Genomic DNA, 113,313 nt, shown 5'->3' with positions numbered 1-113,313 from the left:
AAAAAGATGGCCACGTCGTCTCCGACGTAGCCATTCAAGTTGCCTGGCATGCACTCCCATGCGCTGCCTGATCGTGATAACGCTGCCGGTCACTGTCGGCCATCGGCGCACTGCCACGATCACGTGGATGACAGCGCTTCAATCCGGCCCGCCTTTCCGTCAGGCATCCAGCCCGATCGGGCAGCTCACTCCCGTTCCGCCAAGCCCGCAATAGCCGTTGGGATGCTTGGCGAGATATTGCTGGTGATCGTCTTCGGCGTAATAGAACGTGGGCGCCGGGAAACGGATCTCCGTGGTGATCGCGCCATACCCGGCTGCAGTGAGTTGCTGCTGGTAGGCATCGCGGCTGGCCAGTGCCGCGTCGTATTGCTCCTGCGTCGTGCAGTAGATGGCCGAGCGGTATTGCGTACCGACATCGTTGCCTTGCTGCATGCCCTGGGTGGGGTCGTGGCTTTCCCAGAACGTGCGCAACAACTGGGCAAACGACACCGTCTGCGCGTCGTACACCACCAGCACCGCCTCGGTATGGCCGGTCTGCCCGGAGCACACTTCCGAGTAGGTTGCGTTCGGTGTCTCGCCCCCGGCGTAGCCCACCGCCGTGGTGTACACCCCGGGCACGTTCCAGAACTTGCGTTCCGCACCCCAGAAGCAACCAAGCCCGAACTGCACCTGGGCCAGGCCGGTGAATTCACCGCGCAACGGATGACCGTTGATCAGGTGCGTGTTGTGCAGCGGTAGTGCCTGCTCGCGTCCGGGCAATGCCTCGCCCGGACGTGGCATGCGTTGTTTGAAGGCGCCGATTCCCAGCATGGTGCAACTCCGCAATCGTGAGGATTGCCTGCTGGATGGCGCCGGCCGCGGCAGCTTTCAAGCCTGCACGGCCGGCGCACGGTCGCCGGAGGGCACTTACTTGGTCTTGGCAACCGCCGAACGCGTATCGACTTCCGGCATCGCCGAGCTGTGGTGGTTGATGATCAACCACTTGCCGTCGCGCTTTTCGTACACGAAGGTGTAGCGCGCCTGCACGTCGCTCTTCTTGCCGTTCTTGTCGGTGAGCGTGAAGGTGTAGACGCCGGCGTCCACGGCGCTGTCGTCATCGAGCACGCGCACGGTGCGGTAATTGACCACGCCCTTGGGCTTTTTGGCCAGGAACATCTCGAAGTACTTTTCGATCTGCTCGCGCGAGGCGCGCACTTCATTGGATACGGTCGGCAGCAACACGCCATCCGGTGCGTACAGATCGGCCACTTTGTCCGGGTTACCGGTTGCCAGTGCGGCGTTCCAGGTGTCAAACAGTGCAGCGACTTCGCGCTCTTCGCCGCCAGCCGGCAGCTTGGCCTTGTCGGTGTAGTGCATCACGCCGCCAGCCAGCGCCGGGGTGGCAGCCAGAGCCAGAACCATAGAGAACAGAGTGCGACGCATGGGAATCTCCGTTGGGTTGTTGTGGGGTGCCTCATCGGGCGAGCTCAGTATCGAAATCAAGCGGCCCCAACAATTCTGCCGACTGGCATATACTTAAATATGCTGATCGGCCTAGAGCGAATCCATGGAAACCCCTACCAGTGCTGGTGATTGGCGGCTTGCCTTGCGCCGCGAGGCCTCCGATGGCGCACGCTGGCAGGCGCTCTGGGAGGCAGCCGTGGCGCTGCGTCAGGCACACACCCCCGAGCAGGCCTGCGATGCCGTGCTGGGGCGCGTGCTGCTGTTGCTGGGCCTGGAGCACGGCGCGGTGCTGGCACAGCGCGGGCCGCGTACGCAGGTGCTCGCCAGCCGTGGGCAGGCCCTGCCGCCCGGGGCCAGTGCGGCCGGCGACAGCCACGACGCAGCCTGGCTGATGCCGCCGCGCCCGGCCGACATCCGCGAGGCCAGGGTGCCGATCCATGCACTGGGCACTACCCACGGCATGGTCTGCGTGGCCTGGAACGACGGCCGCCCTGCCCCCGGCAACGATGACGTGCAGGCGTTGCAGGCCTTCGCCCTGTTGCTGCCGGCGATGGTGGCCGAACCGGCCAAACCGGTTGCCACGCGGCGGCGCAAACCGCTGCAGGACGATCGCCTGAACGCGCTGAGCAAGCGCGAGAAACAGGTGCTGTCGTTGCTCCCGCGCGGACTCACCAACGCGAGCCTCGCAGCTGAACTGGGGATTTCTCCCGGCACGGTGAAAGTGCATGTGGAGCGAATCCTGCAGAAACTTGAGGTAAAAGATCGCACCCAGGCCGCGGTGTACGCGGTCCAAGCCGGACTCGCGCTATGAATGCATTGGCAGTGCGTTGGAACGATTGGCCGATCACCCGCAAGAGCCTGGCGGTCGTCACGTTGCCGTTGTTGTTGCTGGCCGTCGCATTGATGGCGATCTACAGCGTGGAGCGGCAGAACATCGCCGCCGAAAACGACGTACGCCAGACGCTGGAGGTGCTGAGCGATCTGTACGAAGCGCATGCGCTGCTGGCCGAAACTGCGGCCGGTGTGCGTGGCTACCGGCTGGTGCGGCGCGATGAATTCCTCACCCCGTATCGCGATGCCGAGCCGCGCCTGCAGCGGGTGGCCGAGCGTCTGTCGCAACGCATTACCGACCCGGGCCAGGCGCAGCGGTTTGCGCGCATCAAGCCACTTTTTGCCGAAAAAATGCAGGGTTGGCGCCGGCTGCTGGCACCGGATCTGAGCCGCGAGGAAGAAATCCGCCAGCTCTGGGACGGCAAGTACAAGCTCGACATCCTGCGCGCGGAACTGCGCGAGCTGCGCAATTACGAAACCGCGCAATTGCAGGTGCGCACGGCCAAGGCGCAAGGGCTGCGCCAGCGCAATCTCATCATCACCCTGAGTGCAGCCATGCTCGGCGGCCTGGGCGCGGTGTTTGCGGTGGCCTGGTTTGCCTCGGCACTGTCCGGGCGTCTGCGCACGCTGGCGGCAAATGCGGACCGCCTGGGCGAAGGCCTGCCGCTGGCACCGCAACCGCGTGCCGGCGACGAGCTGGGCCAGGTCGGTCAGCGTCTGGCGCAGGCCAGCGAACTGCTGGCCGCGCGCGCGGCCGAAGCGCAGCTGGCGCGGCGCGAAGCAGAAACCGCCAATCGCGCGAAGACCGAGTTCCTTTCGCGCAGCAGCCACGAACTGCGCACTCCGCTCAATGCCATCCTGGGCTATGCGCAGGTGCTGGAAATGGACCTGCCCGAGCCCGGCCACCGCCGCCACCTGCAGCACATCCTGGGCGCCGGCCGGCACTTGCTGGGGCTGATCACCGAGCTGCTGGACATCGCGCGCATCGAGGCCGATCAGCTGGATCTGAGCCCGGAACCAATCTCGGTGCGCGCCGCCGTGCACGAGGCGCTGGGCCTGATCGCACCGGATGCGGACCGATACGGCATTGCCCTGCAACCGCCGGCCATCGAAGCGACGTGGACGGTGCGCGCCGACGCGCAGCGGCTGCGGCAGGTCCTGCTCAACCTGTTGTCCAATGCGGTCAAGTTCAATCGTCCCGGTGGCCAGGTGCAGGTGAGCGCACACGCCGGCGACGAGCAGGTGCGCATCACCGTGGCCGATCAGGGCGCGGGGCTGACCCCGGCGCAGATCGAGCGGCTGTTCACGCCGTTCGAGCGGCTGGGTGCCGAGCGTTCTGCCGTGGAAGGCACCGGCCTGGGGCTGGCGCTGAGCAAGCGCCTGATCGAGGCGATGGGTGGGCAGATCGGGGTGGACAGCAGTCGCGATGGCGCGCGCTTCTGGATCTCGCTGCCGCAGGGCGAGCCGCAACGCAGCGAGCCCGCACGGACCCTGCTGCCGCTCAGCACCACCGGCAGCGGCGTCTGCCGCCTGTTGAGCATCGAGGACAACCCTTCCAACCAGGCGTTGATCCGCACGCTCACCGAGCGCCGCCCGCAATGGCAGCTGCTGGAAGCGGCCAGCCTGGCGCAGGCGCGCGAACTGCTGCGGCAGGGCGTACCGGACCTGATCCTGCTGGACCTGCACCTGAGCGACGGCAACGGCGAAGAGTTGCTGCGCGAGTTGCAGGCGCAGCCGGCCACCGCGCAGGTCCCGGTGGTGGTGATCAGTGCCGATGCCACCACCGCCACGCTGGCGCGCGTCGGCAATCAGGGCGTGCGTGCGTATCTGACCAAGCCACTGGACGTGGCGGAATTCTTCACCGTGATCGACAGGTTGCTGGCATGACACGCGACGAAATTCTCGGCTCCCGCATCCTCATCGTCGACGACGAGCCGGCCAATGTGCGGCTGCTGGAAGACCTGCTGCAGCGCGAAGGCTTCCAGCAGGTCATCGCCACCACCGATCCGCTGCGGGTCATGGGCCTGGTCTCGGCATTTGCACCGGATCTGATCTTGCTGGACCTGAAGATGCCGGAGCTGGACGGCTACGCCCTGCTGGAACAGCTGGCCCGGCTGTCCGACCCGGCGCATTTCCTGCCGGTGATCGTGCTCACCGCCGACCCCAGCCGCAGCGCGCGCCACCGTGCATTGGGTCTGGGGGCAAAAGACTTTCTGACCAAGCCGCTGGACACCTTCGAGGTGGCGCTGCGGGTCTGGAACGTGGCCGAAACCACCGTGCTGTTCAAGCGCCTGCGTGCATTGGCCGCGCCGGAGGCTGCGCCCCCCGGGTGGCGCCAGCCGGGATGATGCCTGCACAGCGTAGGAGCGCACCCGGGCGCGACGGGGCGTTTATCGGCACGGCCCCGTCGCGCCCGGGTGCGCTCCTACAACTGGCGCTGCGCTACAGCGCGCGGGTGACCTCGCCGCACAGGCCAATGTCTGCCAGCACCGCCTGCGCCTGGCTCAGGTGCAGGTCGGCGACGCAGACCTGCAGCACGCCGAAGGCCGGCAGTTCGCCGGCACCGCCCAATAGCGACTCGCCGAACACGAATGCGGTGATGCCGGCATCTTCCAGCGCGTGCTTGGCCAGATGCGCGTCGATGATGTGACTGGCGCGATACGCGATCTGCATGTCAGCCGCGCTCCAGGCGTTCGCGCTCGGCACCCTGCTTCCACTCGCGCAGTGCCGGCAGTGCATCCAGTGCGGCCAGATAATCGCCGGCGGCTTCGAACAGCGGCACGCCATAGCTGGTAAAGCGCAACGCCACCGGCGCGTACATCGCATCGACGATGCCGAACTCGCCGCACAGGAACGGCCCGGCGTGGCCGTGCTCGGCGCGCAAACTGGCCCACAGCGCCTGGATGCGGGTGATATCGCGCTCGACGGCGGCGTCCCACTGCGCGGGCGCGGGCGTGCGGGCCAGGTCCATCGGCAATTGGGTGCGCAGCGCGCCAAAGCCCGAGTGCATCTCCGCCGCGGCCGCGCGCGCCTGCGCACGCCCGGCCTGCTCGGCAGGCCAGCCGCGTCCATCCAGCCAACGCTCGTTGACGTACTCGCAAATCGCCAGCGAATCCCATACATGCAGGGTGTCGTCCCACAGCACCGGCACCTGGCGCGTCGGCGAATACCCGGCGATACGGGTCTGGAATTCCGGCGTATCGAGCGGCAGCGCGACTTCCTGGAACGGCACCTGGAAGTGCCGCAACAGCAGCCACGGCCGCAACGACCAGGAAGACAGGGTCTTGTCGCCGATCACCAGGCGGGGCAGTGACATGGGTGGGGCGCTCCAACGGGGTTGGCGCAGCGTACGCGTGGCGACCGAGGCCCGCCAGCCGCGCCCGGCCGCACGTGGGGACAACCGCCTTGCAGCGCGCAGCGACGGGATGGCGCTTTGGGCAGGGCCGGGTCGACCGATGCCCAGGATTGCACGGCCGCAGCCACGCAATGCGGTTGCGACGCACCGACGGCGGCAACCGCGCACTGGTCGCCGGGCACGCGGACCACGCGATGCGCCGGTGGGTTGCATGGTGCCAAACCGGGCCACGGCTACGCCAGGCATTGCCAGCACAGCCTGCAGCGGTGACGAACCGGCTAGCCGACACACCCGAACTGCCGGCCCGACGCGCCCCGCTGCCCCGCCGCCTACCCCTAACCGGTGCCACCGCCTAAACTTGCGGTTTACCTAATGCCGATGCCCCGCATGTCCGAGATTGCAGCCACCGACGCCACCGCCCCGGCGGAGAAGAAAGACTTCATCCGCCAGATCGTTCGCGAGGACCTGGCCAGCGGCAAGCACACGGTCATCCGCACCCGCTTCCCGCCCGAGCCCAACGGCTACCTGCACATCGGCCACGCCAAGGCGATCTGCCTGGACTTCGGCCTGGCCGCCGAGTTCGGCGGGCTGTGCAACCTGCGCCTGGACGACACCAACCCGGCCAAGGAAGACCCCGAGTTCGTGGTCGCCATCCAGGACGACGTGCGCTGGCTGGGCTACGAATGGGCACAGCTGCGCCACGCCTCGGACTACTTCGAGGTGTATTACCTGGCCGCGCAGAAGCTGATCCGCGACGGCCACGCCTTCGTCTGCGATCTCTCCGCAGAACAGGTGCGCGAGTACCGCGGCACGCTGACCGAACCCGGCCGCAATTCGCCGTTTCGCGAGCGCAGCGTCGAGGAAAACCTGGACCTGTTCGGCCGCATGCGCGCCGGTGAGTTCCCCGATGGTGCACGCACGCTGCGCGCCAAGATCGACATGGCCAGCGGCAACATCAACCTGCGCGATCCGGCGCTGTACCGCATCAAGCACGTGGAGCACCAGAACACCGGCAACACCTGGCCGATCTACCCGATGTACGACTTTGCGCATTCGCTGGGCGATGCGGTGGAAGGCATCACCCACTCGCTGTGCACGCTGGAATTTGAAGACCACCGCCCGCTCTACGACTGGTGCGTGGACAAGGTGGACCTGGCCGGTCACCCGGAATTGCTGCAGCCGCTGCTGGAGAAAGGCCTGCCGCGCGAAGCCGGCAAGCCGCGTCAGATCGAATTTTCGCGCCTCAACATCAATTACACGGTGATGAGCAAGCGCAAGCTCACCGCGCTGGTGGAAGAACAGCTGGTGGACGGCTGGGACGACCCACGCATGTACACATTGCAGGGCTTGCGTCGTCGTGGCTATACACCGGCGGCGATGCGCCTGTTCGTCGATCGGGTGGGTATCAGCAAGCAGAACTCGCTGATCGATTTCTCGGTGCTGGAAGGCTGCCTGCGCGAAGATCTGGACGCAGCGGCGGCGCGCCGCATGGCGGTGATCGAACCGCTCAAGCTGGTGCTGACCAACCTGCCCGAAGGCCACACCGAGACGCTGAAGTTTTCCAATCATCCCAAGGACGAGAGCTTCGGCACGCGTGAAGTGCCGTTCGCCCGCGAGCTGTGGATCGAGCGCGAGGATTTTGCCGAGGTCCCGCCCAAGGGCTGGAAACGGCTGGTACCGGGCGGTGAGATCCGCCTGCGTGGCGCCGGCATTGCGCGCGTGGATGAGGTGATCAAGAACGCCGACGGCGACATCGTCGAGCTGCGCGGCTGGCTGGACCCGGAATCGCGCCCAGGCATGGAAGGTGCCAACCGCAAGGTCAAGGGCACCATCCATTGGGTCAGCGCCGTGCATGCGGTGGACGCGGAAATCCGCCTGTACGACCGTCTGTTCTCGGTGGAAAAGCCCGACGACGAATCCGAAGGCAAGACCTACCGCGACTATCTCAACCCCGAGTCCAAGCGCAGCGTGCGCGGGTATGTGGAACCGGCCGCCGCGCAGGCAACGCCCGAGCAGGCGTTCCAGTTCGAGCGCACCGGCTACTTCGTTGCGGATCGCCGCGACCATAGCGCAGCCTCGCCGGTGTTCAATCGCAGCGTGACCTTGCGCGACACCTGGGCCAAGTAACGGGTGTCCGCACCGGATCAAGGCGCCGGTGCGGCCTTTGCACTGCGCAACACGTGACTACCGATGCGAAGGACGGGCCGCAGGCACCGCGCCTCCCGCTCAGGGCTGTCAAGACGCGTCGCGTTCTGAGCTGATGCACACGCGCAGGGAGCTGCGCCCGGCCGTGGCCTGCATGCTGCACGACTGACAGGAGCAACACGATGCGTGAGCGCTTGATGGTGGGGCTTGCCTGCGGCGTCGGCGCGGGCGCGCTGTGGGGGCTGGTGTTTCTGGCACCGCAGTTGTTGTCGGCGTTCACGTCCCTGCAACTGGCGGTGGCGCGCTACCTGTCGTACGGCGCGGTGGCGGCCGTGGTGCTGGCACCACGCGCGCGCCAGACCGCCGCCCGGCTGGGCCGCGCCGAGTGGTGGGCGCTGGTGCGCCTGAGCCTGATGGGGAATCTGATCTATTACGTGCTGCTGGGCAGCGCGGTGCAATGGGCCGGCAGCGCCGCCACCGCGCTGATCATCGGCCTGTTGCCGGTGGTGGTGACCGTCATCGGCACGCGGGCGGCGGGCGCGGTGCAGTTACGGCGGCTCGCTGCCCCGTGCGTGCTGTGCGTCATCGGCGTGACGCTGGTGGCGCTGGACACCGTGCAGGACGATTCGGGGCAGCAGGCGAGCGACCGTCTCACCCGTATTGCCGGCCTGTTGTGCGCCGTCGGTGCACTGGTCTCGTGGTCGGCCTATTCGATCGTCAATGCACGCTGGTTGCGGCGCCGCCCCGATCTGTCCGGCGGCGACTGGTCGCTGCTGACCGGCGTGGTCACCGGCGCACTGGCGGCATTGCTGGCGCCGGCTGCGCTGATCGGCAGCGCGCCGCATGCGCCGATCGATTGGGCCGGTTTCTGGGGCGTCTCGCTGTTGCTGGGCATCCTGGCCTCGGTGATCGGCAACGCCCTGTGGAACCGCGCCAGCCGCGTGCTGCCGTTGACGCTGGTCGGGCAGATGATCGTGTTCGAGACCATCTTCGCACTGCTGTACGGCTTTGCCTGGGAAATGCGTCTGCCCACGCCGCTGGAACTGGCAGCGATCGCGTGCCTGCTGGTCGGCGTGCTGTGGTGCGCAGCACTGCATTCGGAAGCGAATTGACGCCCAGCGCTGTCGAGGCGCTGTGCCTAGATTGCAGGCTGTGTCCACTGGAACGCCGCCATGTGCCTGCCACGCCCCAGCCCGCGGACGCTGTATGGCGCAGTGTTGTCGCTCTCCCTCGGGCTGACGGGCTGTTCGCCGCCGCCGCACAACGCGCAAGCGGTGACCCCGGCCGAGGCATTGTGCCTGTTCGTTCCGCACCCGCCGGACGACGAACTGCCCAGCGATCGCCGCGACGAAAGCATGCAGCAACTGGCCCTGGCCAGCCGTTGCGGTTCTGCACTGACCCGAGGGCGCTGACCACGCGCTTGCAGTACAGCGAGCCGTGGATGGGGACCCGTGGTCTTCTGCACGACCGCGACAGCCGGTGCCGCCGGTGCCCCGCCAACCGGCTGACCCACCAGACGCCGTCTGCCTCAGTGGTCACACTGCGCGCGGCAACGCCCGTTGACGCCAGCGACATGCAGTCGCGAAACGCGCAGCGATCAACGCCAGGGCCGCCTGGCCGCACCCCTGGGCGCGCCCAAGGCTTACCATGACCTCTCACCTGTCCTGATCGGAGCAACCGCATGTCCCGTGCCTTGTCCTGGTATCTGAGCAGCCTGTTGCTGTTGGTAGTGTTCACGTTGATCGGTTGTGTCGCCGCACCGCCGACCGAGGCCGCCACGCCACCTGCGGCGACCGCCAAACCCGTCACCGTCATCACCACGTGCAAGGTCGATGCCGATTGCACGGTAAAGAACGTCGGCAACTGTTGCGGGGCGTTCCCGGCCTGCGTCAACGTCAACAGCGCCACCGACCCCAAGGGTGTGATGGCGCAATGCCAGTCCAGCGGCATGATGAGCGTGTGCGGTTTTCAGGACATCAGCGGCTGCCAATGCGTCTCCGGCCAGTGCGCCGCCAAGTAGGACCACGACAGGGCCCCTGGGTGCAGTGAAGCGGCTGCCGCCGGTAGCGATCGCGTACGTTGGTTGCCGCCTGGCGTGCAGCAGCCCGTGGCCGGCAGTGACGGCATTCATCTCCGGCCACCTCCTGGTGTTGCGCGCTGCCCCCGGGCCGATACACTGCGCCGCCCCTTCCCCCCTCTCCTACCGGTCGTCACGTGATGCTCTACGCGCAAGTCCACCTCACCTTGCCCGCCTGGATCCATGATTTCGTGGATGCCAGTCGCGCCTATCCCAGCGACGACGAGAAGGTGGCGCTGGCGATCGCATTGTCGCGGATGAACGTCGAAGCACGCAGCGGCGGCCCCTTTGGCGCCGTGGTGTTCGGCCCGGACCATCACATCATTGCCGCAGCCGTGAATCGTGTGGTGCCGCAGACCACCTCGCTGGCGCACGCCGAAAACATGGCGTACATGCTGGCGCAGCAGCGCCTGCAGACCCCGCGCCTGAACGATGTGCTGTCGCCCATCACCCTGGCGACCTCCGCGCAACCGTGCTGCCAGTGCTACGGCGCCACGGTATGGGCGGGCATCGACCGGCTGCTGATCGGCGCCCGCGCCGAAGACGTGATGGCCCTGACTGAATTCGACGAAGGCCCGCTGCCCGCCGACTGGGTGGGCGAGCTCACCCGCCGCGGCATCGATGTGGTGCGCGACGTACAGCGCGAGCAGGCGTGCGCGGTGCTGCGCAGTTACGGCGAGGGCGGCGGTGACCATTATTGACCTCTCCCTGCGAGCGCTGCGATGAGCGGGCTGCTGTGTTACTGCCGCCAGGGTTTCGAGCCGGAACTGGCCGCAGAACTGAGCGCGCGCGCCGCGTTCGTCGGCATCGCCGGCTATGCGCGCACGCAGCGCAACGATGGCTATGTGGTGTTCGTCTGCGATGAAGCCGCGCAACTGGCCGCCAGGTTGCAGTGGCGCGAGCTGATCTTCGCGCGGCAGAAGTTGGTCGTCCTGGCCGAACTCAAGGGCATCGACCCAACCGATCGCATCACCCCGATCCTGGCCGCACTGCACGGGCAACCGCGCTTCGGCGACCTGTGGGTGGAGCATCCGGATTCGGATGCAGGCAAACCGCTGGCAGGCCTGGCGCGCAGCTTTGGCAATGCGTTACGCCCGGCCCTGCGTAAGGCCGGCCTGCTCACCGACAAGCCGCAGCCGCGCCTGCCACGCTTGCACGTGTGCTTCCTCGATGGCGACCACGCATTGCTGGCGGTGGCCGATGCCGACGACAGCGCGCCCTGGCCTCTGGGCATTCCGCGGCTCAAATTGCTGCCCGACGCACCGTCGCGTTCGGCGCTCAAACTGGACGAAGCACTGCTCACCTTGCTGACGCCCGACGAGCGCGAACGCCTGGTCAAGCCCGGCATGCGCGCTGCCGATCTTGGCGCCGCGCCCGGCGGCTGGACCTGGGTGCTCACCCGCCAGCATCTGCATGTCACCAGCGTGGACAACGGCCCGCTGCGCGAGCACGTGCTGGACACCGGCCTGGTCGAGCACCTGCGCGCCGATGGCTTCCACTGGAAACCGGCACAGGCGCTGGACTGGATGGTCTGCGACATGGTCGAGCAACCGCGCCGCGTCGCCGAGCGCATGGCCACCTGGGTGCGTGAAGGCTGGTGTCGCCACACCCTGTTCAACCTCAAGCTGCCGATGAAAAAACGCTGGGACGAAACCCGCCTGTGCCTGGATCTATTCGAGCAGCAGGCCGAAAAGTCGCTGACCGTGCGGGCCAAGCAGCTGTATCACGATCGCGAAGAGATCACGGTGCTGGCGATGCGGGATTGAGGCTGGGAATGGGGAATGGGGAATGGGGAATGGGGAATGGGGAATCGTAAAAGCGGTTGGTTGGCGCCCTGTCTGTATGTGCCGCCGTCCATTCCCTCGACGACCGCGCGCAGCTCACTGAGCGTTTGAACAACTCCTGCACAGCGAAGCGATGAGCGTCTGAAGCGCACCCAAGACGTGGAGCGGGAATTCTGGAGATGGTTGGTCCCGCGCGTTGATGACGCTTGTCCGTCACTCACTGCCACTCACTGCATCGACGTTTCTGCGACCTGTGGGCGCTGCCTGCCGCTGGCGTGCTGCGCGCCGCTGTCGAGCGTTGATTGTGCGAGCATGATGCACTGCGTTTCGTTGGCCGCTTGCTCGCCCCAGATTCCGCTGTCGGTTGCCGCTGTGTGCTGCCATGCCCAGCGGCCCTGAGCCGCTGCCGCTGCCGCTATTGCGGTTGCCCCGGCGGCAGTCGGCCGCCGGAGCTGGCTCATTTACAGCACGATGCGCTTGCTGCCTTCGCGAGCAGATCGGTAGATCGCATCGACAATGCGGATATCGCGCAGGCCTTCTTCGCCGGGCGCGCGCAGCGGCGTGCCATTCATGATGGCCAATGCGTCTTCGTCCATCTGCAAGGCCTGCTGGTGCGGCACCTTGGCATCGAACACACGGCCATCGCTGGCCTTGCCGGTGACGCCTTGGTAGCTCTGGAACGGCGACAGTTCGTACCAGCCGCGCTCGCAGTCGGCACGCAGCACGTTCATGTTGGCACCGAAACTGGTCTTGCACGCCGCACGCACGGCATTGGGGAATTCCAGCGTGAAATCCATATGTTCGTCCACTTCATCGAACAGTTCGGGACGGTCGGTCCAGCGCTTGGCGGTGACTGCCAGCGGCTCGGCACCCACGGTGTAGCGTGCGGCATTGAGTGGATACACGCCCATGTCGTACATCGCGCCGCCGCCGAATTCCGAGCGCAACCGCCATGGGCGATCGGCCTTGGTCGTATCGCGATATCCGTTGTAACCGGCCTCGGCACGCACGCGCTGCATGGCGCCGAACGGCTTCTCGCTGGCCATCGCAATCAGCCGCCGCGTGTTGGGCTCGTGCTGCATGCGGTAGCCGATCGTCAGCGCCACCTTGTTGCGCTTGCAGGCGGCAATCATCGCCTCGCATTCGCCGGCGTGCATCGCCATCGGCTTTTCGCACCACACGTGCTTGCCGGCTGCCGCTGCGCGCAGGGTCAGCGGCGCGTGCAGATGGGTCGGGGTGACGATGTACACCACGTCGATATCGTCGTTATCGGCAATCTTGTCGAAGTTCTCGTAGCTGTAGACATTGCGATCGGCGATACCGTACTTGGATTGCCATTGCGGAATCTTCGACGGCGTGCCGGTGACGATGCCGGCCAGCTTGCAGTGCTTGGTCAAGGCCAGACCCGGCGCGAGTTGTTCGCTGGCATAACTGCCGAGACCGGCCAGGGCGACATTGAGCGGCTTTCCCGGCTTCTTTTTGGGCAGCGCCCAGGCCGGCGTGCCCAGCAGGATGCCGGCACTGCCGAAGGCGGCGAGCAAGCGGCGACGTGTCAAGGATTCCACGGACATGCAAACCTCCTTCAAGTGAGAATGGCGACCAGCACTGGCAAGCGACGTCAGGCGGGCAGCGGTGACACCGCGATGTCATGCGGCATGCAAAACGCGTATGCACCACGCCATCGCCTGCCGGAGCAGAAGCTGCCGCCTGCACCTTGCACTGGTTCGGTACCGCCCGCGCACCTTACTTGATCGCGCGTGAGTACCGCCATGGTCGCGCTGCACGTTCTGGCACACTGCGCACGATCCCGCCTGGAGCATTCCGCATGATGGCTATTGCACGCGCCCGCTACCTGACGTTGGCGTTGTTGTTGTCCAGTCCGCTCGCTGCCGCGGCCGACGCGCCCTTCGTTGCGCGTGATCTGATCGGCGATGGCGTCTTCACGCATAACGCAGAAGGCCCGGCCACCGGCCCGGATGGCGCGCTCTACGCCGTGAACCTGGGCAAGGATGGCACCATCGCACGCATCACCCTGCAGCCGGACGGCAGTGCCAACGCGCAGGTGTTCGTCACCTTGCCGGCAGGCAGCACCGGCAACGGCATCCGCTTTCGCGATGGGGCGATGTACGTGGCCGATTACACCGGCCACAAACTGCTGCAGGTGAACATGCAGACCCGTGCCGTGACCACGTTCGCTGCGTTGCCCGACGCCGATGGTCCCAACGATCTGGCGCTTGCACCGGACGGCAGCTTCTACGCCAGCGACCCGAACTGGAAGGACAACAGCGGGCGCTTGTGGGGCATCGGGCGCGACGGCGCAGTGCGGCTGCTGGAATCCGGCATGACCACCCCCAACGGACTGGACGTCAGCCCGGACGGCAAGCGTCTCTACGTCAACGAAAGCATGTCGCGCAAGGTGTGGGTGTATGACCGTCGCGATGACGGCAGCCTGCGCAACAAGCGCCTGCTGATCGCGTTCCCCGATTTCGGCATGGATGGCATGCGCTGCGATGCCGATGGCAATCTGTACATCGCCCGCTACGATGCGGGGCAGATCGCCGTGGTGTCGCCAACGGGCAGGCTGCTGCGCACGGTTGCGCTGAAGGGGCGCAAGGCCAGCAACGTCGCCTTCGGCGGCAGCGACGGCAAACAGGTCTTTGTGACACTGCAGGATCGCGGCGCAGTTGAAACGTTCAGATCCGACCGCCCCGGGCGCGAAACCGGACATTGAAACTGCTGTGCGCGTCGCATCGGTTCTCAGCCCGCGCAACCGGGTGCTGGCATTGTGCAGGTCACCCGCGGAGGACTCCCCATGCAACCGATCGAACTCAAGGACGCAGCCGCCTTCGGCAGCGAATTCCTGCGACTGACCCTGTTGCAGGGGTTTCAGTCATTGACCAAGCGCGACCTGGAATTGTTGATCTTCGTGCTGCTCGAACGCGATGGCGCCATCTCGCGCAACAGCGCCAATGCCGTGGTCGCACTGCAGTTGCGGGTCACCTCGGCCAAGGTCAAGGCCCTGCGTCGCGATGGCTATGCGCGCTGGCGTGCGCTGGTGCCCGAGGAAGGCGACGCCGCCATGCAGCGCATCGTGGCCAACGTGCTGACCGAGGACAACCTGCGCTCGGGTGCCAAGCACGTCAGCGAACGCAGCCGCAAGGAAGGCTTCCTGGCAGTGCGCATCGAACACCCCGACGATGCGCAACAGTTCGAGCAGGCAATCCTCGACGTTGGCGCATTGCCGGTGTACGAACGCAATCGCGAAGTGGTGGCGGTGCGTTTCGACACGCTGTTGAAGATTGCCGAACGCTGGGGCTATCTGCAGCAGGACCCGCAGGCGGCCATCCGCGCGCTGCAAAAGCTCACCCCCACCGCCGAAGAAGTGGCGGACCTGCTGAAAAAAGACATCGCCCAGCTGCGTTGGGACGATGTGCGCCGCGCACTCAACAGCCTGGGCGCCAAGGCCGTGGCCAGCACCGCCGAGGGCGGACTGAAGGGGTTGCTCAAGATCGTGTTTCCCTTCATTCCCGGCTGAGCGACGTGCAGGGCAGCGGCGACACGCCGTTGCCCTGCACGCTGGCGGTCGCCCGCGTGGCGCGCAGCGGCCAGCGTGCAAGCGGTGCCCACCGCAATCGGCTCGACACCCACTATCCTTAGCGGCTGTTCCGCATCAGGGGGATCTGATGACCACCAGCCGTAGTGCCACCCTCATTGCCATGCTGCTCGCGTGCGGCGCCGCGCCCGCGCAGCAAGCACCCTCACCAGCCAGCAGCATGCCGCTGATCGAGGTACCCAACGTCATCCGCACCCAGCCGCTGGCCAGCGGCGAGGTCACCCATCAGACCCAGCTGGAGCGCCCGCGCGGCGAATCCAGCGTGATCGTGCGCTCGATCCAGCCCAGCAGCGTGGCGGGCAGCTACCGCATCGATTTCCAGGCGATGGACGTGGACGGCGATGGCCGCATCAGTCGCACCGAAGCCCAGGCCAACCCCGCACTGGCCGACGAATTCGATGCGCTGGATAGCCGTCACAGCGGCTATCTCACCCGCGAACAGCTGGCCGGCTGGCTGATCCAGTAGCCCTGACGCACATCCGCATGGCAGCCACGCGCGCCGGTGCTACGCAGGCGCGCGCCGGCCTTTCGTTTTTGACACACCACCCCCTTGCAGCGCTCGCTTCGCTCGGCTAGATTGTATTTAACGGATACAATTTGGATGGATCGATGACCGCTCGCCTGGCACTTGCCGCCGACCTCGGCTACCAACTGCAACTGGCCACCCTGGCCTCCAGCCACGCTGCGCGCCAGGAGCTGGCCGAACTGCACCTGACACCGGCGCGTGTCACCGCGTTGATTCATATCCGCGACCAGCCCGGCTGCGACCAGACCGAACTCGGCAATCGCCTGTTGGTCAACCGCGCCGCCGGCATGAAGATCGCCAATGCGCTGGCCGAGCAGGGCCTGATCGAACGCCTGGCCGGCCGCGACCGCCGCAGCAAGGGCCTGTACCTGACCGAGCACGGCCAGCGCACGCTGGAAGTGGCGCAGGGCTGCCTTGCGCGCGCCGTCGAACGCACCTGCGCCGGCCTGCTGGCCAGCGAGCAGCAGACCCTGCTGCGCCTGCTATGCAAATTGAACGCCAGCGCCACGCTGGAACGGACGACCGCGCCGGACCCCGCGCTGGCCGAAGACTTCTGATCCCCGCAGCCCCCGACTTGAAGGAGACGCCGCTTGAACGAGCATGACGTGGTATCGGTTCGCATCGAAAACCGCATTGCCTGGGTGAAGTTCGCCCGCCCTGACAAGCGCAACGCGATGAGCCCGGCGCTCAACCGCCGCATGATGGATGTGCTGGACGAGCTGGAGTTCGACGACAACGTCGGCGTGCTGGTGCTCGGCGGCGAAGGCACCGCCTGGTCGGCCGGCATGGATCTGAAGGAATACTTCCGCGAAACCGAAGCGCAGGGCCTGCGTGGCGTGCGCCGTTCGCAACGCGAATCCTATGGCTGGTTCCGGCGCCTGCGCTGGTATCAGAAGCCGACCATCGCGATGGTCAACGGCTGGTGCTTCGGCGGTGGCTTCGGCCCGTTGTTTGCGTGCGACCTGGCCATTGCCGCCGACGAGGCGCAGTTCGGCCTGTCGGAAATCAACTGGGGCATCCTGCCCGGCGGCGGGGTGACCAAGGTGGCGGTGGAATTGCTGTCCATGCGCGATGCGATGTGGATGACCCTGACCGGCGAAATGGTGGATGGCAAGAAGGCCGCCGAGTGGCGCCTGGTCAACGAAAGCGTGCCGCTGGAGCACCTGGAAGCGCGCACCCGCGAAGTGGCCGAGCTGCTGCTGCGCAAGAACCCGGTGGCGCTGAAATACGCCAAGGATGCGGTGCGTCGCGTGGGCACCATGACCTACGACGAAGCCGAGGACTATCTGGTGCGCATGCAGGAAGCGGCCAATTCCTTCGACAACAACGCGCGCAAGGAAGGCATCCGTCAGTTCATCGACGAGAAGAGCTACAAGCCCGGCCTGGGCGAATACGACCTGACCAAAAAGAGCACCTGAGCACGTCCAACGGCACCTGCAGCGCTGCGTGCACGCCACGCATCGCTGGCGCCGCCAGTGGTTTTCTGCACCGAGGAGGGAGTATGGAAGCCTTATCCGCAACGCTGCGCGGAATCGCCGCGCGTGGGCCCCTGGGCCTGTTCATCGATGGCCAGTGGCGCGCGAGCAGCGGCGACCGGCATGTCGACGTGGTCGCCCCGCACAACGAAGAGCGCCTACTGCGCTACACCGAACCCTCGCACGCAGATACCGAGGCCGCCGTGGCCGCGGCGCGTGCCGCCTTCGATACCGGCCCGTGGCCGCAGCTGTCGCCGCCCGAACGCGGCGCGGTGCTCAAGCGGGTTGCCGACCAGTTGCGTGCCCGCCTGCCGGAACTGGCCGAGGCCTGGACCGGCCAGGTCGGCGCCACCATCGGTTTCAGCCGCCGCGCCTCGCAGCAGGCGCCGGGGCTGTTCGACTATTACGGCGAGTTGATCACCACCCACCCGTTCGTCGAACCGCGCGCACGTGCCAACGGCGGCCGCGTGCATGTGGTGCAGGAACCGGTTGGCGTGGTCGCTGCCATCACGCCCTGGAATGCGCCGCTGGTGCTGCTCTGTTACAAGGTCGCCGCCGCGTTGGCCGCCGGTTGCACAGTGGTGGCCAAGCCATCGCCGGAAACCCCGATCGATGCCTACATCCTGGCCGAATGCATCAGCGCCGCCGGTGTGCCCGATGGCGTGTTCAACCTGTTGCCGGCCGGTCGCGACGTTGGCGAACAGCTGATCCGCCATCCGCTCGTCGACAAGGTGAGCTTCACCGGCTCCACCCAGGCGGGGCGGCTGATCGGTGTGGCCTGCGCCGAACGGCTGGCCCGGGTCGGCCTGGAGCTGGGCGGCAAGTCGGCCGCCATCGTGCTCGAGGATGCCGACCTCACCAAGGTGCTGCCCAGCCTGGTGCCCTATTCCATGCCGATCACCGGCCAGGTGTGTTTCTCGCTGACCCGGGTGCTGGTCCCGGCGCAACGGCGCGAGGAAATCCTGCAGGCGTATTGCGCGGCCCTGGGCGCACTCAAGCTCGGCGACCCGTTCGCCGCCGACACCGGCATGGGCCCGTTGGCGCTCGGCCGGCAGCTGGAACGCGTGCAGTCCTACATTGCGCAAGGCAGCGCCGAGGGCGCGCAGCTGGTGATGGGCGGCAACCGGCCAGCGCATCTGCCGCGCGGGTTTTTCCTCGAACCGACGGTGTTCGCCAATGTCACGCCCGACATGACCATCGCACGCGAGGAAATCTTTGGCCCGGTGGTCAGCTTCATCGACTACCACGACGAGGCCGACCTGGTCGCCAAGGTCAATGCCAGCGATTACGGCCTGCACGGCACCGTCTACAGCGAGGATGCCGACCGCGCGTACCGCATCGCACGCCGCGTGCGCAGCGGCAGCCACTCGATCAACGGCATGTGGGTAGACATCGACATGCCGTTCGGCGGCTTCAAGCACTCCGGCGTCGGCCGCGAAGGCGGCATCGAAGGGCTGCACGCCTTCCTCGAAACCAAAACCGTCTATCTCAGCTAGCCGGGCACCACCCGAGCGCGTACCGGCCAGCGGTGCGCGCCCGCCTCGCGGCGCTAACGCTGCGGCCCTGCCGCTCTCCTGCAACCGGTTCACGCCATCGCTGGTGAATGCCCGCTGCGTCATCGGGCGTGCGCGTGAACCTTCTGCCGTTGCCGTCGCACTCACGCCAGCCACTCCCCCAAACCGCATTCGGAAGACAGCGCCATGACCATGCCGACTGACTCGATTTCCTTCCATGCCCGCCTCACACCGCAACGCCTCGCCGCGCGCGACCTGTTGCTGGATCAGCAATGGACCTACGCCGAACTGGACGAGCTGATCGGCCGCCTCGCCGCCCTGCTGCAGGCGCGCGGCTGCATCGACGGCGAACGGCTCGCCGTGCTCGCGCGCAACTCGGTCTGGCAGGTGGCGCTGCACTTCGCCTGCGGACGCGTGGGCGCCATCTACGTGCCGCTCAACTGGCGCCTGAGCGCCACCGAGCTGGATGCCCTGCTGCAACGCGCCGAGCCGCGCTTGCTGCTGGGCGATGATGTCGCCACCGGGCGCGCGCATGTCGAAGCGCTGACGGACTTCATCGAGACCGCCAAGGGCCTCGCGCCGGCCGAGACGTCCTACATTCCGCCGGACCGCGTCAGCCTGATCCTGTTCACCTCGGGCACGTCCGGCCAGCCCAAGGGCGTGATGCTGAGCGAGCAGAACCTGCAGCAGGTGGCGCACAACTTCGGCGTCACCACCCGCGTGGATGCAGGCAGCAGCTTCCTGTGCGAAGCACCGATGTTCCACATCATCGGCCTGGCCACCAATGTGCGGCCGGCACTGGCGGTGGGCGGGTCGATCCAGGTCTCCAGCGGTTTCGAGCCGCAGCGCACGCTGGGCTGGCTCGGCAATCCGGCGCTGGGCATCACCCACTACGTCGGTGTGCCGCAGATGATGCAGGCCTTCCGCGCTCAACCGGGTTTCGACCCCGCAGCGCTGCGTCACCTCACTGCCCTGGTCAGCGGCGGCGCGCCACACGCCAGCGACGACCTGCTGGGCTGGGTGGACGACGGCATTCCCATGGTTTGCGGCTTCGGCATGAGCGAGGCCGGCACGGTGTTCGGCATGTCGGTCGATTGCGAGGTCATTCGCAACAAGCTGGGCGCGGCCGGCATCTGCTCGCCGACGGTGCAGACCCGCATCGTCGATGGCGACGGCAACGATTGCCCGACAGGTGTTCCCGGCGAGCTGTTGTTGCGCGGGCCCAATCTCAGCCCCGGCTATTGGCGCGACCCCAAGGCCACTGCGGAGATGCGCGATGCGCAGGGCTGGTTCCGTACCGGCGATATCGTCAAGCGCGATGCCGATGGCTTCTTCTTTGTGGTGGACCGCAAGAAGGACATGTTCATTTCCGGCGGCGAGAACGTCTACCCCGCGGAGATCGAAGCCGTGCTCGCGGATCACCCGCAGATCCGCGAATGCGCGGTGGTGGGCATGGCCGACCCGCAATGGGGCGAGGTGGGGTATCTGGCGATCGTGCCAGCCGCCGAGGACCCGGATCTAGAGCAGATCCGCAGCTACCTGATCGAGCGCCTGGCCAAGTACAAGGTGCCAAAGCATCTACGCGTGGTGGAAGCGTTGCCACGCACGGCGACAGGCAAACTGCAGAAGGCGCGCCTGAAGGATGCGCTTGCGAACGACGCGTAGCGTCTGCTGATGCACGTCGGACGCAGAGCAGCTGACAAAACGGCTGCGCGGCCGGTGTCCGGAACCCGCATGTACCACGCGTACACGCCGGTTCCTCCGCGCCGTCCGCACCCACCTGACGACCGCTCGCTACGTTCTGTTGGCCGCTCTTGGGCGGACACGTTGCCCGGCGGCGACGTGCCCGCCGATTGGCCTCGGCAGCGTGTGTGTGTCGCTGCGCGTCCCTGACTCCAGCACGCTGCACTCGCCCTACATCCAACGCACGCGCAGGGCGAGTGCTGAAGACACCGTCGTAGGCACCACTGTCCCAATACGCACATCGGGCAGCCTTGGCTGCCCGATGTGCATTACTCAGACCGCCTGCATCGTGCCTTTCACTGCAGCACGAGCAGACAGGCACGCCATCGCTTACGCGGACGCATCCAGCAGGATGTCGTCTTCGCCGACATGGTCGTCCACCCACACCGCGCCCTGCTCGGCCATGAGCGCCAACTGGTGCTCCAGCTCGCGCATCAGCAGGCGCACGCCCGGCTTGAGAATGGCATTGTTGTCGCGGTAGATCACCCCACCTGCACGCGCCTGCGACGGCTGCTGCAGCTGGAAAGCACGCAACTCGCCACGGGCGATGTCGCCGGCCACCATCATGCTCGGCATCACCGCGATGCTGTCGGTGCCGAGCAGAATCTCGCGGGTGAAGCTGGCCGAGCTGGAACGCAGCTGGTCGCGCGTGGCCAGCCCATGCTCGCGCATGACCTGCGCCACGTCACGCTCCACGTGCTGGCTCAGCGTCGGCAGCACCTGGCGATATGCCGCGGCTTCGGCAATGCGTACCGGGCCATTCGCGAACAGGGGGTGGTCGCTGCGCGCCACCAGCGCGATCGGATCCTGGTACAGCACCTTGCGGACCAGTGCGTCGTAGCGTGCCAGCGGATAGAGCCGGCCCACGACCAGATCGACTTCGTTGCCGGCCAGCTTGGGCAGCAGCTCGTCGGTACGGCCATGCAACAGCCGCACCCGCAGCGTGGGCTCGGCGCGGTAGAGCGCCGCCAGCACGGCCGGCAACAGGCCGCTTGCCGCCACCGGCAGGGCGCCCACGGTGATCGTGAGCGCGTCGTCCTGCAGCAGACCCTCGAACGTGTCCTGGGCGCGGCGCAACTGGCCCAGCACCACATGCGCGGTCTGCACCAGCACCTCGCCCATGGCGTTGGGGCGCACGCCGCGTGAGTGACGTTCGAACAGCGGTGCCCCGACGATCTCTTCGATCTCCTGCAGGGCACGCGTGAGCGCAGGTTGGGTCACATTCAAGACGCGCGAGGCGCGGAGCAGGCTTTTTTGCCGGTCCAGCGCCTCGATGACACGTAGATGCCGGACCTTAATGCGGTGTTCGAAGAACACGGAGGACATGGTCATGGGGGGTGGGCCTTACGTTGGGAAGTCGGGTGACAGCACCCGGCAGATGCCCGAGGCGCGCAGTTCAGCGCGCCTCGGGCACCCGCCGGGTCTGCATGAACGCTTCGAACGATTCGCCGCGCATGATGGCGTAGACCTGCAGATTGGTCATGCGCACCACACGGGCGAACTTTTCGATGACGAAAAAATTGGCGCCGTACTGCACCAGGCCAAGCCAGTCGCGCGCGCGGATCAGCGCCTTCTCCTGCTCGGTGAGCCCGGCCTCCTGCATCAGCACTTCTGCATCCTGCAAGAAGCGGTCGCGCCACGGCGCGCGGATCATCTGCCAGAAGAAGCGATTCAGGCGCAGCGCGCGGTTGCTGGTGCGCAGATCGAACAGATAGGTCCCGTCGATCTTGTCCATGCCGTTGACTTGCGGATTCATGTGCAGGCCCTCATGCCGCGTTGGCGGTACGCGCCAACAGCTCTGCCGAACGCGGCGCATCGGCCGCCTCTTCGCCCGGCTCGTACACCACCACGGTCATCGCGGTGGTGGTCATCAGGTAGTAGTTCTGATGCAACTTGCGGATCGGACCCTCCAGCGCGCCACGCATGGCCAGCCACATGATCTGCTCCACGCTCTCGGCCCCGCCCAGGCGCACGTAATCGGTGTGGGTCAGGTCGGTCAGGGTCTCGGGGGCATGCTGGAAGCGGTCCAGAAACTCCATGTCCCACTCGGTGTTGTTGAAGCCGGTGCGCTCGCCATGGATCTGGTGCGACAAGCCGCCGGTGCCGACCACCACCACCCTGAGATCTTCCGGATACGACTCGATGGCACGCCGCACCGCCTGACCCAGCCGGTAGCAGCGGCGCGCGGTCGGCAGCGGGTACTGCAGCACGTTGATCGCGATGGGCACCACCGTGCCGGGCCAGTCGGGCACATGCGGCCATAGCAGCGGCAAGGGTGCCGCGCAGCCATGGTCGATGGGCTTGTCCTGGAACACGGTCAGGTCGAATTCGTCGTTGACCAGGCACTCGGCGATATGCGCTTGCAGCTGCACATCGCCGCGAATCGGCGGCAGGTTGCGCAAGCCTGCTCCCTCGTCGGCCACCGGGAAACGTTCGCCCACGCCCAACGCGAAGGTCGGGTACAGATCGAAAAAGAACGTGGTGCAGTGATCGTTGTAGAAGAACACCAGCACGTCGGCCCGTTGCCGGGCCAACCACTCGGCGACCGGCGCGTAGCCGTCGAACAACGGTTTCCATATCGGATCCTGTTGTTTGCCCTTGTCGTAGGCCACCCCGATGGTGGGAACGTGCGAGGTTCCGATGCCGCCGATGATGCTTGCCATGCTGCGCTCCTGCGACGCGGCGCTGCCGAGGAAGGCCGGGCGCGCGTCATTGATTGGGTCGGGACCGGCGATGCAATGGATCCCAACAGGGACGATCGAGCACTCCGGATTGCCAAAAAGGTATCCTTGGGATCCAAATTGCCATCAAGCGATCTCGTCCGCAAGGTTTTTATACACGCATTTGCGAGTTTTCCCCTTCCAAGGACGTGCGCTGCGGTACGGCGCGAGAGAATGGAGCCAATGGCGAACAACCATCGATTGCAAGCGGTCCAGCAGCTACGCGAATTGATCCTGTGCGGCACCTTTGCCCCGGGCGAACGCATCACCGAAGCGGCCCTGGCCGAACGCCTGGCGATCTCGCGCACGCCCATCCGCCAGGCCCTGCCGGCGCTGTGCCAGGAAGGCCTGCTGGCACAGACAGGCAACCGCGGCTATGCGGTGCGCCGCTTCAGCCAGCAGGAAAGCCTGGATGCCCTGGCCGTGCGCGCGCTGATGGAAGGTTTGGCGGCGCGCACGCTGGCCGAGCAAGGCGCGTCGGCCGAGGTACTCGCCACCCTGCACGGCTGTCTTGGCGAAGGCGACCGCCTGTTCGCCAAGCGCAGCCTCGATGCCGGTGACGAGCAGGCCTATGCCGCGATGAATGCCCGCTTCCATCGCACCATCGTGGTGGCGGCCAACAAGCCCATCCTCACCGAAACCGTGGACCGCTGCACGGTGGTGCCGTTCGTCAGCCCCAGCCACGTGGTGTTCGGCCAGCGCTCGGCCACCGTGGCCTACGACGATCTGTATTACGGGCACCGCCAACATGGGGCGATCGTCTCGGCGATCGAACAACGCGACGGAGCACGTGCGGAACTGCTGTTCCGCGAACATGCGCATACGCAACGCCACAGCATGGGAATGTGACTACCGCGCCCCGGCGCTGAGCACGACGCACCTGCGCCAACACCGCAGACGCGCCACGCGGCACCCATTGAGCGACCAGCTTGCTGCCCGCTCGTGCAGGTGGCAACGGCAGTTAACCCGCCACACGCAGCGCCCCGTCGCAGGCGCTGCGCATGGCGGCGTTGGATGCCTATAACGAATGCACGAACATCAGATTGAAGTTATTGCCGGCGACCGAATTTTCCACATCCACCGGCAGGTACACATTGAAGTTGAACAGGTTCTTTTCGTTCATGTGCCAGGACAGACCGGGGCCGATATAGAACTGCCTGCGTTTGCTGTCCGGCACGCGCTGGTCGTTGGTGCGGTTGTCCTTCAACTGCTGCAGGTAGTAGCCATTGATCCCCACCCGCCACTGCTCGTTGAGCTTCAGCGAGGTGGCGAAGTTGAGCCAGACCAGGTCGCCCGCCTGCCCGTTGCGGAAGCGGAAGCCGGGAATCGGCGGCACGCCGCCGGCGCGGCTGGTCCGGAAGTTGTACAGATAATTCAGGCGCCCGCTGATTTCCCAGCGATCGCTGGGTTGCACGGTGAATGCCCAGTGCGGGGCCACCGACCAGAACCCGGTGCTCTGGTTGATCGCGGTATCACGATCGAACTTGCCGACCGGCGCAAAGGCGTCGATCGCAAAGCGCTGGAAGAAGAACACGCGCCCGTCGCGCATGACCGGCGGCATCTGCAAGGCAGGCCCGAAAGAGATATCGCCCATGCCGAACCCATTGCTGCTCAGCTGCACGGGGCTGTCTGCGGCAAATGCGGTGTCGTAATTGACCAACGGCACGATGGCATTGAAGCTCAACGAACTTCCCTTCCAGGTATAGGGCGTGACATAGATCATCTGGGTCAACAGCACGCTGACGTCTACTTGCGGGTCGCGAAAGGCCGGCGAATCATCGCCGCTGGCGTTCCGGATCGAATTGAAGTGGTAATGGCGCAGGTATTCGATGACGGTCCAGCCGGGCGTCAGCGAGCCAAACCCGTCCATGAAACTGGTGCCCCCCACATTGATGCCCTGCGGCGGTGCCGCCGTTTCCGGTACGGCCTGCGCCATCACCGTACCCGGCAACACCGCAGCGAGTGTGGCGCCGACAATCCATGACCGTTGCCGACGCGACAGGGCGCGCAGCAACACCGAACGACAATGAGCAGACAAACGGACGCGTTCCACTAGGCGAATCTCCGGTGCGGACAGGTGGGTGACAGCGGGCGCGGCGTGGGGGAGAAAGCGATACGACAGCGCTGCACGCCGATGGCGGCTGCAACGCTTCTTGCGCGTTAGCGATGGCGGCTCAGGAACCGATCTGCAGCAGCAACGCACCGAGCCGCTGCTTGAACAGCCAACGCTTCTGCTCGAAGACCAGCACATCGTCGAAACTGCCGAGCAAGGCCGGTGACTGCGCGGCGAACGGTGGTGGCGCAGAGGTCTGGCTGGCGGTGTAAAGCAGCACATTGCTGTGCGCGTGCGCCAGGGTCGACGATTGAACGCTGACCAGGGTATTGAGCATCAGGTGGCAGGTGGTGCGCGGCGGACGCGCACGAAATGCCTGCAGGATGGCCTCGCGCCCACGCACCGGTGCATCGGGTGCGCTGGGCCGTGCGAACACGCCGTCGTCGGTGAACAACGCAGCAAGCGCCTCGTGATCGTGACGGTCGTTGTACAGCGCGAACCTGCGGATCAGTTGCTCGCAGGCAATGATGGTCGATGCCTCGTCGTGCATGCAGCCTCCTTGGATTTCAGCAAAACCGATCGGCGTCGCCAGCGACCGCTGCGTCACCGCCGGTGGCGTGGCCTGCTGGCCATCACGCGGCCTGCAGCCAGTCGCGCAGGGCGGCGGTCACCGCCGCCGGCGCCTCCACCGGCGCCATGTGCCCGCTGTCTTCGAACACCACCAGGCGCGCCTGCGGGATGTGCCGCGCCATGTCCTGGTGCCGGGCCAACGGGCTCCAGGCGTCCTGGCGCCCGACACCCAGCAAGGTGGGGCAGCGGATCCGTGCCAGCACCGGCGCGGCATCGGGGCGCTCCAGCAGGGCCGTGATCTGGCCGGCGAACCCCTGCGGGCTTTGACGCTGCACCATCGCCGTCAGGCGCTCCATCAACGCGGCATCGTCGACACGGTCCGGGTGCAGCATCGGCGGCAACCAGGCCGACGCCAGCGCCTGCATGCCCTGGGTGCGGGCCAGGTCCACCAGCGCTTGTCGCTCTTCGCGCTCGCCCTCGCGACGTGGGGCGATGCCGGTATCGAGCAATGCCAGCCGGGTCACGCGCTCGGGTGCCTGGCGCATGATCTCCAGCGCGACGCGTCCGCCCATCGAGTGCCCGGCCAGCGCGAACTGCGGCGGTGCACCGGCCAGCACGTGGGTGGCCATCTGCACGATGCTGTCGAAACCGGGAAAGTCCAGCACCTGCACCTTGGCCAGTTCCCCCAGAGCCTCGCGCTGCGGCTGCCAGATCGCGGCATCGCAGAGCAGGCCGCAGAGCAGCAGCAAGGGGGGCTTGGGTGGGTGCGCAACCGAGGTCATGCGCCGACTGTAGCTAGGCCGTGCGCGTCCGTCGTATGGAAGATGCGGCCTTCGCTATAAGTTTTAAGGCATATAACAAAGGCTGCGCCGGTTATCCGCGTTCACGCCGGTCGGCGCGGCGCTGCTCACGCACCGCCGGAGGCGCGCTTCCACAACACATCGACCAGCGGCGGCAGTTTGCCGGCCAGGCCGAGCACCGATCCGCGCAGCAGGGTCAGGTGCATCTCGTCATTGGAAAACACCCGATTGATCGCATCGAAGCCGTAGGCGGCGACGGCGTTGTCGCTGCGACGGGTTCGCGCCCACCGTTGCAGGCGGTGCGGCGCTGCCCAGTCGGCACGCTTGGCGCGCGCGTTGCGCACTTGCTCGCGCAGCGCAGCGACATCGCGTAACCCCAGATTGACGCCCTGCCCGGCCAGGGGATGCACCACGTGCGCGGCATCGCCCAGGGTCAGCACACGGCCGCTGACGTACTGCTCCACCAGTTGCCGCTGCAGCGGAAAGGCAGCGCGCGGCGAGGCCACCCGCACCTGGCCAAGGCGTGCGGCGAAGGCCTGGGTGAGCTCGCGCGAAAACGCCGCATCATCCAGGGCCAGCACACGTGCGGCGTCGGCATCCGGCAAGGTCCATACGATCGAACTGCGGCCTTCGGCAAACGGCAGGAACGCCAGCGGCCCGGTGGTCAAAAAGCGCTGCCAGGCGGTGGACTCGTGCGGCCGCTCGGTCTCCACGAAGGCCACCACGCCGCGTTGCGCGTAGGCGTGCCGCGAGACCGGCACCCCGGTCAATTCGCGCAAGGTGGACGCAGCACCATCGGCGGCGATCGCAATCGCCGCCTCCAGGCGGCTGCCATCGTCCAGCCGCAGACGCACGCTGCCGCTGTCCTGCTCCAGTTCGACCACGCGCGCCGGGCAATGCACCTCGATGCCGGCTGCGTGCACGGCCGCCCAGAGGCGATCGACCAGCAGCGCGTTTTCGACGATCCAGCCGAGCTGTTCGCGCCCCAGCGTGTCGGCATCGAAGCCCAGCTCGCCGCCCCCGCCGGCATCCCAGACCCGCATCCGCCGGTAGGGCTGCACGCGGGCGGCACGCACTGCCGACCACACGCCCAGGCTGTCCAGCAACGCGGCGTTGTCGGCGGCGAATGCGTAGACGCGCAGGTCGGGTTGGTCGGCGTGCCAGTGCGCGGGTTCATGCCCTTCCACCAACGTGACCTGCAGCCCGGCATCGGCCAGCGCCAAGGCGCAGGCGGCGCCGACCACACCGCCGCCGACGATCACCGCATCGCGCGGCATGCGCCGGTTCATGCCACACCCCGGCACAGCTGCGGGACTTCGCCACGGAAGCCCATCGCGCCCCCGACCAGCATCGACTGCAACGGGGCGGCCTGCGAGGTCGCCAGCAGGCCCAGGCTGCGCAGCGGCCGTAGCAAAGGCGCCGGATTGCCGGTCAGCCGCGCCAACCCGCTGGAGAAGCCGATCGTGTGCTCACGGTCCACGCGCCGACGCGCCAGATACGCATCCAGCAGCGCACCGGCGCCGGCATCGCTGCGATCGTGTTCGATCAGTTCGGCCAGCGTCAGCGCATCGCGCAGCCCGAGATTGAAGCCCTGCGCGCCGATCGGATGCAGCGTCTGCGCGGCATTGCCCAGCAGCACCACGCGTTCGGCGATGAGGCTGTTCGCCAGCACCTGCACCAACGGGTAGGCGCTGCGCTCGCCACTGGCGATGAAGCGCCCGGCACGCCAGCCGGCCGCGCGCTGCAGCCGTGCCAGCCAGCCGGCCTCGTCCAGGGCCGCCACCGCTTCGGCATCGGCACGCGCCACACAGTGGATGGCGCCGTAATGACGGTCGCCCCGCGGCAGCAATGCGGTTGGCCCGTGTTCGCCGAAGCGCTCCCAGGCAGTGCCATCGGGCGGCCTGGCGGCCCGCACGCGCGCCACGAACAGGGTCTGCAGGAAATCGTGCGCGTCGCTGCCGATATGCAGCAGCTCGCGCACCGCGCTGTGGCTGCCATCGGCGCCAACCACCAGCCTGGCGCGGACCAGTCGCTCGCCGTCGGCGGCCGCCAGGCGGACTGCGCGCAGGCCGTCCTGCACCGGCTCCACGCCGATGCAGCGTGCCGGGCGATACCGGTGCAACCGGGTCAGCTCGTCCAGACGCGCCTGCAGGGCGTCGCCGAAATCGCGCGCCACCACCACCTGGCCGAAGCTGTCGCGCCCGTAGTCGGCGGCATCCAGCTGCACGCGCCCGAAGTCGCCTGCACGGCTGACGTGGATGCGCCGGATCGGCCCGGGCGGGTTGCGCAACTTTGCCATGACCCCGAGCGCGCCCAATGCATTGACCGTGGCGGCGGCGAAACTCAGGTTGCGTTGGTCGAATACCGCCGGTGGCGCGCCGGCCGGGGTGGCTTCCACCAACCCGACATCCAGGCCGAGGCGGTCCAGCGCAATCGCCAGGCTGGAGCCGACCAGGCCGCCGCCAACGATCAAAACGTCATGTGGATGTGTCATCGCCACATGATAAGCCCTGGCCCCAGGCAGGTTGCCGCCGGGCGTTGAGACAGATTGCCGCGCCCGGCCCGTCTACCCCCGCGTCGCCGGCACGCCCCACTCCGGCAGACGCTCGACGGATCGCGCGCCTGCCGGGCCGGCACGGGCATGCCGGGTTCCACGCTACACTCCCCGACCTGTGACCTGGCCACCTTCGCGCATGACGTCTCGCTCGCACGACACCTGGATTCTGAGTCTGCTCGCCCTCCTGATGGCGGCCACGCGGATCAATCACTTCGCGCCGGTCCCGGATGCGTCTTGGGCGGTGTTCTTCATCGGCGGCTTTCACCTGGCAGCGCGCACGCGGCTGGCGTTCCCGCTGTTGATGGGGCTTGCGGTGGCGGTGGACTGGCTGGTGATCACCCGCGAGGGCCTGAGCTTCTGGCAGCACTATTGCGTCTCGCCGGCCTACTGGTGCCTGATCCCGGCGTACTTCGCGCTGTGGGCCGGTGGCATCTGGCTGCGCCGGCACTACCACGGCGCCCATTGGAACGCGCTCGCCCGGCTGGTACCCGCCCTGCTGATCGGCGTGGCGCTGTGCCAGCTGATCGCCCAGGGCAGCTTCTACTGGATCAGTGCCAGCGTCAGTGAGCCCACGCTGGCCGGCTGGTTCAAGAACTACACCGACTGGCTGTGGCCCTACCTACGCAGTGCGGCGCTGTATGTCGCCGCCGCCGCGTTGCTCCAGGTCGCGGCCGAGCGCCTGGCAGCGCCGCAGCACCATTCCCACGCCGGCTAGATCATGGGCAACCGGCTTTCGCGCATTTATACCCGCACCGGCGACGATGGCAGCACCGGCCTGGGCGACGGCAGCCGTACCGGCAAGGACGCGCTGCGCGTCAATGCCTACGGGACCGTGGACGAGGCCAATTCGGCGCTCGGCGTGCTGTTGGCCGCGCCCGGCGTGCCCGCCCCGGTCGCCGACCTGCTGACCACCGTGCAGCACCAGCTGTTCGACCTGGGCGGCGAGTTGTGCATCCCCGGGCATGCGGCGATCGAGGCGGCCGATATCGCCGCCCTGGAACGCCACCTGGACCATTACAACGACGGCTTGCCGCCGCTGCAGGAATTCATCCTGCCGGCAGGTGGCGAAGCGGCCGCGCGCTGCCACCTGGCCCGCACCATCGTGCGCCGGGCCGAGCGCGAGACCGTTGCGCTGTCGCGCCAGGAAGCGGTACGCAGCGAGGCGATCGGCTATCTCAACCGGCTGTCGGACCTGCTGTTCGTCCTGGCGCGCGTGCTGGCACGGGTCGATGGCCAGCAGGAAGTGCTGTGGCGGCACGACCGCCGGCGCGGTTGACCCTGTGCCCGGCACGGCGGAGAGGCTAGAGTCGTCCCATGTTGGTCTTTACCCATCCCGCCTGCCTCGGTCACGACGCCGGCCCCGAGCATCCTGAAAGCCCCGCCCGCCTGGAAGCGGTGGTCGACGCCCTGCGCACCGCCTTTCCGGACCTTGACTGGCGTGAGGCGCCGCTGGCCAAGCTGGGCGACCTGTGCCGCGTGCATGAGCGCGAGCAGGTGGACGCCGTGCTGGAAACCGCCTTCGACGGCTATCGCCAACTGGACGTGGACACGCGGATGGTGCCGGCCTCGCGCGCGGCCGCCCTGCGCGCCGCAGGCGCCGGCATCGCGGCTGTGGACGCAGTGATGCAGGACCAGACCCGCACTGCCTTCTGCGCAGTGCGCCCACCCGGCCACCACGCCACCGCGCAGGTGTCGATGGGTTTTTGCCTGTTCAACAACATCGCCGTGGCCGCTGCCCACGCACGCGACCGGCATGGGCTGGAGCGCATCACCATCGTCGATTTCGACGTCCACCACGGCAACGGCACGCAGGCGATCTTCGAGCGCGACCCGGCCGTGCAGTATCTGAGCACCCATCAGTCCGGGCTCTATCCACACTCGGGCAGTGTCCACGAACGCGGCGTCGGCAACGTCCACAACCTGCTGCTGCCACCGGGCAGCGACGGGCTGCGCTTCCGCAATGTCTGGGAGGACGAGATGCTGCCGCTGATCGACGCCTTCCGCCCGCAGCTGATCCTGATCTCGGCCGGTTTCGATGCGCACCTGCGCGATCCGCTGGCCGACCTGATGCTGGACGACGACGATTTCGCCTGGCTGACCGGCGCGCTGCGCACCCTGGCCGAGCGCCATGCGCGCGGCCGGGTGGTGTCCATGCTGGAAGGTGGATACGACCTGCAGGCGTTGCGCGAGAGCAGCGTGGCCCACGTCGCCGCCCTGCGCTGACCCCGTCGGCACGCTGGGCGCTCGGCCGCCGGCGATGAACCTCGCCCGCGCGGCGCAGGCGCTCTTCATTGCCCCTATGCGGGGTATACGGCAAGCTAGTCGCCATTTTATTGGTTGAACCACGCGTGCGCCGAGCCCTCCGCCTGCTGCCCCTGCCCTTGAGCATTGCCATCTGCCTCCCGGCCATGGCTGCCGACAAGCCGTTGAACTGGGGATTGTGCCCGGCCGTGGATCCGCTACCCGGCTTCGACGGCGCGCCCGCTGCAGACCCGAAGGCGGCCGAGATGCGCCCGCAGTTGCCGACCGACATCGAAGGCGACCAGCTGTCCGGGACCAGTACCACTCCGCAATACCAGGGCAACGTGGCGCTCAAGCGCGGCGACCAGTTCCTGGGTGCAGACAATCTGCGCATGGACACCGAAACCGGCAACTACATTGCCGAAGGCAACGTGCGGTATCAGGACAGCTCGTTCCGGATGATTGCCGACCGTGCCGAGGGCAATCAGGACACCGACGCCCACAAGGTCACCAACATCCAGTACCAACTGGTGGACCGGCGCGGCAACGGCGGTGCGGAATCGGTGGACCTGCAGGGCCAGGTCGGCCAGATGCACCGCTCGACCTATACCACCTGCGATCCGTCGCAGCCGATCTGGCGCGTGCGCGCGCCCGAGATCGACGTCGACAACGAAGAAGGCTTCGGCACGGCACGCAATGCCGTGCTGCAGATCGGCAAGGTGCCGGTACTGTATTTCCCCTGGTTCAAGTTCCCGATCGACGACCGCCGTCAGACCGGCCTGCTGTTTCCGCAGTTCGGCCTGTCCGGCCGCAACGGCTTCGACTACCTGCAGCCGATCTATCTCAACCTGGCGCCGAACTACGATGCCACCCTGCTGCCGCGCTACATGAGCAAGCGCGGCTTCATGTTCGGCACCGAATTCCGTTACCTCTACGAGGGCGGTCGCGGTGAGATCACCGGCAATTACCTGCCCAACGACAAATTGCGCGACAAGGACCGTGGCAGCGTCTTCTATAGCGGCTACCACAACGTCAATAGCCATTGGCAGGCGCGCAGCAGCATCTCCTGGGTCAGCGATACGCGCTATGTGGAGGACTTCACCAGCCGCCTGAACGGCATGGGCTCGGCCTCCAGCCTGCAGAGCACCATCGGCATCTACGGCACCGGCGAAACCTGGACTGCTGGACTGATGGCCGATCGTTGGCAGTTGACCGACTACACCCTGGACGAGCGCGCCCTGCCCTACAACCGTCAGCCGCGTGCGTATTTCACTTGGGAAAAGCCGTTCGGCATTTTCGAGGCAGGCGTGTATGCCGAGGCCGTGCGGTTTACGCATGATGACTCGTATCAGGTCAACTTCATCCCGAACAACGGCAACAACGACAGCAACAACGGTGACGAGTACGTCCGCACCAACATCCGTAACCAGGACTACGGCAGCGGTTCGCGCCTGGACGTCAAACCCTATATCTCGATGCCGCTCTCGGGCGCGGCCTGGTTCCTCACGCCCACCGTGGCGTGGCGGTACACCGCCTACCAGCTGGATTCGACTGTCGCAAATACCGCGCCGCTGACCGGCAACCGCACGCCCACGCGCAGCCTTCCGATCGCCTCGCTGGATGCAGGCCTGTATTTCGATCGCGAAACCTCGCTGTTCGGGACCAACTATCTCAATACGTTGGAACCGCGCATGTACTACCTGTACGTGCCCTACCGCGACCAGGACGATCTGCCGGTGTTCGACACCCGTCCGTTCACCTTCAGCTACGGCCAGCTGTTTCGCGACAGCCGTTACACCGGGGCTGACCGCCAGAACGACGCCAACCAATTGACCCTGGCGGTGACCTCACGCTGGCTGCGCCAGGAAGATGGGCGCGAGAAGCTCTCGCTGAGTGCCGGCCAGATCCTGTACTTCAATGATTCGCTGGTGACGATCAACAGCTCCGCCGCCAACAGCGAGCAACCGATCGAACAGGGCAAGTCCGCCTGGGTGGCCGATGCCAATTACATGATCAACGACCGCTGGTCGATGGGCGCCACCTACCAGTGGAACCCGAACTCGCGCAAGGAAGACCTGGCCAGCCTGCGCACGCGCTACTTGCTGGGCAACGACGGCATCATCAATCTGGCCTACCGCTATCGCCGCGATCTGATCAGCAACAACGACCAGTTGAAACAGGCCGACTTCTCGTTCCTGTACCCGATCAACCCCACCTGGAGTGCGGTTGGCCGTTATTACTACTCGCTGCTGGATCGCAAGCCGCTGGAAATCATCGGCGGCGTGCAGTGGGACAGCTGCTGCCTGGCGGTCCGCGCGCTGGTACGCCGGTTCGTGCGCAACCGCGATGGCGAGATGGACAACTCCATCCAGTTCGAGTTTGTGCTCAAGGGCTTGAGCTCGTTTGGGCAGAACACGGACCGCACTTTGCGCCGTGCTATTCTCGGTTATTACCGCGACGACCTGTACCTGGTCCCGCCCAGCAACACCAACACCACGAGCAATCCGGACGATTACGATCCGAACCTGATTCCATGACCAAGCCTTTCTCTGTTCTTCTTGCCTCGCTGCTGGTGATCACCAGCACGGTCTCGCCGCTGGCCTCGGCGCAGCAATCCCAGCCGCTGGATCGTATCGCCGCCATCGTGGACGAGGACGTGGTGCTGCAGAGCGAGCTCGATCGCGCTGTGCGCAACGTCAAGTCGCAATATGCGGGCCGCGAAAACCAGCTGCCGCCGGACGATGTCCTGCAGCGTCAGGTGCTCGAGCGCCTGGTCCTGGTCAAGCTGCAGGTGGGCCGTGCCGACGGCAGCGGGATCCGCGTCAGCGATGAGGAACTCAACCGCGCCATCGCCAGCATCGCCCAGCAGAACGGCACCACCGTCGATGGCCTGCGCCAGAAGCTGGCGGCCGACGGCATGGCATACGGCGACTTCCGCTCGTCGGTGCGCGAGGAGATCATCGTGCAGCGCCTGCGTCAGAGCTTTGCGCAGAGCCGCATCAGCGTGAGCGAAGGCGAAGTGGATACCGCGCTGGCCCAGCAGGCCACGACCGGTAGCCAGTACCACCTGGCCCACATCCTGGTCGGCCTGCCCGAAGGCGCGACCGCCGACCAGATCGCCACCGGCCAGAAGAAGGTCGATGGCGTCAAGGCATTGATCGACAAGGGCGAGCTGGATTTCTCGGCAGCGGCGGTGCGTTATTCGGATAGCCCGAACGCGCTGGAAGGCGGTGACCTGGGCTGGCGCAGCCTGGACGAGATTCCCAACGCGTTTGCCCAGCTCATTCGCGACATGCAGCCTGGCCAAGTGGCCGGCCCGCTGCGTGGCCCCAGCGGTTTCCAGTTGCTCAAGCTGGTGGAAATGCGCGACGCCAATGCCGGCGGCGAGAAGAAGATGGTCACCGAGTACAACGCGCGCCACATCCTGGTCCGCATCGGCGACAACCAGACCGACGCGCAGGCCAAGGCCAAGATCGACACGCTGCGCGCCCGCATCACGGGCGGCGCGGACTTCCAGGCGACGGCCAAGGAGTCCTCCGAGGACACCAACAGCCGCAGCCAGGGCGGCGACCTGGGCTGGTTCCCGGCCGATGCGTTCGGCCCGGACTTCGGCAAGCAGGTCGAGAGCCTGGCCGATGGCGCCGTGTCCGAGCCGTTCCGCACCCAGGCCGGCTGGCACATCGTGCAGCGCGTCGGCAGCCGCCAGACCGATGTCAGTTCCGAAAACCAGCGTGCGCAGATCCGTGAAACGATCGGTCGCCGCAAGCTGGAAGAGGAATACAACCGCTACCTGCAGGAACTGCGTGGCGAAGCGTACGTGAGCTACCGCACCGGCGATCGTGCCGACGGCAATGCCACTGCAGAGCCGACCAAGCCGGCCGAACCGGCTGCCCCGACCCCGCCGCCGGCACAGCCGGCGCGCTGAGCCGATGGGGGTCCCCTCGCTCGCGCTAGTGCCGGGCGAGCCGGCCGGGATCGGGCCGGAACTGTGTGTGCGGCTCGCCCAACGGCCGCGCACGGATGCGCACCTGATCGCCTACGCCGATCCTGACACCCTGCACAGCGCCGCACAGGCGCTGTCGCTGTGTGTGCGCCTGCTCGATCCGGACCAGCCTGCGCGTCGCCCCGGCGACCTGCCGTTGTTTCCGGTTCGACAGGCGGCGCCGACCCGCTTCGGCCACGCCGATCCCGCCAATGCCGCCGCGGTGATTGCCGCCCTGCGCACGGCCGCTGGCCACTGTCTGGCCGGGCGCCTGCAAGGCATCGTGACCGGCCCGGTGCACAAGGCGGTCATCAACGCCGGCGGCATCGCCTATACCGGCACCACTGAATTGCTGGCCGAACAGGCCGGCTGCCCGGTGGTGATGATGCTGGCCAACAGCATCGTGCGCGTGGCGCTGGTGACCACGCACCTGCCGCTACGCGCGGTCGCCGATGCGATCAGCGCCGACGCGCTGATGCAGTGCCTACGCATCACCCATACCGCCTTGCAGCGCGACTTCGGCCTGCCGACGCCGCGCATTGCCGTGCTCGGCCTCAACCCGCATGCGGGCGAGGACGGCCACCTGGGCCGCGAAGAACTGGATGTGATCATTCCGGTTCTGCAGCAGCTGCGCGGCGAGGGCCTGCAACTGATCGGGCCATTGCCGGCAGACACCGCCTTCCTGCCGCAGAAACTGAGTGGCTTCGACGCGGTGGTGGCGATGTACCACGACCAGGGCCTGCCGGTGCTCAAGTACAGCGGTTTCGAGCAGGCGGTGAACATCACCCTGGGCCTGCCCTACCCGCGCGTGGCGGTGGATCACGGCACCGCGCTGGAACTGGCCGGACGCGGCACCGCCGACCCGTCCAGCCTGATGGCGGCCACGGCGTTGTGCGCGCGGCTGGCGGCGCGCGGCTGAGCCACCATCCAGGCAAGGTATTGCGAAGCTGCGTGCGCGTCACTGGCCGTGGCGGCATACGCCGCGCACGTCGCACCACACGGCGTGCAGCCGCCGGCTCCGTTAAACTGCGCAGATGAATTCTTCCTTCAGCGCACCGGCCAAGAAGTCGCTTGGCCAGCACTTTCTTGCCGACCGGTATTACATCGACCGGATCGTGCAGGCGGTGGGCCCGCGCGCCGGCCAGCATATGGTCGAAATCGGCCCCGGTCAGGGCGCCATCACCTTCCCGCTATTGCGCACCCATGGCGCGTTGACCGTGATCGAGTTCGATCGCGACCTGATCGCTCCATTGACCGACGCTGCAGCGCCGATCGGCGCGCTGAGCATCATTCATCGCGACGTGCTCAGCGTGGATTTCACCGCACTGGCCGACGGCACGCCGATCCGCCTGGTCGGCAACCTGCCCTACAACATTTCCTCGCCGATCCTGTTTCATGCGCTGGACCATGCCGCGGCCGTGGCCGACATGCATTTCATGCTGCAGAAGGAAGTGGTCGACCGCATGGCGGCCGGTCCCGGCAGCAAGGTGTATGGCCGGCTAAGTGTGATGCTGCAGGCGTACTGCGAGGTCACCGCGTTGTTCGTGGTGCCTCCAGGCGCGTTCCGGCCGCCGCCGAAGGTGGACTCGGCCGTGGTGCGGCTGGTGCCGCGCGACCCGGCCACGGTGCAGATCAAGGACCGCCGCCGCTTCGCCGATGTGGTGCGCGCCGGTTTCGGGCAGCGCCGCAAGACCCTGCGCAATGCCTTGTCCAATGTGTGCGAACCAGCGCATTTCGAGGCCGCCGGCGTGCGTCCGGATGCCCGCGCCGAGCAGCTCGAGGTCGCCGATTTCATCCGGCTGGCCAATGTCGAGCTGGCTTGAGCACCGCTCCCACAGTGGTTTATTTAGACTTTTCCCATGCACGATGATCCACGCTATCGGGTCGAGGTCGAGGTCTCGCCGCGCTTCCTCGCCCACCAATCGACCCCGGAAGAAGGCCGTTACGCCTTCGCTTACAGCATCCGTATCCAGAATGCGGGCGCGGTGCCTGCGCGCCTGATGGCGCGCCACTGGAAGATCACCGATGCCAACGGTCGCACCGAACAGGTCGATGGCGAAGGCGTGGTCGGCGAACAACCCTGGCTGCGTCCCGGCGAAGCGTTCCAGTACACCTCCGGGGTGCTGCTGGAAACCGAACAGGGCCAGATGCAGGGCCACTATGACATGGTGGCCGACGATGGCACCGAATTCACCGCCCCGATCGCCGCCTTCGTGCTGAGCGTACCCAGGACGCTGCACTGATGACTGCTGGATTGATGGAGCGCGCGCGATGAGCGTCTGGGCAATTGGCGACCTGCAGGGGTGTTACGACATCACCCAGCGCCTGCTGGAAAAGGTGAACTTCGACCCGGCCCGGGACACGCTGTGGTTCTGCGGCGACCTGGTCAACCGTGGCGGGCAATCGCTGGAGACGTTGCGCCTGGTGCATTCGCTGCGCGCGCATAGCGTGGTGGTGCTGGGCAATCACGACCTCTCGCTGCTGGCGATCGGTGCACGCTCGGAAGAGGAGCAGCGCAAGGTCAATCCAGACCTGCAGCGCATCGTGCTGGCCGAGGACCGCGACGTGCTGCTGGACTGGCTGCGCATGCAGAAGCTGGCGCATGTGGATCGCGAGCTGGGCTGGATGATGATCCATGCCGGGCTGGCCCCGAAGTGGACCACCCAGATGGCCGAGAAACATGCCCGCGAGGTCGAGCAGCAGTTGCAGGGCGGTGGCTATCGCAAGCTGTTGCGCAACATGTACGGCGATCAGCCCGGCTGGTCGCCGGGGCTGAGCGGCTATGAGCGCAGCCGCGCGATCATCAACCTGTTCACGCGCATGCGCTATTGCACCCCGCGCGGGCGGATCGCCACCGACGACAAGGGTACGCCCGGCACCCAGGCGCAGGGCCTGTATCCCTGGTTCGAAGTGCCCGGCCGGGTCGAACGCGATCTGAAGATCGTCTGCGGGCATTGGTCGGCGCTGGGCCTGACGATCACCCAGGGCGTGCACGCCATCGATACCGGCGCGGTGTGGGGCGGCAAGCTCACCGCCCTGCAGCTGGACACCGACGAACTACGTGTCGTGCAGGTCCCCGGGCGCGAAGTCCCCACTCCGGCAGCACCGGCAGCGCATGCGCCGCGGCGCCCGCGCGAAGGCCAGGGCCGCCAGCGCGGGCGTGGCCGTGGACGGGGCCATGGCAGTGGCGGTGGCGCGAACACGGGGGCCGACACAACGGCGCCCAACCGGCCGGCCACACCGGCAACGGAATGATTCGCCAGAGGCGTGCGGCACGACGCGCGTCTGGCTGACTATCGCAAGGTCGCGCGATGCGCGCCGCATGCAGCAGCGTGCGGCCTGTGACTCAGCACGGACGCTTCGCGCTCCTAGCATTCCAACGTTTCAATGCGCAGAAAAAACGCAAGTGTCACCAGGCTTGCGCCTAGATCTGGCTCCAGTTCTAGGCCCGCATCAATTGCTGATGTCCCGCATGCCGGAACCTTGAGGCAGTCCCGTAATTGCAGCTCGGCCGCTGACTGCGCCGACCGAGTAAATGGCCATGCCATTGCGGCACTCGCATGGCGGCTGTAGCCGATGACGCAGCCAGGCCCTTCGACCTGGGTGAGGCGCGAATGATCGTGCCGGCACTACGTGCAGCGCCGCGATATGCGTCGCCATCACTCCGTGCGAATCGCGACACATCACGCCTCATGGATTGAATAAAACACTAACCGCTTTGCATCTCTGTTTCGAATTTCTCTCTGGCTGGTTGGATGGCATTTCCAACGATCGGGCCTGCAACCGTCTGCGGTTATTCATTGAGTGATATCCAACACACTGCTGCGGAGATGTTTTTCCACAAACAGTTATGACGCGCTTATTTCCTGACGCACTTTCCTGATGCATCGAGAGGTATGAGGAAACGCGCGCGAAACAGCGCGATTCCGCTGAGTCGCGCACTTTTTCATCACGTCATTCTCAAACCTCCTAAGCCATCGGGCATTTACAGGCGCCAAGGCATTGCCATCGCTTGGGTCCGGCAGGCAGATTGAAATCGCTGGCTGCTTGCGCACGCACAGTGGCAACGCAGCACAGTCTGCCTCCATCGCAACAGTGGGGCTGCCGGGACGAGATACCGCTTTGCCGTGACCCGGGCCGCCGCACCATAGGAACCTTTGCATGCGCACACCGTTGAATGTTGTCGCTGTCTCCGGCAGCTCGGCCCGTCCGTCGCGCAGCCTTGCGCTGACCGAGGCGACCCTGGCCGCACTGGCCCAACGCATTGCGATCAAGCCCAGCATCGTGCACCTGGGCGATATCGCCCGGCCGCTGGGTGCAGCACTGTGGCGCAACGAACTGGACGAGCACACCGAACACGCACTTCGCCAGATCGAGGCCGCGGATCTATTGCTGGTGGTCGCACCGGTATATCGCGGTTCCTATCCAGGGCTGCTGAAGCATCTGTTCGATCTCATCGACATCAGCGCCTTGATCGATACGCCCGTCCTGCTCGCCGCCACCGGCGGCAGTGAGCGGCATGCGCTGGTGATCGACCACCAGCTGCGCCCGTTGTTCGCCTTCTTCCAGGCACTGGCCCTGCCGGTCGGCATCTATGCCGCCGAAGCGGATTTTCAGGATTACCGGGTGAGCAATCCGGCGCTGCGCGAGCGCATCGCGCTGGCCGCAGAACGTGCCGCCGGCGTGCTTGGTGCGCGACCAGATGCGCTATTGCGTATTGCCTGAACCAGTCGCCGGCGGTGTGCACTGCCTGAGCGGCACGCGCGCTGAAACGCAGGAAGCGCTCAACCGATCCACGCCTGAGGACACCACGATGCAGATGTTCTGGTTCATCCCCACCCACGGCGACAGCCGCTATCTGGGCACCAGCGACGGCGCACGCCAGGTCAGTGCCGAGTACGTCACCCAGGTGGCGGTCGCTGCCGACACGCTGGGCTACGAAGGTGTGCTGATTCCCACCGGGCGCTCGTGCGAGGACCCGTGGGTGATCGCCTCCAGCCTGATCAATGCCACGCGTCGGTTGAAGTTCCTGGTCGCGCTGCGCCCGGGGTTGATGGCACCGGCGCTGGCCGCGCGCACGGCGGCCAGCTTCGACCGGCTCTCCGGTGGGCGCTTGCTGGTGAATCTGGTCACCGGTGGCGACCGCGGCGAGCTGGAAGGCGATGGCGTGTTCCTGGACCACGCCGAGCGTTACGAAGCCTCGGCCGAATTCATCCGCATCTGGCGCGAGATCATCGCCCACAGCCACACCGGCGAGAGCTACGACTTCGATGGTAAACACCTGCAGGTCAAGGCTGCCAAGCTGCTGTATCCCACGGTGCAGACGCCGTATCCGCCGGTCTGGTTCGGTGGCTCGTCCGATGCCGCGCACGATCTGGCGGCCGAGCAAGTGGATACCTACCTGACCTGGGGCGAGCCGCCGGAAGCGGTGGCCGAAAAGATCGCCTCGGTGCGCAGCAAGGCCGCTGCACTCGGGCGCACGCTCACCTTCGGCATCCGCCTGCACGTGATCGTGCGCGAAACCGACGAGGCAGCATGGGCGGCGGCGGAATCGCTGATCAGTCATCTCGACGACGAAACCGTGGAGCGCGCGCAGAGTGCGTTTGCGCGCATGGATTCGGTGGGCCAGCGACGCATGGCTGCACTGCACGGCCGCGGTCAGCGCCGGACACGCGCCGATCTGGAAGTCAGTCCCAACCTGTGGGCCGGCGTCGGTCTGGTGCGCGGCGGTGCCGGCACCGCGCTGGTGGGCGACCCGCAGACCGTGGCCAGGCGGATCGAGGAATACGCCGCGCTCGGCATCGACACCTTCATCTTCTCGGGCTACCCGCATCTGGAAGAGGCCTACCGCTTCGCCGAGCTGGTGTTCCCGCTGCTGCCGCGCGCGATCAAACAAAAACTTCCCGGCCAGGCACTGAGCGGGCCCTTCGGCGAAGTCATCGCCAACACCATCGTGCCACGCGCTTCGGCGCGCTGACTGGAGCCCTCATGAAGCGTCGCAACCTGCTCAAACTCGGAACGCTCGCCGGCGTCGCGCTCGGCAGTTCACCGCTGTTGCCGCGCGCCGCATTCGCGCAAGCCAAGCCCGCAGTTCCCAAGCAACTGCGCCTGGACTATGCCTATTACTCGCCCACTTCGCTGGTGCTCAAGCACTTCGGTTGGCTTGAACAAGCGCTCAAGGCGCAGGGCACCGAGGTGACCTGGGTGCTGTCGGCCGGCAGCAACCGCGCACTCGAATACCTGGCCGGCAACAGCATCGATTTCGCCAGCACCGCTGGCCTGGCCGCCTTGCTGGCGCGCGCCAACGGCAATCCGGTCAAGGCGGTCTACGTCTATTCCCGGCCGGAGTGGGTTGCACTGGCCGTCGGCAAGCGTTCGCCGATCCAGCGCGTGGCCGAGCTCAAAGGCAAGCGGATCGCGGCAACCAAGGGCACCGATGCCTATCTCTTCCTGCTGCGTGCGCTCCGCCAGGCGGGGCTGGACAAGAACGCGGTGAACATCGTCCATCTGCAGCATGCCGATGGCCGTACCGCGCTGGAGCGCGGCGATGTGGACGCCTGGTCGGGACTGGATCCGCACCTGGCGGCCAGCCAGATCGAAGCCGGCTCACGCTTGATCTACCGTAACGTGGCCTTCAATTCGTACGGTTTCCTGAACACCAGCGAGGCGTTTGCCGCGGCCTACCCGGCGCAGATTCCGCTGGTGCTGCAGGCCTATGAAAAGGCGCGCCGCTGGGCCATCGAGCATCCCGACGCGCTGGTCGGCCTGATCGCCGAGGAGGCCCGCGTCTCGCTGCCGGTGGCCAAGCTACAGCTGCAGCGCAACGACTTCAGTCGTCCGCTGATCGGCGCCGAGCAACATGCCGCCTTGCAGAGCGCTGCGCCGATCCTGCTCGAAGAAGGTCTGGTCCGGCCCGGCACCGATCTGAGCAAGGTGCTGGCCACGCTGATCGATGCCAGCTACGCCAAACGCGCACACGTGGCGCAGGGCTGAGCGCGGCCATGAACGAGACCTCCTTGCGCGTTTCGCGCACGCTGGCCGGCACGCCATCGCGGCCGCGACTCAGGCTGCCGGCCAGCGGCCTTGGCTGGCTCCTGCCGCTCAGCTTCTTCGCCGCTATTGAATTGGCCGCTGCGTTCGGCTGGACGCCGCGCTACCTGCTGCCGCCGCCAAGCCAGATCCTGTCCACGCTTGCCGACGAGGCAGGCCGTGGCTTGGCTACCCACATCGGCGCCAGCGTGTTGCGCGTGCTGGCGGGCTTTACGATCGGCGCCGGGCTCGGCGTACTGGTCGGCGTGGGGGTGGGCCTGAGCCGCTGGCTGGAACGCCTGCTCGACCCCAGCTTCCAGGCATTGCGCGCGGTGCCCAGCCTGGCCTGGGTGCCGTTGCTGCTGCTGTGGATGGGGATCGACGAAGCACCCAAGATCACCCTGATCGCCATCGGCGCGTTTTTCCCGGTGTATCTGGGCGTGGTAACCGGGCTGCGCCAGGTCGACCGCACGCTGGTGGAACTTGGCGAAAGCTACGGCCTGTCCAAGCTGCGGCTGGTACGGAGGATCCTGCTTCCGGCCGCGCTGCCATCGATCTTCACCGGGCTGCGCACCAGCCTGAGCCTGGCCTGGATGTTTCTGGTCGCCGCCGAACTGATCGCCGCCACGCGGGGGCTGGGCTATCTGCTGAGCGATGGACGCGAAACCTCGCGCCCGGACATCGTGATCGGTGCCATCGTGTTGCTGGCACTGCTCGGCAAACTCAGCGACGGCGCGCTCAAGGCGATCGAGACGCGCACGCTGCACTGGCGCGACAACCTGCAGAACAGCCACGCCCACCTGCACGCGGCACACGACGCATGAGTGCCGGCCTGCAGATCCGGATCGCAGCAAAGCGCTTCGGCCAGCGCAGCGTGCTGCAGGATATCGACCTGCGCGTGGCACCCGGCCAGATCCTGAGCCTGATCGGCGCCAGCGGCTGCGGCAAAAGCACCTTGCTGCGCATCGTGTCCGGCCTGGAACGCGATTACACCGGCGAGGTGGTGCTGGACGGCGTGCGCGTGCAGGGCGCCGACCGCCGCATCGGCTTGATCTTCCAGGAACCACGTCTGTTGCCCTGGCTGGATGTGGCCGCCAATGTCGCCTTCGCCGACGACACCGGGCTGTCGCCAGCCGCTGCACGGCAATCGCCGCGCGTGCAGCAATTATTGGCCGAGGTCGGCCTGCTCGACCACGCCACCGCCTTACCCAAGCAGTTGTCCGGCGGCCAGGCGCAGCGGGTGGCACTGGCGCGCGGGCTGTATCGGCAGCCGCAGGTCCTGTTGCTGGACGAGCCCTTCAGCGCGGTGGATGCCTTCACCCGCATCAAACTGCAGGACCTGCTGCTGCGGCTGGCCCACGAGCACGGCTTCACCGTGTTGCTGGTGACCCACGATATCGAGGAGGCCGCCTATCTGAGCGACCGCGCCATCGTCATCGGCGGTCACCCCGGGTCGATCGTGCAAACGCAGGTGCTGGACACACCGCGTCCGCGCCACCGCCAGGACCATGCGCCAGCGCTACATCAGGCGCGGCAGGCATTGCTGGCCGCATTGCACGACATCCACGTGCTGTAGCCGCTGGCCCGTCCTCAGATGCATCCGTCGCTGCTGGGCAGTGACCGCATGCACTGCCGAATCGATTGCCAGCCCCCGCCACGGCTCACCCTTTGCGTCTTGAACGAGATCCCCGCATGACCGACCGCCGACCGCAACCGACCCTGCTCGATCCGCTGCACACCGCGCGGCGCCTGGCGAGCGAGTTTGCCGCCACGGCAGTCGAACGTGATGCACGTGGCGGCACGCCCAAGGCCGAGCGCGATGCGCTGCGCGCCAGCGGGCTGCTCGGCCTGAGCATCCCGGTGCAGCATGGCGGGCTGGGCGCCAGCTGGAGCGAGGTGCTGACGGTCGTGCGCGAGTTCGCCCGGGTCGATAGTTCGATCGCGCATGTGTTCGGCTTCCACCACCTGATGCTGGCCACCGTGCGCCTGTTCGGCCAGCCGGCGCAGTGGCAGCCCTGGCTGGAGCAGACCGCGCGCAAACACTGGTTCTGGGGCAACGCGCTCAACCCGCTGGATACGCGCACAGTGGCGGTGCAATGCGATGGCTGGCGCGAGTTTTCCGGCAGAAAGAGTTTCTGTTCCGGCGCCATCGATTCGCAGATGCTGATCGCCTCGGCGCTGGACGAACGCAGCGGCAAGCTGTTGATCGGTGCGATTCCCACCGCGCGCAGCGGCATTACGCTGGGTCACGACTGGGACAACATCGGCCAGCGCCAGACCGACAGCGGCAGCACCACCTTCGAGCGCGTGCGCGTGGAAGAGAGCGAACTGCTGCTCGATCCCGGACCCTTGAGTACGCCATTTGCGTGTCTGCGCCCGTTGCTGGCACAGCTGATGTTTGCGCATGTCTTCCTCGGCATCACCGAAGGCGCGTTCGAGGAGGCACGCCGCTACACCTTGACCGAAACGCGGCCGTGGCATCGCTCCGGGGTCGAGCAGGCCAGCGACGATCCGTACATCCTGGCCCATTACGGCGACTTCTGGCTGGGCCTGGAAAGCGCCCGCCTGCTGGCCGGGCGGGCTGCCGAACTGCTCGACGCCGCCTGGCGCAAGGAGCATGCGCTGGGCCGCGACGAACGCGCACAGGTCGCCGTGGCGGTGGCCGCCGCAAAGGTCGCCAGCACGCGTGTCGGGCTGGAGGTGTGCAGCAAACTGTTCGACGTCACCGGCGCGCGTGCCACGCATGCGGCACTGCGGCTGGACCGCTACTGGCGCAACCTGCGCACCCAGACCTTGCACGACCCGGTCGACTACAAGGTGCGCGAGCTCGGTGAGTGGGCACTGCGGCAACAGGCGCCCACACCGAGCTTCTATTCCTGAGCCGCCGATGCAGCGCCGATGGCGTGATCTGCTGCACGCAATCGCGCGTATCGCGCGACGCACGTTCGCCCCGTCATCCACCACGCCTTGCTGATGCACCGCGACGGCGTGGTCCGCGCCGAGGACATCCAGCTGTCGCCACAGCGCCTGCCCTCCCGTCTCGGTGACGAGCCGCCCGCGGATGGCCAGGCGCTGCTTGCACGGGCCTTTGCCAGACCGTTCGAGACAGGCGACGCCGCATTGCACGCAACGGTCAAAGAGCAGCTGTTCCGTGCGGCCTATCGGCACTGCGACCAGAATCAGGTCAGGACAGCTGCACTGTTGGGAGTCAGCCGCAACGTCGTGCGTGCACGGCTGATCGCGCAGGGCGAACTGGTCGTTAACACGCGCTCCGGCAGAGGTGCGCCTGCCCGGCGCAGGATGACGGTGCCGAGCGATCGGCACGGCTAGGCGCGCATGCTGCAACAGCGAGATCGCAGCGCAACGGCCAAGGCTCAGCGGCGCCGGTAGTCCACGTACTCGAACGCAAACGCATGGCGCTCGTCGGCCGCATGCGCCTGGCGCTGGACCGGTTCCCACACGGCGGGATCGATCGGCGGGAAATGCGTGTCGGCGCCGGCGACCACGGTATCCACTTCGGTCACTGCCAGCAGATCGGCATGTTCCAAGGTCAGCCGATACACCTCCCCGCCACCGATCACGCACAGCGCCTGCGCGCCCTCTTGCGCGGCACGTTCGATGGCCTGCTCCACCGATGCCACCGCCTGCATGCCCTCGAACGGCACGTGCCCCGAGCGCGTCAGCACTAGGTTCAACCGCCCCGGTAGCGCACGTCCCAACGACTGCGCCGTCTTGCGTCCCATCAGGATCGGCTTGCCCAACGTCAGCGCCTTGAAGCGCTTGAGGTCATCGGGCAATTTCCACGGCAAGTCGTTGTCGCGGCCAATGGCGTTGTTGCGGTCGAGGGCGACGATCAGCGAAATGCGCGGATGGGACGCCCGGGACCCGGAAAGCGAGGTGCCGCCCAACGCCGGGTCCGCCGCATCCGTAACGTTCGCAGCACTGCCGGTCGTTGCAATTGCAGTTGCAGTCGCCGTTCGCGCGCCCCGGGTCCCGGGTCCCGGGTCCCGGCCCTTCATACCGCCACCGGCGCCTTGATCGCCGGATGCGGGTCGTAGCCTTCGATGGCGATGTCTTCGAAGCGGAACGCGAACAGGTCGGTCACCTCCGGATTCAGGCGCAAGCTGGGCAGCGCGCGCGGTGTGCGCGTCAGCTGCTCGCGCGCCTGTTCGAAGTGATTCGAATACAGATGCGCATCGCCCAGCGTATGCACGAAATCGCCCACACCCAGGCCGGTGGCCTGCGCCACCATGTGGGTCAGCAACGCATAGCTGGCGATATTGAACGGCACGCCCAGAAAAATGTCGCCACTGCGCTGGTACAGCTGGCAACTGAGCTTGCCGTTCACCACGTAGAACTGGAACAGGCTGTGGCACGGCATCAGCGCCATCTGCGGCAATTCGCCCACATTCCAGGCGCTGATCACCAGCCGGCGCGAATCCGGGTTGCGCTTGATCTCGTCCACCAGCCATTGCATCTGATCGATCTCGACGCCGTCCGGGCCGGTCCAGCGTCGCCATTGCTTGCCGTACACCGGACCCAGGTCGCCATTGGCGTCGGCCCATTCGTCCCAGATGCGCACCTGGTTGTCTTTCAGATACCCGATGTTGGTATCGCCCTGCAGGAACCACAGCAGCTCGTGAATGATCGAGCGCAGATGCAGCTTCTTGGTGGTGACCAGCGGAAAGCCGTCGTTGAGGTCGAAGCGCATCTGCCAGCCGAACACGCTGCGCGTGCCGGTGCCGGTGCGGTCGGACTTCTCGGCGCCGTGTTCCAGCACATGCCGCAGCAGATCCAGATACGGCCTCACTTGACCGCCTCCGCCGTGGCCGGTGCTGCAACCATCGGCTGCAGCACCGGCGCGCGGCGCGACATCGCCAGCAGCACCAGGCCCACGGCAATCAACGGCAGGCTCAGGATCTGCCCCATCGTCAGCCAGTTGAAGGCCAGGTAGCCGATCGGCGCATCCGGCACGCGCACGAACTCCACGATGAAGCGGAATACGCCGTACAGCAGCGCGAACAGGCCCGACACCGCGTAACGGGCACGCGGCTTCATCGAGAACGCCCACAGCACCACGAACATCACCACGCCTTCTAGCGCCGCTTCGTAAAGCTGCGAGGGATGGCGTGCAAACTGATTCAATGCGCCGGCGGCGTACTGCGCCTGGATCTGCGCCGGCAACTGGTCGGCAAGCTCCGGCGCATGCGGAAAGATCACGCCCCAGCCAGCCTGCGTGAACTTGCCCCACAACTCGCCGCCGACGAAATTGCCGAGCCTCCCGAACCCAAGTCCCAGCGGCACCAGCGGCGCGACAAAATCCATGACATCGAAGAAATGCAGCCGGTGCTTGCGTGCCCACAGCCAGCAGGCGATCAGCACGCCGAGCAGGCCACCGTGGAAGCTCATGCCACCTTCCCACACCTTGAACAGGATCAGCGGGTTGGCCAGGAAGGTCTCGAAGGCATAGAACAGCATGTAGCCGATGCGCCCGCCCAGCACCACGCCGAGCATGCCGTAGAACAGCAGGTCGGAAAAACCGTCCATGTCTACCCCGGGCAGGCGGCCGCGCAGGATGCGCGAGCGACCCAGCGCCCAGGCCGAGAAGAACGCCGCCAGATACATCAAGCCGTACCAGTGCACCTGTACCGGGCCGAGCGAGAAGGCGATGGGGTCGATGGCGTGCAGATAGATCATGCGGACCGCGGATCACATAGAGCGAGGCCGCTATTCTGACACCTTGGACGCGCTCAGCCTAAAAGCTGGGGCCGGTTGGGCAGCTCGTCTTCATGCGACGCGTCGGCGCCGCGCGGGAAGTGAGCGACCAGCAGCTCGGTCACTGCCTCAATACCCGCCAGCACCGCCACCTCGTACTGCCCCTCGCGCAGGAACTGCTGCATGCGCCGGCACACCTCGTCCCACTGCGCCTGCGGCACCTGGCTGCGCAGGCCGCGGTCGGCCACCACCTCGATGGCATGGTCGGCCAGCAGCAGATAGACCAGCACGCCGTTATTGCCTTCGGTGTCCCAGGCACGCAGCTGCGCGAACGCCTGCTCGGCGCGCTGGCGGGCCGTTTGCCCGCGCCACAGCGCCCCCAGCGGCAGGTCCGCCTCGACCGCCACCATGATCTGGCCGGTGTGGCTGCGCTCGCTGTCGGCCACGGCGGCAGTGATGGTCTCCATGCACCTGGCGGGAAACCGACGCTGCGCCGAGGGCGCGAACAGATGCCTGAGCAGTCGCATTACCAGCTCCCCGAGGCGCCACCGCCTCCCGATGATCCACCGCCGCCACCCCAGCCGCCGCCGCCAAAGCCACCGCGGCCACCGCCCCCGAACCCTCCAAAGCCGCCACCGCCCCAGCCGCCACCGCCGACGAAGCGTCCCGGCGAGCCGGAGGCCAGCCCCGCCAACAGCCCGATCACCGCAGCGCCTGCGCTGGCGAACAGCAACGAGGTGAACAGCAAGGCCGCGCCACCAGCGGCCACTCCGGTCAGCACGGCACGCAACGGGCGCGGCAACGCGCCAAGGATCCCGCGCGCCACCATCGCCACCACGAAGCCGATGAACAACGCCATGATCCAGCCCCCACTGGCGCCAGCGCCGGCACCGCCCTCGTGCCCGCTGACCGGCGCCGGCAGCGCCTCGCCTTCGATCAGTCCGGCCAGCGTCGCCGTTGCATCACGGATACCGCCGCCGTAGTCGCCCTCGCGAAAGCGCGGTGCCAGATATTCCTGGATGACGCGGTTGGCCACGATGTCGGGGATGGCGCCCTCCAGGCCGTACCCGGGCTGGATACGCACGCGACGGTCGTCCTTGGCCACCAGCAGCAGCACGCCGTCGTCCACGCCCTTGCGGCCGATTTTCCACTGGTCGAATACGCGCTGGGTGTATTGCTCGATCGACTCCGGCTGGGTGGTCGGCACGATCAGGATCTGCAACTGCGCGCCCTTGCGTTGCTGCAGGGCCAGCGCCTGTTGCTCCAGTTGCTGGATCTGCGCGGCATCCAGCGTGCCGGTGACATCGACGACCGGCGAACGCAGCGGCGGGATGGCAGCCAGATCCTGCGCCAGCAGCGATGCCGGCAGCAGCAGCAACACCATCATCCACACCACTCTCAAAGACGCTCGCCGCATTGCCAACTCCTACCTGATGCGTACTGACATTCAGTCGTTCCCTGCTTCCACCGGGAGACGGGGGCGGATGAGGGCAGGAACGAAGCCTAGTGCAGTTGGACGACACAGAGGCTTCGCTCGTACCCTCACCCCAACCCCTCTCCCGACGGGAGAGGGGCTCATATTCTGCTCATACACGGTTTGCAAATGCGTTTTGCAGACTCTTGTCGATTTGACGCCGTGAAACAGCTCAGTCGTTCCCTTCTCGAAGGTGCCGCGAGAGGCGGATGAGGGTGCGAGCGGAGCCACGTGCAATTGGAAGACACAGAAGCTTCGCGCCGTACCCTCACCCCAACCCCTTTCCCGCCGGGAGAGCGGCTTGCGGTTACTGCGCGGGCTGCTGATTACTGCGCAGGCTGCGGTGCAGGCTGTTGCTGCGGCGTCGGCTGGTTACCGAAATCCACCTGCGGGGCGCGCGAAATCTGCGCTTCGTTCTCCACGCTGAAATTCGGCTTGGGCTGGTAGCCGAAGATCTTGGCGGTGATCACCTGCGGGAACGAACGGATGTAGGTGTTGTAGTCCTGCACGGTCTGGATATACCGGCCGCGCGCCACGGTGATGCGGTTTTCGGTGCCTTCCAGCTGCACCTGCAGGTCGCGGAACGACTGGTCGGACTTGAGCTGCGGATAGTTTTCGCTGACCACCAGCAACCGCGACAGCGCACTCCCGAGTTCGCCCTGGGCCTGCTGGAATTGCTTCAACGAGGCCTCGTCATCGGCATTGACCTGGATCTGACCAACCCGTGCGCGCGCATTGGTCACCTCGGTCAGCACCTGACGCTCCTGCTGCGCGTAGCCCTGCACGGTGCGCACCAGATTGGGAATCAGATCGGCGCGGCGCTGATATTGATTGAGCACCTCCGACCAACCGGCCTTGACGCCTTCTTCCTTCTGCTGGATCGCGTTATAGCCGCAACCGGACAGCGACGCGGTCAGGATCAGCAACACCAGGGCGCGAATCAGGACAGGCATGCAGGCGATTCCGTTGAAAGAAGGCGCGAGCATGCCATGGGCCAGGTCAAGCCCGCATGCACATGCCCGCATCTGAAACGGCCCTGCGTTGTAGAGGCCGGCAGCAGGCAAGCGCGAATGATGGTCGGTACGCGGGTGGCTAGCGCCCGGCCGGTAACTGGCTGGCAATAAAGCGGCGCTCACTCTGGCCCAGGCCCGCGATGCGGGTTGCCACCGATGTCGGCACCCCAAAGGCAGCGGACGGGCGGGCACTCATCCGACCCGATCACCGGACGCGCCGGCATCGCCATCCAGCCATGTCTCCATACCCGCACCTGTCGCCGTATCGACGGTGGACGCGCGGCCCTGCAATCGCTCCGGGACAATTCCTCCTGTGCTGCCGAAGGCCTTCAGAACAGCCGTGGCAACAGGATCAATCCCCAGCACAGCAGCACGTTGAGTAGCAGCAGGAACACCGCGGCCGAGCCCATGTCCTTGGCACGCCCGGCCAGCACGTGATGCTCCGGGCCGTAACGCTCGATCACCGCTTCGATGGCCGAATTCAGCAGCTCGGCGGCCAGCACGATCAACAACGGCGCGATCAGCGCGATACGTTCCAGCGGTGATTGCCCCAGCCAGAGGCCCAACGGGGCCATGACCGTCGCCAGGCACACTTCGAGCCGGAATGAGGATTCATGCAACCACGCGGCGCGCAAGCCCTGCCACGACCAGATCGCTGCCTTGAGCATGCGGCGCGGGCCGCGCGGCACGTGTCCCAGTTGATCAGCCATGCGTCGGTGCTTGCGCCCCGGCAGGGCGTGTCTGAGGACAGGGAAAACGCATGGCATGGTCGCTGCTGGGGAAAGTGCGAATCTTGCACCGTGGCGCTGCGCATCGCCAGCCGCAGTCCGGTTTGCCCTCAGCTTGCAGACTGCTGCACCATGGCAAGCCCGCTCAATCACTGCAGGTTTCTCGCATGATCAGACACAACTTGCGCACACTGCTGTGCGCCCTCGTGCTGCTGTCCAGCCAGGTGCATGCGCAGCCCCTGCACGCGGCACCGGCCGTCCCCGCACAGGTGTCCAATACCGCATGGGAACAGGACATGCAGCGCTTCGCCGCCAGCGACGCGCGCCAACCGCCGCCCAGGCACGGCATCGTGTTCGTCGGCAGCTCGTCGATCCGCTTCTGGGAAACGCTGGCGCAGGATTTCCCCGGCGCCCCGGTGATCAACCGCGGTTTTGGCGGCTCGGAAGTCCGCGACAGCACCTGGTATGCCGACCGCATCGTGATCCCGTACGCACCACGCCAGGTGGTGCTGTATGCCGGCGACAACGATCTCAACAGCGGCCGTACGCCCGAGCAGGTGCGCGACGATGTGCTGGCCTTCGTCACCCGCGTTCGCCGCGACCTGCCCGAGGCGCGCATCAGTTATCTGTCGATCAAGCCCAGCCCCTCGCGCGCGCAATTGCTGCCGGCGGTGATCACCGCCAATCGCCTGATCAAGGCGGCACTGGCGCCACTGCCGCGGGTGGACTACGTGGATGTCTACACGCCCATGCTCGATGCCGCCGGCAAGCCACGTCCGGAGCTGTTTCGCGAGGACATGCTGCACATGACCGCCGATGGTTACGCGATCTGGCGCAAGGCCGTCGCCCCGGTGCTGGAACCGTAGTCACCGCTGAGTGATCCCGCTCGGACCAGTGGCGCGGCCGTTGGCCAGGGCGCGCCGCCAATGCGTCGATCGCAACGGCAAGCTGCAACGTGGACGCAGAAGGCCCTTCGCCGCGCAGCCGTTCCGATCAATCCCGCCAGGCAGCCGACACTGATGCCCTGCCTGCGGGCAGGCCGCCAGTGTCAGGCAACCACCACGGCCACCGAGGTCCCCTGCCCGGCCTCGCTTTCCAGCTCGATCCGCCATCCAAAGCGGTCGCACAAGCGCCGCACGATCGACAGACCGAGGCCGGTGCCCTGCGGGCGCGTGGGGTCGGCGCGGAAGAACGGCTCGAATGCCCGCGCACGTGCTTCATCGCTCATGCCGATGCCGGTATCGCGTACCACGATGCGGTCCTGTGTCACCTCGACCTCGATGCTGCCGGTGTCGGTGTAGGCGCAGGCGTTGCGCAGCAGATTGCTGAGTACCACCCGCATCACCCGCGGCGGCGCGAACATCTGCAGGCTGCGGTCACCCACCATGCGCAGGGACACCGGCTTGTCGCCGAGCAGCTCGCGCGCACTTTCGACTTCTTCGCTGGCCAGCTCGGCCGCATCGAAGGTCTCGCTCTGCGGGTCGATCTCCGCTTCGCGCGCCAGGATCAGGAAGGCATCGATCACCGCTTCCATGTCGCGGCCGGCGCGCTGGATCCGGCGCAGGCTGCGCTGGGTGCGCTGTGACAGCTCGTCGTCGGCCAGTGCCATGTCGGTGGCGACGCGAATCACCGTCAGCGGTGTACGCAGTTCGTGGCTAGCGTCGCGGGTGAAGTTGCGTTCGCGTGCGACATGCTCGCTGACCCGCAGCCCCAGCGCATGCAATGCAGCAGCCAGCTGCCGGGTTTCGCCCTGCAACTCTGCGGGCAGGCGTTCCGGCGAAAGTTCGTCGACATCCGGGTTGCGCGGATCCCAATGCGACACCCGCAGCGCAAGCCAGCTGATCGGTGACACCAGCCGCTTGGAGACGCGGTAGGTGAACCAGGACACGCCATAGATCCCCAGCAACACGATGATCGCCGGCACCACCCCAAACCACAGGGTCAGATGCGCCGCACGCGAGCGCGGGAAGACCAGGTACAAGCGCCCTTCCGGATGTTGGTCCACATAGACCAGCGCGTCGGCGGCGGCCACTTCGCTGAAGCCCGGCGACAAGGTCTGCAGCGCGCGCGGGATGGCCTGGTCGCCAGCGCCGGCAGGTGCGAAATATCCCTGGATGTTGCGTGTATTCGGCGGCCGATTGTCCGGTGCGCTCTTGTGCATCTGCCAGAAATGCACAGCCTCGTCGGCGAGCACCGTGCGCACCAGGCTGTATTTAATGACAAGCGAAATCAGGTACCCGCCCAGCACGATCGCCAGGCTCGCCAGCGCGACCTGTAGCAGGAAGGCAAGACGTATTTTTCGCGGGAGCCCGTGTGGCATTGCTGCATCCAGGGGAGAGCGCCGGAGTATAGGCAACGCTTCCGTGAGTCCGTCGTGTAGCCAGCCGGCAGCACGGGAGAACGAGCGGCGCGCGAGCGCCTACAGGACTGGCCGGCCGCCAGACGGCGGCCGGCCAGGACATCAGGCCATCGGTTGGGCGATGTCGGCGATGCGGTAGCCGGCGCTCTGCACGGTGTGCAGCAGCGGGCGGTCGAACGGCTTGTCGATGATCTTGCGCAGGTTGTACAGATGGCTGCGCAGGGTGTCCGAATCCGGCAAGCCATTGCCCCAGATTTCGCGCTCGATTTCCTGGCGGGTCACCACGCGCGGCGACTCGCGCATCAGGATGGTCAGCAGGCGCAGACCGATCGGCGAGAGCTGCAGCTCGGTGCCGGCACGGGTGGCGCGCATGCTCACCGGGTCCAGTACCAGATCGGCGACCTTGAGCACTTCCGAGCCCACCTGGCGGCGCTCGCGACGGATCAGGGCACGCAAGCGTGCTTCCAGTTCCTGGATCGCGAAGGGCTTGGTCAGGTAATCGTCGGCGCCGAAGCCCAGGCCGGTGAGCTTGTCGTCCAGCGTGTCGCGGGCGGTTAGCATCAACACCGGGGTGGACTTGCGTGCGTCGTTACGCAGGCGGCGGCACACTTCGATACCGTCAAGGCGTGGCAGCATGAGATCCAGCACGACCACGTCGTAACTGTTCTCGGCGGCCAGACGGTAACCGTCGAGTCCGTCCTGCGCATAGTCGACCTCGAAGCCACGGCCTTCCAGGTATTCGCCGATCATTTCGGAGATATTGCGGTTGTCTTCGACGACCAGCACGAGGCCGGACGTTTCCTTGGTCTGACGCATGGACTTTCCTCGGTCTTCAGCTTTGTGAAACATGCCGGATCGGCGGTGGAAAGAACGTGAAGACCGGATAACGCTTTGTGACGCGCAGGGTCTAGCGCGGTAGCAGCGGACGCAGCGCGGGCCACACCGTCTCCAGCACCTTGGGCTGGGCTGCGGCGGTCGGATGCAGACCGTCGTTCTGCATCAGCCCCGGCTGCAATGCCACCTTTTCCAGGAAGAACGGCACCAGCGCGGTGGTGTACTGTTTCGACAGGTCTGCGTAGGTGGCCTTGAGGCGCTCGCGGTAGGCCGGGCCGTAGTTGGGCGGTACGTCGATGCCCAGCAACAGCACCTTGGCACCGGCCCGTTGGCTGAGCTGGATCATCTTTTCCAGGTTGCCCTTGAGTTGGGCCGGGGTCAGGCCGCGCAGCGCGTCGTTGCCGCCCAGCTCGATCACCACCACGCCGGGACGGTGTTTTTCCAGCAGGCCGGGCAACCGGGTCAGCGCACCGGAGGTGGTTTCGCCGCTGATGCTGGCATTGACGACCGCCGGTGGCGTCGCCATGTCACGCTTCAGGCGTTGGTCCAGCAAGGTCACCCAGCCGGACTGCACCGGAATGTTGTGCGCAGCGCTCAGGCTGTCGCCAACGACCAGGATCGGTGCCGTGGTGGCCGGACTTTTGGCAGAGGCAATCCCCGGCGCAAGCAGGGACAGTGCCAGCAGCCACAGGGCCAGCACGCCATATCGCAGTGTTCTTTCACGCATTCGGAGATTCCTCATCGACAGTCTGGCCCCCCGCTCCAGCACCCGCACCGCCATCGACGTCCGCGAGGTCGGCAAGTCCGTCAGCGGACCGGAGGGAACACTCCACATCCTCGACAACGTGAGCTTGACGGTCAGTGAAGGCGACAGCATCGCCATCGTCGGCGCCTCCGGTTCGGGCAAGACCACCCTGCTCGGCCTGCTGGCCGGACTGGACCTGCCCAGCCGCGGCAGCATCGCGCTGTCGGGCCAGGACCTGGGCCAGCTGGACGAAGAAGCCCGCGCCGCCCTGCGCGCCCGCGAAGTGGGCTTCGTGTTCCAGAGCTTCCACCTGTTGCCGGCGCTGACCGCCGAAGAAAACATCGCGCTGCCGCTGGAACTGGCCGGGCGCGAAGACCCGGCGCGGGTGCGCGAAGTGCTGGAAGCGGTGGGCCTGAGTGCGCGTGCGCGCCATTACCCGCGCCAGCTGTCCGGCGGCGAGCAGCAACGCGTGGCGCTGGCGCGCGCATTCGTGGCCCGCCCGCGCATCCTGTTCGCCGACGAACCCACCGGCAGCCTGGACCAGGCCACCGGCGCACAGATCAGCGACCTGTTGTTCGCGCTTAATGCCACCAGCGATACCACCCTGGTGCTGGTCACCCACGACATGACCCTGGCGCAGCGCTGCAAGCACATCTACCGCATCGACAGCGGCCGCCTGCACGCACAGACCGGTCCGGCCGCATGAACGTGCTGCGACAAGCCGCACGCGCGGTACGCCGCGAGTTCCTGGCCGGCGACCTGCTTACCGTGTTCGCTGCGCTGGTGCTGGGCGTTGCGGTAATGACCGCCGTCGGCACGCTGGTCGACCGGGTGACGCTCGCCTTGACCTCCAGCGCGGCCGAGGTGCTCGGCGGCGATCTGGGCGTGACCGGCCGCCAGGAGATTCCGGCCGACTTCGCCGAAGAAGCGCAGCGACGTGGCCTGCAGAGCACGCGCATGGTCAGCTTCCCCAGCGTGCTGTTCCATGGCGATGCCAGCCAGATGGCAAATATCCGCGGCGTTGGCGCAGGTTACCCGCTGCGTGGGCAGCTGCTGGTGTCGAGGGATGTCGCCGGCACGCAGGGCAGCGTTGCCAGCGCCCCGCCGCCGGGCCAGGCCTATGCCGACCCGCGCCTGCTCGAGGCGCTGGGCCTGCGCGTGGGCGAGCAACTCGAATTCGGCGCCGGCCACCTGACCATCACCGGCGTGCTGCGCGCCGAACCGGATGCCTCCGGCGAGCTGATGCAGCTGTCGCCGCCGTTGCTGGTCAATCGTGCCGATATCGAAGGTGCCGGCCTGCTCGGGCCGGGTAGCCGTGCCTCCTACCGGTTGATGTTCGCTGGTGCGCCGGATGCCATCGCCGACCTGCGCGCCTGGCTGAAGCCGCGTGCCAGCGAGTACCGCCTGGTCGGTATCGAAGACACCCAGCGCGGCATGCGTGCGGCGTTCGATCGTGCCGGCCGCTTTTTGGCCTTGTCGGCCTTGTTGGCGGTGCTGTTGTCCGGCGTGGCGACCGCACTGGCGGCCAACCGGTTTGCGATGCGGCGTATCGACACCGTGGCAGTGCTGCGCTGCCTGGGCGCGAAGCAGCGCGACATCCTGGCGATGCTGTCGCTGCAGCTGCTGCTGACCGCCATTCCGGCCTGCCTGGTCGGCATCGGGCTGGGCATGCTGGCGCAGGAAGGCCTGGTGCAGGCACTCGGCAGCCTGATTCCGAACCGCCTGCCGCTGCCGCAGGCTACCCCTGCGCTGGCCGGTGCGGGCATCGGCCTGACCCTGTTGCTGGGCTTCGGCCTGCCGCCGCTGCTGCGGCTGCGCAACGTGCCGCCGATGCGCGTGCTCAACCGCAGTTTTGCCGCCGTGCCGCCGAGCTCGTTGCTGGTGTATGGCGCAGCCCTGGCCGCGACGCTGGCGCTGACCGTGTATGCCACCGGCAACCTGGTGCTGGCTGGCTGGGTGCTGGGCGGGCTGGCGGCGCTAGCGCTGGTGGCGATGGCGATGGGCCTTGGCCTGCTCGCGCTGCTGCGGCCGATCCAGCACCGCCTGCGTGGTGCCTGGAAGCTGGGCCTCGCCTCGTTGACACGGCGACGCGGGCTAAGTGTGGTGCAGTTGGTCGGGCTGTCGCTGTCGTTGTGCGCGCTGTTGCTGCTGGCCGTGGTCGGCCCCGGCCTGCTCGGCCAATGGCGCGACCGCCTGCCTGCGGACACCCCGAACTACTTCCTGATGAACATCCAGCCCGAGCAGACCGAGCCGGTGCTGCAGACATTGCGCGGCCTGGGCGTGGACAACGCAGCGGTGGAGCCGTTTTCCACCGGACGCCTGGTCGCCATCAACGACAAGCCGCCGGTGCGCGGCGACCGCGACCCGGCCGACGATGGCGACGGCGACAACCGCCCGGTCAATTTTTCCTGGCGGCATGCATTTCCGCCGGCCAATACGCTGTTGCAGGGCAAGTTCTGGGCAGCCGACAGCACTGCAGCGGAAGCCTCGGTGGAAGAAGGCTGGGCACAGCGCTACCAGCTCAAACTCGGCGACCGCATCACCTTGCTGCTGGGCGAACAGCAACGCAGTTTTACCGTCACCAGCATCCGCAAGGCCGATTGGGATTCGTTCCGGGTCAACTTTTTCCTGCTGCTCAATGAGGGCGCAGTCGGCGATGCGCCGTACAACCTGATTTCCGCCTTCCACCTGCCGCCCGGCAGTGCCCCCAGACTGGCGTCGCTGAGCCGCGACTACCCCAACATCTCGGTGCTGGATATCGATGCCATCCTGGGCCGCGTGCGCGAAGTGATCGACCAGGTGGCACAGGCGGTGCAACTGGTGATGGGCTTCAGCCTGCTCGCCGGTGTGCTGGTGCTGCTGGCGGCGCTGCAGGCCACCGCCGGCGAGCGCCGCTACGACAGTGCCGTGCTGCGCACGCTTGGCGCGCGCCGCGGGCAGCTACGTGGCGCAGTGCTGGTGGAATTTGGTGCACTGGGGCTGCTGGCGGCGGGGCTGGCGGTGACGGCGGCGGCGGTGATCGGCGCGCTGGTCGGACAACAGGCCTTCGAGATCGCACTGGCACCGGACTGGCCACGTCTGCTGCTGGGCGGCGCATTCGGGCTCGCCCTGAGCCTGCTGGCCGGCTGGTCAGGCACCCGTCGCATCCTGTCCACGCCACCGGCGTTGGCGTTGCGCAGCGAATAAGAGCAGCAGCCAACAAGACTGCTGCGCAGACCCCAGGCGGGCGCGGCCGGTGTTCGGGATTCGCATGTACCCCTGGTACACAGCGATTCCTGCGCGCCGTCCGCGCCTGTCTGGCGGTGCGCGCTCCGTTCTGCGACCGCTCTCGGCGCGCGGGCACGCCGTGCTGGCTGACGACGGCATGTGCTACGCCGTCAGACGGCAACGCGGGAATCGGCGCAACGGTATCTGCGGCGGGCGAAGCACGATGTGGGTGGCGCATTTCATATGCCCGCAGCGCATAAGCACCTTGCCAATCGTACGTTCGCAGCGACGGCGTGACTGCCTAGAGTGACCAGTCCGGTCGCCGTTGGCGGTCTTTGCCGTTGTCGAGGTGCCAAGGTCATGGCCAGCAGTCGTTCCGCCGCGCGTGTGCAACCGCCGCGCGCTGATGCCACCACCGCGGCTGCGTCAGGCGTGCGGATCGTGCCGTTCGATGCGCCACTGGGCGCAGAGGTGATCGGGCTGGATCTGTCGCAACCGCTGGACGCGGCTACGTTCGCGCGCATCCATCGGGCGCATCTGGATCACCACGTGCTAGTGTTCCGCGATCAGCGCATCACACCGGCGCAGCAGGTGGATTTCAGCCGTCGCTTCGGTCCGTTGCAGATCCATGTGCTGCGCAATTTCCAGCTGCGCGGGCACCCGGAAGTGCTGGTGGTGTCCAACATCAAGGAAAACGGCGAGCCGATCGGCCTGGGCGATGCCGGGCATTACTGGCACTCGGATCTGTCCTACAAGGAGACTCCGAGCCTGGGCTCGCTGCTGCACGCGCAGGAGCTGCCAAGCGAGGGTGGCGATACCCTCTTCGCCAACCAGCACCTGGCGTGGCAAACGCTGCCCGACGCGCTCAAGCGCACGGTGCAGGACCTGCGCGCCGAACATAGTTATCTGGCCAAATACGAAGAGCTGCGCGCGCGCAATCCGTGGCGGCCGGCACTGACGCCCGAGCAAATTGCCGAAGTGACGCCCGTGCAGCACCCGGTGGTGCGCACGCATCCGGAAACCGGCCAGAAAGCGTTGTTCGTCAGCGAGCATTTCACCACCCGCATCGTCGGCCTGCCCGAGGACGAAAGCCGGGCGCTGTTGCAGACCTTGTTTGCGCACAGCACGCGCGCGGCGCTGGTGTACCGGCATCGCTGGCAGCCGCATGACATGGTGTTCTGGGACAACCGCTCGGTCATGCATCTGGCCGCCGGTACGCCCGATCACCTGCGTCGCCGTCTCAACCGCACCACCATCGAAGGCGATGCGCCGTTCTGAGCGCGCGCCTGCCCTCTCCCCTCATCGACCGGAGCGCCGCATGCGTTTGACTGTCACTTCTCACGCACCTTCGCAGCGCCGACGCTTTTTGCGGCCCATCGCGCTGCTGTTTCTGGCCGCCTTGCCGCTGCTGCACAGCCCGCAGGCGCAGGCCGAAGGCAAGCTGCGCATCGCCAAGCAGTTCGGCATCGTCTATCTGCTGCTGGATGTGGCGCAGGACCAGAAGTTGATCGAGCAGCAGGGCAAGTCCGCCGGTGTCGAGATCGACGTGCAGTTTCTGCAGCTCTCCGGTGGCGCAGCGGTCAACGATGCGTTGCTCACCGGGTCGATCGATATCGCCGGTGCCGGCGTGGGACCGTTGTTCACCATCTGGGACCGCACGCGCGGCCGGCAGAATGTGCGTGGGGTGGCCTCGCTGGGCAATTTTCCGTACTACCTGATCAGCAATAGCCCGCGCATCAGGAGCATCGGTGATTTCACCCCGCAGGACCGCATTGCGGTGCCTGCCACCGGCGTGTCGGTGCAGTCGCGTTTTCTGCAGCATGCCTCGCAACAGCGCTGGGGCGACAAGGGCACCCATCAGCTCGATCCGCTGCAGGTGGCGTTGCCGCACCCGGATGCGGCGGCGGCGATCATCCGTGGCCGCACCGAAATCACCGCGCATTTCGCCAGCCCGCCGTTCCAGGAGCAGGAGCTGGCGCGCAACCCGGCCGCGCATATCGTGACCAGTTCCTACGACATCGAGGGCGGCCCCTCGTCGGCGACGGTGCTGTACGCCACCGAAAAATTCCGCCGCGACAATCCCAAGACCTATCGCGCCTTCGTCGCCGCACTGGACCAGGCAGCCAAGTTCGTCACCGCGCATCCGGATCAGGCGGCGGATATCTTCCTGCGCCGCAATGGCTCGGGGATCGACCGCGCGCTGGTGCTGCAGATCCTCAAGGACCCCGAGGTGCAGTTCACCGTGGCACCGCAGAACACGTTGAAGCTGGGCAAGTTCATGCAGCACAGCGGGGCGATCAAGCAGGCACCGGCCAAGGTCAGCGACTATTTCTTCGACGACCCGCTGGTTGCGGGCGGGAGCTGAGCGATGAGCACGCCCTTGCTGCAGGTCGATCATGTCAGCCTGGAATACGCGTCCGCCCAGCGGGTGGTGCGCGCCACCCATCGGGTGCGCTTCGATGTGCATGAAGCCGACCGTTTCGTGCTGCTGGGGCCATCGGGGTGCGGCAAATCCACCCTGCTCAAGGCGGTGGCCGGCTTCGTCGGCCCGCGCGAGGGGCAGATCCGTCTGGACGGACAGGCGGTAACCGGACCGGGGCCGGATCGGGTGGTGGTGTTCCAGGAGTTCGATCAGCTGGCGCCCTGGAAGACCGTGCGCGACAACGTGATCTTCGGCCTGCGGGCGGCGCGCACGCTGTCGCGCGCCGAAGCACGCGAACGGGCGGACGAGAGTCTGGCCCAGGTCGGGCTGAGCGCGTTTGCCGAGGCCTACCCGCATACCTTGTCCGGCGGCATGAAGCAGCGCGTCGCCATTGCGCGCGCGCTGGCGATGCGCCCGCGCGTGTTGCTGATGGACGAGCCCTTCGCGGCACTGGATGCGCTGACGCGTTCGCGCATGCAGGAGCAGGTGCTGGAGCTCTGGGAACAATCGCGCTTCACGCTGTTGTTCGTCACTCATTCCATCGAAGAGGCGTTGGTGGTCGGCAACCGTGTGCTGCTGCTGTCGCCGCACCCCGGCCAGGTGCGCGCCGAGCTCAACGCGCATGCCTTCGGGCCACATAGCGCCGGTAGCGTGGCGTTTCAGCAGACCGCGCAACGGATTCACCGGCTGCTGTTCGATCTGCCCGACGACACCCTGGACAACGACAAGGTGGCGCCATTGCGTCGCACTGCCCCACTGCAGCGTGAGGCGCTGCCATGAGCCGCTCGCCCGCCACCACGTTGCCGCCGATTCCACCGGTGCGCGCGGAATACGAATTGACGCTGCAGCCACTGGACCCAGCCCTGTTGACCGCCGCTACGCCGATCCGATGGCAGGCGCCGGCCTGGCTGCGCAAGGCCGTGGTGCTACTGGTCCTTGGAGCGGTCTGGGAGGTCGCCGCGCGCGTGGTCGGCGACGATCTGATGCTGCCGAGCGCAGTGCAGACTGCCCGCGCGTTCTACGACGGCCTGCTGTCGGGTGAACTGCTGCGCCGGGTGGGCGCTTCGCTGCGGGTGCTGGCGCAGGGGTATCTGCTCGGCGTGGTGTCGGCATTCCTGCTGACCGCCGTGGCCGCCTCCACCCGCTGGGGCCGCGACGTGCTCGGCACACTCACCGCCATGTTCAACCCGCTGCCGGCCATCGCGCTGTTGCCGCTGGCCCTGCTGTGGTTCGGGCTGGGCACCGGCAGCCTGGTGTTCGTGCTGGTGCACTCGGTGCTGTGGCCGCTGGCGCTGACTACCTACGCCGGTTTTCAGGCGGTGCCCGACACGCTGCGCATGGCCGGCCGCAACTACGGCTTGCGTGGGCCGCGCTATGTGGCGCAGCTGCTGATTCCGGCGGCGCTGCCGGCGATCCTGTCCGGCCTGAAGATCGGCTGGGCGTTCGCCTGGCGCACCTTGATCGCCGCCGAGCTGGTGTTCGGCGCCACCTCCGGTCAGGGCGGGCTGGGCTGGTACATCTTCCAGAACCGCAACGAGCTTTACACCGACAAGGTGTTTGCCGGCCTGGCCATGGTGATCGTGCTGGGCCTGCTGGTGGAGGGCGTGGTGTTCCAGGCGATCGAGCGGCTCACCGTGCGACGCTGGGGCATGCAACGCTAGCGGCTCTGTCCCGGCGGCGGCGATGCGCAGCCGGGGTTGATGCCTGACTGGGCTGCATGCAGCCATGTCGGGCTGTCCCTGAGCAGCCTCAGCCTGCCTGCCGGGCTCATCGGAACGGTCGCGTGCGCTTAACGGGTCTGGCTTATGCTGCCGGCCCCGTCGCTGCCGTCTGCCGTCATGCCCACCGCGTCGTTCACTGCCTACCTGTATCCGGTCCTGTTGCTGCTCGCCAGCAATGTATTCATGACCTTCGCCTGGTACGGGCATCTGAAGTACAAGAGCACCCCGCTGATGATCGCGATCCTGGTCAGCTGGGGCATTGCGTTCTTCGAATACTGCCTGCAGGTGCCGGGCAACCGGTTGGGCAGCGCGGTGTATTCGGCGCCGCAGCTCAAGGGCATGCAGGAAGTGATCACGCTGCTGGTGTTTGCCGGGTTCTCGACGTTCTACCTGGGCCAGTCGCTGAAATGGAATCATTGGGCCGCATTCGGGCTGATCCTGGTGGCGGCGTTTTTGATGTTCAAGGAGTAATGGCCCTTTGAGCAACCAGCCCCCGCCTCGCCCGTAGGAGCGCACCAGGGCGCGATCTCGCAGCCGCGTCCCAGGGCGCGGCGCGATGGGCGTGTCGGGAATGCCACGTCGCGCCGTGGTGCGCTCCTACAACCTGGGCTGGCTAGTTCGCCGCTTCCACCCATTGCGCGAACACTGCATCGATCTGCGCGTCCTTGATCCGCTTGCCCGCTTGCACAGCTTCGGCCTGCTCGAACATCGGCATGATCATCGCCATGCCATCGGGCTTGGTCTTCAGGTGCAGGCCCGGCGGTGTGTCCAGAAATCTGGCCCAGCGTGCACGCACCTTGGCCCAGTAATCCTGCGTGCCCTTCCAGTAGGCATAGGCCGGAGCGAAATCGACCTCGGTGGTCTTGCGGTAGTCGTTGAAGCCGAACTCGCGTGCGATCGCTTCCTGGCTGCCGTCGGGCTTGCGCAGCACCTTGGTGTTGAACTGTTCGTGCGTCCAGCCATTGGGCGTGAGGGTATGCCGGTTGATCACCGACAGCGCGTTGTAGTCGCTGCGCTTGGTGTACTCGCGGCGCGGCAACGGGCGCCAGCTCAAGTCACTGGTCCAGGTCGGGTGGCCATCGGCGTAGTCCCAGCGGCCGGTACCGCAATAGCGTGGCGCATCGCTGACCTCGAACACACATTGGGTCCACGCACCGGTGGTCGTGGCGGCCGGCACCGCACGTACCTGCCAGGTCTGGTCCGCACTGAACTCGAACCGCTGCGGCGCCTGATAGACCCAGTCCTGCCGCCAGTGCTTGGTCACGTGCTTGGTCTTCTCGTCCACCAGCAGGTGCTGCAACACGATCTTGCGCGGGCTGTCCTCGACCACGATGACCACCTCGCTTGCACCGCTGCGCATCGCCGAGGCGCGCTCGTAGCCGGGCTTGAGCAACACGGTTTCGTCAAAGGCGAAATCCACCGCGTACTCGCCCTGCATCGCCAGGATGCTCTGGCGATCGCGCTCGGCATCTGTCGCTGCAGTGGCGACCACGGGTAACAGGCTCAGGGTCAGGGCAAGACAAGGGGGGACGAATCGACTCATCGGAGCTCTCGGTGGTGAAGACGAAGATGTCAGCGGCGCAGGCGCAGCAGCGCAGCGGTCATGGCGGTGGAATCGGCCCCGCGCGCGTCGGCCTGCGCCGCGCGCGACGAGGCAGCGCGCGCGCAGCAGCAATCGTCCACGGCCACGCGACCGTCGATGCCTTCTTCCCGCGCAAGCCGTGCGGCGACCTCCGCCCCCAACGCCGACACGGTCGCAAGGCTCGCCGCCAGGGGTTGCGCGCGCCCGCCGGCCGGGTGCAACCGCAGCGCGCTCAACCGCCAGCTCTCGCCGCGCATGCGTCCGGCCAGCCGCCGCCACAGGCGCTCGCCCACGCCCAGGCCCTGGGTGTCGTCCGGTACGGGCGGCAAGCGCGAAACCAGCCGGTCCCAACTCAGGAAGTCGCTGTCCGGCAACAGGTACAACCGCCAGCAGCAGTGACCGTCGGCATCGAAGAACCACACGCTCTCGCGCACGCCCTCGCTATCGACCTGTCGCAAGGCGGCCGCATCGACCGCGTGCTGCCAGCCATCGAGTTCATTGCCCAGCGCAGGGCGGTACAGGCACAGCACCGTGCCCAACGCCGACAACTGCGGCGGACGCGGCAGCGCCGTAGCGGTAGCGCGTGCATGCGACGACACAAGCGGTGTGCGGGCGATGGGCATGGCCGCTACCAGCTCACGGCCAGGCTGACCGCGGCGGTACGCCCGGCGCCGGTGAAGCGGTCCACCACCGTGCTGCCGGCCAGCGTGCCGTTGGGCAGTGCATTCCAGTCCACATAGCGGCGGTCGGCCAGATTGAAGAGGCCGGCGGTGAGCCTGGCGCCGGGTGCGAACTCCCAGTGCCCCATCAGGTCCAGCGTGGCGTAGCCGGCCGGGGTGTAATAGCTGGCCAACTGCGGGCGCCGCTTGCGCGCGACGAAGCTGCCGATCAGCTCGGCGCCCCAGCTGTCGCAGTCGAAGGCCACGCCGAGCGTGCCGCGCAGCGGGTCTACCGAGTTGAGCGGCGTGTTGTCGGTCAGGTTGTCGCCTTCCGAATAGGCAACCGCGCTGTTCAACGACCAGCCCTGCCAGCCGGCCAGCACCCCGAGATCCAGGCCGCCGCGTGCCTCTGCGCCCTTGATCACCACATCGTCCACGTTGCGCGACTGGAACACCATGAAACCGTCGGCGTTGACCCCGGCTGGCGCATTGGACTCGATGAAATCGCGGTAATCGGTGTAGTACACCGCCAGGCCGAGATAACCGAGCGCGTCGTTGAAGCGCAGCCCCAGTTCGCCACCGCGACTGGTTTCCGCTTTCAGGTCGGGGTTGGCGATGGCGGTATAGCGCCCCTGCAGATTGGTGAAGCCAATATTGACGTCGTTGTACGGCGGCGCGCGGAAGCCATGCGCGTAGTTGGCGTACGCCGACCATGCGTCGGAGAACCGCCACACCGCACCGAACTTGGGCGAGACCTGGGTTTGGTCGATGGTCGCGGCGGCAACGCCGGGATTGTCCTCGCGGAAGATGTCGTCCACCTGCGGCGACAGCCGGAAATAGTCCACGCGCACGCCCGGCGTCAGCGACAGGCGGCCATCGATCAGGCCGATTTCGTCCTGCGCATACAACCCGAGCTTGGTGGTTTCGCTGGTCGGGAAATCGCGTACCGGAAACACGTCCTGGCCGACCCGATTGGTGACTGCCCCATTGGCGAGGTTGACCGAATAGCCATCGCGCTTGGCACGCGTGTCGGTCCAGGTGCCGTCCAGGCCATAGGTGATTTCGTGGCGAAGCGTGCCGGTGTCGATGGCTTTGTGGGCGTTGACCAGCAGGCCGTAAACACGCTGATCGAAGGTGTGTTCGTTATGGCGACGGGTGTTGTTGCCGCGTAACTCGTTGGTGCGCTGCAGGCTCTCGCTGTCCTGGCGATACATCTGCCACTGCAGATCGTCGGCCAGTGCGGAATCCAGCGCATCGATCTCGTGCCGCAGCGACACCCGCGCACGGGTCTGATGGTCGCGCCCCTCCTGCGACAGGATGCGCAACGATGCGCTTGGCGAGCGCGTGTCGATGCTGCTGAGCGCATCGATGCTGCCGTAGTCTTCGTTGCCTTCGACCGTGAGTTTGAAACGCTGTCGTGCGCTTGGCGCATACACCAGCTTGGTCAGCACGCTGCGTCCGTCGACCTGCTGCGGGTTGGCCGCAGTGCGGGTGAAATCGCGGCTGCGGATGTCGCCCTGGTTTTGCGCCTCCTGGCCCTGACGGTGCGCAACGGCCACCATCCCGCTCCAGCGCTCGCCGCCGAAAGCGCCGGTGGCGCCGGCAAACAGCCCGTTCCAGTCGCCTTCGTAGCCGAACTTTAGGCCGACGTAGCTGGACGTATCGTCGCTCAGATAATCGGATGGATCCTTGGTGACGAAGGCCACCACGCCGCCCAGCGCATCGGACCCGTACAAGGCGCTGGCCGGCCCGCGCACCACTTCCACGCGCTTGAGCGTTTCCAGATCGACAAAGTTACGGTTGGCATTGAGATAGCTGCCAAACGCGAAGGTGTCCGATACCGGCACGTTGTCGACCAGGATCGCCACGCGGTTACCGTCCAGGCCACGAACGCGGATGCCGCTGGCACCGGTGAAACGGCCGCTGTTGGTGGTGACCGACACACCGGGCGTATAGCGAAACAAGTCCTTGAGTTCGCGCACCAGTTGGTTGTCCAGCTGCTCGCGGTCGATCACGTCCACCGTGCCCGGCACGTCGACCAACGCCCGTTGGGTGCGCGTGGCCGTGACCTGCAGGCGGTCGAAATCGTGCACTTCACGCGCCGACTCGCCGGCAGCATCTGCGTCGGCAGCATGGGCACACAACGGAACTGCAGGCAGCGCAAGCGACAGCGCGGCCACCAGCGGATGCAGGCGGATCATTCAAGAACCTTTGTGGGAGACCCCGGACCTTGCGCGCGGCGATACGCCGCATGCGGCAACCGAGGGAGAACGGAATGGCGGACGGCGGCGGCAGCGCCCGCAGCGGTGATGCTGCACCCGTCAGCGGGTGCGTTGGTGCAAATCGATAGCAGTGAAGCGCTGCTGTTGCAGCGGTGCCCTGGACACTAGCCCGAGGGCGCGCCTGTCCTGCCTTCAGCGTCGTCCGGCCGCGCCCGCGTGGTGGGCGCAGCCGGGCGCGCTGCCAGGGTTACTTGGTGAGAATGAGCTTGTCGTTGCTGGTGTGGCGCAGGCGATACACACGGTCGCCATGCTGGATCAGCACTTCGCGGCGGCCCTTGAGCAGCGCCTCGCTGCTGATGAGGTCTTCGGCAGGCACGGCACGCGGCGCGGCGCGGTCGCGCAGGTTGACCGGTTCGGAGCGGAGCAGCACGGGATGAGCGGTCATGATCTGGATCTCCAGTCGGTTGGCCAGACAAATAATAACCATTCTCATTTAATGATCAAGAGCCATTCCCATCTGAATGGCTGGATCTTTACATCAACTCATAGTTCTCAATTGACCGGATCAATCGATAGTGGTGCCATGCGTCAAAGTGTGACTGCCTCCACCCGCTCCCATCCGGCTGCATCCATCTGCGCGAGCGTCTCCAGGGCGCCGAGGTTTTCTTCCAGCTGCGCGACCCGGCTGGCACCGAGGATGACGCTGGACACGTGCGGGTTGCGCAGGCACCAGGCGATGGCCAGCTGAGCGGGCGCGTGGCCCAGTTCGGCGGCCAGCGCGCAGAACGCGCGTGCGCGCTCGACACGGCGCGACTCCGCTGCCCCCAACACCTCTGCCTGCAACCAGGCGTTGCCGGGCTGGCCCAGACGACTGTCCGCGCCCACGCCTTGGTTGTATTTGCCGGTGAGCAGGCCCGAGGCCAGCGGCGACCAGATGGTGGTGCCCAGTCCGCGCCCGCACAGCGGCGCGTACTCGTGTTCCAGCCGCTGGCGATGCAGCAGGTTGTACTGCGGCTGTTCCATCGCCGGCGCATGCAGGTGCTCCTGCTCGGCGATGGCGATGGCCGCGTGCACCTGGTCGGCACTCCACTCGGAGGTACCCCAATACAGCACCTTTCCCTGGCGGATCAGCGCGTCCATGGCGCGCACGGTTTCCTGGACCGGCGTGTCCGGGTCGGGCCGGTGGCAGAAATACAGATCCAGATAGTCCACGCGCAGGCGCTTGAGCGCGGCGTGGCAGGCATCGGTGACGTGCTTGCGCGACAGCCCGCGCTGGGTCGGGCGCGGGCTGTCCACCGCACCGAAGAACACCTTGCTCGACACGCAGTAGCCGTCGCGCGGCAGGCGCAGATCGGCGATCACATCGCCCATCACCTCTTCGGCGCGGCCGCGTGCATAGACCTCGGCGTTGTCGAAGAAATTGATGCCGTTGTCCCAGGCCGCAGCGATCAGGTTGCGCGCTTCGCCGCGCCCGATCTGCTTGCCGAAGGTGACCCAGGCCCCGAACGACAACGCCGACAGCTGCAGCCCGGTGGAACCCAGACGACGGTAAAGCATGGCGAACTCCTGCAACCTCCGGGGCACCTGCCCCGGACCGGCTTGCGCAGTTTACCGGGCCGGGGCTGTGCGCAAGCCTGTGACGGCCGTCTGAATGCCGCTCGCCTTGCCCGCCGACACCCCCTGCTCTAGGCTTCTCGTTTTGCCGTCAGCAGCCCCGGGGATTGGAATGGTCGAAGGTTTGGGAAGGATCGGTTTCGGCCTGTTCGGTCTGGCGGTGCTCATCGGCATCACCTGGCTGTTTTCGAGCAACCGCCGCGCGATCGACTGGAAGCTGGTCGGCACCGGCCTGCTGCTGCAGATCTCGTTCGCCTCGCTGGTGCTGCTGGTGCCGGGCGGACGCGATGTGTTCGATTCGCTGGGCAAGGGCTTTGTGAAGGTGCTGAGCTTCGTCAATGAAGGCTCCACCTTCATTTTCGGCAGCCTGATGAACATCGAAAGCTACGGCTTCATCTTCGCGTTCCAGGTGCTGCCCACCATCATCTTCTTCTCTGCGCTGATGGGCGTGCTCTACCACCTGGGCGTGATGCAGGTAGTGGTGCGGGCGATGGCATGGGCAATCACCAAGGTGATGCGCGTGTCCGGCGCGGAAACCACCAGCGTGTGCGCCAGCGTGTTCATCGGCCAGACCGAAGCTCCGCTAACGGTGCGCCCTTACATCCCCAAGATGACCCAGTCCGAACTGCTGACGATGATGATCGGCGGCATGGCGCATATCGCCGGCGGCGTACTGGCCGCCTACGTCGGCATGCTCGGCGGCAGCGACCCCGCGCAGCAGGCGTTCTATGCCAAGCATCTGCTTGCAGCCAGCATCATGGCCGCACCCGCCACCCTGGTGGTGGCCAAGCTGCTGGTGCCGGAAACCGGCACCCCGCTGACCCGCGGCACGGTCAAGATGGAAGTGGAAAAGACCACCAGCAACATCATCGACGCGGCGGCGGCCGGAGCCGGAGACGGCCTGCGCCTGGCGCTGAACATCGGTGCGATGCTGTTGGCCTTCATCGCGCTGATCGCCTTGATCAACGCACCGCTGACCTGGCTGGGCGAGGTCACCGGCGCGGCTGCCGCGCTGGGCCGGCCGACCAACCTGTCGACGATCTTCGGTTATGTGCTGGCGCCGGTTGCCTGGGTGATCGGCACGCCCTGGGCGGACGCGACCACGGTCGGTTCGTTGATCGGCCAGAAGGTGGTGATCAACGAGTTCGTCGCCTACACCGAGTTGTCGCAGATCGTGAAGGGCCAGGTGGCCGGCGTGAGCCTGAGCGAAGAAGGCCGCCTGATTGCCACGTATGCCCTGTGCGGTTTTGCCAACTTCAGCTCGATCGCGATCCAGATCGGCGGCATTGGCGGGCTGGCGCCGGAACGTCGTCACGATCTGGCCAAATTCGGCCTGCGTGCGGTGCTCGGCGGTTCGATCGCCACCTTCATGACCGCTACCATTGCCGGGGTGCTCTCGCACTTCGGTTGAGGCGGCGCGGGTTCATCGGCGTCACGGTCTAATCGCCGCACGCCACGTTTCATTCAAGTCATTCAAGCAAGCAGGTATTTATGAGTTCGGTCGTCGTTGTCGGGTCTTTCAATGTCGATCACGTGTGGCGCTGCGACGTGTTGCCGGCGCCGGGTGCCACCATCGCCGGCCGCTACAGCACCGGGCCCGGTGGCAAGGGGTTCAACCAGGCGGTCGCGGCCGCACGTGCCGGTGCCAGGACGCATTTCCTGTGCGCGCTGGGCGACGATGCAGGCGGCGCGCTGGCGCGCTCGCTGGCCGCACACGACGGCTTTGCGCTGATCGCCGAGCCCAGCAACGAGCCCACCGGCACCGGTGGTATCTATGTGGATGGTCACGGCCGCAACACCATCGTGATCGGTGCCGGCGCCAACTCGGTGCTGAGTGCGGCCTTTGTCGACAACCAGCGCGCGCTGGTGGCCTCGGCACGCGTGCTGCTGGCACAGCTGGAATCGCCGGCGGAAACCGTCGAATCGGCACTGGCGCTTGCACGCGAATGCGGCGTGCTGACCGTGCTCAACGCCGCGCCCGCCAATGCGCCGACCTCGATCGGCCTGCTCAAGCTGTCGGACGTGCTGACCCCGAACGAAACCGAATTCGCCGCCCTGCTCGGCCGTCACGTCGGCGAGCGCATCAATGCCGACGATGTCGCGGCGCTGGATGGCAACACGCTGCACTCGCTGTGCCGCAAGTTGCTGCCGGGCGGGACCGTGGTGGTCACGCTGGGCGCGGTGGGCGCCTTCATTTCGCACGCCGACGAACAGCTGCGCGGCGACACTGCCGCGCATTACCGCGTGGGCGCCGAAAGCGCGCAGACGGTGGACACCACCGGTGCCGGCGACGCCTTCAACGGCGCACTGGTCGCCTCGCTGGCGCAGTCGCCGGGGGCAAGCTTCATCACCCACGTGCGCTTTGCCACCCGCTACGCGGCGCGCTCCACCGAGGTGGAAGGCGCGGCGACCTCGATGCCACGGATGCTGCCTGACGTGGCTGTGTAAACCGCACGCGTCAAGCGATCAACAAAGGCGACTGCAGCGATGCGGTCGCCTTCTGCGTTCAGGGGTTTGGTATGAACGTTGAGACTGTTTTGCGCCGGGGACCGCAGGTTGAGACGTGCCTGCCGACGGACGCTGCGAGCTCTGCTGGTGCAGGAACTTCGGTCGCCTTCGTCGGAAAGCGTCGGGTACAGGAATGAGGCGTGATGCTAGGGAATGAGGCGTGATGCAGCGTCGGGCGCCCGTACCCTCATCCGGCGCTGACGCGCCACCTTCTCCCGACGGGAGAAGGAAATAGAAGCTGCTCCCACTCCCAAGTGGAGAAGGAAAGAAGCTGCTCTTCTACCCACGAGGCGGAGAAGGAATAGAAGCCCCTCTCCCCGCGGGAGAGGGGTTGGGGTGAGGGTACGGTCAGCCAACAGGTTCGCCGCCTCGTTCTATCTAGTCGCGCGCCCCGCACAGCATCGTGCAGGACCGAAGGCCGGAAACGCTTTCCCGATTCCCGATTCCCGATTCCCGATTCCCATTCCTGACTCCCCATTCCCCATTCCCCATTCCCCATTCCCCATTCCCCATTCCCCATTCCCGCTTCCCGATTCCCCATTCCCCACCCAGCTACAATGCCCCCATGCAGATCGGCCCCTACTCCATCGCCCCCAAGGTGATTCTCGCGCCCATGGCCGGCGTCACCGACAAGCCATTCCGCTTGCTGTGCAAGCGGCTTGGCGCCGGGCTGGCGGTGTCGGAGATGACCATTTCCGACTCGCGCTTCTGGGGCACGCGCAAATCGCTGCACCGCATGGATCATGCCGGCGAACCGGACCCGATCAGCGTGCAGATCGCCGGCACCGAGCCGCAGCAACTGGCCGAGGCGGCGCGCTACAACGTGGACCACGGTGCGCAGCTGATCGACATCAACATGGGCTGCCCTGCCAAGAAGGTGTGCAATGCCTGGGCCGGCTCGGCATTGATGCGCGATGAGGCGCTCGTAGCGCGCATCCTGCGCGCGGTGGTGCAGGCGGTGGATGTGCCGGTGACCTTGAAGATCCGCACCGGCTGGGATTGCGACCATCGCAACGGCCCCGCCATCGCCCGCATCGCGCAGGACTGTGGCATTGCCGCACTCGCCGTGCATGGGCGTACCCGCGACCAGCATTACACCGGCAGCGCCGAGTACGCGACGATCGCGCAGATCAAGGCAGCGTTGAAGATCCCGGTGATCGCCAACGGTGATATCGATTCGCCGCAGAAGGCCGCGCAGGTGCTGCGCGAGACCGGCGTGGATGCGGTGATGATCGGCCGCGCCGCGCAGGGCCGCCCCTGGATTTTTGGCGAGGTGGCGCACTATCTGGCTACCGGCGAGCTGTTGCCGCCGCCGTCGCTGGCATTCGTGCGCGACACGCTGCTGGGGCATCTGGAGGCCTTGCACGCGTTCTACGGCCAGCCGCAGGGCGTGCGCATCGCCCGCAAGCACCTGGGCTGGTATGCGAAGGATCACCCGCAAAGCGCCGACTTCCGCGCGGTGGTCAATCGCGCCGAGACGCCGGAGGCACAACTGGCGCTGACGCGCGACTACTTCGATGCCTTGATTGCCGGCGTGGCGCCCGAATTGTCGGACGCAACCTGAGTTTTCCTGCATTGCTGGAGCTGCACACATGAGCGCACCGCACGACTCCCCGACCTACCTGCACGGATTTTCGGCCACCGAACAGGCGCGCCTGCTCAAACAGGCCCGGCTGCTGGAAACGACCCTGTTCAACGAGGTCGACTACAGCGGCGCGCGGCGCCTGCTGGAAGTGGGCAGCGGGGTCGGCGCGCAGACCGAGATCCTGCTGCGCCGGTTTCCCGACCTGCACGTCACCGGCGTGGACCTGAGCGAGGCGCAGCTGGGCGCGGCGCGGGCCAATCTTGAACGGTTGGCGTGGTGCCGCGAGCGCTACACGCTGCAGCAGGCCGATGCGGGCGACCTACCATTCGAGGCGCGCCAGTTCGATGCGGCCTTCCTGTGCTGGGTGCTCGAACACGTGCCCTCGCCGGCGCGCGTACTCAACGAAGTGCGCCGCGTGTTGTTGCCCGGCGCGCCGGTCTACGTGACCGAGGTGATGAATGCCTCGTTCCTGCTGCACCCGTACTCGCCCAACCTGTGGCGCTACTGGATGGCGTTCAACGACTTCCAGCACGACCAGGGCGGCGACCCGTTCGTCGGTGCCAAGCTGGGCAACCTGCTGCTGGCCGGCGGCTTCCGCGATGTGCACACGCAGATCAAGACCCTGCATCTGGACAACCGCGAGCCCGGCCGGCGCAAGACCATGATCGGGTTCTGGGAAGAAGTGCTGCTGTCGGCGGCCGATCAGCTGCTGCAGGCCGGCGCCGTCGACGCAGACACCGTGGAGGGCATGCGCGGCGAACTGGCGCAGGTGCAAAGCGACCCGAATGCGGTGTTCTTCTACTCGTTCGTGCAGGCCCGCGCCACGGTCTATTGAGCGTTCGGAACAGGTGCGGCGGCCGGCGTCCCGGCCGTGTCCAGGTCGCCGGTCAACGTCGTGCCGCTTGGCGCCTGCCAGATGCGGCGCCACATCTGCGCCAGCACCGCACCGATCTGGTCGCGGGCCACCGGTGCGCGATACGCCGCCTGCACCTGCCGCGGCACGATCGGCTGCCACTGCCCGTCCTCGCGATGGGCCACGACGAAATTGAAGTTGTAGTCCGGCTCCAGGCCCATGCGCAGATCGCTGAGCATCAGGTCGTCATCGACCAGGCGTGCGCGCATGAAGCCGCGATTGAACCAGGTCAGCCTGCGTACCGAATCGAACCGGGCCACTTCGCCCAGTGCCTGGGTATTGCTGGAGAACCCGCGGAACTGCATCGGGCCGCTGTCGGCCACCAGCGAACGTTCGCCGATCACATAACCGCTGGGCGTCATCGCCACCACGCGCCACAGCAAGGTGTTGAACGGCATGGGCACCGAGAAGCGTGGCGCGTCGGCCAGCCCCATCGCCGCCAGCGCGCGATCGGCCTGCTGGTCGACCAGGTGTTTGGCCATCAGCGACCAGCCCAGGTACGCACTGCTCGCCACCAGCCCGATCACCAGCGCGCGCTGCGCAAGCGGGCGCGCACGCGCGAACCAGGCCACCGCACAGGCCAGCAACAGCCACAGCGTGTACGCCGGGTCGATGATGAAGACGCTCGACCACATGGCCGGGTGCGGCTGCAGCGGCCACCACAGCTGGGTGCCGTAGACGGTAAAGGCATCCAGCAGCGGATGGGTGATCAGCGCCAGCTGGATCGCCCAGAACCAGCGCGTGGGTGCACTGGCCACGCGCCCGTTGCCGTAGCGCCGGAACAGCCACCAGATCAGCCAGCCCACCAACGGCAGCACGAACAACGAATGGCTGGCGCTGCGGTGCACGGTCATCAGAGTGACCGGGTCGTCGGTCAGCGGCAGCAACGCCAGCGAGTCGAGGTCGGGCAAGGTGCCCAGTGCTGCGCCGGCCAACAAGGCAGCGCGCCGCTGTCCGGGCGGCGCGATGGCAGCGGCGATGGCGCCGCCAAGAACGATCTGGGTCAATGAATCCATCGGCCGATGCTAGCAGGCCCGACATGCACGCATGGGAATATCCACCGCCACGTTTCGTCGGCGCGGGGCTGTGGATGCGCCGGCTCCTGCGCCGGACGCGCCGCGCCCACCGACATCGGCTTAACCCCACGGCATCGCGTTCAGGCGCACAATGCAACCGACACACGGGGCGTGTATCATCCGCACCCATCTTTTCATCCGAATTAAGGGATATAAGCCTGATGTCCAGCTACCTGTTCACCTCCGAATCGGTCTCCGAAGGCCATCCGGACAAGATCGCCGACCAGATCTCCGACGCCGTGCTGGATGCCATCCTGGCCCAGGACAAGCGTGCCCGCGTGGCGTGCGAGACGCTGGTCAAGACAGGCGTTGCGATCGTCGCCGGCGAAGTGACCACCAGCGCCTGGATCGATCTGGAAGCGCTGACCCGCAAGGTGATCCTGGACATCGGCTACAACAGCTCCGACGTCGGCTTCGACGGCGAGACCTGTGGCGTGCTCAACCTGATCGGCAAGCAGTCGCCGGACATCAACCAGGGCGTGGACCGCAAGAAGCCCGAAGAACAGGGTGCCGGCGACCAGGGCCTGATGTTCGGCTATGCCACCAACGAAACCGACAGCTTCATGCCGGCGGCCATCCACCTGTCGCACCGCCTGGTCGAGCAGCAGGCAAAGATCCGCAAGAAGAAGAACTCGGCGCTGGCCTGGCTGCGTCCGGATGCCAAGTCGCAGGTCACCCTGCGCTATGAAGACGGCGCGGCGACCGCGATCGACGCAGTGGTGCTGTCGACCCAGCACGACCCGGGCATCAAGCAGAAAGACCTGATCGAAGCCGTGCGTGAGGAAATCCTCAAGCCGGTGCTGCCGGCCAAGTGGCTGCACAAGGGCACCAAGTTCCACATCAACCCGACCGGCAAGTTCGTGATCGGTGGCCCCGTGGGCGACTGCGGCCTGACCGGTCGCAAGATCATCGTCGACACCTACGGCGGCTGGGCCCGTCACGGCGGCGGCGCGTTCTCGGGCAAGGATCCGTCCAAGGTCGACCGTTCGGCTGCCTATGCGGCGCGCTACGTGGCCAAGAACGTGGTGGCCGCGGGTCTGGCCGACCGTTGCGAAGTGCAGGTTTCCTACGCCATCGGCGTGGCCGAGCCGACCTCGATTTCGGTCACCACCTTCGGCACCGGCAAGATCGCCGACGAGCAGATCGAGAAGCTGATCCGCAAGCATTTCGACCTGCGTCCGTTCGGCATCATCCAGATGCTCGACCTGATCCACCCGATGTACCAGCAGACCGCCTCTTACGGCCACTTCGGCCGCAAGCCGAAGGACTTCACCTACACCGACGGTGCCGGCGTGCAGCATTCCGCCACCTCGTTCTCGTGGGAAAAGACCGACCGCGCCGACGCCCTGCGTGCCGACGCCAAGCTGAAATAATCACGCCACTCCTGCGGGAGCGGGCGCGATGCGTGACGACCGGGCCGCTGATGCGGCCCGGTTGCGTTTTGGCGGTCTGTCGGTGGGTTGCCCAACTTCAATACATGGCAAGTTGCGAAGGCGTCGGCTTATGGCAGACCCGCACGCGGACGGGCGTGACGAAATAGAGCCGCTCTCCCCGCGGGGCGAGAAGGCACGGCTTACGCGCCACCGGCGCGTGTGCCTTGGAGCGCCCGCGCCGCAAGCGCGGGCCGGGGCGCAGAGAGGGGTTGGGGTGAGGGTACGGGCGAAGCCACTCCCTGCCGAATAGCACCTGGCTGCGCACGCCCTCATCCGCTCCTACGGAGCACCTTCTCCCGCCTTGCGGGAGAAGGGACAACGACGCCAACCGCTGCTCAAGCCCCTCTCCTGCGGGAGAGGGGTTGGGGTGAGGATACGGGGGCGAAGCCACTCCCTGCCGAATAGCACCCTGGCTGCGCACGTACCCTCATCCGCTCCTACGGAGCACCTTCTCCCGCCTTGCGGGAGAAGGGACAACGACGCCAACCACGGCTCAAGCCCCTCTCCTGCGGGAGAGGGGTTGGGGTGAGGGTACGGGGGCGAAGCCACTCCCTGCCGAATAGCACCCTGGCTGCGCACATACCCTCATCCGCTCCTACGGAGCACCTTCTCCCGCCTTGCGGGAGAAGGGACAACGACGCCAACCGCTGCTCAAGCCCCTCTCCCTGCGGGAGAGGGGTTGGGGGTGAGGGTACGGGTCGAAGTCCCAGGCCATGCCAACCATCGCAGGACAGTTGTCGCGAACCTGTTGCTACCGATCGAGCTGCAACTGCTGCTGCAGCGCCGTAGCAAAACCCGCCAATGGGCAGGCCGTGCGCTGCTCCGGTGCACACAGGCCCAGCGACAGTTCCTGCTGCAGCGGCGGGTGGTCCAGATCCAGCGGCGCGAGCGTGCGCAGTTGGTCCAGCGATTGCGCCAGGTAACGTGCGCGCACCGCCTGGGTGCCGTCTGGCGCACGCCACAGGCCGAGCAGCAACGCGCCGCCCGGTGGCGGGTCGTCGGCGCCGTAGCCGGGCAAGTGGAAGTGCACGCCCAGCAGGCTGCTCAGCGCGGCGATATGCGTGTCGCTGCCGACGAACAGCGAGACCTTCGGCGCCTGCGCATTTCCGAACCGTTGCAGCACCGCGCGCGCCAAAGGGGCGCCCGAACGCTGCGCCATGTAGTGCGGGCGTGCATAGAGATCGAACAGCAGTGCATGCAATCGCGACACCTGTGCCAGACGCTCGGGTGTGGCGCGGCCCCAGCCGACCTGCGCCAGCGGCAGGCCATCGGCATACTGCAGCAACAGCACTTCGCCGGTGCCGGAGGTCAGGTCGATCGGCCCTCCCAGGGCCAGGCCCCGCCCATTGGCCGAGGGCGCCAGCGTGGAGGGCATGCGCGCAAAATCGCAGGGCATGCGGCGGCAGCCCAGAATCTGCTGCATCGCCTGCAGTTCGGCCGCGTGGCCCACCAGCAAGGCGGCCGGGCCGCCGGTCTGCCGCTGGATCGATGCCACGGCAGCGGCCGCGTCGAATGCCACCGTGCCGGCTTCGATCGGCCGGAACAGCGGGTCGTCGCTGCCTGCCTCGCGGTGGCCGGCGACCAGGCCGCAGCCGGGTGCCAGTGCGTCGGCCAGCAGCGCGCCGCTGTCGATGGTGCGTTGATCGGTGTTGGCCCAGACCGACACGCTGCCCGGCAACGGGCAGCCGGCGTGCGGTAGCAGCCCCTGCGCCGCCAGCCACTGGCGCAGATACTCCCCGCTCAAGCGCACGGCCGTGCGACCCCGCGGGGTCAGCAGGCTGGCCGGGGTGGACCACTGCGGCCAGGGCTGGTCGGCATAGCGTGCCGCCGCTGCTTCGCCCTGTAGCGGCGCACGCACGCCGTGCCGGAAGATCACCACCACGCGCTCGAGGTGGGCCGTGGCTGTAGCGGGTGATGGTCCCGCTGCGGCGCCGCTACCCTGCGTGCGCGCATCCGACGACGGCAGCGGTGCATGCGGTTCCGATGCTGCGCAGCCGCTCAACAACGTGGCGGCTAACGACGTCCACAGCGCGCTTGCGGCGAACATCGATGGCATACCGATACGCGGCATGCGCGCGGCATGCGTTGCGCTGCTTGCCGGCGGCGCAGGGTGCCCCGTGGAGTGCGGCGGGCGCCACGCGATCCCCATCGCATCGCGCCCGCTGCATCGATCCGTTGCGGACCGCGGCAATTCCCGCTTGCCGGCGAACGCCCCCTGCGGCCCGGCACCCTGCCCTACATCACTGACTTCGCGCGCGGCGATCCTGCTGCGCCGGCACCTGTCGATGACGGCAGCCCACATCGTCCGCATGTCCTCTGAGCTTCGTAAGCGGTGCAGCAGCCAACAACGAGCGTACATTCCGTCATCCAGAGCACAGCCGGGCTGCAACAGCGTCGGACCTCCCGACAGTGCGACGGCACGAGCGGAAAAGCGATGCAGCGGCCCTGCACCACGCCTGCAGGCAGGCGCGGCGCATGATGGGGATGGGTTGTTTCACCCAGGTGACGCCCGGGCAAGACCCGAAATCTGCATGCCTCAGGCGCGTACGTCAGCACAGTTGCGCGAGCACGCAGCTGGAATGGCAGCCGGGCTGCGCAGACGAGGGCCGCGGTGCGGTCGCAGACATCTCCACTCGGATCGCAGTGCGGACACTCGCACTACCGCCCCCGCAGCCTGTTTCGCCATCCAATACTCTTCTTCCACAGAGCGTGACCATGCACCCGCCATCATGCCGTTGGCACCGGGCCGCACTCACGTCCGCAGAAAGATCTCCACGCGCCGGTTGAGCTGCCGTCCGCCGGGATTGTCCTGCCCGTTGAGGGTGTTGGGCGCCACCGGCTGCGATTCGCCATAGCCCTTCGCACTGGCCGTCTGGGCGGTACCGCGCGTACGCAGCGCGGCCAGCACGGCGTTGGCGCGGCGCTCGGACAGGGCCTGGTTGTAGGCATCCTCGCCCTTGCTGTCGGTATGCCCGCGCACCTGCATGTCCTGTGCTGTCACCTTGCCGAGCGCAACGGCCAGGGTATCGAGCACGCGTGCCGCATCGGGACGGATGTCGGACTTGTCGAAGTCGAACAGGATGCGGTCGTTCAAGGTAATCAGATAACCGCAGGGCGCACCGGGCGGGGCGAACTTCTGCAGCGGCGGGAAGCGGCCGGCCGGCGGCACCTTGGGCAGCGGCGGCATGCGCACCTCGCGGGGAGGCCTGCCCACCGTGCCGGTGCCGTCGCCGTGGTTCTGCACCAGACCCTCGGGACCGTTCCAGGTACCCGACCCGTCGGCGTTGATGGTCACCAGCCCGCGTGGGCCGTTCCAGGTGCCGCTGCCATCGCCGCGATTGTCGATCAGGCCGCTCTTGCTGCTGTTCCAGGTGCCGGCGCCCTTGCCGTCCAGGCTGATCAAACCGGCCGGGCCGTTGTAGGTGCCGCCGCCATTGGACTGCACGTCGATGAGCGCATCGTCGCCGTTCTGGCCGGTGCCGTTGATGGTGCCGCTGCCATCGGCGTTGATGCGGATCAAGCCACCGTCGAAGTTGGCGGTGCCACTGCCGTCGGCCTTGAGATCGAACAAACCACCATCGCCGTTACGCAGCAGGTTGTCATGGGCATCGACGCTGGTGATGCCGGCATCGGTGATCAGCGTGCCGCCATCGCCACAACGCGCGGGCGCCACGCTGACGCCTTCGATCGGGTCGAGCACGTCCTGCAGCGAGGCTTCCAGTGCGCGTTGCGCCGGGGTCACGCCGACGATGTCGGGGACCACGATCATCGGGATGGCCGGAAATTCGGGCACTGCCGCATCGGTCGCGGGTGGCGCATCGGTGGCAGGCGTTGCGGTCTGCGTTGCCTGCGGCCTTGTGCCTGCAACGTCTGCCGCGGTCTTCTGACCTTCGCCACGGCTGCAAGCCGCCAATAGCAAGGGAACCCAAATCACTGCCGACAACGTCGTGCGCATCGCGTCTTCCTTGGTTCGAGCGAGTTCGAGGGAACCGCCTGATAGCACGAGCCTGGTCAACACCGCGCTAAGAGCGGCTGACAGACCTGCCGTGCGTTCGTCCGTCCGTCAGCCAGTCAGGCGTGCGTGCGTGCGTGTGCGTGTGTATTTGCGTGCGTGCAGTGATTTCCCGGCCACGTCTTGGCGATGCCGTCAGACGTCCAGGCCAGATGCCGAGTGGGTCGAGGGCACGGTGCCCTCAACGCTCGCGGGACACGTCGCAAGTACGTCCATGTAGCTCGGTGGCGGCACCATGCCGCCACACGGTCCCGCAAGCGGCGAGGACACCACGCCAGACAGATGGCTGGTGGTTTTGTTGAAGAATCAAGACAGCGTGTCGCGGCTTGCCGTTGCTCGTTGAGAACTTTGCCAACCAGCCAACTTGACTGGTCTTTGCCCGCCCACCGTCGCGGGACCCTTGGCGGCATGGATGCCGCCATGAAGCTTACGGCGACGTATTTGCGCGGTGTCCCGCAGCCGCCGTACTTCCTGCCGCTTCGGCCTGCAACTGCGCATGCAGAATGCGGCGGATCTCCAGAATCGCCTGCGGCGTTTCCTGCACGCTGTGCCAGGAGGTCACCACCAGTTCGGAGGCGGCGCCATCCAGATGCGCGCTGCGATACGGCACCAACCCGTCGTCGGAGTCGGCCAGCGGCACCTGCGGTTTTTCGCGGCCAACGATGGTGTGGTACTGCACCTGCGGTGAAATCGGCAGATCCATCGTGGCGCGCACGAACGGGTCGGTATCGCGCAGGTTGTCGATGCTGGTCGGCGGCAGCAGGCGGCCCTTGCGCCGGGACTGGCCACCGCTGCCTCCACGTTCGCTGTTGGCAAGATCCTGCAGTACATCGCCAAACCGGTCCAGCAACGTAATCGGCAGCCGCACCAGGCGCCCGACGAAGCGCCCCAACCCGCCTTCGGCCAGTGGCGTGCCGCGATGTGGCGCGGCGATAAAAATCGCGCGGTCGATCTGCGGCATCGGCGAAAAATGCAGCAACGGCGACAGCTTCGCGCGCACGCGGGCACCGCGCTCGCCGTCCAGCCGGTAATCCCGCAGCAGCGCGTCCCACAGCTGTTCGCCGGACGAGGACACCAGCAGCCGTCCGATCACTCCGCCCATGCTGTGGCCGATCAGGACCATGTCGTGTGAGGCGACGGCGCTGCCCGCCGGGTCGAAATGGCGCAGGCTGCGTTCCACCAACGCCTGGATTTCCGCGCGATTGACCGCGATGGGCGCATTGGTCGGGTAGTACACCTGCCAGATCTGGTAGCGCTGACGCAGCGTTTCATCGCCCATCACTTCGTTGGCTACGTTGACCCAGGCCTCCGGGCTGCTGGCCAGCCCGTGCAGCATCAGCAGCACGCGACGATCGGGGTCGTACGGCTGCATCAGATACAGATGCGGGCGCTCGATGCCGCGCGCACTGCCCAGCATCGAGCGCAGTGACTGCGCCGCAAACCCCGATTTGGCCAGCCACAGCCCGTAGGCGGCGGTGAAGTTGGCCGCCAAGGGCACCCGCTGCCCATGCAGCACCACCTCGTTCTGGCGGTACGGGTCGTACGGCACCAGGGTCACCAGATCGGTCTTCAGCACCGCTGCGAGCGTGTCGCCATCGAAGCGCAGCAACAGCGTCGCCGGTGCGTACGGCATCTCGCTGAAGGTCGGCAGCGGGCGCTCGGGCGCGGCACTCGGGGCGATGGCTTGCTGGACCGCCAGCCCGGCCGGATCGCCGACCAGTTGCGGGTCCACTTCGGCCACCAGCTCGGCACCGAAGCCGTCGCGCCGATAGGTGCTGCGTAATCCGTTGAAGCGCAATGCCGAGGCGGCAAAGATGGCGCGCGGGGTATTGCCGCCACCGGGCAGCCGGTAGGCCGACATGTCGACCACCACCTGCCAGCGGCCGACTGCGGTGGGCGCCGGGGTGGTGTCGCCGGCCTGTTGGGAGCGCGCAAACAGGCGCTCGACCACCTGCTGCACGGCATAGTTGTAGTAGTCGCGCACCTGCGTCTGGCGGTTTTCAAACGCACGCGCACTGGGCGCGCGCGCAGTGAAAAACAGGTAGGCATACGCATGCCGCGCCGCCTCCAGCCAGGCATCGGTGGCCACGTCGCTCATCTGCGCCGGATTGCGTCCGCCCAGGTCGATTGCGCGCGCGGTCCAGAGCTCGGCCTGGGTGGCCAGGCGACGCTCTTCGCCGATGCCTGCCACCGTGGTCAGGTGCTGCAGGCAGGGCAGCGGCTGCGTGCGGCAGGCCTTGGGCTGCAGCCCGGCCACCTGCAGGGTTTCGCTACCGGTCTGGCTGAGCGCGCCGGTGCTGAGCACATCGCCGCGCGTCTGCGCGACGTAATCGCCGCTGTTGCGCGACTGCACCGTGACCATGGCGCAGCCGCTCAACCACCCACTCATCACCACCGCCACCAGCACGGTCGTGGCCCGCCGCCATGGCCTGCGCGGCATCACTGCTTCGCACTCGCCGAGGTGCCGGGCGCCGGCGCCTGCGGCATGCCGGCACGGATGCGCTCGGAGAAATCGCTCGCCTTGTCGGCGGCGATCGCACGCGCGGTGAAATGCCCGCGCTGCTTTAAGGTAGCGAAGTCGTAGCTGGGCATCAGGCCGTGATGGTCGTAGGCGTATTCGTCGACATAGCCGGACAGCAGCAGGCGGTGATCCAGCGGTAGCGTGGGCTGCAATTGCCGCACCAGCGCGAACACAATGGTGGTGCAGTTGCTGGTGAGCGTGTTGTAGAACGCCGGCGTGCGATCGAGCTCCTTGGCCAGCTCCACATACCCCATGAACATGCGACGCAACCCGGCCTTGGGAATGGCCAGGCGATACAGGTACATGTCCTCGCCGCGCACATTGGTGCGCACGCGCAGGATGTCGCGCTCGTCGGCGGCCACCAGCGTTTCCTCGAAACTGCGAAAAAACCCGCCCAGCGCCGAAAACGCCTCGTGGCGCTCCTTGCGGATTTCCAGCGAGAACACCACATGCGAGCCATCGTCGAAGCCGAACGACACCAGCGTGTGCGCGATCGCCGGGCCCATCCAGTACGACAACGCCAGATCGGCGCTGACCAGATGGTCCAGATCGTACTGGCGGGTTTCCCAGCGCGGCACGTAGCGGGTTTCGCTGTGCCAGTCGAAATTGCGCACGTTGCGCAGGGTGACGATGTTGCCCTGCACCTGCGGCTGCAGACGCTGCGCGACATCGTCGGCCCAGTCGCGGTCCTGGCTGGGCTGCATGAACCCCCACGACACCGCCAGCACCACGAATGCGGCAGCGAAGATGCCCACCAGCGCCCAGTTCTCGCGGCCACGGCGCAGGCCCCACAGCGCGGCCAGCGCCATCGCGCACCACGAGGCCACCCAGCCGATGCGTACCAGTGCATTGCCACTGAGCGCGAAATAGATCGCCAGCCCGCCCCAGCACGCGGCCAACACCAGCGCGGTGCGCAACGCCCAGCGGCCGATGCGTGCGCGGGTGGCCGGTGTCATCGCGTGCCGCCCTCCGGCACCTGCATGCCCAGCGCGTGCATCAGCAGGTCGGCCGAACGGTGGGCCAGCCGCTTGCGTTCTGCTTCATCGTTGCCGCGCAGGCAGCTGCCCAGCATGTCGATCACCAAGAGCAGCTGCTCGTCGTCGACATCGGCCCGGCACAGGCCGGCGTCGCGGGCACGGTGCACGAAGGGCAGGAAGATCGCCACCACGCGCTGGTCGGCCGCCTCCACCGCCGGGTGCGCGCGCTCGATCGAGCGCCAGAAGTCCACCAGCGGTGCGGACTGGGCGATGTGTTCGGCCACGTCGTGCAGCAGCACGGCCAGCCCGTCCGGGCGGTCGGCCAGGTCGGCGGCCAGCCGCTCCAGGCCATCGAGCCCGCGCGCCATCAGCGCGGTCATCAGCGCCACGCGGTCCGGGAAATTGCGGTACAGGGTGGCGCGGCCAAGGCCGGCGCGCTCCACCACCAGTTCCAGCGGGGCATTGACGCCGTGTTCGCTGAACACTTCGTCGGCGGCATCGAGAATCTGCCGGCGGCGCAGCGCGGCATCAGGGCGGGAAGTCATCATGCCGGCATTATCGGACAGATTTGTCCGGTAACGCCAGAGTCCGCTTGCTCAATCGACCCCCTCCCCGACCGACGGTCGGAGTGGGTCGTCGGAGTGGACCGTCAGCTTGGGTCGTCGGAGTGGACCATCGGAGCCGATGGTCCACTCGGCAAACCGGATCAGCCGGTGTTCTGCACGCCTTGCGAGACGCCGTTGACGCAGGCCACCAGCGCGCGCAGCAGCGCGTCGTCTTCGCCGTCGGTGGCCCGCCAGCGTTGCAGCAGGTCCACCTGCAGTACGCTGATCGGGTCGATGTAGGGGTTGCGCAGGCGGATCGACAGCGCCAGCCGCGGGTCGTGCTGCAACAGCGATTGCTGTTGCAGCAGCGCCTTGACCCAGCCCTTGGTCAAGGCCAGTTCGTCCCGAATCTGCGGGAAAAAGCGCTCGTGCAGATCACCGGACAGCCGCGAGAACAACTCGGCGATATTCAGATCGCCCTTGGACAACACCATGGCGATGTCGTCCAGGAAGGTGCGGAAGAACGGCCAGTCCTGCGCCATCTCGCGCAAGGTGTCTTCACGCCCGGCATCCACTGCCGCCTGCAGGCCGCTGCCCACGCCGTACCACCCCGGGATCACCGCACGCGCCTGGCTCCACGCAAACACCCACGGAATCGCGCGCAGGTTGGACAACGCCGCATCCTGGCCCAGCCGCCGCGACGGACGCGAGCCCAGCGTCATGCGCTCGATCACATCGATCGGTGTGGCCAGGCGGAAGTACTGCATGAAGTCCGGCGCGCCGACGAAGGCGCGATAGGCCACGGTGCTGCGTTCGGCCACCAGGTCCATCACCGGGCGCCAGCGCTCCTCGCGCGGCTCGGGCGCACGCGGGCGCAGGCTGGACAGCAACACCGCGCCGGTCATCTGTTCCAGCGAGCGCAGCGCCAATGCACGGATGCCGTACTTGCGGTGGATGACCTCGCCCTGCTCGGTGACGCGCAGGCGGCCGTCCACGCTGCCGCGCGGTGCGGCATCCAGCGCGCGGCTGGTCTTGCCGCCACCGCGGGCAATCGAACCGCCGCGGCCGTGGAAAAACGTCAGCCGCACGCCCAGCTCGGCGGCCGCTTCCAGCAGCTCGACCTGCGCGCGCTGCAGACCCCAGCGCGAGGCCGCAATGCCGCCGTCCTTGCCACTGTCCGAATACCCCAGCATCACCATCTGCGTGTCGCCGCGCGCGGCCAGGTGCTGGCGATACACCGGGTCGGCCAGCAGGTCCTGCACGGTGCCGGTGCCGCCACGCAGATCGTCCACGGTTTCGAACAGCGGCACGATGTCCAGCGGCACCGCGCCCGCGTCGTCGACCAGCCCGCCGCGGCGCGCCAATGCGAGCACGGTGAGCACGTCGGCGCGGTTGTGCGCCATCGAAATGATGTAGCTGCCCAACGCATCGGCGCCGTGGCGCGTGCGCGCATCGGCGAGCGCGGCAAACACCGCGTCCAGGCGCGCATTGCCTTCGTCGGCCACGCGCGGCAATGCCTGTTCGCCGGACGCGTACGGGCCGAGCAAGCCAGCGCGCTGCTTGGCGTCCTGTTCGTCCCACTCTGCCTGGCCCAGGGCGTCGGCCACCGCGCGCGCATGCACGCTCGATTCCTGGCGCACGTCCAGCCGCGCCAGATGAAAACCGAAACTGCGTACGCGCCACAGCAACCGGCGAACCGCAAACCAACCGGCGTGCAGGCCCTTGTTGGCCTGCAGGCTGTCCAGGATCAGTTGCAGGTCGTATTCGAGTTCCGAGGGCGCGGCATAGGCGCCCTCGGCATCGTCCAGCGTGGCCTGCAGGCGCGCGCGCATCAGGTCGTTGAGCAGGCGGTACGGCATGTCGCCGTGGCGCGGGCGCGAACGTGCGGCGTCTTCAGGGAGCAGCGCGCGGTAGCGTTCCAGTTGCGCAGTGAGTTCCGGACTGACCTGCACCAGCGTGGTCGACTGGCTGAGCAGGCTGGCCAGTTGCCAGAGTTCCTTCTGGTAGCGGTCCAGCACCGCGCGGCGCTGCGCATCCAGGGTGCCGGCAATGGTGGTGGCATCCACGTTCGGGTTGCCATCCATGTCGCCGCCCACCCAGGTGCCGAAGCGCAGCAGGCGCGGCAATGGCGGCACACTGCCGTAGGTTTCTTCGATGGCGTGTTCGAGCGTTTCGTACATCACCGGCACCACCCGGTAGAGCACCTGGGTGAGATAGAAGCCCACATGCTCGCGCTCGTCGTCCACGGTGGGGCGCACCGGCGAGGAATCGGCGGTCTGCCACGAGGCGGTCAAGGCCATGCGGAAGCGTGCGGCGTCGCTGGCGCGTTCGTTGGGCGTGCGCATGCCGTCCAGGTTGTCGACCAGGCTGGCGACCATCAGCTGTTCTTTTTCCAGCAGCGCGCGCCGCACCGCCTCGGTGGGGTGCGCGGTAAACACCGGCTCCACATCGATGCGTGGCAACCACTGGCTCAGCTCTTCCAGGGTCACGCCCTGCGCCTTGAGCCGGCGCATGGCATCGTGCAGGCCATCGGGCTGCGGGGTGTCGGTGCCGCTGCGCTGGTATTCGCGGCGGCGGCGGATGCGATGCACGCGCTCGGCGATGTTGACCACCTGGAAATAGGTGCTGAAGGCGCGCACCAGCGCTTCGGCTTCACGCGGTTCGCGGCCGGTGAGTTGTTCGCTCAAGGTGGATGGCGGAGCATCGCTTTCGCGGCGCGAGATCGCGGCGGTACGGACGCGTTCGACTTCATCGAGGAATTCCGCAGATACCTGCTCGGCGAGCAGATCGCCCACCAGTGCACCGAGCCGACGCACATCGTCGCGCAAGGGAAGATCGGGGGTAGCGAACACAAGACTGCTGCGGTACTCGTTCATCGGAAACGCACACCCTCTTCAAGCGCAAAGTCGTCGAAGACTAACCCAAAAGGATTAGATGATCGCGACCGGCACGACGGTTTCAACACCAACCATCGTGTGCTGGCGCAGGTGGCGATGAATCGCGTAGGAGCGCACTCGCGCGCGATGCGGCGTTCCCGGTAATGCCCCATCGCGGGCAGGCCCGCTCCTACAGGTGATCGCGGCACCCATCTATGCGGCTCGGCAGCCGTTGCCGGCAGCGCATCAGCCACATCCTCATCTGCGGTAGGAGCGCACCCGGGCGCGACGAAGCTTCATCGGTAACGCCGCATCGCGCGCTAGCGCGCTCCTACCGGGCCAGCGCACCACCGATCAACGCGTGCGTGTGGCGCGCTTCTCCGGCACCGGCTCGCCGACATTGGTCTTCAACCACTGCTCGCTCTCGGCCAGCATCTGCATGATCGATTGCCGTGCGCGGTAGGCATGCGATTCGTTGGGCAGCATCACCAGCCGCGCGGTGCCACCCAGGCCCTTGATCGCGGCGAACATGCGCTCGCTCTGGATCGGGAAGGTGCCGGTGTTGTTGTCGTCCTGGCCGTGGATCAGCAGCAGCGGGTCCTTGATCTTGTCGGCGTAGTTGAACGGCGACATCGCCTGGTACACCGGTTGCGCCTGCCAGTAGTTGCGCTCTTCGGCCTGGAACCCGAACGGGGTGAGCGTGCGGTTGTAGGCGCCGCTGCGCGCGATGCCGGCCTTGAACAGGCGCGTGTGCGCGAGCAGGTTGGCGGTCATGAAGGCGCCATAGGAATGCCCGCCGATGGCGATGTGCTGCCGATCGGTGACCCCGCGCCGCACCACTTCGTCCACGGCGGCCTGCGCATCGGCGATCAGCTGCGGCACATAGGTGTCGTTGGGTTCGGCATCGCCTTCACCCACGATCGGCATGGTCGGGTTGTTGAGCACCACATAGCCGATTGCCAGGAATGCCTGCGGCCCCCAGTAGCTGATGGCGTTGAAGCGGTACGGCGAGTCGGTGACCTGGCTGGCGGTGTCGGCGCTTTTGAATTCGCCAGGGTAGGCCCACATCAGCAGCGGCCGCGGGCCGTCGCGCTTGGGGTCATAGCCGGGCGGCAGCAACAGCGTGGCGGTGAGGTCCACCCCATCGGCGCGCTTGTAGCGGATCTGCTCCTTCTGCACACCACGCAGCTGCGGCAGCGGGTGCGCGAAATGCGTCAATGCACGCGGTGCGGCCGCGCCATCACCAAGCGTCTGTACGACATAGTTGGCCGGCTCCTCCGGCGATTCGCGGCTGAGCAGCAGTTGCGTGGCCTGTGCGTCCAGCAAGGCCAGCGGTGCGGAATAGGTCGGCGCCTGCGAGTGGAACAGGCGCGTGGCCTGCTTGCTGCGCAGATCGAACCGGTCCACGAACGGGCGGTCGCCTTCCGGCGAGGCGCCCTTGCCAAGCAGGAACAGGCTGTTGCCGTCTGCACTGGTCTGCAGCAAGGTGCGGCCCTTGCCATCGGCCGCTGTCGCCGGCGTGCCCGGGTCCTTGTAGCGGTCCTGCGAGGAGCGGTCCCACAGCAGGTCGGGCGCGCGTTGCGGTTGATCCGGTGCGATGCGCCACTGCTTGGTGCGGCGGGTCTTCCACCAGCTCTCGCTCATGATCGCCAGGTCGCCGCGGCCCCATTGAATGCCCTCGAACCGGCTCTCCAGCTGTGCCAGCGTCACCGGTGCGCGGTTGAACGGTGCGGCCTGCATCCGCACCGCGTCGCGGATGGTGCTCTCGCGTGCCGGGTCGCCGCCGTCCTGCGCTTCGGCCCACACCAACGTGGCCGGTGCGTCGTGCCGCCAGGCGATGTCGCGCACGCCGGTGGGCACGGCGTCGTTGCCGGTCGGCAGGCCTTCGACCAACGGCAGCTGCGCGATCTGGCGCACCAGCTTGCCCTGCAGGTCCAGCACCTCGATGCGGCGCGGGAAATTGTCCGCCGGCACCAGATACGAAAACGGCCGCTCAGCGCGTTCGCTCAGGATGTAACGGCCATCCGGCGACACCGACAGGTTGAGATGGATGCCGGGCGCGGCGATCGGGCGGACCTGCCCGCTCAGCGTGACGATGATCGGCTGACCGGTGGCGTAGTACTCGAACACGCGCGCATCGGCCTCGTTGCGCAGCAGGTCCTGATAGGTCGGCAGCGAGCGCACCCCGGCGGCGGCGCTGGTCTGCTGGATCGCCGGGCCGGCCGGTGTCGCATCGCGGGTCGGCGGCGCGCCCTGCCCGGCCACCTGTTGTTGCAGCAGCAGCCCGCTGCCATCGGGCAGCCAGCGCAGTTCGTCATCGACGGTGGTATTCAGGCCGGTGACCAGACGCCGCGCCTGCCCGGCGGCCACGTCCACCAGCCACAGTTCGTTGGCGCCACTGCTCGCGTCCTCGCGGCGGAACGCCAGATAGCGCTGATCCGGCGACCAGCTCTACGTGGCCAGCGACAGCGGCGACGGCAGTCCGGCGATCTGCCGCTCACCACCATCGGCCACCGACAACAGCCACAACTTGCTGGCAAAGGAGAACCGGCTGGCGGCAAAGGTCTTCGGGTGGATGCGCAGGCCGGCCAGCTTCAACTCGGGCTGGGCCACCTCGGCGATGTCCGGCAGTGCCGGCAACTGCAGCATCGCGGCCAGGTCGCGTTTGGGCGAGAGCTGCAGCAACGGTGCGCGCGGTGCGTCCACCACCGCCTGCAGCGCCTTGGACGGCAGCTGGTAGGCGCTGCCTGCCGCAGCGCCTGGCTGCGTCACTGTCGCGCCGGCCGCCGGGCCGGCCGCCATCGCCAACACCGGCGCGCCCAATGCCAGCGCCCCTGCCAGCGCCCATGTGTGCTGCCGCCAGCCTTGCGCATGCGGTTTCTCCTGCATTGCCCGTCCCCGGTGATGATCGACCTGCGACCATAGCAGCCGCCTGTCGGCCGCTCCCCTGCCGTTGGTTGGGGTCATGCCACTTCAAACCGGCCAATTCATGCCGGAGGTGGGTGCTGCCGATATAATCGGCGCTCTCGTCGAGGGGCGCTGCGACCGGTAGGGCGGACTGATCCGCTCACTGCACCACAAGGTGCAGGCAATACGGCCAGGCTCGACCAGCAGTTACCGTTCAACGGCGCCCGGAATTGCAGACATTCGTTTGCCTACCGGAGCCATTGCATGAACGCTGTCACAAAGATTACCCCGCACGCCGATTACAAGATTGCCGACATCTCCCTGGCCGATTGGGGCCGCAAGGAGCTGGACATCGCCGAGCACGAAATGCCGGGCCTGATGTCGATCCGCCGCAAGCATGCGCAGACCAAGCCGCTGAAGGATGTGCGCATCACCGGCTCGCTGCACATGACCATCCAGACCGCGGTGCTGATCGAAACGCTCAAGGACATCGGCGCCAACGTGCGCTGGGCCTCGTGCAACATCTTCTCCACCCAGGACCATGCCGCCGCGGCGATCGCCGCCACCGGCACACCCGTGTTCGCCTGGAAGGGCGAGACGCTGGAAGAGTATTGGGACTGCACCCTGGATGCGCTGACCTTCACCCTGCCCGACGGCACCCTCACCGGCCCGGAGCTAGTCGTGGACGACGGCGGCGACGTCACCCTGCTGATCCACAAGGGCTATGAGCTCGAAAACGGCAGCACCTGGGTCGACGAGCCGGCGTCTTCGCACGAAGAGAGCGTGATCAAGGCGCTGCTCAAGCGCGTGGCAGTGGAGCGCCCGGGTTACTGGGGCCGCGTGGTCAAAGACTGGAAGGGCGTATCCGAAGAGACCACCACCGGCGTGCACCGCCTGTACCAGATCGCCGAAGCCGGCAAGCTGCTGATCCCGGCCATCAACGTCAACGACTCGGTCACCAAGAGCAAGTTCGACAACTTGTACGGCTGCCGCGAGTCGCTGGCCGATGGCCTCAAGCGCGCGATGGACGTGATGCTGGCCGGCAAGGTCGCCGTGGTCTGCGGCTACGGTGACGTGGGCAAGGGCAGCGCCGCCTCGCTGCGCGCCTATGGCGCCCGCGTGGTGGTCACCGAAATCGACCCGATCTGCGCCCTGCAGGCGTCGATGGAAGGCTTCGAGGTCAACACCATCGAATCCACCCTGGGCCGTGGCGACATCTATGTCACCACCACCGGCAACAAGGACATCATCACCGTCGAGCACCTGCAGGCCATGAAGGACCAGGCCATCGTGTGCAACATCGGCCACTTCGACAACGAGATCCAGGTCGATGCGCTGAATGCACTCAAGGGCGTGGAAAAGATCAACATCAAGCCGCAGGTGGACAAGTATGTGTTCCCCAACGGCAACGCGATCTTCCTGCTGGCCGACGGCCGCCTGGTCAACCTGGGCTGCGCCACCGGCCACCCGAGCTTCGTGATGTCCAACTCGTTCGCCAACCAGACCCTGGCCCAGATCGACCTGTGGGAAAAGCGCGACAGCTACGAGAAGAAGGTCTACATCCTGCCCAAGCACCTGGATGAGGAAGTGGCCCGCCTGCACCTGGAAAAGATCGGCGTCAAGCTGACCACCCTGACCAAGGACCAGGCCGACTACCTCGGCGTGCCGGTGGAAGGCCCGTTCAAGCCGGATCATTACCGCTACTGAGTCTTTGGCAAACCATCGCCATGCATAAACGGGCGCCGCGAGGCGCCCGTTTTTTTACGTGCCCAGCGCCTGAGCGCGCCTCGAACGGTGTACCGGCAGATCATGCACCGAGGGAGGCCGCGCAACGCAGCGCCTGGCACGAGGTCGTGCAGAAGAGAGAGCCGAGGAGATGTCAGCGTTCGACGTGCTGGCAGGCAATCCGTTTGATTGGCCGCACAGTGCATGGAGACAAGCGCGAACCGGTGATGGGCTGCGGTTCGCACGGGCATGTTGCGTCATATCGCTACGTGGATGTGACCGACACGGTGTGTCGTGATCGGTCACCGCGCGCAACGCGAGACGGGCTACGCACGCGATGCTTGAAACGCAGCGGCGCGATCATGATCAGGCTCACGGCCGCCAGTTTGCATTGGCCTCCCAGAACGCCACGCTGCGCCGGTAGGCCGCGCGGTCCAGCGGCACGCCGGAGCCGCCCTCATCCACGCCCAATGCATTGCGCAACATGGTAATCGGCGCCATCGGGATGTCTTCGGGCTCGGCGGTGTACAGACAGCCGACCACACCCCAGTCCGCATCGATCGGCGCGCCTTCCTTGGCCAGCTGCTCGCGGCTGTACAGGATCGGCACCATGTACTGCGCGACCGGCGACTCCACGCCTTCGAACCAACGCACCAGAACGGGAAGTTCCTGCGTGTTACGCGCTTCGTAGCCCGAGCGCAGCAGGTGCCGGTTGTCTGCGGTGATCGGCACTGTCAGGCAGCGCGTGCTGGTCCAGTTGCGGTGTACGTGCAGCTGGCAGAACGGCGCGTAGCCTTCGATCACGCGCAACGGTGGGGCGTCATTGAGATGCTGGATGAACTGCTCGGGCGTGCAGTCCTGGATGGCATTGCGACGGCCATCGCGCGGAAACAGGCGGGGACGGGCAAACGCGGTCAGAACGATGGACATGGCAGTGCGGGCAGCGGTAAGGCCGTCAAGGGTAACCCCTGCATGCAGTTCTCACGCGCAGGCCGGCGCTGGCAAACGGGCCGCAATGCAACGCATGCGTCGCTGCCGTTGAAGCGGGCTCACGGTTGCGCGCGTCGAGCGACGGGCCGCGTCAACGCCCGCTGCGGCGTCACCAGATCAGATCGTCCGGCACCTTGAACTGGCTGTAATAGTCATCGTCGCTGTCCGGTGCCGGCGAGCTGCCATTGCGGCCGTGATCCAGCACCACGGTTGCCGCATCGCGGCTGTAGACCTTCTCGGCGGCCGCACGCGGAATCAGCTCGAAGCCTTCGCCATGTCGCACGATCACCAGGGCGCCACTGGCAAGCTGGGTGCGCAAGGCGGGATTGACCAGCACGCTGCGGATGACGCTGCCATCGTTGAAGCGATAGTCGATCTCGCCCTCGCGCTTGACCTTGCTGGTCTCCACGATCTGGCGCACCTGGGCCAGCACTTCCTGTTTGCGCAGCTGCGCATTGCGCTCTTCGGCCAGTGCGCGATCGCGCTCGGCACGCTCGGCCTGCAGCCGTGCGGCATCCACCTTGTCGGTCTGCGCCGGCGCCACCGCGCCACCCTTGGCGTGGCGCTGCTTGACCTGCTCACGCGCGACCTTGTCCACCTGGGCTTTTTTGACCAGCCCGGCCTTGAGCAGCTGTTCTTGCAGTGGATTGCGCATGGGAGACGTCGGCAGTGAATTGGCCGCCAGTTTAGCGCGGCAGGCGGCGGGCTCCCGTCGCAGCCCCTGCCGCGCCCTCCCGGCCAGCGCGCCGGCCGGCCGCTGCGCCGATGAATGCATCGTCCGCACCACGGCATTGCCGCTACCGGAGACAAGCCGTGCCCCAACATCATGCCGCATCGCCTGCTCACGGCACCACTCACCGATGCGCGCCCTTGGGCAACTGGCCATCACTGCGAAGGGAGGGTCGCGGACCGCACGTGCATTCCTGCGGCAAGCATGCTCGCTCGTGGCCCGCGTACGACCTGCATCCCCGATGATGATGGCGCCGGGCCTGGCGACACCTGCGCTGGCCGAGCCGGTCACCCAGCCAGTGATCTGCCACAGCAGATACATTCGTCGCTGAAGCAGGCGCCGCGTCCCTGCGTACCAGCGCGATCGCGGAGGGCTGGCAATTCTGCGACCAGGCACCCCGTTGCCGTCGAACCCTGCACGCAATTCGGCGGTTCACCGCATTGAATACGTATGCACACCACCGATGTTGCGGCGCGATGCGCGCTTAGCATCACCGCGCGCTGCACGCCGTGCGCGCGCTTTCCGGAACAGGGGCCGGAGGCTTGAATGTGGGCATCGCCAGCTGCGCGGATGCTCGCTCCTACCGACTGGAGATCCACCCGATGCACACCCTCATTGCTCCTTCTCCGCCTTCGCTCACGCAGCGATGCACCCGCCTGTTGCTGACGGCACTGGTTCTGCTGCTGACCACTGCAAATGTGCAGGCCGATGTGATCCTGCACGCCTTCAACTGGCCATATGCCACCGTCGAAGCACGCGCCAAGCAGATCGCCGATGCGGGCTATCGCAAGGTGCTGGTGGCACCCGCCTACCGTTCGCAAGGCAGTGCCTGGTGGGCGCGCTACCAGCCGCAGGATCTGCGCGTGATCGACGGGCCGCTCGGCGACACCGCGGCGTTTTCGCGCATGGTGCAGGCATTGGCCAACAACGGTGTGCAAACCTATGCCGACGTGGTGCTCAACCACATGGCCAACGAAGCGGCCACGCGTCCGGATCTGAACTACCCCGGCAGCGCGGTGTTGTCGCAGTACGCCGCCAATCCCGGCCGCTACGATTCGCTGCGCCTGTTCGGCACCTTGCAGTCCAATTTCCTGAGCGCCAGCGACTTCGGCCCGGCGCAATGCATCAGCAATTACAACGATGCCTACCAGGTGCGCAATTACCGTATCTGCGGCGGCGGCAGCGATCCGGGTCTGCCGGACCTGGTCGGCAATGATTGGGTGGTGCAGCAGCAGCGTGCCTATCTGCAGGCACTCAAGGGCCTGGGGGTGAGCGGCTTCCGCGTGGATGCAGCCAAGCACATGACCTTCGATCATCTCAACCGCGTGTTCGATGCAGGCATTCGCTCGGGCGTGTACGTGTTTGGCGAGGTCATCACCGGCGGCGGCAGCGGCAACGGCGATTACGACCAGTTCCTGGCGCCGTATCTGCAATCCACACCGCATGCGGCCTACGACTTCCCGTTGTTCAATGCGGTGCGCAATGCGTTCGCGGTCGGTGCGAGCATGCAGCAGCTGGTGGACCCCGCCGCGTCGGGGCAGGCGTTGCCGGGCAACCGTGCGGTCACCTTCGCCATCACCCACGATATCCCCAACAACGCCGGCTTCCGCTACGCCATTCTCGACCCGGTGGACGAAACCCTGGCCTATGCCTATCTGATCGGACGCAATGGCGGCATGCCGATGGTGTACACCGACAACAACGAAAGTGGCGACAACCGCTGGGTCAACGCGTATCAGCGCGATGACCTGCGTCGCATGATCGGCTTTCACAACAGCGTACAGGGCACCGACATGCAAGTGCTGTCGTCCAGCGCCTGCCACATCCTGTTCCGCCGCGGCAGCCTCGGCATCGTGGGCATCAACAAGTGCGGTAACCCGGTCAACACCACGGTCGGCATGAACAACAGCGTGCTGTACTGGAATGCCGACTACGTGGATGCCCTGGGTTCGGGCAGCGTGGTGCGTATCTCCAGCGGCTCCTACACGTTCACGCTGCCGGCGCGGGGCGCGCGCATGTGGCGCCGCTGAGCCAAGCCGCAGACCGCGCACAGCGCGCGCTCCCACAACGTGCCCAGGTTATGTAAAGCAGACCTGGACATCGTTGCGTGCATCAGACCGTTGCAAGCAAACACCGCCTCCGCCGCCTTGCGCGCGCGGAGGCGTTTTTCATTCTGCAGCCTGCGCTTGCTCCGCTTGGTCATGCGATGAGCGGTCTGGTCAGACATGCGCCAGGTCACGATCGATACGAACTTCGCTGCAACATGAATTGATCGAAAAGACCAGGCCTTCGGACGCAACAAAACCCGCTGCCGGGTGGACCTACCTCGCAGCCCGATGCATGCCGATTCATCTGCCCACCCGGCGTGCAGACGGCCGACCGCGACGCGAGCGCGCCACCGTGGCAACGCACGCGATCTCGCACCCGAGGAGCAGAACCGGAGCAAGCCGATGCCTTTGTACTTCGTGCGTCACGGCGAGTCGCTCGCCAACGAACAGAACTATTTTGCCGGCGCGCAGAACTCGCCATTGACCTCGCTGGGACGTCGCCAGGCGCGGCAGGCGGCCGAGGAGGTCAGGCGCCGTGGACTGCAGTTCGACCAGGTCCACGTCTCGACGCTGGAGCGCGCACAGGCGACCGCGGCGATCATTCTCGACGGTGTGCCCGGGGCGCCGCAGGTCATCTCCAGCGCGGCATTGGTGGAACGCGATTTCGGCATCTTCGCCGGCAAGAACAAGACCCTGATCAAGAAGTCCATCGGCCACCGGCTCTACGACGCCTGCTTCCATGACGCGCAAGGCGCGCCACCCGACGGCGAGCACTGGATGGACATGTACGCGCGTTGCAAGCAGTACTACGACACCGTGCTGGCGCCGCTGGACCGCCAGGGCAAGCAGGTGCTGGTGGTGGCGCACAAATACATCGTCGAGGTGTTCGCCCTGATCGCCGCCGGCCTGCCGCCTGCCGACTACATCGACTTCCGGCTTCCCAACTCGCGGCCGCTGTCGTGGGACGAACTCAAACACATGACCGCACGCAGTTCATCGCGCATGAACTACCTGGGCGAGCAGACCGAAATCCATTTACTGCAATGGATGCTGATTGCCGCAGTGGCCGGCTTTGCGCTGTCGTGCCTGGGCGTGTCGCTCCCGCATGGCATCAGCTCCGCCGCCATCGTGGCGCTGCTGGCCGCCAATGCGTTTTTCCTGTCGGTGCGTATCGAACCTGACGCGATGCGACTGACCCGCGGCCCGGAGAACGTCGCGCTCAGCGTGATCAGTGTGGCGCGCGCACTGATTGCGATGGTGCTGCTTACCCAGTTCGACAACGCGTGGATGCACGTCCTGGGCCTGTTGCTGATCGTGCCACCGGCGCTCTCGGTGCCGACCTTTTCGCTGGCGCGCGGCGGCGACTATTTCTTTGCCGCGCGCTATACCCTGGTGCTGTCGATGCTGTTGCCGGTGGTGCTGTTGCTGCTGTTCCTGGATCACCGCGAGGTCTTGGGCAATGCGCATGCACTGGAGCGGTATTTCGTGGTGCTGCTGCTTGCGCTGGCCCTGCCCTGCCTGCTGGCACAGAGCTGGCGGCGTGCGCGTCCGATCGCTGCGGGCAAGCTGGCAACCAACTGGGGCTGGGTCGGCTCACTGACGATGGTGCCGATGGCCTTGCTGGTCGCGCTACGCGCCGGTGGCCCCGCGTTGGCGGATGCATTGGCGCATGGCGGCTGGCGGGCCTGGGGCGCACTGCTGTTGCCGTTTGCGCTGCTGCTGACATGCCGGCTGGGCAGCGCGGCGTCCCTGTACCTGCATCAGCGCGTCACCGGCAAGCGCATCGGCCCGGCGATCCGCTCCGATATCCATCTGCTGCAGACATCGCCCAACATCTTCCTGTGGCTGAGCCTATTGCTGCCAGGCACCTTCGCGCATGCGCCCACCCTGGTGGCCGGCACGCTGCTGAGCTTCTTCGCCTTCGCGCTCCTGGATGAAACCTGGGTCGTGCGGCGCTTCCGTGCGCAGATCAAGCCGGCGTTGCAGCAGCACCCTGCGCGCGCCACGACGGCGGCTTCGCCGCCCGGCACACCAGGCGACGTCGCACTGGACAACCGATGACGCGGCCCGCCTCAGGCGCGGCGATCACCGCGCCCGGGGCGGTCATCACGATGAGCGCCATGTTCAATGAAGGCAGCCATCGGCATCGTTGCGGATCGCTGCGGCCTGGAGTTACCAGGCGAACGGCGCGGTGACCTTGCGTGCACCGAGCAGGAACGCATCGGCCACATGCACGAACGGTGCGACATCCACGTCCGAGTCGCCCGCGCGCACCAGCTGCACAAAACGCCGGTACAGCCCATCGTATTCACTGGATGCCGGCACTGCCTGCGGCTGCCCGTCGATGCTCAGCTTGGCGCCGCCTTCGCTGAGCACGAGCAGCCCCTGCGTGGTTTCCACCTCGATGTCCCAGCGCTGATGACCGGTCTGCAGGAAATCGAATTCCGCCGTCACCGGCACGCCGGCGGTATCGACGAAGGCGAGCCGGGCAGACAGCGGTGCCTGGCGGTTTTCCGGCGTGTGCAGCTCGGCCTCGCGCAGGGCGAAGGGGCGCGGCAGCAGATGCGTGACGATGGACAAGGCGTTGATGCCGGGATCGAACACGCCCATGCCGCCGGGTTCGAGAATCCAGTCCTGCCCGGGGTGCCAGTGGCGGATGTCTTCCTTCCAGGTGATGTGCGTCCGCACGATCTGCTTGTCGGCCAGCCACGCACGCGCAGGCTCCACGCCAGCGGCGTAGCGCGAATGCCAGCTGGTGAGCAGGCTGCGCTGCGCATGCTGCGCCACAGTGCGCAGATCGTTGATCTCGGCGAGCGTGGCCGCCGGCGGCTTTTCCAGGAAGACATGCCGGCCAGCCGTCAACGCCGCTTGCGCCAACGCATGTCGCCCCACCGGCGGCGTGCACAACGCGACCGCTTCCAGCTCCGGATGCGCGGCAAACGCCTCATCCAGGGTTTGGTACGCCGGTACGCCGTCGACCGTGCCATGCCGGCTTACCGTGGCCACCAACTGCACATCGGGGCGCGCGGCAATGGTCGGCACGTGTTGATCGCGGGCGATCTTGCCGATCCCCACCAGGGCAATGCGCAATGCGTCTGGATGCTTCATCGAAACCTTCGTGCTGATAAGGAGAGCGGCGACACGATCGACTGATCGCGCACCATGGGGCAGCGCAGCCGTGGGCCGCATCCGCCAGCGCGATGCAGTGTACGGTCAGCGCGCAGCCCACCGCGAGACATCGCTCCTGCTTGTTTTGCTATACCTGCCCACGGCCGGCGATGCCGGCGTGCTTGCCATCCCGGCGATGGCGACCTGCAAGCGCCGGCATTCCCGCGCCAGCCAGCGGCATGGTCCTGTCCTGCGATTGACCTCACCGTCGATGCAGCCCAGCATCGCCGCCGGCACGCCGATGTGCCGTCGTCACGGAAGGCCGCTTCGATGTTGCACCACGTTTCGCTGGGCGTTCGCGCAATCGAGGCATCTGTCGTGTTTTACGACGCCGTTCTGGGGGCGCTGGGCCATGTACGGGTGTGGTCCGATCTGGAGCCGGGCACGCTCGACCAGGCCGTGGGCTACGGCAGACCCGGCGGCGAAGACAGCCTGGCATTGAAGCAACGCCCGGCCACGCACTGCGCGCCGGGAGACGGCTTCCACCTGGCCTTTGCCGCGATCGATGCAGCAGCGGTGGATGCCTTCCACCGGGCAGCGCTGCAACACGGCGGCCGTTGCAACGGTGCACCCGGTCTGCGGCCGGATTACGGCAGCAGCTACTATGCCGCCTTTGTCATCGACCCCGACGGCCACCATCTGGAAGCGGTGCGAGCAGGCACGCGATAAACCGCCCGGCGCTGCGTCGTTGCATGAGCATCAGCATGGCCTACCGTCGCATCGCCAGGCTGCTGACCGCGTGCGCTCACATTTCCAGCACCACCTTGCCCAGGTGGCTGCCCTGCTCCAGATAGCGGTGCGCGGCGGCCGCCTCGCTGAGCGGGAACCGCTTGTCGATCAGCACGCGGATCTTGCCCTGTTCGATCCAGGGCCACACCACGCGTTCGACCTCTGCCGCCAGCCGCGCCTTTTCATCGGCATTGCGCGGGCGCAGGGTCGAGCCGGTCAGGACGGCCTGCTTGCGCATCAGCTGCGGGATCGGCACCTCGATGGTGGACCCGGCCTGTGAGGCGATATAGACGATGCGTCCGCGCGGGTTGAGCGCGTCCAGCGTCTGCGCAAAGACGGCCGCACCCACCATGTCGAGCGCCACATCCACCCCGGCGTGCGCCTTGGCCACGTCGACGAACGACTCACGGGTGGAGTCGATGGCGATATCGGCGCCCAGCTCGCGCGCCTGCGCCGCCTTGGCTGCCGAGCGTGCGGTGGCCAGCACGTGCGCACCGGCAGCCTTGGCCATCTGGATGGCGGTGACGCCGATTCCGGACGTCGCCCCATGCAGCAGCAGCCATTGGCCGGCTGCCAGCTGGCCATGTTCGAACAGGTTGGTGTAGGCGGTGAAGATGGTCTCCGGCAGCGCGGCCGCCTGCACCAGATCCATGCCTGCAGGAATCGGCAGCACATGACGCGCATCGACCGCGGCGTATTGCGCGTACCCGCCGCCGCCCAGCAAGGCGCAGACACGGTCGCCGACCTTCCAGCGACCGGCGGGCTCCACGATCTCGCCGGCAACTTCCAGGCCCAGCGTTTCCGGCGCGCCCGGCGGCGGCGGATAGTGGCCGGCGCGTTGCAGCAGATCGGGGCGATTGATGCCGGCGGCATGCACGCGGATCAGCACCTGCCCCGGTGCCGCATACGGGCGCGGTTGCTCGGTGGCGTACAGCGCATCGGCGTCGCCCTTGCCATCGCGGATGGCGATGGCGGTCATCGTGGTGTCGCTCATGCAGGCGCTCTGTTGAGGGGTGCCCAGTGTAGGCAGGCAGACGTCAACGTGTGGCGCAGATGCCGCGCACCTTGCATCGCGCGCCTGCGCAGCATCATCCGCCACCAGATATGCATTCATCGCGATGAAGCGATAGTATGCCGGCACGATCCGCAGAAGCCGCCGCGATGACGCATCTCAGTTTCGAGTTCTATCCGCCCAAGACCGACGACCAGCGCGCGCAGCTGGACCGCACCGCGGCCAGGTTGAAAGGCTATGCACCGGAATATGTCTCGTGCACCTTCGGTGCCGGCGGCTCCACGCTCAGCTACACCTCCGAGACAGTGCGCCACCTCAAGCAGAAGCACGGGTTCGAAGCGGCGCCGCACCTGTCCTGCGTCGGCGGCAGCCGCCAGGAGATCCGCGAACTGCTCAAGTTGTATCGCGCCATCGGCTGCACCCGCATCGTGGCGCTGCGCGGCGACCTGCCCTCGGGCATGGGCCATCCCGGCGACCTGCGCTACGCCTCGGACCTGATCGCCTTCATCCGCGCCGAGCACGGCGATGCCTTCCGGATCGAGGTGGGCGCCTATCCGGAAACCCATCCGCAGGCGGCCGATGCGCTGAGCGATCTGCGCTATTTCAAGGCCAAGGTGGATGCCGGCGCGGATGCGGCCATCACCCAGTATTTCTACAACGCCGATGCCTACTTCCATTTCCGCGATGCGGTACAGCGCATGGGCGTGGCGATCCCGATCATTCCCGGCATCATGCCGATCTCCAATTTTTCGCAATTGCGGCGCTTTTCCGAGCAGTGCGGCGCGGAGATTCCGCGCTGGATCGGCAAGAAGATGCAGTCCTATGGCGACGATGCCGACGCGGTGCGTGCCTTCGGTGCGGAAGTGGTGGCCACGTTGTGCCAGCGCCTGATCGCCGGCGGCGCGCCGGCGCTGCACTTCTACACGCTCAACCTGGCCAAGCCGACCACCCAGGTGCTGCAGCTGCTCGGTCGCTGAGCGCAGCAGCGCACCTGGCCACGGGCAATGCGCCGCACGTGCGTTACCCTCGCCGCCGGCTCGTACATGCTGCGCACGGCACAAGTCGGTAACCGGCAGGCCTGCCGCATCGGGGGCTGTCATCAAGTCCACCACGTAGGCGTGGCCGGCAGAACCAGACTCGGAAGGCCATGAATCCTGGTGTTTGTCGCCAGCTCACACGTGGCCGGCTACGCTGCGCGGATGCCCCGCATCCTGCCCATGCTGTTGCTGCTGTTTGGCCTGTCTGCCGCTATCGGCGTGCAGGCACAGGAGATCCGTCGCTGCGTGACGCCGGATGGGCAGACCATGTTCACCGACCGCCGCTGCGAAGACGTGGGCGCCGCTACGCGCGCGCCACCTGCCCCGCGCGCGCCGGGCAACACCGGGCTGCATCGCTATGGCTGCCCCCGGCGGCTGAGCGAACTGGTGACGTTGCTGCAAACCGCCGTAGACAGCCGCGACGTCAATCGATTGTCCAGCCTGTACCTGTGGAGCGGGCAATCCGACGCGGCGGCCAACCAGGTGCTGAGCCGGCTGGAGGCCATCGTGCAACGCCCCTTGCTGGACATCGTGCCGATGTATCCGCAAAGCGACCCGCCCACCTGGGACGTGGACAACACCGCAACAACACCCTCGCTGGACGGCAGCACAATCGATGCGCCCTTGCCGGCACCCACGCGTCCCCGCCCATGGGGATTGCGCCTGGAACAGAACCTCGCCAGCGGTACTCCGGCGCGGAGCGTGTTGCGGCTCCGCCGGCAGTACAACTGCTTCTGGGTGACCTTCTAGCGCAGCGCCCCCTTGGAGGACGCCAGCGGATTGCAGTGGCGAAGTGCCTGCGTCGGTAGAGCGTATCGGCTCCGCGAGTCCGTTGGACCCCATGCCTCGGGAGGTGACGCCTGCAGGCTACGCGGCAAGCCGGTCCATGATCTGCATAGCCGCCTGCTGCGGGTTCGGCCCGGCGCTGTCGATCACCCAATGCGGCTCGGTCCACACCGCATATTCATGCGCGAGTACGGAGGACCAATCCGGCACCCGCAATCCGGGCACCGCGCTCTGCCACGATTCCACGCGCTGCCGATGCATCTTGCGTTCGCGGCACACTCCTTCGATTTCCAGCAGGCGGCTGCGTGTGCGGAGATCGCCGGCAATCCGCCGAACACCACCAAGGTCGCTGACGACGCAGTCACTGCGGCCACAGCGCGCGAATCGCCGCAATACCTTGTGCGCCGTGGGAACGCGCTTCGCGTAGGTCGTCGGCCTGCATCCCGCCGAGTGCGTAGATCGGCAGCGCGACCTGCTCGCGCAATCGTTCAAATCCGTCCCATCCCAACGGCGTCGCGCCTGGATGCGACGCCGTCGCCTGCACCGGCCCCAGCACCGCAAAATCGCAGCCGAGCCGTTGCGCGTGACGCAGATCCTCCAGGCCATGGCACGACGCGGCGACGACCTGTTTGGCTGGCAACGGACGCTCCTGCAAGGTGGCAAGTTGCTCCGAGCCCAGATGCACGCCGATGCCGAGCTCCCCGGCCAGCGCGATGTCGCGGTTGAGCAACAGCTGCGCGCGTGCACGACCACGCAAGCCCATCACCTGTTGCAGCAAGGCCCTCCAGTGCGCGGGCTCGGCCTGCCGTGCGCGCAACTGGATGCGCGTGAGTCCGCTTTGCAAGGCGCGCTCCAGACCTTCCAGCCATAACGCAGCGTCATCGGGCTCGGGGGTGATCAGATAATGGTCGGGCTGACGCAGCACACCCACCACCGGCACGTCGGCCGGCGGCATCGAATAGCGGGCAAGCTTGTCGGCCGCCACCCAGGTCATCGCCTGGCCCTCGCGTCCGCGCGGGCTGCCTTTCCAGGCAGTGATGTGGCGCACTTCCAGACGCAGCCGCTTGTCCGGATACAGCTGCGGCACCTCCATGACCCACTCGCCCACCTGCGCCTCGATGCCGAGCTCTTCGTTGAGCTCGCGCACCAGCGCCTGCTCGGAGGTTTCGCCAGGTTCGCGCTTGCCACCAGGGAACTCCCACAGCCCCGGCATGTCGCGGGTTTCGGTGCGGCGGGTCAACAGGATCCGACCGCGGGGGTCGGTGATCACGCCGGCAACGACGTGAATGGATCGAAGGGAATCGGGCATGGCGCAAGAGTGCCGCGAGTGGGCCACTCGGCGCAATCGCTTGAGGGCTGGGATGCGTGATGCGGGATTGGCTAACGCCTGTATTGCACCAGCTGTTACAAATCCCCAATCACGAATCCCCAATCCCGGCTTCACAAAGGCTGCCCGATTCGCCACAGCACGCCGCTGGGATCGTGCAAGGTGAAATCGCGCGCCCCAGGGCCGGTCTTCCGGAGCGCTGAAGCTCACACTGAACTGCGCATCCAGGCCGATGTCGTGCACGAGCTGCCACCAGGCGTCGGCATCGTCCACCCAAAGATGCAGCATCAGGTTCTCCGCCAACTCGCGCACGTAAAAATCCTGCAGCAAGAACGCGCACTGCGCGCCATGCCGAAGGCAGGTCACATTGCCGACCTCGTCTTCCTGCACGAATCCGAGCGCGCGATAGAACCGCTGCGACACCGCGTAATCGCGCGCAGGCACGAAGACCTTCAGTTGCTGGCTGGACAGCTGCGACATGACCGCACTCCACGCAGGACGGGCAATGAGCATACGCCCCGCAATCGCACAGACGCAGCAGCGTGACGCACGGCGGCACAGGTAACGCATCAAGCGATTTACGACTGCGTAGCTGCAGCTCACGCTCACCAGAGTAGGCGTCTTGAACGCGCGGTTCTGGCGTTGATGCCGTGGTATCCCACCGAATGCCGACCGACTCAACCAGCAACACTGTTACCAGGAAGTCGGCCCAACGCACGCAGGATCGGGAAGCAGGACCTTGCGCCCAGCCTCCAACATTCACCGCTCACTTTTCAAACAATTTCCACTTCTCAAGAGCCCCACCAACTCCCCGTAAGCAGAGCCCCCCTTGGTAAGGGGGGCGCGCCGAAGGAGCAGGGGATCGGAAGCAACACCGTGAGCCCGCTATCCGCGTTGCGGATAGCGGGTGAGCAGCCCGCAAAGCGGGCTGCTCCACGGTCAACTCAGCATCAGCTGAGTTGACCGTGGCAGTGCTTGTACTTCTTGCCGCTGCCGCAGGGGCACGGGTCGTTGCGGCCGACCTTGGGTTCGTCGCGGGTGACCTGCGAGACCGGCACCGGGGCGTTGGCACCCTGCATCTGTTCCACTTCTTCGTCGGCACCATAGCCGCCGGCATCCTGGTGCTGGAACTGCGAAGCCATCAGGCGGGCTTCGGCCTGGCGACGCTCCTGCTCTTCCAGCTCGGCCACTTCGTCTTCGCTGCGGATACGCACGCGTGCCAGCAGGTTGATCACCTCGCGCTTGACGTTCTCCAGCATCTCGGAGAACAGCTCGAAGGCTTCCTTCTTGTATTCCTGCTTGGGCTGCTTCTGCGCGTAACCACGCAGGTAGATGCCCTGACGCAGGTAGTCCATCTTGGCCAGATGCTCCTTCCAGCCCTGGTCGAGCACGGTCAGCATCACGTGCTTTTCCAACGCACGCATGGTGTCGTTGCCCACGGCCGCTTCCTTCTCGGCGAAGTGCGCGTCCACCGCTGCCTGCACCTTGGCGGCAATCTGTTCGGCGTCCAGTTCTTCCTGGGTGCGTGCCATTTCGCGTAGCGCAAGCGGCATGCCCAGCTCCGATTCCAGCGTGGCTTCCAGGCCCTGCAGGTCCCACTGTTCGTCCACCGAGTTGGGCGGCACGAAGCGTGCGACCAGGTCGTAGATCACATCGCCGCGGATGCCGTCGACGTTGTCCTTGACCGATTCGGCATCCAGCAACTCGTCGCGCTGGGCATAGATCACCTTGCGCTGGTCGTTGTTGACGTCGTCGAAATCCAGCAGGTTCTTGCGGATGTCGAAGTTGTGCGCTTCCACCTTGCGCTGCGCCTTTTCGATCTGCCGGCTGACCAGGCGATCTTCGATGACGTCGTCTTCCTTCATGCCCATCATGCGCATCGCCTTCTGCACCCAGTCCGAGGCGAAGATGCGCATCAGGTTGTCTTCCAGCGACAGATAGAAGCGCGACGACCCCGGGTCGCCCTGACGACCGGCACGGCCGCGCAGCTGGTTGTCGATACGACGCGATTCGTGACGCTCGGTCCCGATGATGTGCAGGCCGCCGGCCGCCTTGACCGCGTCGTGCCGACGTTGCCATTCGGTCTTGACCTGGAAGCGCGCTTCTTCGGTCGCCTCCTCGCCGAGTGCGTGGTATTCGGACTCGAGCGACCCACCCAGCACGATGTCGGTACCGCGACCGGCCATGTTGGTGGCAATGGTCACCGCGCCCGGCTGGCCGGCGTTGGCCACGATGGTGGCTTCGCGCTCGTGCTGCTTGGCGTTGAGCACTTCGTGCTTCACGCCCGCCTTGCGCAGGTGCTCGGAGAGCATCTCCGAGGTTTCGATCGAGGTGGTACCCACCAGCACCGGCTGGCCGCGCTTGGCGCAGTCTTCGATGTCGGCCAGCACCGCATTGAACTTGCCCTTGCGGTTGAGGAACACCTGGTCCGGATGATCCTTGCGCACGGTCGGGCGGTTGGTCGGGATCACCACCACTTCCAGCCCGTAGATGCTCTGGAATTCGTAGGCTTCGGTATCGGCCGTACCGGTCATGCCGGACAGCTTCTTGTACATGCGGAACAGGTTCTGGAAGGTGATGCTGGCCAGCGTCTGGTTCTCGCGCTGGACCGGCACGCCTTCCTTGGCCTCGACCGCCTGGTGCAGGCCGTCGGACCAGCGCCGCCCGGACAGCGTGCGGCCGGTGAACTCGTCGACGATGACCACTTCGCCATCGCGCACGATGTAGTCCACATCGCGCTGATAGATCGCATGCGCACGCAGCGCGGCGTTGAGGTGGTGCACCACGCTCAGGTTCTGCGCGGCATACAGGCCGTCTTCGGCATTTTCCAGGATGCCGGCCTGCATCAGCAGTTCTTCGGCGTGGCCCATGCCCGCCTCGGACAGATGCACCTGCTTGCCCTTCTCGTCGATCCAGTAATCGCCCTCGCCTTCCTCGCTTTCCTGCTTGGTCAGCTGCGGCACGATGCGGTTGACGCGGATGTACAGCTCCGGCGACTCGTCGGCCGGGCCGGAAATGATCAGCGGGGTGCGCGCTTCGTCGATCAGGATCGAGTCGACTTCGTCGACGATGGCGTAATGCAGGTTGCGCTGGTAACGGTCGGCCCGCGACAGCGCCATGTTGTCGCGCAGGTAATCGAAGCCGAACTCGTTGTTGGTGCCGTAGGTGATGTCGGCAGCGTAAGCGGCGTGCTTGTCGCTATGCGGCATGCCCGGGTACACCACGCCCACGCTCAGGCCGAGCCAGTTGTACAACTTGCCCATCTGCGCGGAGTCGCGACGCGCCAGGTAGTCATTGACCGTGACCACGTGCACGCCCTCGCCCTGCAGCGCGTTGAGGTACACCGGCAGGGTCGCCACCAGGGTCTTGCCTTCGCCGGTGCGCATCTCGGCGATCTTGCCCAGGTGCAGCACCATGCCGCCGATCAGCTGCACATCGTAATGGCGCATACCCAGCACGCGGCGGCTGGCCTCGCGGCACACCGCAAAGGCTTCGGGCAGGATCTTGTCCAGGGACTCGCCGGCGGCAAGCCGCTGCTTGAACTCCGGGGTCTTGGCTTGCAGCTCGGCGTCGGAGAGCTTCTCGATCGTCGGCTCCAGCGCATTGATCTGGGTGACGAGGCGGTTGAGCTGGCGCAGCTGGCGTTCGTTACGACTGCCAAAGACACGGGTAAGCAGACTGTTGATCATTGAAGAAACCGGTTGAAAAGGAACGGTTTGACCGACGCCGGTCCCCAAGACCCGACCGCCGTAAACGAAACAGGGCGCACTGCGCCCTGTCATGGCAACACCCTATTGTAGCTTGGGGCGAGCCTTCACGAATCAAGCAGCTCCGCAGGAGCCTGCCATGCCTTCGTCAACCGCGCCCTCGGCGCCCCACCGGCGTGTTGGTGTCGCCCAGGAACTTGCGCGGATTGACCACGCGCCCGTCCGCCCAGACCTCGAAATGCACGTGTGCGCCGGTGGACCGGCCGCTGGAACCGGCCCTGGCCACCTGCTGGCCGGCGCGGACCAGGTCGCCCACCTTCACCACCAGCCGCGAGTTGTGGGCATAGCGGGTCACATAGCCGTTGCCGTGGTCCACCTCGACCACATTGCCGTAACCGCCGCGCACGCCGGCATAGCTGACCACGCCGTCGGCGACCGACATCACCGGGTCGCCCACGTTGGCATGGAAATCCACACCCTTGTGGAAGGCCGAGCCGCCATCGAACGGATCGGCGCGGCCGCCAAAGCCGGAGGTGATGTAGGTGTTGCGGATCGGCATCCGCGACGGCACCGCGTTCTGCTCGAGCTGATGATCGAACATCAGCGAGGCCAGCACGTTCAGTTGCTGCCCGGACGCGGAAAACTGCTGTTCGACCTGGCCCAACGTCTCGGTGAGCTCCTTCACCGGCATGTCGCTGACCGGCTCGTCGCCGCCACCGACGCCGACCGGCTCGTCGAAGTCGAACTCGCCGTCCTTCAGCTTGCCCATTTCGGTCAACCGCTCACCCAGCGCATTGAGGCGGGTGGCCTGCGCCTGCAGCTCGCCCATGCGGGCCGCCAGCGCGTTGACCTGCGCCTGCGAGGCGCGCTGCGCCTGGGCCAGCTCGACCTGCTGCTGCGCGACCTTGGCCTGCAGCGCGGAATTGGTCACCATGCCGGTCGCGGTACTGGCGCCGACGCCCATCAGCATGCCCAGGCCAAGTACCGCGCCCAGGACGAGCATCGGCCGATCTGCGGCAAAGCCCTGGATCTGCCGGGTCAATCGTTCTGCCCGTGTCTGACGGGATTTGATTACAACTTTTTTCAACGCCATATGAGTGTCATGTCCAAGCCCAAGTCCAACGCACGCAACCCCTCCACACCACAACCGGCCATCGAGGCCGCGCTGGGGGAAAAGGCTGGCGACCCGTTGCGCCGGGCCTTGTGGCTCGATGCGCTGGACCGGCAGTTGCGTCCCCTGTTACCGCCCCATCTGGCCACCCGTTGCCGGTTGGCCAATGTCCGAGGCGAACAGCTCGTTTTTCTGGTTGATTCACCGATCTGGCATGCCAAGGTGCGGCTTGCCGAGACCCAACTCCTTGATGCCGCCCGATCCATCGGATTGAAGGCCACCGCAGTGACCGTCAAGACAGCAAGCACTCCGCTGCATTCCCCAACACAGCAGAACCGCGACCGTCCACGGCCGGTATCCGAAGCCACGCACAAAGGTCTGCGCGAAGCGCTGGCGTCCTTGCAGGACGTCTTACCGACCAAGCGGTGACGTCCTGGCCGCCCTCTCGAAGCGACCGCCTGTGCGTGAAAAGATTGCGAAGACCACGCACGACCCGACGCATCCTAGCGGGCGTGGAGGCCGCAGGAGTTAGAGAAGTCTTAAATAAAAGTTAAGAACCGACCTGAAATCTGACAGAGTTCACACTTTGAATGCCGATTGCGGCATTCCCTGACACAAACGCTGCCGAATGCTCGGCTGCGCCGGGGCAGATGGCACGCGTGACACGACCAGCGGATGCCGGGCGCTGCAACGCTGGGCCTTGGCCGCGCCCGTCGCCCGCTGCGGAGGGTTCGATCACTGCCTTCAGGCGTAGACAGGGCTGGCGTAGGTGACCGGCGGCTGCTGGGACCCTTGCGGGTAGCTCACCCATTCCCAGGCAGCCTGATCCGCCAGCAGGGCGCGCACCAGCTTGTTGTTGAGCGCGTGGCCGGACTTGAAGCCTTCGTAGGCACCCAGGATGGCGCCGCCGGCCAGATACAGGTCGCCAATGGCGTCCAGGATCTTGTGGCGGACGAATTCGTTGGTGTAGCGCAGGCCGTCCTCGTTGAGCACGCGGAACTCGTCCAGCACGATGGCGTTGTCCATCGAACCGCCCAGGCCCAGATTGCGCTCGCGCATGTATTCCAGGTCGCGCATGAAGCCGAAGGTGCGCGCGCGCGAGATTTCCTTGACGTACGCCGAGGTGGAGAACTCGATTTCCTGGCGCGACTGCTTGGCCGGGATCATCGGGTGGTTGAATTCGATGGTGAAGCCCAGCTTGTAGCCGTCATACGGCTCGAAGCGCGCGACCTTGTCACCCTCGCGCACTTCCACCGGCTGTTTGATGCGGATGAAACGCTTGGGCTTGTCCTGCTCGACGATGCCTGCCGACTGCAGCAGGAACACGAACGGGCCGGACGAGCCATCCATGATCGGCAACTCGGCCGACGACAGTTCGACGATGACATTGTCCACGCCCAGCCCGGCCAGCGCCGACATCAGGTGCTCGACGGTCTGGATCTTGGCGCCGTTGCAGGTCAGGCCGGTACACAGCGTGGTCTCGGTGACCAGCTCCGCATCGGCAGGCACTTCGACCACCGGCTCCAGGTCCACACGTCGGAACACCACGCCATGGTCGACCGGGGCCGGTCGCAGCGTCATATAGACCTTGTCGCCGCTGTGGAGGCCGACGCCGGTGGCGCGAATGGTGTTCTTGAGGGTGCGTTGCTGGGTCATATGCGAAGTCTGGGGGAACAATGCAGACAGACGCTGAACCGGCTGTCTAATCCGGTGAGATTATCCGAATTTTAACAAGTTGCGCGTGACGAGCGCTGTAATCCTGCGGTCACGCCAGTGCAAAAGCTGCCGGACCGTCACCGATCCGGCAGAAAGGACATGGCATTACAGCCCCGAGGCAACCCTCGGGTGGGACGGGCGACGCCGCCGTGGCGGCGCCGCCGGCGCCCCTCAGTCGGCCTGGCGGCGCAGGAACGCCGGAATGTCCAGGTAATCGTTGGGCAGGTCTGCGGCTGGCGGTGCGGAATTGCCGGTGCTATGGCTGCTGCCGACCGAATCGCTGCTCGGACGACGCAGGCCCAGACCCATGCTGCCGCCGACGGCCTTGGACACCGCATCACCGCTGGAGGCGTCGAAGTCGCCGAACTCCGGTTGGCCGGTGGTGGCGTTGCGCACCAGCTTGATCGGGGCGCGCTGGTCCGGACGCTGGGTCTGACGGGCAACCGCACGGTTCAGGCCGGTGGCGACCACGGTCACGCGCACTTCGTCCTGCATGTCCGGGTCGAGCACGGTGCCCACGACCACGGTCGCATCTTCGGAAGCGAACGCTTCGATGGTGCGGCCGATCTCGTCGAACTCGGACATGGTGAAATCGGGGCCGGCGGTGATGTTGACCAGGATGCCGTTGGCACCGGCCAGGTTCACATCGTCCAGCAGCGGGTTCTGGATGGCGGCTTCGGCAGCGGCCTGCGCGCGATCGTCGCCGCGTGCCGAACCAGTGCCCATCATGGCCAGACCCATTTCCGACATCACGGTACGCACGTCGGCGAAGTCGACGTTGATCAGGCCCGGACGCACGATCAGGTCGGCGATGCCCTGCACGGCACCCTGCAGCACGTCGTTGGCCGCACGGAACGCCTGGATCATGGTGGCGTTGCGGCCCAGCACGGTGATCAGCTTTTCATTGGGGATGGTGATCAGCGAATCGCAATGCTGGCTCAACTCTTCGATGCCCTTCAGCGCCACCTGCATGCGGCGACGGCCTTCGAACGGGAACGGCTTGGTGACCACGGCCACGGTCAGGATGCCCATTTCCTTGGCCAGCTGTGCGACGACCGGTGCGGCACCGGTGCCGGTACCGCCGCCCATGCCGGCGGTGATGAACACCATGTCCGCACCCTGCAGCGCGTCCATGATGCGCTCGCGGTCTTCCAGCGCGGCCTGACGACCGACTTCCGGATTGGCGCCTGCGCCCAGGCCCTTGGTGACGTTGGTGCCGAGCTGCAGCTGCAACTTGGCGCCGCAGTTCTTGATCGCCTGCGAGTCGGTGTTGGCGGTGATGAATTCCACGCCATCGACATTGGTGTTGACCATGTGCGCGACGGCATTGCCGCCACCGCCGCCGACGCCAACGACCTTGATGACCGCGTTGGGAGCCATTTTTTCAATCAGTTCGAAATGTGCCATGTCAGTGTCCTCTTGTATGAAGCCGGGACCCGGGGCTCGGGACCCGGGACCCGGGAAGCGATCTCCCGGCTCCCGGCCCGAAACTCGGACCGGCAAAATGTTTCTTATGAATGCTGCGTGCCGCTCAACCACCTACCGATTCAACCCAATCTCTCCGCCACCTTCCGCTGTCCGCTTTTTTGCTCTTCCGGGTCCCGGGTCCCGGGTCCCGTGTCCCGGCCTCAAAATTCGCCGCGATACCAGTTCTTCAATTTCTTGAACAAGCTGCCCGCGCGCCCGGTCGGGATCGACGGACGGCGCGGATGTTCGATCTGGCTGCCCATCAGCAGCAGGCCAACGCCGGAGGCGTGCACCGGGTTGCCGACGACTTCGCCCAGGCCGGTGACGTGCTGCGGAATGCCCACGCGCACCGGCATCTGCAGCATTTCTTCGGCCAGTTCGACCACACCTTCCATCTTCGAAGCGCCACCGGTGAGCACCATGCCGGCGCGCACCATTTCTTCAAAACCCGAACGGCGCAGTTCGGCCTGCACCATCTCGAAGATTTCTTCGTACCGGCCCTGCACCGCCTGCGCCAGCGCATGCCGTGGCATGCGGCGCGGCGGGCGGTCGCCCACCGACGGCACCTGGATGCTTTCTTCGGCGGTGGCCAGCTGCGCCAGCGCGCAGGCATAACGCACCTTGATCTGTTCGGCTTCCGGCGTGGGCGTGCGCAGCATGTGCGCGATGTCGTTGGTGACGTGGTCGCCGGCGATCGGCAACGAGGCGGTGTGGCAGATCGCGCCCTGCACGTACACCGCAAGGTCGGTGGTGCCGGCGCCGATGTCCACCAGCACTACGCCCAGTTCGCGTTCGTCGGCGGTCAATACCGCCACGCTGGAAGCCAGCGACGACAGCACCAGATCGTCCACCTGCAGGCCGCACTTCTGCACGCACTTGGTGATGTTGGCCGCGGCCGACTGCGCGCACACCACCAGGTGCGCATGCACCTCCAGGCGCACGCCGGTCATGCCGACCGGGTTGCGGATGCCTTCTTGCGAATCGTCCAGCACGTACTCGCGTGGAATCGCATGCAGGATGCGCTGGTCGGCCGGAATGGCCACGGCCTTGGCCGCATCGAGCACGCGTTCCAGATCGCTCCAGGTCACTTCGCCATCGCGGATCGGCACGATGCCGGGCGAGTTCTTGCACTGCACGTGGTTGCCGGAGATCGAGGCATACACCGAACGGATCTCGCAGCCGGCCATCAGCTCGGCTTCTTCCACCGCACGCTGGATCGACTGCACGGTGGATTCGATATCCACCACCACGCCGCGCTTGAGACCGCGCGATTCATGCGAACCGATGCCGATCACTTCGATCGGATTGCCGGGCGAATACTCGCCGACCAGCGCAACGACCTTGGAGGTGCCGATGTCCAGTCCAACGATGAGGGATTTGTCGCCTTTGCGGTTCATGTCTTAAAGCCGGGAATAGCGAATGGGGAATGGGGAATCGTCAACAGCGGTACACGAATGCGGGGAGAGTTGAGAACAAGTGTGTGAGGCGCAGCGGGCAATGCGGGCTTTGGCTTCTTCTCGATTCCCGATTCCCCATTCTCCATTCGCCGTTCGACGGTAAAGCCATTGGTGTAGCGCAGGTCGGCGCGAGCGATCGGGCGCTGCGGGTCGGCCAGCTGCGGCAGCACGCGCGCGAAGCGTTGCAGGCGGGCACG

Annotated in this window: 99 protein-coding genes, 2 other RNA genes, 3 pseudogenes and 1 riboswitch (1 of these 105 running past the window's edge); of the genes and pseudogenes, 55 read left to right on the top strand and 49 right to left on the bottom strand. The window is 66.5% G+C overall.

The features are described 5' to 3' along the window. Window positions 1–159: 159 nt before the first annotated feature. Complete coding sequence (msrA, locus tag ACCQ10_RS04855; RefSeq protein WP_372362397.1) at window positions 160–810, bottom strand: peptide-methionine (S)-S-oxide reductase MsrA; 651 nt, start codon at window positions 808–810, stop codon at window positions 160–162. A gap of 96 nt (window positions 811–906) precedes the next feature. Then, window positions 907–1,422, bottom strand: a complete 516-nt coding sequence (locus ACCQ10_RS04850; protein WP_039409994.1) for an SgcJ/EcaC family oxidoreductase — start codon at window positions 1,420–1,422, stop codon at window positions 907–909. Window positions 1,423–1,546: 124 nt separating this feature from the next. On the opposite strand from ACCQ10_RS04850, the gene ACCQ10_RS04845 reads away from it, so the two are divergent. The 3 genes from ACCQ10_RS04845 to ACCQ10_RS04835 are packed head-to-tail and all read left to right on the top strand — an operon-like array spanning window position 1,547 to window position 4,622. Further along, the gene (locus ACCQ10_RS04845) at window positions 1,547–2,254 is read left to right on the top strand and encodes a helix-turn-helix transcriptional regulator (RefSeq protein ID WP_104580894.1); all 708 of its coding nucleotides are present in this window, start codon (window positions 1,547–1,549) and stop codon (window positions 2,252–2,254) included. Further along, entirely contained in the window at window positions 2,251–4,161 is a 1,911-nt protein-coding gene (locus tag ACCQ10_RS04840) for a hybrid sensor histidine kinase/response regulator (protein WP_372362396.1), read from the top strand. Before ACCQ10_RS04845 ends, ACCQ10_RS04840 begins: the two co-directional genes overlap by 4 nt. Further along, window positions 4,158–4,622, top strand: a complete 465-nt coding sequence (locus ACCQ10_RS04835) for a response regulator (protein WP_039409985.1) — start codon at window positions 4,158–4,160, stop codon at window positions 4,620–4,622. Before ACCQ10_RS04840 ends, ACCQ10_RS04835 begins: the two co-directional genes overlap by 4 nt. Before the next feature lie 94 nt (window positions 4,623–4,716). On the opposite strand, the gene ACCQ10_RS04830 is transcribed toward ACCQ10_RS04835, so the two are convergent. Continuing rightward, a complete protein-coding gene (locus ACCQ10_RS04830) occupies window positions 4,717–4,947 on the bottom strand; it encodes a putative signal transducing protein (RefSeq protein WP_039409981.1) in 231 nt (76 codons plus the stop codon). A gap of 1 nt (window position 4,948) precedes the next feature. Beyond that, window positions 4,949–5,590, bottom strand: coding sequence for a glutathione S-transferase family protein (locus tag ACCQ10_RS04825; protein ID WP_372362395.1), 642 nt, complete (start codon window positions 5,588–5,590; stop codon window positions 4,949–4,951). A gap of 426 nt (window positions 5,591–6,016) precedes the next feature. On the opposite strand from ACCQ10_RS04825, the gene ACCQ10_RS04820 reads away from it, so the two are divergent. From ACCQ10_RS04820 to rlmM, 6 genes are all read left to right on the top strand, one after another. After that, window positions 6,017–7,756, top strand: a complete 1,740-nt coding sequence (locus tag ACCQ10_RS04820; RefSeq protein WP_372362394.1) for a glutamine--tRNA ligase/YqeY domain fusion protein — start codon at window positions 6,017–6,019, stop codon at window positions 7,754–7,756. A gap of 200 nt (window positions 7,757–7,956) precedes the next feature. Further along, window positions 7,957–8,886 (top strand): DMT family transporter, encoded by a 930-nt coding sequence (locus ACCQ10_RS04815; protein WP_372362393.1) that lies wholly within the window; start codon window positions 7,957–7,959, stop codon window positions 8,884–8,886. A 60-nt stretch (window positions 8,887–8,946) separates the two neighbouring features. After that, entirely contained in the window at window positions 8,947–9,186 is a 240-nt protein-coding gene (locus tag ACCQ10_RS04810; RefSeq protein WP_372362392.1) for a hypothetical protein, read from the top strand. Between the two features lie 269 nt (window positions 9,187–9,455). Then, entirely contained in the window at window positions 9,456–9,794 is a 339-nt protein-coding gene (locus ACCQ10_RS04805; protein WP_039410073.1) for a hypothetical protein, read from the top strand. A gap of 197 nt (window positions 9,795–9,991) precedes the next feature. Beyond that, the gene (locus tag ACCQ10_RS04800; protein WP_039409968.1) at window positions 9,992–10,552 is read left to right on the top strand and encodes a nucleoside deaminase; all 561 of its coding nucleotides are present in this window, start codon (window positions 9,992–9,994) and stop codon (window positions 10,550–10,552) included. A gap of 21 nt (window positions 10,553–10,573) precedes the next feature. Continuing rightward, on the top strand, window positions 10,574–11,617 hold the full coding sequence (gene rlmM / locus ACCQ10_RS04795) for a 23S rRNA (cytidine(2498)-2'-O)-methyltransferase RlmM (protein ID WP_104580899.1): 1,044 nt from the start codon (window positions 10,574–10,576) through the stop codon (window positions 11,615–11,617). A 479-nt stretch (window positions 11,618–12,096) separates the two neighbouring features. Here the strand turns inward: rlmM and ACCQ10_RS04790 are convergent, their stop codons facing one another. Next, a complete protein-coding gene (locus tag ACCQ10_RS04790) occupies window positions 12,097–13,206 on the bottom strand; it encodes a Gfo/Idh/MocA family protein (RefSeq protein WP_372362391.1) in 1,110 nt (369 codons plus the stop codon). Window positions 13,207–13,460: 254 nt separating this feature from the next. Here ACCQ10_RS04790 and ACCQ10_RS04785 point away from each other — a divergent pair, with 254 nt between their 5' ends. The 8 genes from ACCQ10_RS04785 to ACCQ10_RS04750 all read left to right on the top strand — a co-directional run bounded on the left by ACCQ10_RS04785 (window position 13,461) and on the right by ACCQ10_RS04750 (window position 20,573). After that, window positions 13,461–14,366 carry an SMP-30/gluconolactonase/LRE family protein gene (locus ACCQ10_RS04785; RefSeq protein WP_372362390.1) on the top strand — a complete coding sequence of 302 codons (906 nt, stop codon included), beginning with the start codon at window positions 13,461–13,463 and terminating at the stop codon, window positions 14,364–14,366. Between the two features lie 81 nt (window positions 14,367–14,447). Then, entirely contained in the window at window positions 14,448–15,170 is a 723-nt protein-coding gene (locus ACCQ10_RS04780; RefSeq protein ID WP_228314416.1) for a hypothetical protein, read from the top strand. 148 nt (window positions 15,171–15,318) lie between these two features. Further along, window positions 15,319–15,714: an EF-hand domain-containing protein gene (locus ACCQ10_RS04775; RefSeq protein WP_039414727.1), complete on the top strand. Its 396-nt coding sequence runs from the start codon at window positions 15,319–15,321 to the stop codon at window positions 15,712–15,714. A 143-nt stretch (window positions 15,715–15,857) separates the two neighbouring features. Beyond that, the gene (locus ACCQ10_RS04770; RefSeq protein ID WP_372362389.1) at window positions 15,858–16,331 is read left to right on the top strand and encodes a MarR family winged helix-turn-helix transcriptional regulator; all 474 of its coding nucleotides are present in this window, start codon (window positions 15,858–15,860) and stop codon (window positions 16,329–16,331) included. A 33-nt stretch (window positions 16,332–16,364) separates the two neighbouring features. Next, entirely contained in the window at window positions 16,365–17,192 is an 828-nt protein-coding gene (locus ACCQ10_RS04765) for a p-hydroxycinnamoyl CoA hydratase/lyase (RefSeq protein WP_047695330.1), read from the top strand. An 83-nt stretch (window positions 17,193–17,275) separates the two neighbouring features. Further along, window positions 17,276–18,745, top strand: a complete 1,470-nt coding sequence (locus ACCQ10_RS04760) for an aldehyde dehydrogenase (protein WP_372362388.1) — start codon at window positions 17,276–17,278, stop codon at window positions 18,743–18,745. Window positions 18,746–18,949: 204 nt separating this feature from the next. Further along, window positions 18,950–20,428 (top strand): AMP-binding protein, encoded by a 1,479-nt coding sequence (locus ACCQ10_RS04755; protein ID WP_372362387.1) that lies wholly within the window; start codon window positions 18,950–18,952, stop codon window positions 20,426–20,428. Window positions 20,429–20,497: 69 nt separating this feature from the next. Continuing rightward, window positions 20,498–20,573: non-coding RNA, sX9 sRNA (locus ACCQ10_RS04750), on the top strand. Window positions 20,574–20,836: 263 nt separating this feature from the next. Here ACCQ10_RS04750 and ACCQ10_RS04745 read toward each other — a convergent pair. The 3 genes from ACCQ10_RS04745 to ACCQ10_RS04735 all read right to left on the bottom strand — a co-directional run bounded on the left by ACCQ10_RS04745 (window position 20,837) and on the right by ACCQ10_RS04735 (window position 23,169). After that, entirely contained in the window at window positions 20,837–21,838 is a 1,002-nt protein-coding gene (locus ACCQ10_RS04745) for a LysR substrate-binding domain-containing protein (RefSeq protein WP_039414712.1), read from the bottom strand. A 64-nt stretch (window positions 21,839–21,902) separates the two neighbouring features. Next, window positions 21,903–22,262, bottom strand: coding sequence for a protocatechuate 3,4-dioxygenase (locus ACCQ10_RS04740; RefSeq protein WP_372362386.1), 360 nt, complete (start codon window positions 22,260–22,262; stop codon window positions 21,903–21,905). Window positions 22,263–22,272: 10 nt separating this feature from the next. Then, window positions 22,273–23,169, bottom strand: coding sequence for a gallate dioxygenase (locus ACCQ10_RS04735; RefSeq protein ID WP_184552760.1), 897 nt, complete (start codon window positions 23,167–23,169; stop codon window positions 22,273–22,275). Between the two features lie 231 nt (window positions 23,170–23,400). On the opposite strand from ACCQ10_RS04735, the gene ACCQ10_RS04730 reads away from it, so the two are divergent. Next, complete coding sequence (locus tag ACCQ10_RS04730) at window positions 23,401–24,075, top strand: GntR family transcriptional regulator (protein ID WP_039413062.1); 675 nt, start codon at window positions 23,401–23,403, stop codon at window positions 24,073–24,075. 169 nt (window positions 24,076–24,244) lie between these two features. On the opposite strand, the gene ACCQ10_RS04725 is transcribed toward ACCQ10_RS04730, so the two are convergent. The 5 genes from ACCQ10_RS04725 to ubiH form a co-directional block, all read right to left on the bottom strand. Beyond that, on the bottom strand, window positions 24,245–25,279 hold the full coding sequence (locus tag ACCQ10_RS04725) for a SphA family protein (protein ID WP_372362385.1): 1,035 nt from the start codon (window positions 25,277–25,279) through the stop codon (window positions 24,245–24,247). A 121-nt stretch (window positions 25,280–25,400) separates the two neighbouring features. Next, window positions 25,401–25,829, bottom strand: coding sequence for a nuclear transport factor 2 family protein (locus tag ACCQ10_RS04720; protein ID WP_372362384.1), 429 nt, complete (start codon window positions 25,827–25,829; stop codon window positions 25,401–25,403). Window positions 25,830–25,911: 82 nt separating this feature from the next. Then, window positions 25,912–26,631, bottom strand: coding sequence for an alpha/beta fold hydrolase (locus tag ACCQ10_RS04715; RefSeq protein ID WP_372362383.1), 720 nt, complete (start codon window positions 26,629–26,631; stop codon window positions 25,912–25,914). A gap of 125 nt (window positions 26,632–26,756) precedes the next feature. Then, window positions 26,757–27,938, bottom strand: a complete 1,182-nt coding sequence (locus tag ACCQ10_RS04710) for a UbiH/UbiF family hydroxylase (RefSeq protein ID WP_372362382.1) — start codon at window positions 27,936–27,938, stop codon at window positions 26,757–26,759. Next, the gene (gene ubiH, locus ACCQ10_RS04705) at window positions 27,935–29,143 is read right to left on the bottom strand and encodes a 2-octaprenyl-6-methoxyphenyl hydroxylase (protein WP_047695323.1); all 1,209 of its coding nucleotides are present in this window, start codon (window positions 29,141–29,143) and stop codon (window positions 27,935–27,937) included. The genes ACCQ10_RS04710 and ubiH overlap by 4 nt, the downstream gene beginning before the upstream one ends. 199 nt (window positions 29,144–29,342) lie before the next feature. Here ubiH and ACCQ10_RS04700 point away from each other — a divergent pair, with 199 nt between their 5' ends. The 16 genes from ACCQ10_RS04700 (at window position 29,343) to ACCQ10_RS04625 (ending at window position 45,788) form a co-directional block, all read left to right on the top strand. After that, window positions 29,343–29,921: a hypothetical protein gene (locus ACCQ10_RS04700; protein ID WP_372362381.1), complete on the top strand. Its 579-nt coding sequence runs from the start codon at window positions 29,343–29,345 to the stop codon at window positions 29,919–29,921. 3 nt (window positions 29,922–29,924) lie between these two features. Beyond that, window positions 29,925–30,482 carry a cob(I)yrinic acid a,c-diamide adenosyltransferase gene (locus ACCQ10_RS04695; protein ID WP_039563935.1) on the top strand — a complete coding sequence of 186 codons (558 nt, stop codon included), beginning with the start codon at window positions 29,925–29,927 and terminating at the stop codon, window positions 30,480–30,482. 38 nt (window positions 30,483–30,520) lie between these two features. Next, on the top strand, window positions 30,521–31,429 hold the full coding sequence (locus tag ACCQ10_RS04690) for a histone deacetylase family protein (protein ID WP_372362380.1): 909 nt from the start codon (window positions 30,521–30,523) through the stop codon (window positions 31,427–31,429). A 125-nt stretch (window positions 31,430–31,554) separates the two neighbouring features. Beyond that, complete coding sequence (lptD, locus tag ACCQ10_RS04685; RefSeq protein WP_184439545.1) at window positions 31,555–33,984, top strand: LPS-assembly protein LptD; 2,430 nt, start codon at window positions 31,555–31,557, stop codon at window positions 33,982–33,984. Further along, entirely contained in the window at window positions 33,981–35,372 is a 1,392-nt protein-coding gene (locus tag ACCQ10_RS04680; protein WP_372362379.1) for a peptidylprolyl isomerase, read from the top strand. The genes lptD and ACCQ10_RS04680 overlap by 4 nt, the downstream gene beginning before the upstream one ends. Window positions 35,373–35,376: 4 nt before the next feature. Then, window positions 35,377–36,348 carry a 4-hydroxythreonine-4-phosphate dehydrogenase PdxA gene (gene pdxA, locus ACCQ10_RS04675; RefSeq protein WP_372362378.1) on the top strand — a complete coding sequence of 324 codons (972 nt, stop codon included), beginning with the start codon at window positions 35,377–35,379 and terminating at the stop codon, window positions 36,346–36,348. Window positions 36,349–36,463: 115 nt separating this feature from the next. After that, window positions 36,464–37,252 (top strand): 16S rRNA (adenine(1518)-N(6)/adenine(1519)-N(6))-dimethyltransferase RsmA, encoded by a 789-nt coding sequence (gene rsmA, locus ACCQ10_RS04670; protein ID WP_372362377.1) that lies wholly within the window; start codon window positions 36,464–36,466, stop codon window positions 37,250–37,252. A gap of 36 nt (window positions 37,253–37,288) precedes the next feature. Beyond that, window positions 37,289–37,672, top strand: coding sequence for a Co2+/Mg2+ efflux facilitator ApaG/CorD (apaG, locus tag ACCQ10_RS04665; RefSeq protein WP_372362376.1), 384 nt, complete (start codon window positions 37,289–37,291; stop codon window positions 37,670–37,672). Between the two features lie 28 nt (window positions 37,673–37,700). Then, complete coding sequence (locus ACCQ10_RS04660; RefSeq protein ID WP_228890029.1) at window positions 37,701–38,684, top strand: symmetrical bis(5'-nucleosyl)-tetraphosphatase; 984 nt, start codon at window positions 37,701–37,703, stop codon at window positions 38,682–38,684. A gap of 906 nt (window positions 38,685–39,590) precedes the next feature. Then, window positions 39,591–40,154 carry an FMN reductase gene (gene msuE / locus ACCQ10_RS04655; RefSeq protein WP_355607574.1) on the top strand — a complete coding sequence of 188 codons (564 nt, stop codon included), beginning with the start codon at window positions 39,591–39,593 and terminating at the stop codon, window positions 40,152–40,154. A gap of 88 nt (window positions 40,155–40,242) precedes the next feature. Beyond that, a complete protein-coding gene (gene ssuD, locus ACCQ10_RS04650; protein WP_047695451.1) occupies window positions 40,243–41,406 on the top strand; it encodes an FMNH2-dependent alkanesulfonate monooxygenase in 1,164 nt (387 codons plus the stop codon). An 11-nt stretch (window positions 41,407–41,417) separates the two neighbouring features. Continuing rightward, a complete protein-coding gene (locus tag ACCQ10_RS04645) occupies window positions 41,418–42,422 on the top strand; it encodes an aliphatic sulfonate ABC transporter substrate-binding protein (RefSeq protein ID WP_372362375.1) in 1,005 nt (334 codons plus the stop codon). Between the two features lie 8 nt (window positions 42,423–42,430). Beyond that, on the top strand, window positions 42,431–43,282 hold the full coding sequence (locus ACCQ10_RS04640) for an ABC transporter permease (RefSeq protein WP_372362374.1): 852 nt from the start codon (window positions 42,431–42,433) through the stop codon (window positions 43,280–43,282). Continuing rightward, window positions 43,279–44,034 carry an ABC transporter ATP-binding protein gene (locus ACCQ10_RS04635; RefSeq protein ID WP_372362373.1) on the top strand — a complete coding sequence of 252 codons (756 nt, stop codon included), beginning with the start codon at window positions 43,279–43,281 and terminating at the stop codon, window positions 44,032–44,034. The genes ACCQ10_RS04640 and ACCQ10_RS04635 overlap by 4 nt, the downstream gene beginning before the upstream one ends. A gap of 116 nt (window positions 44,035–44,150) precedes the next feature. Further along, on the top strand, window positions 44,151–45,338 hold the full coding sequence (locus ACCQ10_RS04630; RefSeq protein WP_372362372.1) for an acyl-CoA dehydrogenase family protein: 1,188 nt from the start codon (window positions 44,151–44,153) through the stop codon (window positions 45,336–45,338). 87 nt (window positions 45,339–45,425) lie between these two features. Next, window positions 45,426–45,788: a hypothetical protein gene (locus ACCQ10_RS04625; protein ID WP_372362371.1), complete on the top strand. Its 363-nt coding sequence runs from the start codon at window positions 45,426–45,428 to the stop codon at window positions 45,786–45,788. A gap of 44 nt (window positions 45,789–45,832) precedes the next feature. On the opposite strand, the gene ACCQ10_RS04620 is transcribed toward ACCQ10_RS04625, so the two are convergent. The 7 genes from ACCQ10_RS04620 to ACCQ10_RS04590 form a co-directional block, all read right to left on the bottom strand. Then, entirely contained in the window at window positions 45,833–46,366 is a 534-nt protein-coding gene (locus ACCQ10_RS04620; RefSeq protein ID WP_372362370.1) for a dihydrofolate reductase, read from the bottom strand. Window positions 46,367–46,473: 107 nt separating this feature from the next. After that, window positions 46,474–47,268 carry a thymidylate synthase gene (locus ACCQ10_RS04615; protein ID WP_355607563.1) on the bottom strand — a complete coding sequence of 265 codons (795 nt, stop codon included), beginning with the start codon at window positions 47,266–47,268 and terminating at the stop codon, window positions 46,474–46,476. Next, on the bottom strand, window positions 47,265–48,155 hold the full coding sequence (lgt, locus tag ACCQ10_RS04610) for a prolipoprotein diacylglyceryl transferase (protein WP_372362369.1): 891 nt from the start codon (window positions 48,153–48,155) through the stop codon (window positions 47,265–47,267). The genes ACCQ10_RS04615 and lgt overlap by 4 nt, the downstream gene beginning before the upstream one ends. Before the next feature lie 53 nt (window positions 48,156–48,208). Next, the gene (locus tag ACCQ10_RS04605) at window positions 48,209–48,700 is read right to left on the bottom strand and encodes a TPM domain-containing protein (protein ID WP_184390594.1); all 492 of its coding nucleotides are present in this window, start codon (window positions 48,698–48,700) and stop codon (window positions 48,209–48,211) included. Further along, window positions 48,700–49,590 (bottom strand): TPM domain-containing protein, encoded by an 891-nt coding sequence (locus ACCQ10_RS04600; protein ID WP_372362368.1) that lies wholly within the window; start codon window positions 49,588–49,590, stop codon window positions 48,700–48,702. The genes ACCQ10_RS04605 and ACCQ10_RS04600 overlap by 1 nt, the downstream gene beginning before the upstream one ends. A 383-nt stretch (window positions 49,591–49,973) precedes the next feature. Continuing rightward, the gene (locus ACCQ10_RS04595; protein WP_372362367.1) at window positions 49,974–50,600 is read right to left on the bottom strand and encodes a LemA family protein; all 627 of its coding nucleotides are present in this window, start codon (window positions 50,598–50,600) and stop codon (window positions 49,974–49,976) included. Window positions 50,601–50,989: 389 nt separating this feature from the next. Further along, window positions 50,990–51,370: a diacylglycerol kinase gene (locus tag ACCQ10_RS04590; protein WP_184552792.1), complete on the bottom strand. Its 381-nt coding sequence runs from the start codon at window positions 51,368–51,370 to the stop codon at window positions 50,990–50,992. 185 nt (window positions 51,371–51,555) lie between these two features. Here ACCQ10_RS04590 and ACCQ10_RS04585 point away from each other — a divergent pair, with 185 nt between their 5' ends. After that, window positions 51,556–52,254 carry an SGNH/GDSL hydrolase family protein gene (locus ACCQ10_RS04585; RefSeq protein ID WP_372362366.1) on the top strand — a complete coding sequence of 233 codons (699 nt, stop codon included), beginning with the start codon at window positions 51,556–51,558 and terminating at the stop codon, window positions 52,252–52,254. A 182-nt stretch (window positions 52,255–52,436) separates the two neighbouring features. Here the strand turns inward: ACCQ10_RS04585 and ACCQ10_RS04580 are convergent, their stop codons facing one another. The 3 genes from ACCQ10_RS04580 to ACCQ10_RS04570 all read right to left on the bottom strand — a co-directional run bounded on the left by ACCQ10_RS04580 (window position 52,437) and on the right by ACCQ10_RS04570 (window position 55,323). After that, window positions 52,437–53,708 (bottom strand): sensor histidine kinase, encoded by a 1,272-nt coding sequence (locus tag ACCQ10_RS04580; protein WP_372362365.1) that lies wholly within the window; start codon window positions 53,706–53,708, stop codon window positions 52,437–52,439. A gap of 141 nt (window positions 53,709–53,849) precedes the next feature. Further along, a complete protein-coding gene (locus ACCQ10_RS04575; protein WP_002811889.1) occupies window positions 53,850–54,563 on the bottom strand; it encodes a response regulator transcription factor in 714 nt (237 codons plus the stop codon). 91 nt (window positions 54,564–54,654) lie between these two features. Beyond that, window positions 54,655–55,323: an arylesterase gene (locus ACCQ10_RS04570; protein ID WP_039408554.1), complete on the bottom strand. Its 669-nt coding sequence runs from the start codon at window positions 55,321–55,323 to the stop codon at window positions 54,655–54,657. Window positions 55,324–55,432: 109 nt separating this feature from the next. On the opposite strand from ACCQ10_RS04570, the gene ACCQ10_RS04565 reads away from it, so the two are divergent. The 8 genes from ACCQ10_RS04565 (at window position 55,433) to ACCQ10_RS04530 (ending at window position 63,147) form a co-directional block, all read left to right on the top strand. Next, entirely contained in the window at window positions 55,433–56,032 is a 600-nt protein-coding gene (locus ACCQ10_RS04565; RefSeq protein WP_039565510.1) for an ABC transporter ATP-binding protein, read from the top strand. After that, a complete protein-coding gene (locus ACCQ10_RS04560) occupies window positions 56,029–58,512 on the top strand; it encodes an ABC transporter permease (protein WP_372362364.1) in 2,484 nt (827 codons plus the stop codon). Before ACCQ10_RS04565 ends, ACCQ10_RS04560 begins: the two co-directional genes overlap by 4 nt. Window positions 58,513–58,576: 64 nt before the next feature. After that, window positions 58,577–58,650, top strand: a non-coding RNA gene (locus ACCQ10_RS04555) — sX9 sRNA. A 243-nt stretch (window positions 58,651–58,893) separates the two neighbouring features. Next, window positions 58,894–59,811 carry a TauD/TfdA dioxygenase family protein gene (locus ACCQ10_RS04550; protein WP_372362363.1) on the top strand — a complete coding sequence of 306 codons (918 nt, stop codon included), beginning with the start codon at window positions 58,894–58,896 and terminating at the stop codon, window positions 59,809–59,811. 40 nt (window positions 59,812–59,851) lie between these two features. Next, window positions 59,852–60,898, top strand: a complete 1,047-nt coding sequence (locus ACCQ10_RS04545; RefSeq protein WP_372362362.1) for an ABC transporter substrate-binding protein — start codon at window positions 59,852–59,854, stop codon at window positions 60,896–60,898. A gap of 3 nt (window positions 60,899–60,901) precedes the next feature. Then, window positions 60,902–61,735: an ABC transporter ATP-binding protein gene (locus ACCQ10_RS04540; protein ID WP_372362361.1), complete on the top strand. Its 834-nt coding sequence runs from the start codon at window positions 60,902–60,904 to the stop codon at window positions 61,733–61,735. After that, on the top strand, window positions 61,732–62,616 hold the full coding sequence (locus tag ACCQ10_RS04535; protein ID WP_372362360.1) for an ABC transporter permease: 885 nt from the start codon (window positions 61,732–61,734) through the stop codon (window positions 62,614–62,616). The genes ACCQ10_RS04540 and ACCQ10_RS04535 overlap by 4 nt, the downstream gene beginning before the upstream one ends. Before the next feature lie 177 nt (window positions 62,617–62,793). Further along, the gene (locus tag ACCQ10_RS04530) at window positions 62,794–63,147 is read left to right on the top strand and encodes a DMT family protein (RefSeq protein WP_039408585.1); all 354 of its coding nucleotides are present in this window, start codon (window positions 62,794–62,796) and stop codon (window positions 63,145–63,147) included. Between the two features lie 142 nt (window positions 63,148–63,289). Here ACCQ10_RS04530 and ACCQ10_RS04525 read toward each other — a convergent pair whose 3' ends face one another. From ACCQ10_RS04525 to ACCQ10_RS04505, 5 genes are all read right to left on the bottom strand, one after another. Further along, window positions 63,290–64,219: a DUF6607 family protein gene (locus tag ACCQ10_RS04525; RefSeq protein ID WP_372362359.1), complete on the bottom strand. Its 930-nt coding sequence runs from the start codon at window positions 64,217–64,219 to the stop codon at window positions 63,290–63,292. 29 nt (window positions 64,220–64,248) lie between these two features. Next, the gene (locus ACCQ10_RS04520; protein WP_372362358.1) at window positions 64,249–64,881 is read right to left on the bottom strand and encodes a ChuX/HutX family heme-like substrate-binding protein; all 633 of its coding nucleotides are present in this window, start codon (window positions 64,879–64,881) and stop codon (window positions 64,249–64,251) included. A 5-nt stretch (window positions 64,882–64,886) separates the two neighbouring features. Beyond that, window positions 64,887–67,118: a TonB-dependent hemoglobin/transferrin/lactoferrin family receptor gene (locus ACCQ10_RS04515; protein ID WP_372362357.1), complete on the bottom strand. Its 2,232-nt coding sequence runs from the start codon at window positions 67,116–67,118 to the stop codon at window positions 64,887–64,889. 268 nt (window positions 67,119–67,386) lie between these two features. Beyond that, window positions 67,387–67,626, bottom strand: a complete 240-nt coding sequence (hemP, locus tag ACCQ10_RS04510) for a hemin uptake protein HemP (protein ID WP_024938306.1) — start codon at window positions 67,624–67,626, stop codon at window positions 67,387–67,389. 101 nt (window positions 67,627–67,727) lie between these two features. After that, the gene (locus tag ACCQ10_RS04505; protein ID WP_372363057.1) at window positions 67,728–68,711 is read right to left on the bottom strand and encodes a potassium channel beta subunit family protein; all 984 of its coding nucleotides are present in this window, start codon (window positions 68,709–68,711) and stop codon (window positions 67,728–67,730) included. Window positions 68,712–68,865: 154 nt separating this feature from the next. Between ACCQ10_RS04505 and ACCQ10_RS04500 the strand changes: the two genes are divergently transcribed. The 4 genes from ACCQ10_RS04500 (at window position 68,866) to ACCQ10_RS04485 (ending at window position 73,681) form a co-directional block, all read left to right on the top strand. Further along, on the top strand, window positions 68,866–70,164 hold the full coding sequence (locus ACCQ10_RS04500; RefSeq protein WP_039408521.1) for a NupC/NupG family nucleoside CNT transporter: 1,299 nt from the start codon (window positions 68,866–68,868) through the stop codon (window positions 70,162–70,164). Between the two features lie 80 nt (window positions 70,165–70,244). Next, window positions 70,245–71,201 (top strand): ribokinase, encoded by a 957-nt coding sequence (locus tag ACCQ10_RS04495; RefSeq protein WP_039565492.1) that lies wholly within the window; start codon window positions 70,245–70,247, stop codon window positions 71,199–71,201. 625 nt (window positions 71,202–71,826) lie between these two features. After that, on the top strand, window positions 71,827–72,825 hold the full coding sequence (gene dusB / locus ACCQ10_RS04490; protein WP_372362356.1) for a tRNA dihydrouridine synthase DusB: 999 nt from the start codon (window positions 71,827–71,829) through the stop codon (window positions 72,823–72,825). Between the two features lie 28 nt (window positions 72,826–72,853). Beyond that, window positions 72,854–73,681, top strand: coding sequence for a class I SAM-dependent methyltransferase (locus ACCQ10_RS04485; RefSeq protein ID WP_039408509.1), 828 nt, complete (start codon window positions 72,854–72,856; stop codon window positions 73,679–73,681). Here the strand turns inward: ACCQ10_RS04485 and ACCQ10_RS04480 are convergent. After that, window positions 73,675–74,775 (bottom strand): metal-dependent hydrolase, encoded by a 1,101-nt coding sequence (locus ACCQ10_RS04480; protein WP_372362355.1) that lies wholly within the window; start codon window positions 74,773–74,775, stop codon window positions 73,675–73,677. The two genes, ACCQ10_RS04485 and ACCQ10_RS04480, sit on opposite strands and share 7 nt — an antisense overlap. Window positions 74,776–74,996: 221 nt before the next feature. Between ACCQ10_RS04480 and metK the strand changes: the two genes are divergently transcribed. Next, the gene (metK, locus tag ACCQ10_RS04475) at window positions 74,997–76,208 is read left to right on the top strand and encodes a methionine adenosyltransferase (protein WP_047694400.1); all 1,212 of its coding nucleotides are present in this window, start codon (window positions 74,997–74,999) and stop codon (window positions 76,206–76,208) included. Between the two features lie 811 nt (window positions 76,209–77,019). On the opposite strand, the gene ACCQ10_RS04470 is transcribed toward metK, so the two are convergent. The 7 genes and pseudogenes from ACCQ10_RS04470 to ACCQ10_RS04440 form a co-directional block, all read right to left on the bottom strand. Then, window positions 77,020–78,324, bottom strand: coding sequence for a histidine-type phosphatase (locus ACCQ10_RS04470; RefSeq protein WP_372363056.1), 1,305 nt, complete (start codon window positions 78,322–78,324; stop codon window positions 77,020–77,022). A 696-nt stretch (window positions 78,325–79,020) separates the two neighbouring features. Then, on the bottom strand, window positions 79,021–80,223 hold the full coding sequence (locus tag ACCQ10_RS04465) for an OmpA family protein (RefSeq protein ID WP_372362354.1): 1,203 nt from the start codon (window positions 80,221–80,223) through the stop codon (window positions 79,021–79,023). 484 nt (window positions 80,224–80,707) lie between these two features. Continuing rightward, the gene (locus ACCQ10_RS04460; RefSeq protein WP_372362353.1) at window positions 80,708–82,723 is read right to left on the bottom strand and encodes an esterase/lipase family protein; all 2,016 of its coding nucleotides are present in this window, start codon (window positions 82,721–82,723) and stop codon (window positions 80,708–80,710) included. After that, window positions 82,720–83,757 (bottom strand): Lnb N-terminal periplasmic domain-containing protein, encoded by a 1,038-nt coding sequence (locus ACCQ10_RS04455; RefSeq protein ID WP_372362352.1) that lies wholly within the window; start codon window positions 83,755–83,757, stop codon window positions 82,720–82,722. The genes ACCQ10_RS04460 and ACCQ10_RS04455 overlap by 4 nt, the downstream gene beginning before the upstream one ends. Further along, window positions 83,754–84,326, bottom strand: coding sequence for a TetR/AcrR family transcriptional regulator (locus tag ACCQ10_RS04450; protein ID WP_039404127.1), 573 nt, complete (start codon window positions 84,324–84,326; stop codon window positions 83,754–83,756). The genes ACCQ10_RS04455 and ACCQ10_RS04450 overlap by 4 nt, the downstream gene beginning before the upstream one ends. Before the next feature lie 158 nt (window positions 84,327–84,484). Further along, window positions 84,485–87,199 carry a phosphoenolpyruvate carboxylase gene (ppc, locus tag ACCQ10_RS04445; RefSeq protein WP_372362351.1) on the bottom strand — a complete coding sequence of 905 codons (2,715 nt, stop codon included), beginning with the start codon at window positions 87,197–87,199 and terminating at the stop codon, window positions 84,485–84,487. 354 nt (window positions 87,200–87,553) lie between these two features. After that, window positions 87,554–90,088 (bottom strand): annotated as a pseudogene (locus tag ACCQ10_RS04440) (S9 family peptidase). A 136-nt stretch (window positions 90,089–90,224) separates the two neighbouring features. Further along, window positions 90,225–90,339: riboswitch (S-adenosyl-L-homocysteine riboswitch) on the top strand. 31 nt (window positions 90,340–90,370) lie between these two features. Here ACCQ10_RS04440 and ahcY point away from each other — a divergent pair. Then, a complete protein-coding gene (ahcY, locus tag ACCQ10_RS04435; protein ID WP_039564728.1) occupies window positions 90,371–91,813 on the top strand; it encodes an adenosylhomocysteinase in 1,443 nt (480 codons plus the stop codon). Window positions 91,814–92,203: 390 nt separating this feature from the next. Here the strand turns inward: ahcY and ACCQ10_RS04430 are convergent, their stop codons facing one another. Together ACCQ10_RS04430 and ACCQ10_RS04425 are read right to left on the bottom strand one after the other, a co-directional pair. Then, on the bottom strand, window positions 92,204–92,761 hold the full coding sequence (locus tag ACCQ10_RS04430; protein ID WP_179453735.1) for a DUF3228 family protein: 558 nt from the start codon (window positions 92,759–92,761) through the stop codon (window positions 92,204–92,206). A 169-nt stretch (window positions 92,762–92,930) separates the two neighbouring features. After that, entirely contained in the window at window positions 92,931–93,476 is a 546-nt protein-coding gene (locus tag ACCQ10_RS04425) for a DUF2058 domain-containing protein (RefSeq protein ID WP_047694385.1), read from the bottom strand. Window positions 93,477–94,210: 734 nt separating this feature from the next. Here ACCQ10_RS04425 and ACCQ10_RS04420 point away from each other — a divergent pair. Continuing rightward, window positions 94,211–95,581: an alpha-amylase family protein gene (locus ACCQ10_RS04420; RefSeq protein WP_372363055.1), complete on the top strand. Its 1,371-nt coding sequence runs from the start codon at window positions 94,211–94,213 to the stop codon at window positions 95,579–95,581. A gap of 420 nt (window positions 95,582–96,001) precedes the next feature. Next, a complete protein-coding gene (locus ACCQ10_RS04415) occupies window positions 96,002–97,660 on the top strand; it encodes a histidine phosphatase family protein (RefSeq protein ID WP_372362350.1) in 1,659 nt (552 codons plus the stop codon). 111 nt (window positions 97,661–97,771) lie between these two features. Here the strand turns inward: ACCQ10_RS04415 and ACCQ10_RS04410 are convergent, their stop codons facing one another. Beyond that, window positions 97,772–98,707, bottom strand: coding sequence for a Gfo/Idh/MocA family protein (locus ACCQ10_RS04410; RefSeq protein WP_372362349.1), 936 nt, complete (start codon window positions 98,705–98,707; stop codon window positions 97,772–97,774). A gap of 330 nt (window positions 98,708–99,037) precedes the next feature. On the opposite strand from ACCQ10_RS04410, the gene ACCQ10_RS04405 reads away from it, so the two are divergent. Further along, the gene (locus ACCQ10_RS04405; RefSeq protein ID WP_039404181.1) at window positions 99,038–99,436 is read left to right on the top strand and encodes a VOC family protein; all 399 of its coding nucleotides are present in this window, start codon (window positions 99,038–99,040) and stop codon (window positions 99,434–99,436) included. A 76-nt stretch (window positions 99,437–99,512) separates the two neighbouring features. Here the strand turns inward: ACCQ10_RS04405 and ACCQ10_RS04400 are convergent, their stop codons facing one another. Further along, window positions 99,513–100,490 (bottom strand): NAD(P)H-quinone oxidoreductase, encoded by a 978-nt coding sequence (locus ACCQ10_RS04400; RefSeq protein ID WP_372362348.1) that lies wholly within the window; start codon window positions 100,488–100,490, stop codon window positions 99,513–99,515. A gap of 167 nt (window positions 100,491–100,657) precedes the next feature. Between ACCQ10_RS04400 and metF the strand changes: the two genes are divergently transcribed. Further along, window positions 100,658–101,485 (top strand): methylenetetrahydrofolate reductase [NAD(P)H], encoded by an 828-nt coding sequence (gene metF, locus ACCQ10_RS04395; RefSeq protein WP_166750273.1) that lies wholly within the window; start codon window positions 100,658–100,660, stop codon window positions 101,483–101,485. Window positions 101,486–101,665: 180 nt separating this feature from the next. Next, window positions 101,666–102,295, top strand: coding sequence for a hypothetical protein (locus ACCQ10_RS04390; protein ID WP_372362347.1), 630 nt, complete (start codon window positions 101,666–101,668; stop codon window positions 102,293–102,295). A 117-nt stretch (window positions 102,296–102,412) separates the two neighbouring features. On the opposite strand, the pseudogene ACCQ10_RS04385 reads toward ACCQ10_RS04390, so the two are convergent. From ACCQ10_RS04385 to ACCQ10_RS04365, 5 genes and pseudogenes are all read right to left on the bottom strand, one after another. Then, window positions 102,413–102,643 (bottom strand): annotated as a pseudogene (locus ACCQ10_RS04385) (AAA family ATPase); the annotation flags it as partial. Window positions 102,644–102,692: 49 nt separating this feature from the next. Next, window positions 102,693–103,640 carry a Nudix family hydrolase gene (locus tag ACCQ10_RS04380; protein WP_372362346.1) on the bottom strand — a complete coding sequence of 316 codons (948 nt, stop codon included), beginning with the start codon at window positions 103,638–103,640 and terminating at the stop codon, window positions 102,693–102,695. Between the two features lie 131 nt (window positions 103,641–103,771). Continuing rightward, window positions 103,772–104,138, bottom strand: a pseudogene (locus ACCQ10_RS04375) (VOC family protein). A gap of 470 nt (window positions 104,139–104,608) precedes the next feature. Continuing rightward, complete coding sequence (gene secA, locus ACCQ10_RS04370) at window positions 104,609–107,347, bottom strand: preprotein translocase subunit SecA (protein WP_039404154.1); 2,739 nt, start codon at window positions 107,345–107,347, stop codon at window positions 104,609–104,611. Window positions 107,348–107,513: 166 nt separating this feature from the next. Next, window positions 107,514–108,458 (bottom strand): M23 family metallopeptidase, encoded by a 945-nt coding sequence (locus ACCQ10_RS04365; protein WP_039564741.1) that lies wholly within the window; start codon window positions 108,456–108,458, stop codon window positions 107,514–107,516. Here ACCQ10_RS04365 and ACCQ10_RS04360 point away from each other — a divergent pair, their 5' ends adjacent. Continuing rightward, the gene (locus ACCQ10_RS04360; protein ID WP_372362345.1) at window positions 108,459–108,905 is read left to right on the top strand and encodes a DciA family protein; all 447 of its coding nucleotides are present in this window, start codon (window positions 108,459–108,461) and stop codon (window positions 108,903–108,905) included. Between the two features lie 315 nt (window positions 108,906–109,220). On the opposite strand, the gene lpxC is transcribed toward ACCQ10_RS04360, so the two are convergent. The 4 genes from lpxC to ACCQ10_RS04340 all read right to left on the bottom strand — a co-directional run. Continuing rightward, window positions 109,221–110,132, bottom strand: a complete 912-nt coding sequence (lpxC, locus tag ACCQ10_RS04355) for a UDP-3-O-acyl-N-acetylglucosamine deacetylase (protein WP_039404158.1) — start codon at window positions 110,130–110,132, stop codon at window positions 109,221–109,223. 231 nt (window positions 110,133–110,363) lie between these two features. Beyond that, window positions 110,364–111,599 carry a cell division protein FtsZ gene (gene ftsZ, locus ACCQ10_RS04350; RefSeq protein WP_039404161.1) on the bottom strand — a complete coding sequence of 412 codons (1,236 nt, stop codon included), beginning with the start codon at window positions 111,597–111,599 and terminating at the stop codon, window positions 110,364–110,366. A gap of 221 nt (window positions 111,600–111,820) precedes the next feature. After that, a complete protein-coding gene (ftsA, locus tag ACCQ10_RS04345) occupies window positions 111,821–113,056 on the bottom strand; it encodes a cell division protein FtsA (RefSeq protein WP_003485272.1) in 1,236 nt (411 codons plus the stop codon). Continuing rightward, on the bottom strand, window positions 113,053–113,313 hold the 3' portion of the coding sequence (locus ACCQ10_RS04340) for a cell division protein FtsQ/DivIB (protein ID WP_039404164.1). 576 nt of this gene lie beyond the right edge of the window; 261 of the gene's 837 nt are visible here — the last part of the coding sequence; its start codon lies beyond the right edge, outside the window — the gene reads right to left on this strand; it ends in the stop codon at window positions 113,053–113,055. The genes ftsA and ACCQ10_RS04340 overlap by 4 nt, the downstream gene beginning before the upstream one ends.

The organism is Xanthomonas sp. NCPPB 1325 (assembly GCF_041477645.2).
Classification (GTDB): Bacteria; Pseudomonadota; Gammaproteobacteria; order Xanthomonadales; family Xanthomonadaceae; genus Xanthomonas; species Xanthomonas cannabis.
Note: the sequence above shows the minus strand (reverse complement) of the source record. Positions and strands in the feature narration are given on the sequence as shown.

Excerpts from the sequence above, each read along its gene's own strand:
- ACCQ10_RS04500 (WP_039408521.1), top strand. The coding sequence starts at position 68,866 with ATGGTCGAAGGTTTGGGAAGGATCGGTTTCGGCCTGTTCGGTCTGGCG.
- ACCQ10_RS04790 (WP_372362391.1), bottom strand. The coding sequence starts at position 13,206 with ATGTCCGTGGAATCCTTGACACGTCGCCGCTTGCTCGCCGCCTTCGGC.
- ACCQ10_RS04430 (WP_179453735.1), bottom strand. The coding sequence starts at position 92,761 with ATGTCCATCGTTCTGACCGCGTTTGCCCGTCCCCGCCTGTTTCCGCGC.
- ACCQ10_RS04695 (WP_039563935.1), top strand. The coding sequence starts at position 29,925 with ATGGGCAACCGGCTTTCGCGCATTTATACCCGCACCGGCGACGATGGC.
- ACCQ10_RS04760 (WP_372362388.1), top strand. The coding sequence starts at position 17,276 with ATGGAAGCCTTATCCGCAACGCTGCGCGGAATCGCCGCGCGTGGGCCC.
- ACCQ10_RS04690 (WP_372362380.1), top strand. The coding sequence starts at position 30,521 with ATGTTGGTCTTTACCCATCCCGCCTGCCTCGGTCACGACGCCGGCCCC.
- apaG (WP_372362376.1), top strand. The coding sequence starts at position 37,289 with ATGCACGATGATCCACGCTATCGGGTCGAGGTCGAGGTCTCGCCGCGC.
- ACCQ10_RS04730 (WP_039413062.1), top strand. The coding sequence starts at position 23,401 with ATGGAGCCAATGGCGAACAACCATCGATTGCAAGCGGTCCAGCAGCTA.
- ACCQ10_RS04840 (WP_372362396.1), top strand. The coding sequence starts at position 2,251 with ATGAATGCATTGGCAGTGCGTTGGAACGATTGGCCGATCACCCGCAAG.
- metF (WP_166750273.1), top strand. The coding sequence starts at position 100,658 with ATGACGCATCTCAGTTTCGAGTTCTATCCGCCCAAGACCGACGACCAG.
- ACCQ10_RS04630 (WP_372362372.1), top strand. The coding sequence starts at position 44,151 with ATGACCGACCGCCGACCGCAACCGACCCTGCTCGATCCGCTGCACACC.
- ACCQ10_RS04455 (WP_372362352.1), bottom strand. The coding sequence starts at position 83,757 with ATGACACCGGCCACCCGCGCACGCATCGGCCGCTGGGCGTTGCGCACC.
- ACCQ10_RS04535 (WP_372362360.1), top strand. The coding sequence starts at position 61,732 with ATGAGCCGCTCGCCCGCCACCACGTTGCCGCCGATTCCACCGGTGCGC.
- ACCQ10_RS04640 (WP_372362374.1), top strand. The coding sequence starts at position 42,431 with ATGAACGAGACCTCCTTGCGCGTTTCGCGCACGCTGGCCGGCACGCCA.
- ACCQ10_RS04380 (WP_372362346.1), bottom strand. The coding sequence starts at position 103,640 with ATGCCCGATTCCCTTCGATCCATTCACGTCGTTGCCGGCGTGATCACC.
- ACCQ10_RS04425 (WP_047694385.1), bottom strand. The coding sequence starts at position 93,476 with ATGCGCAATCCACTGCAAGAACAGCTGCTCAAGGCCGGGCTGGTCAAA.
- secA (WP_039404154.1), bottom strand. The coding sequence starts at position 107,347 with ATGATCAACAGTCTGCTTACCCGTGTCTTTGGCAGTCGTAACGAACGC.
- msrA (WP_372362397.1), bottom strand. The coding sequence starts at position 810 with ATGCTGGGAATCGGCGCCTTCAAACAACGCATGCCACGTCCGGGCGAG.
- ubiH (WP_047695323.1), bottom strand. The coding sequence starts at position 29,143 with ATGACACATCCACATGACGTTTTGATCGTTGGCGGCGGCCTGGTCGGC.
- ppc (WP_372362351.1), bottom strand. The coding sequence starts at position 87,199 with ATGAACGAGTACCGCAGCAGTCTTGTGTTCGCTACCCCCGATCTTCCC.
- ACCQ10_RS04400 (WP_372362348.1), bottom strand. The coding sequence starts at position 100,490 with ATGAGCGACACCACGATGACCGCCATCGCCATCCGCGATGGCAAGGGC.
- ACCQ10_RS04825 (WP_372362395.1), bottom strand. The coding sequence starts at position 5,590 with ATGTCACTGCCCCGCCTGGTGATCGGCGACAAGACCCTGTCTTCCTGG.
- ACCQ10_RS04540 (WP_372362361.1), top strand. The coding sequence starts at position 60,902 with ATGAGCACGCCCTTGCTGCAGGTCGATCATGTCAGCCTGGAATACGCG.
- ACCQ10_RS04580 (WP_372362365.1), bottom strand. The coding sequence starts at position 53,708 with ATGCCACACGGGCTCCCGCGAAAAATACGTCTTGCCTTCCTGCTACAG.
- ACCQ10_RS04845 (WP_104580894.1), top strand. The coding sequence starts at position 1,547 with ATGGAAACCCCTACCAGTGCTGGTGATTGGCGGCTTGCCTTGCGCCGC.
- lpxC (WP_039404158.1), bottom strand. The coding sequence starts at position 110,132 with ATGACCCAGCAACGCACCCTCAAGAACACCATTCGCGCCACCGGCGTC.
- ACCQ10_RS04470 (WP_372363056.1), bottom strand. The coding sequence starts at position 78,324 with ATGCCATCGATGTTCGCCGCAAGCGCGCTGTGGACGTCGTTAGCCGCC.
- ACCQ10_RS04405 (WP_039404181.1), top strand. The coding sequence starts at position 99,038 with ATGTTGCACCACGTTTCGCTGGGCGTTCGCGCAATCGAGGCATCTGTC.
- hemP (WP_024938306.1), bottom strand. The coding sequence starts at position 67,626 with ATGGTTATTATTTGTCTGGCCAACCGACTGGAGATCCAGATCATGACC.
- ACCQ10_RS04830 (WP_039409981.1), bottom strand. The coding sequence starts at position 4,947 with ATGCAGATCGCGTATCGCGCCAGTCACATCATCGACGCGCATCTGGCC.
- ftsA (WP_003485272.1), bottom strand. The coding sequence starts at position 113,056 with ATGAACCGCAAAGGCGACAAATCCCTCATCGTTGGACTGGACATCGGC.
- ACCQ10_RS04820 (WP_372362394.1), top strand. The coding sequence starts at position 6,017 with ATGTCCGAGATTGCAGCCACCGACGCCACCGCCCCGGCGGAGAAGAAA.
- ACCQ10_RS04600 (WP_372362368.1), bottom strand. The coding sequence starts at position 49,590 with ATGCGGCGAGCGTCTTTGAGAGTGGTGTGGATGATGGTGTTGCTGCTG.
- ACCQ10_RS04515 (WP_372362357.1), bottom strand. The coding sequence starts at position 67,118 with ATGATCCGCCTGCATCCGCTGGTGGCCGCGCTGTCGCTTGCGCTGCCT.
- ACCQ10_RS04560 (WP_372362364.1), top strand. The coding sequence starts at position 56,029 with ATGAACGTGCTGCGACAAGCCGCACGCGCGGTACGCCGCGAGTTCCTG.
- ACCQ10_RS04815 (WP_372362393.1), top strand. The coding sequence starts at position 7,957 with ATGCGTGAGCGCTTGATGGTGGGGCTTGCCTGCGGCGTCGGCGCGGGC.
- ACCQ10_RS04550 (WP_372362363.1), top strand. The coding sequence starts at position 58,894 with ATGGCCAGCAGTCGTTCCGCCGCGCGTGTGCAACCGCCGCGCGCTGAT.
- ACCQ10_RS04465 (WP_372362354.1), bottom strand. The coding sequence starts at position 80,223 with ATGCGCACGACGTTGTCGGCAGTGATTTGGGTTCCCTTGCTATTGGCG.
- ACCQ10_RS04480 (WP_372362355.1), bottom strand. The coding sequence starts at position 74,775 with ATGGATTCATTGACCCAGATCGTTCTTGGCGGCGCCATCGCCGCTGCC.
- pdxA (WP_372362378.1), top strand. The coding sequence starts at position 35,377 with ATGGGGGTCCCCTCGCTCGCGCTAGTGCCGGGCGAGCCGGCCGGGATC.
- ACCQ10_RS04360 (WP_372362345.1), top strand. The coding sequence starts at position 108,459 with ATGAGTGTCATGTCCAAGCCCAAGTCCAACGCACGCAACCCCTCCACA.
- ACCQ10_RS04660 (WP_228890029.1), top strand. The coding sequence starts at position 37,701 with ATGAGCGTCTGGGCAATTGGCGACCTGCAGGGGTGTTACGACATCACC.
- ACCQ10_RS04800 (WP_039409968.1), top strand. The coding sequence starts at position 9,992 with ATGCTCTACGCGCAAGTCCACCTCACCTTGCCCGCCTGGATCCATGAT.
- dusB (WP_372362356.1), top strand. The coding sequence starts at position 71,827 with ATGCAGATCGGCCCCTACTCCATCGCCCCCAAGGTGATTCTCGCGCCC.
- ACCQ10_RS04410 (WP_372362349.1), bottom strand. The coding sequence starts at position 98,707 with ATGAAGCATCCAGACGCATTGCGCATTGCCCTGGTGGGGATCGGCAAG.
- ACCQ10_RS04645 (WP_372362375.1), top strand. The coding sequence starts at position 41,418 with ATGAAGCGTCGCAACCTGCTCAAACTCGGAACGCTCGCCGGCGTCGCG.
- ACCQ10_RS04700 (WP_372362381.1), top strand. The coding sequence starts at position 29,343 with ATGACGTCTCGCTCGCACGACACCTGGATTCTGAGTCTGCTCGCCCTC.
- rlmM (WP_104580899.1), top strand. The coding sequence starts at position 10,574 with ATGAGCGGGCTGCTGTGTTACTGCCGCCAGGGTTTCGAGCCGGAACTG.
- ACCQ10_RS04755 (WP_372362387.1), top strand. The coding sequence starts at position 18,950 with ATGACCATGCCGACTGACTCGATTTCCTTCCATGCCCGCCTCACACCG.
- ACCQ10_RS04365 (WP_039564741.1), bottom strand. The coding sequence starts at position 108,458 with ATGGCGTTGAAAAAAGTTGTAATCAAATCCCGTCAGACACGGGCAGAA.
- ACCQ10_RS04805 (WP_039410073.1), top strand. The coding sequence starts at position 9,456 with ATGTCCCGTGCCTTGTCCTGGTATCTGAGCAGCCTGTTGCTGTTGGTA.
- ACCQ10_RS04485 (WP_039408509.1), top strand. The coding sequence starts at position 72,854 with ATGAGCGCACCGCACGACTCCCCGACCTACCTGCACGGATTTTCGGCC.
- ACCQ10_RS04740 (WP_372362386.1), bottom strand. The coding sequence starts at position 22,262 with ATGAATCCGCAAGTCAACGGCATGGACAAGATCGACGGGACCTATCTG.
- ACCQ10_RS04495 (WP_039565492.1), top strand. The coding sequence starts at position 70,245 with ATGAGTTCGGTCGTCGTTGTCGGGTCTTTCAATGTCGATCACGTGTGG.
- ACCQ10_RS04710 (WP_372362382.1), bottom strand. The coding sequence starts at position 27,938 with ATGAACCGGCGCATGCCGCGCGATGCGGTGATCGTCGGCGGCGGTGTG.
- ACCQ10_RS04680 (WP_372362379.1), top strand. The coding sequence starts at position 33,981 with ATGACCAAGCCTTTCTCTGTTCTTCTTGCCTCGCTGCTGGTGATCACC.
- ACCQ10_RS04785 (WP_372362390.1), top strand. The coding sequence starts at position 13,461 with ATGATGGCTATTGCACGCGCCCGCTACCTGACGTTGGCGTTGTTGTTG.
- ACCQ10_RS04525 (WP_372362359.1), bottom strand. The coding sequence starts at position 64,219 with ATGAGTCGATTCGTCCCCCCTTGTCTTGCCCTGACCCTGAGCCTGTTA.
- ACCQ10_RS04520 (WP_372362358.1), bottom strand. The coding sequence starts at position 64,881 with ATGCCCATCGCCCGCACACCGCTTGTGTCGTCGCATGCACGCGCTACC.
- ACCQ10_RS04715 (WP_372362383.1), bottom strand. The coding sequence starts at position 26,631 with ATGACCTCGGTTGCGCACCCACCCAAGCCCCCCTTGCTGCTGCTCTGC.
- ACCQ10_RS04780 (WP_228314416.1), top strand. The coding sequence starts at position 14,448 with ATGCAACCGATCGAACTCAAGGACGCAGCCGCCTTCGGCAGCGAATTC.
- ACCQ10_RS04570 (WP_039408554.1), bottom strand. The coding sequence starts at position 55,323 with ATGAGGAATCTCCGAATGCGTGAAAGAACACTGCGATATGGCGTGCTG.
- ftsZ (WP_039404161.1), bottom strand. The coding sequence starts at position 111,599 with ATGGCACATTTCGAACTGATTGAAAAAATGGCTCCCAACGCGGTCATC.
- ahcY (WP_039564728.1), top strand. The coding sequence starts at position 90,371 with ATGAACGCTGTCACAAAGATTACCCCGCACGCCGATTACAAGATTGCC.
- lgt (WP_372362369.1), bottom strand. The coding sequence starts at position 48,155 with ATGATCTATCTGCACGCCATCGACCCCATCGCCTTCTCGCTCGGCCCG.
- ACCQ10_RS04450 (WP_039404127.1), bottom strand. The coding sequence starts at position 84,326 with ATGATGACTTCCCGCCCTGATGCCGCGCTGCGCCGCCGGCAGATTCTC.
- ACCQ10_RS04735 (WP_184552760.1), bottom strand. The coding sequence starts at position 23,169 with ATGGCAAGCATCATCGGCGGCATCGGAACCTCGCACGTTCCCACCATC.
- ACCQ10_RS04585 (WP_372362366.1), top strand. The coding sequence starts at position 51,556 with ATGATCAGACACAACTTGCGCACACTGCTGTGCGCCCTCGTGCTGCTG.
- metK (WP_047694400.1), top strand. The coding sequence starts at position 74,997 with ATGTCCAGCTACCTGTTCACCTCCGAATCGGTCTCCGAAGGCCATCCG.
- ACCQ10_RS04415 (WP_372362350.1), top strand. The coding sequence starts at position 96,002 with ATGCCTTTGTACTTCGTGCGTCACGGCGAGTCGCTCGCCAACGAACAG.
- ACCQ10_RS04720 (WP_372362384.1), bottom strand. The coding sequence starts at position 25,829 with ATGCACGACGAGGCATCGACCATCATTGCCTGCGAGCAACTGATCCGC.
- ACCQ10_RS04605 (WP_184390594.1), bottom strand. The coding sequence starts at position 48,700 with ATGCGACTGCTCAGGCATCTGTTCGCGCCCTCGGCGCAGCGTCGGTTT.
- rsmA (WP_372362377.1), top strand. The coding sequence starts at position 36,464 with ATGAATTCTTCCTTCAGCGCACCGGCCAAGAAGTCGCTTGGCCAGCAC.
- ssuD (WP_047695451.1), top strand. The coding sequence starts at position 40,243 with ATGCAGATGTTCTGGTTCATCCCCACCCACGGCGACAGCCGCTATCTG.
- ACCQ10_RS04635 (WP_372362373.1), top strand. The coding sequence starts at position 43,279 with ATGAGTGCCGGCCTGCAGATCCGGATCGCAGCAAAGCGCTTCGGCCAG.
- ACCQ10_RS04835 (WP_039409985.1), top strand. The coding sequence starts at position 4,158 with ATGACACGCGACGAAATTCTCGGCTCCCGCATCCTCATCGTCGACGAC.
- msuE (WP_355607574.1), top strand. The coding sequence starts at position 39,591 with ATGCGCACACCGTTGAATGTTGTCGCTGTCTCCGGCAGCTCGGCCCGT.
- ACCQ10_RS04810 (WP_372362392.1), top strand. The coding sequence starts at position 8,947 with ATGTGCCTGCCACGCCCCAGCCCGCGGACGCTGTATGGCGCAGTGTTG.
- ACCQ10_RS04770 (WP_372362389.1), top strand. The coding sequence starts at position 15,858 with ATGACCGCTCGCCTGGCACTTGCCGCCGACCTCGGCTACCAACTGCAA.
- ACCQ10_RS04575 (WP_002811889.1), bottom strand. The coding sequence starts at position 54,563 with ATGCGTCAGACCAAGGAAACGTCCGGCCTCGTGCTGGTCGTCGAAGAC.
- ACCQ10_RS04545 (WP_372362362.1), top strand. The coding sequence starts at position 59,852 with ATGCGTTTGACTGTCACTTCTCACGCACCTTCGCAGCGCCGACGCTTT.
- ACCQ10_RS04850 (WP_039409994.1), bottom strand. The coding sequence starts at position 1,422 with ATGCGTCGCACTCTGTTCTCTATGGTTCTGGCTCTGGCTGCCACCCCG.
- ACCQ10_RS04745 (WP_039414712.1), bottom strand. The coding sequence starts at position 21,838 with ATGACCATGTCCTCCGTGTTCTTCGAACACCGCATTAAGGTCCGGCAT.
- ACCQ10_RS04590 (WP_184552792.1), bottom strand. The coding sequence starts at position 51,370 with ATGGCTGATCAACTGGGACACGTGCCGCGCGGCCCGCGCCGCATGCTC.
- ACCQ10_RS04595 (WP_372362367.1), bottom strand. The coding sequence starts at position 50,600 with ATGCCTGTCCTGATTCGCGCCCTGGTGTTGCTGATCCTGACCGCGTCG.
- ACCQ10_RS04775 (WP_039414727.1), top strand. The coding sequence starts at position 15,319 with ATGACCACCAGCCGTAGTGCCACCCTCATTGCCATGCTGCTCGCGTGC.
- ACCQ10_RS04530 (WP_039408585.1), top strand. The coding sequence starts at position 62,794 with ATGCCCACCGCGTCGTTCACTGCCTACCTGTATCCGGTCCTGTTGCTG.